The 115,343-nt window shown below is 42.7% G+C and carries 123 protein-coding genes, 4 tRNA genes and 1 pseudogene (1 of these 128 running past the window's edge); 47 read left to right on the forward strand and 81 right to left on the reverse strand.

Annotation, left to right across the window (positions count from 1 at the left end):
- Positions 1-196: 196 nt before the first annotated feature.
- Genes B9T29_RS02435 through B9T29_RS02445 form a run of 3 tightly spaced genes read right to left on the reverse strand, consistent with a single transcriptional unit; the run spans position 197 to position 3,040 of the window.
- On the reverse strand, positions 197-1,270 hold the full coding sequence (locus B9T29_RS02435; RefSeq protein ID WP_086174407.1) for a DUF6670 family protein: 1,074 nt from the start codon (positions 1,268-1,270) through the stop codon (positions 197-199).
- Positions 1,271-1,309: 39 nt separating this feature from the next.
- Positions 1,310-2,137 carry a CDP-diacylglycerol--serine O-phosphatidyltransferase gene (gene pssA, locus B9T29_RS02440; RefSeq protein ID WP_086174408.1) on the reverse strand — a complete coding sequence of 276 codons (828 nt, stop codon included), beginning with the start codon at positions 2,135-2,137 and terminating at the stop codon, positions 1,310-1,312.
- Positions 2,138-2,182: 45 nt separating this feature from the next.
- Entirely contained in the window at positions 2,183-3,040 is an 858-nt protein-coding gene (locus B9T29_RS02445; RefSeq protein WP_086174409.1) for a 23S rRNA (adenine(2030)-N(6))-methyltransferase RlmJ, read from the reverse strand.
- A 117-nt stretch (positions 3,041-3,157) separates the two neighbouring features.
- Here B9T29_RS02445 and B9T29_RS02450 point away from each other — a divergent pair, with 117 nt between their 5' ends.
- On the forward strand, positions 3,158-3,760 hold the full coding sequence (locus B9T29_RS02450) for a 2OG-Fe(II) oxygenase (RefSeq protein ID WP_086174410.1): 603 nt from the start codon (positions 3,158-3,160) through the stop codon (positions 3,758-3,760).
- 74 nt (positions 3,761-3,834) lie between these two features.
- Positions 3,835-4,362, forward strand: coding sequence for a hypothetical protein (locus B9T29_RS02455; protein WP_086174411.1), 528 nt, complete (start codon positions 3,835-3,837; stop codon positions 4,360-4,362).
- A gap of 111 nt (positions 4,363-4,473) precedes the next feature.
- Here B9T29_RS02455 and B9T29_RS02460 read toward each other — a convergent pair whose 3' ends face one another.
- The 5 genes from B9T29_RS02460 to B9T29_RS02485 form a co-directional block, all read right to left on the reverse strand.
- Complete coding sequence (locus B9T29_RS02460) at positions 4,474-4,734, reverse strand: DUF2789 family protein (protein WP_086174412.1); 261 nt, start codon at positions 4,732-4,734, stop codon at positions 4,474-4,476.
- Between the two features lie 379 nt (positions 4,735-5,113).
- Entirely contained in the window at positions 5,114-5,392 is a 279-nt protein-coding gene (locus tag B9T29_RS02470; protein ID WP_086174413.1) for a DUF2789 family protein, read from the reverse strand.
- A gap of 169 nt (positions 5,393-5,561) precedes the next feature.
- Complete coding sequence (locus tag B9T29_RS02475; RefSeq protein WP_086174414.1) at positions 5,562-6,548, reverse strand: malate dehydrogenase; 987 nt, start codon at positions 6,546-6,548, stop codon at positions 5,562-5,564.
- 167 nt (positions 6,549-6,715) lie between these two features.
- Positions 6,716-7,372 (reverse strand): ribonuclease T2 family protein, encoded by a 657-nt coding sequence (locus tag B9T29_RS02480; protein ID WP_086174415.1) that lies wholly within the window; start codon positions 7,370-7,372, stop codon positions 6,716-6,718.
- 32 nt (positions 7,373-7,404) lie between these two features.
- Positions 7,405-9,378: a lytic transglycosylase domain-containing protein gene (locus B9T29_RS02485; RefSeq protein ID WP_086174416.1), complete on the reverse strand. Its 1,974-nt coding sequence runs from the start codon at positions 9,376-9,378 to the stop codon at positions 7,405-7,407.
- 355 nt (positions 9,379-9,733) lie between these two features.
- Here B9T29_RS02485 and miaB point away from each other — a divergent pair, with 355 nt between their 5' ends.
- The 4 genes from miaB (at position 9,734) to B9T29_RS02505 (ending at position 13,336) form a co-directional block, all read left to right on the forward strand.
- The gene (gene miaB, locus B9T29_RS02490) at positions 9,734-11,188 is read left to right on the forward strand and encodes a tRNA (N6-isopentenyl adenosine(37)-C2)-methylthiotransferase MiaB (RefSeq protein WP_086174417.1); all 1,455 of its coding nucleotides are present in this window, start codon (positions 9,734-9,736) and stop codon (positions 11,186-11,188) included.
- Between the two features lie 38 nt (positions 11,189-11,226).
- A complete protein-coding gene (locus tag B9T29_RS02495; RefSeq protein ID WP_086174418.1) occupies positions 11,227-12,300 on the forward strand; it encodes a PhoH family protein in 1,074 nt (357 codons plus the stop codon).
- A gap of 19 nt (positions 12,301-12,319) precedes the next feature.
- Positions 12,320-12,799 carry an rRNA maturation RNase YbeY gene (gene ybeY / locus B9T29_RS02500; RefSeq protein WP_086174419.1) on the forward strand — a complete coding sequence of 160 codons (480 nt, stop codon included), beginning with the start codon at positions 12,320-12,322 and terminating at the stop codon, positions 12,797-12,799.
- Between the two features lie 108 nt (positions 12,800-12,907).
- A complete protein-coding gene (locus tag B9T29_RS02505; protein WP_143223857.1) occupies positions 12,908-13,336 on the forward strand; it encodes a hypothetical protein in 429 nt (142 codons plus the stop codon).
- Positions 13,337-13,394: 58 nt separating this feature from the next.
- On the opposite strand, the gene B9T29_RS02510 is transcribed toward B9T29_RS02505, so the two are convergent.
- Entirely contained in the window at positions 13,395-14,273 is an 879-nt protein-coding gene (locus B9T29_RS02510) for an energy transducer TonB (protein ID WP_086174420.1), read from the reverse strand.
- A gap of 240 nt (positions 14,274-14,513) precedes the next feature.
- Between B9T29_RS02510 and B9T29_RS02515 the strand changes: the two genes are divergently transcribed.
- From B9T29_RS02515 to B9T29_RS02525, 3 genes are all read left to right on the forward strand, one after another.
- Positions 14,514-15,194 carry a hypothetical protein gene (locus B9T29_RS02515; protein WP_086174421.1) on the forward strand — a complete coding sequence of 227 codons (681 nt, stop codon included), beginning with the start codon at positions 14,514-14,516 and terminating at the stop codon, positions 15,192-15,194.
- A 165-nt stretch (positions 15,195-15,359) separates the two neighbouring features.
- The gene (locus B9T29_RS02520) at positions 15,360-16,073 is read left to right on the forward strand and encodes a DUF3108 domain-containing protein (protein ID WP_086174422.1); all 714 of its coding nucleotides are present in this window, start codon (positions 15,360-15,362) and stop codon (positions 16,071-16,073) included.
- Between the two features lie 91 nt (positions 16,074-16,164).
- On the forward strand, positions 16,165-16,740 hold the full coding sequence (locus B9T29_RS02525; protein WP_086174423.1) for a xanthine phosphoribosyltransferase: 576 nt from the start codon (positions 16,165-16,167) through the stop codon (positions 16,738-16,740).
- A 392-nt stretch (positions 16,741-17,132) separates the two neighbouring features.
- On the opposite strand, the gene B9T29_RS02530 is transcribed toward B9T29_RS02525, so the two are convergent.
- From B9T29_RS02530 to B9T29_RS02540, 3 genes are all read right to left on the reverse strand, one after another.
- The gene (locus B9T29_RS02530) at positions 17,133-17,744 is read right to left on the reverse strand and encodes a hypothetical protein (RefSeq protein WP_086174424.1); all 612 of its coding nucleotides are present in this window, start codon (positions 17,742-17,744) and stop codon (positions 17,133-17,135) included.
- Positions 17,745-17,830: 86 nt separating this feature from the next.
- Complete coding sequence (locus B9T29_RS02535) at positions 17,831-19,021, reverse strand: CsgG/HfaB family protein (RefSeq protein ID WP_086174425.1); 1,191 nt, start codon at positions 19,019-19,021, stop codon at positions 17,831-17,833.
- On the reverse strand, positions 19,015-19,392 hold the full coding sequence (locus tag B9T29_RS02540) for a hypothetical protein (protein ID WP_086174426.1): 378 nt from the start codon (positions 19,390-19,392) through the stop codon (positions 19,015-19,017). Before B9T29_RS02540 ends, B9T29_RS02535 begins: the two co-directional genes overlap by 7 nt.
- A gap of 863 nt (positions 19,393-20,255) precedes the next feature.
- Between B9T29_RS02540 and B9T29_RS02550 the strand changes: the two genes are divergently transcribed.
- Positions 20,256-20,615 carry a hypothetical protein gene (locus tag B9T29_RS02550; RefSeq protein ID WP_086174428.1) on the forward strand — a complete coding sequence of 120 codons (360 nt, stop codon included), beginning with the start codon at positions 20,256-20,258 and terminating at the stop codon, positions 20,613-20,615.
- A 140-nt stretch (positions 20,616-20,755) separates the two neighbouring features.
- Here B9T29_RS02550 and wrbA read toward each other — a convergent pair whose 3' ends face one another.
- The gene (wrbA, locus tag B9T29_RS02555; RefSeq protein WP_086174429.1) at positions 20,756-21,352 is read right to left on the reverse strand and encodes an NAD(P)H:quinone oxidoreductase; all 597 of its coding nucleotides are present in this window, start codon (positions 21,350-21,352) and stop codon (positions 20,756-20,758) included.
- A 114-nt stretch (positions 21,353-21,466) separates the two neighbouring features.
- Between wrbA and B9T29_RS02560 the strand changes: the two genes are divergently transcribed.
- Complete coding sequence (locus tag B9T29_RS02560) at positions 21,467-22,714, forward strand: YihY family inner membrane protein (protein ID WP_086174430.1); 1,248 nt, start codon at positions 21,467-21,469, stop codon at positions 22,712-22,714.
- Between the two features lie 464 nt (positions 22,715-23,178).
- On the opposite strand, the gene B9T29_RS02565 is transcribed toward B9T29_RS02560, so the two are convergent.
- The 7 genes from B9T29_RS02565 to B9T29_RS02595 all read right to left on the reverse strand — a co-directional run bounded on the left by B9T29_RS02565 (position 23,179) and on the right by B9T29_RS02595 (position 27,152).
- The gene (locus tag B9T29_RS02565) at positions 23,179-23,817 is read right to left on the reverse strand and encodes a fumarylacetoacetate hydrolase family protein (RefSeq protein WP_086174431.1); all 639 of its coding nucleotides are present in this window, start codon (positions 23,815-23,817) and stop codon (positions 23,179-23,181) included.
- Positions 23,818-23,855: 38 nt separating this feature from the next.
- Positions 23,856-24,353: a YcxB family protein gene (locus B9T29_RS02570; protein WP_086174432.1), complete on the reverse strand. Its 498-nt coding sequence runs from the start codon at positions 24,351-24,353 to the stop codon at positions 23,856-23,858.
- Between the two features lie 374 nt (positions 24,354-24,727).
- Positions 24,728-24,804 (reverse strand) — tRNA-Arg (locus B9T29_RS02575).
- A 334-nt stretch (positions 24,805-25,138) separates the two neighbouring features.
- Entirely contained in the window at positions 25,139-26,608 is a 1,470-nt protein-coding gene (locus B9T29_RS02580) for a patatin-like phospholipase family protein (RefSeq protein WP_086174433.1), read from the reverse strand.
- 235 nt (positions 26,609-26,843) lie between these two features.
- Positions 26,844-26,920, reverse strand: a tRNA-Arg gene (locus tag B9T29_RS02585).
- Positions 26,921-26,968: 48 nt separating this feature from the next.
- Positions 26,969-27,045: transfer RNA gene (locus tag B9T29_RS02590), tRNA-Arg, on the reverse strand.
- 15 nt (positions 27,046-27,060) lie between these two features.
- Positions 27,061-27,152: transfer RNA gene (locus B9T29_RS02595), tRNA-Ser, on the reverse strand.
- 264 nt (positions 27,153-27,416) lie between these two features.
- On the opposite strand from B9T29_RS02595, the gene rnr reads away from it, so the two are divergent.
- From rnr to B9T29_RS02620, 5 genes are all read left to right on the forward strand, one after another.
- Positions 27,417-29,837: a ribonuclease R gene (gene rnr, locus B9T29_RS02600; protein ID WP_213033293.1), complete on the forward strand. Its 2,421-nt coding sequence runs from the start codon at positions 27,417-27,419 to the stop codon at positions 29,835-29,837.
- Positions 29,838-29,969: 132 nt separating this feature from the next.
- Entirely contained in the window at positions 29,970-32,024 is a 2,055-nt protein-coding gene (locus B9T29_RS02605) for a M3 family metallopeptidase (RefSeq protein WP_171263965.1), read from the forward strand.
- A 41-nt stretch (positions 32,025-32,065) separates the two neighbouring features.
- Positions 32,066-32,275, forward strand: a complete 210-nt coding sequence (locus B9T29_RS02610) for a YheV family putative zinc ribbon protein (RefSeq protein WP_171263966.1) — start codon at positions 32,066-32,068, stop codon at positions 32,273-32,275.
- Positions 32,276-32,288: 13 nt separating this feature from the next.
- On the forward strand, positions 32,289-32,723 hold the full coding sequence (locus B9T29_RS02615) for a hypothetical protein (protein ID WP_086174437.1): 435 nt from the start codon (positions 32,289-32,291) through the stop codon (positions 32,721-32,723).
- A gap of 52 nt (positions 32,724-32,775) precedes the next feature.
- Positions 32,776-33,648, forward strand: coding sequence for a DMT family transporter (locus B9T29_RS02620; protein WP_086174438.1), 873 nt, complete (start codon positions 32,776-32,778; stop codon positions 33,646-33,648).
- Positions 33,649-33,723: 75 nt separating this feature from the next.
- Here the strand turns inward: B9T29_RS02620 and B9T29_RS02625 are convergent, their stop codons facing one another.
- From B9T29_RS02625 to B9T29_RS02645, 5 genes are all read right to left on the reverse strand, one after another.
- Positions 33,724-35,922 carry a TRAP transporter large permease subunit gene (locus tag B9T29_RS02625; RefSeq protein WP_086174439.1) on the reverse strand — a complete coding sequence of 733 codons (2,199 nt, stop codon included), beginning with the start codon at positions 35,920-35,922 and terminating at the stop codon, positions 33,724-33,726.
- Between the two features lie 184 nt (positions 35,923-36,106).
- The gene (gene rrtA / locus B9T29_RS02630; RefSeq protein WP_086174593.1) at positions 36,107-36,676 is read right to left on the reverse strand and encodes a rhombosortase; all 570 of its coding nucleotides are present in this window, start codon (positions 36,674-36,676) and stop codon (positions 36,107-36,109) included.
- A gap of 89 nt (positions 36,677-36,765) precedes the next feature.
- Complete coding sequence (locus tag B9T29_RS02635) at positions 36,766-37,821, reverse strand: hypothetical protein (RefSeq protein ID WP_086174440.1); 1,056 nt, start codon at positions 37,819-37,821, stop codon at positions 36,766-36,768.
- A gap of 516 nt (positions 37,822-38,337) precedes the next feature.
- The gene (locus B9T29_RS02640) at positions 38,338-38,724 is read right to left on the reverse strand and encodes a hypothetical protein (RefSeq protein ID WP_086174441.1); all 387 of its coding nucleotides are present in this window, start codon (positions 38,722-38,724) and stop codon (positions 38,338-38,340) included.
- On the reverse strand, positions 38,717-38,974 hold the full coding sequence (locus tag B9T29_RS02645; RefSeq protein ID WP_086174442.1) for a succinate dehydrogenase assembly factor 2: 258 nt from the start codon (positions 38,972-38,974) through the stop codon (positions 38,717-38,719). Before B9T29_RS02645 ends, B9T29_RS02640 begins: the two co-directional genes overlap by 8 nt.
- A 187-nt stretch (positions 38,975-39,161) precedes the next feature.
- On the opposite strand from B9T29_RS02645, the gene B9T29_RS02650 reads away from it, so the two are divergent.
- Positions 39,162-40,334, forward strand: coding sequence for an acyl-CoA dehydrogenase family protein (locus B9T29_RS02650; RefSeq protein ID WP_086174443.1), 1,173 nt, complete (start codon positions 39,162-39,164; stop codon positions 40,332-40,334).
- A 32-nt stretch (positions 40,335-40,366) separates the two neighbouring features.
- On the opposite strand, the gene B9T29_RS02655 is transcribed toward B9T29_RS02650, so the two are convergent.
- The 32 genes and pseudogenes from B9T29_RS02655 to B9T29_RS02805 all read right to left on the reverse strand — a co-directional run bounded on the left by B9T29_RS02655 (position 40,367) and on the right by B9T29_RS02805 (position 57,581).
- Entirely contained in the window at positions 40,367-40,921 is a 555-nt protein-coding gene (locus B9T29_RS02655; protein ID WP_265733358.1) for an alpha/beta fold hydrolase, read from the reverse strand.
- Positions 40,852-41,133, reverse strand: coding sequence for a hypothetical protein (locus tag B9T29_RS16435; protein ID WP_228146547.1), 282 nt, complete (start codon positions 41,131-41,133; stop codon positions 40,852-40,854). Before B9T29_RS16435 ends, B9T29_RS02655 begins: the two co-directional genes overlap by 70 nt.
- A gap of 187 nt (positions 41,134-41,320) precedes the next feature.
- The gene (locus tag B9T29_RS02660) at positions 41,321-42,817 is read right to left on the reverse strand and encodes a flavin-containing monooxygenase (RefSeq protein ID WP_086174444.1); all 1,497 of its coding nucleotides are present in this window, start codon (positions 42,815-42,817) and stop codon (positions 41,321-41,323) included.
- 203 nt (positions 42,818-43,020) lie between these two features.
- Entirely contained in the window at positions 43,021-43,386 is a 366-nt protein-coding gene (gene rplQ, locus B9T29_RS02665) for a 50S ribosomal protein L17 (RefSeq protein WP_004281488.1), read from the reverse strand.
- A gap of 18 nt (positions 43,387-43,404) precedes the next feature.
- Positions 43,405-44,412, reverse strand: coding sequence for a DNA-directed RNA polymerase subunit alpha (locus B9T29_RS02670; RefSeq protein WP_086174445.1), 1,008 nt, complete (start codon positions 44,410-44,412; stop codon positions 43,405-43,407).
- 17 nt (positions 44,413-44,429) lie between these two features.
- Positions 44,430-45,056 (reverse strand): 30S ribosomal protein S4, encoded by a 627-nt coding sequence (rpsD, locus tag B9T29_RS02675; protein WP_086174446.1) that lies wholly within the window; start codon positions 45,054-45,056, stop codon positions 44,430-44,432.
- Between the two features lie 12 nt (positions 45,057-45,068).
- The gene (rpsK, locus tag B9T29_RS02680) at positions 45,069-45,455 is read right to left on the reverse strand and encodes a 30S ribosomal protein S11 (protein WP_001040166.1); all 387 of its coding nucleotides are present in this window, start codon (positions 45,453-45,455) and stop codon (positions 45,069-45,071) included.
- A 19-nt stretch (positions 45,456-45,474) separates the two neighbouring features.
- On the reverse strand, positions 45,475-45,831 hold the full coding sequence (rpsM, locus tag B9T29_RS02685; RefSeq protein WP_086174447.1) for a 30S ribosomal protein S13: 357 nt from the start codon (positions 45,829-45,831) through the stop codon (positions 45,475-45,477).
- Positions 45,832-45,937: 106 nt separating this feature from the next.
- On the reverse strand, positions 45,938-46,054 hold the full coding sequence (gene rpmJ, locus B9T29_RS02690) for a 50S ribosomal protein L36 (protein ID WP_000867907.1): 117 nt from the start codon (positions 46,052-46,054) through the stop codon (positions 45,938-45,940).
- A 19-nt stretch (positions 46,055-46,073) separates the two neighbouring features.
- Positions 46,074-47,393 (reverse strand): preprotein translocase subunit SecY, encoded by a 1,320-nt coding sequence (gene secY / locus B9T29_RS02695; protein ID WP_171263967.1) that lies wholly within the window; start codon positions 47,391-47,393, stop codon positions 46,074-46,076.
- A 45-nt stretch (positions 47,394-47,438) separates the two neighbouring features.
- Positions 47,439-47,879, reverse strand: a complete 441-nt coding sequence (gene rplO / locus B9T29_RS02700) for a 50S ribosomal protein L15 (protein WP_086174449.1) — start codon at positions 47,877-47,879, stop codon at positions 47,439-47,441.
- A gap of 3 nt (positions 47,880-47,882) precedes the next feature.
- Entirely contained in the window at positions 47,883-48,059 is a 177-nt protein-coding gene (gene rpmD / locus B9T29_RS02705) for a 50S ribosomal protein L30 (RefSeq protein WP_004691302.1), read from the reverse strand.
- A 6-nt stretch (positions 48,060-48,065) separates the two neighbouring features.
- Positions 48,066-48,563, reverse strand: coding sequence for a 30S ribosomal protein S5 (gene rpsE / locus B9T29_RS02710; RefSeq protein WP_004657688.1), 498 nt, complete (start codon positions 48,561-48,563; stop codon positions 48,066-48,068).
- A gap of 2 nt (positions 48,564-48,565) precedes the next feature.
- Positions 48,566-48,916 carry a 50S ribosomal protein L18 gene (gene rplR / locus B9T29_RS02715; RefSeq protein ID WP_053579516.1) on the reverse strand — a complete coding sequence of 117 codons (351 nt, stop codon included), beginning with the start codon at positions 48,914-48,916 and terminating at the stop codon, positions 48,566-48,568.
- A gap of 14 nt (positions 48,917-48,930) precedes the next feature.
- Positions 48,931-49,464 carry a 50S ribosomal protein L6 gene (gene rplF / locus B9T29_RS02720; protein WP_086174450.1) on the reverse strand — a complete coding sequence of 178 codons (534 nt, stop codon included), beginning with the start codon at positions 49,462-49,464 and terminating at the stop codon, positions 48,931-48,933.
- A gap of 13 nt (positions 49,465-49,477) precedes the next feature.
- Positions 49,478-49,873 (reverse strand): 30S ribosomal protein S8, encoded by a 396-nt coding sequence (gene rpsH / locus B9T29_RS02725; RefSeq protein ID WP_086174451.1) that lies wholly within the window; start codon positions 49,871-49,873, stop codon positions 49,478-49,480.
- 12 nt (positions 49,874-49,885) lie between these two features.
- Positions 49,886-50,191, reverse strand: a complete 306-nt coding sequence (gene rpsN / locus B9T29_RS02730; protein WP_086174452.1) for a 30S ribosomal protein S14 — start codon at positions 50,189-50,191, stop codon at positions 49,886-49,888.
- Between the two features lie 9 nt (positions 50,192-50,200).
- A complete protein-coding gene (rplE, locus tag B9T29_RS02735) occupies positions 50,201-50,737 on the reverse strand; it encodes a 50S ribosomal protein L5 (RefSeq protein WP_086174453.1) in 537 nt (178 codons plus the stop codon).
- A gap of 16 nt (positions 50,738-50,753) precedes the next feature.
- A complete protein-coding gene (gene rplX, locus B9T29_RS02740; protein WP_086174454.1) occupies positions 50,754-51,071 on the reverse strand; it encodes a 50S ribosomal protein L24 in 318 nt (105 codons plus the stop codon).
- Positions 51,072-51,080: 9 nt separating this feature from the next.
- A complete protein-coding gene (gene rplN, locus B9T29_RS02745) occupies positions 51,081-51,449 on the reverse strand; it encodes a 50S ribosomal protein L14 (protein WP_086174455.1) in 369 nt (122 codons plus the stop codon).
- A gap of 92 nt (positions 51,450-51,541) precedes the next feature.
- Complete coding sequence (gene rpsQ / locus B9T29_RS02750) at positions 51,542-51,799, reverse strand: 30S ribosomal protein S17 (protein ID WP_004650481.1); 258 nt, start codon at positions 51,797-51,799, stop codon at positions 51,542-51,544.
- A complete protein-coding gene (gene rpmC, locus B9T29_RS02755) occupies positions 51,796-51,993 on the reverse strand; it encodes a 50S ribosomal protein L29 (protein WP_004650482.1) in 198 nt (65 codons plus the stop codon). Before rpmC ends, rpsQ begins: the two co-directional genes overlap by 4 nt.
- The gene (gene rplP, locus B9T29_RS02760) at positions 51,993-52,406 is read right to left on the reverse strand and encodes a 50S ribosomal protein L16 (protein WP_086174456.1); all 414 of its coding nucleotides are present in this window, start codon (positions 52,404-52,406) and stop codon (positions 51,993-51,995) included. Before rplP ends, rpmC begins: the two co-directional genes overlap by 1 nt.
- Positions 52,346-53,162, reverse strand: a pseudogene (gene rpsC, locus B9T29_RS02765) (30S ribosomal protein S3). The gene rplP and the pseudogene rpsC overlap by 61 nt, the downstream one beginning before the upstream one ends.
- A 1-nt stretch (position 53,163) precedes the next feature.
- A complete protein-coding gene (gene rplV / locus B9T29_RS02770) occupies positions 53,164-53,493 on the reverse strand; it encodes a 50S ribosomal protein L22 (protein ID WP_004754247.1) in 330 nt (109 codons plus the stop codon).
- Between the two features lie 9 nt (positions 53,494-53,502).
- Positions 53,503-53,778, reverse strand: coding sequence for a 30S ribosomal protein S19 (gene rpsS, locus B9T29_RS02775; protein WP_004869548.1), 276 nt, complete (start codon positions 53,776-53,778; stop codon positions 53,503-53,505).
- Between the two features lie 19 nt (positions 53,779-53,797).
- Entirely contained in the window at positions 53,798-54,622 is an 825-nt protein-coding gene (gene rplB, locus B9T29_RS02780; RefSeq protein ID WP_086174458.1) for a 50S ribosomal protein L2, read from the reverse strand.
- A gap of 11 nt (positions 54,623-54,633) precedes the next feature.
- Positions 54,634-54,954, reverse strand: a complete 321-nt coding sequence (gene rplW / locus B9T29_RS02785; protein WP_086174459.1) for a 50S ribosomal protein L23 — start codon at positions 54,952-54,954, stop codon at positions 54,634-54,636.
- Positions 54,951-55,553, reverse strand: a complete 603-nt coding sequence (gene rplD, locus B9T29_RS02790; protein WP_086174460.1) for a 50S ribosomal protein L4 — start codon at positions 55,551-55,553, stop codon at positions 54,951-54,953. Before rplD ends, rplW begins: the two co-directional genes overlap by 4 nt.
- An 11-nt stretch (positions 55,554-55,564) precedes the next feature.
- Positions 55,565-56,203, reverse strand: a complete 639-nt coding sequence (gene rplC, locus B9T29_RS02795; RefSeq protein ID WP_086174461.1) for a 50S ribosomal protein L3 — start codon at positions 56,201-56,203, stop codon at positions 55,565-55,567.
- Positions 56,204-56,262: 59 nt separating this feature from the next.
- On the reverse strand, positions 56,263-56,574 hold the full coding sequence (gene rpsJ / locus B9T29_RS02800; protein WP_000070912.1) for a 30S ribosomal protein S10: 312 nt from the start codon (positions 56,572-56,574) through the stop codon (positions 56,263-56,265).
- 269 nt (positions 56,575-56,843) lie between these two features.
- A complete protein-coding gene (locus B9T29_RS02805) occupies positions 56,844-57,581 on the reverse strand; it encodes a type 1 glutamine amidotransferase (protein ID WP_086174462.1) in 738 nt (245 codons plus the stop codon).
- 158 nt (positions 57,582-57,739) lie between these two features.
- On the opposite strand from B9T29_RS02805, the gene B9T29_RS02810 reads away from it, so the two are divergent.
- The 7 genes from B9T29_RS02810 (at position 57,740) to B9T29_RS02840 (ending at position 65,033) form a co-directional block, all read left to right on the forward strand.
- The gene (locus B9T29_RS02810; protein WP_086174463.1) at positions 57,740-58,942 is read left to right on the forward strand and encodes a PLP-dependent transferase; all 1,203 of its coding nucleotides are present in this window, start codon (positions 57,740-57,742) and stop codon (positions 58,940-58,942) included.
- Positions 58,943-58,960: 18 nt separating this feature from the next.
- Entirely contained in the window at positions 58,961-60,544 is a 1,584-nt protein-coding gene (locus tag B9T29_RS02815; protein ID WP_086174464.1) for a helicase HerA-like domain-containing protein, read from the forward strand.
- A 148-nt stretch (positions 60,545-60,692) separates the two neighbouring features.
- Entirely contained in the window at positions 60,693-61,901 is a 1,209-nt protein-coding gene (gene hmpA / locus B9T29_RS02820) for an NO-inducible flavohemoprotein (RefSeq protein ID WP_086174465.1), read from the forward strand.
- Between the two features lie 86 nt (positions 61,902-61,987).
- Entirely contained in the window at positions 61,988-62,431 is a 444-nt protein-coding gene (locus B9T29_RS02825) for an RrF2 family transcriptional regulator (protein WP_086174466.1), read from the forward strand.
- Positions 62,432-62,517: 86 nt separating this feature from the next.
- Positions 62,518-63,390 carry a ribosome biogenesis GTP-binding protein YihA/YsxC gene (yihA, locus tag B9T29_RS02830; protein WP_086174467.1) on the forward strand — a complete coding sequence of 291 codons (873 nt, stop codon included), beginning with the start codon at positions 62,518-62,520 and terminating at the stop codon, positions 63,388-63,390.
- Positions 63,391-63,541: 151 nt separating this feature from the next.
- Positions 63,542-64,489 (forward strand): metal-dependent hydrolase, encoded by a 948-nt coding sequence (locus B9T29_RS02835; protein WP_086174468.1) that lies wholly within the window; start codon positions 63,542-63,544, stop codon positions 64,487-64,489.
- A 124-nt stretch (positions 64,490-64,613) separates the two neighbouring features.
- Entirely contained in the window at positions 64,614-65,033 is a 420-nt protein-coding gene (locus B9T29_RS02840) for a VOC family protein (RefSeq protein WP_086174469.1), read from the forward strand.
- Here B9T29_RS02840 and B9T29_RS02845 read toward each other — a convergent pair.
- Positions 65,030-66,265, reverse strand: a complete 1,236-nt coding sequence (locus B9T29_RS02845) for a dicarboxylate/amino acid:cation symporter (protein WP_086174470.1) — start codon at positions 66,263-66,265, stop codon at positions 65,030-65,032. The two genes, B9T29_RS02840 and B9T29_RS02845, sit on opposite strands and share 4 nt — an antisense overlap.
- A gap of 391 nt (positions 66,266-66,656) precedes the next feature.
- A complete protein-coding gene (locus B9T29_RS02850) occupies positions 66,657-67,529 on the reverse strand; it encodes an acyl-CoA thioesterase (protein WP_086174471.1) in 873 nt (290 codons plus the stop codon).
- A gap of 295 nt (positions 67,530-67,824) precedes the next feature.
- On the opposite strand from B9T29_RS02850, the gene plsB reads away from it, so the two are divergent.
- Positions 67,825-70,401 carry a glycerol-3-phosphate 1-O-acyltransferase PlsB gene (plsB, locus tag B9T29_RS02855; RefSeq protein WP_086174472.1) on the forward strand — a complete coding sequence of 859 codons (2,577 nt, stop codon included), beginning with the start codon at positions 67,825-67,827 and terminating at the stop codon, positions 70,399-70,401.
- A 148-nt stretch (positions 70,402-70,549) separates the two neighbouring features.
- Here plsB and B9T29_RS02860 read toward each other — a convergent pair whose 3' ends face one another.
- Positions 70,550-71,356: an NAD-dependent epimerase/dehydratase family protein gene (locus B9T29_RS02860; protein WP_086174473.1), complete on the reverse strand. Its 807-nt coding sequence runs from the start codon at positions 71,354-71,356 to the stop codon at positions 70,550-70,552.
- 35 nt (positions 71,357-71,391) lie between these two features.
- Here B9T29_RS02860 and recG point away from each other — a divergent pair, with 35 nt between their 5' ends.
- The gene (gene recG / locus B9T29_RS02865; RefSeq protein WP_086174474.1) at positions 71,392-73,437 is read left to right on the forward strand and encodes an ATP-dependent DNA helicase RecG; all 2,046 of its coding nucleotides are present in this window, start codon (positions 71,392-71,394) and stop codon (positions 73,435-73,437) included.
- Between the two features lie 125 nt (positions 73,438-73,562).
- On the forward strand, positions 73,563-74,195 hold the full coding sequence (locus tag B9T29_RS02870; protein WP_086174475.1) for a ComF family protein: 633 nt from the start codon (positions 73,563-73,565) through the stop codon (positions 74,193-74,195).
- 94 nt (positions 74,196-74,289) lie between these two features.
- On the opposite strand, the gene B9T29_RS02875 is transcribed toward B9T29_RS02870, so the two are convergent.
- Entirely contained in the window at positions 74,290-74,700 is a 411-nt protein-coding gene (locus tag B9T29_RS02875; RefSeq protein ID WP_086174476.1) for an NUDIX hydrolase, read from the reverse strand.
- Positions 74,697-75,299, reverse strand: coding sequence for a TIGR00730 family Rossman fold protein (locus tag B9T29_RS02880; RefSeq protein ID WP_086174594.1), 603 nt, complete (start codon positions 75,297-75,299; stop codon positions 74,697-74,699). Before B9T29_RS02880 ends, B9T29_RS02875 begins: the two co-directional genes overlap by 4 nt.
- A gap of 149 nt (positions 75,300-75,448) precedes the next feature.
- Between B9T29_RS02880 and B9T29_RS02885 the strand changes: the two genes are divergently transcribed.
- Positions 75,449-76,462, forward strand: coding sequence for a CorA family divalent cation transporter (locus B9T29_RS02885; protein WP_086174477.1), 1,014 nt, complete (start codon positions 75,449-75,451; stop codon positions 76,460-76,462).
- 228 nt (positions 76,463-76,690) lie between these two features.
- Here the strand turns inward: B9T29_RS02885 and B9T29_RS02890 are convergent, their stop codons facing one another.
- From B9T29_RS02890 to dxs, 8 genes are all read right to left on the reverse strand, one after another.
- On the reverse strand, positions 76,691-76,981 hold the full coding sequence (locus B9T29_RS02890; RefSeq protein ID WP_086174478.1) for an STAS domain-containing protein: 291 nt from the start codon (positions 76,979-76,981) through the stop codon (positions 76,691-76,693).
- Between the two features lie 16 nt (positions 76,982-76,997).
- Positions 76,998-77,624 (reverse strand): MlaC/ttg2D family ABC transporter substrate-binding protein, encoded by a 627-nt coding sequence (locus B9T29_RS02895; RefSeq protein WP_086174479.1) that lies wholly within the window; start codon positions 77,622-77,624, stop codon positions 76,998-77,000.
- An 18-nt stretch (positions 77,625-77,642) separates the two neighbouring features.
- Positions 77,643-78,314: an outer membrane lipid asymmetry maintenance protein MlaD gene (locus B9T29_RS02900; protein ID WP_086174480.1), complete on the reverse strand. Its 672-nt coding sequence runs from the start codon at positions 78,312-78,314 to the stop codon at positions 77,643-77,645.
- A complete protein-coding gene (gene mlaE, locus B9T29_RS02905; RefSeq protein WP_086174481.1) occupies positions 78,314-79,093 on the reverse strand; it encodes a lipid asymmetry maintenance ABC transporter permease subunit MlaE in 780 nt (259 codons plus the stop codon). The genes B9T29_RS02900 and mlaE overlap by 1 nt, the downstream gene beginning before the upstream one ends.
- Positions 79,090-79,908 carry an ABC transporter ATP-binding protein gene (locus B9T29_RS02910; RefSeq protein ID WP_086174595.1) on the reverse strand — a complete coding sequence of 273 codons (819 nt, stop codon included), beginning with the start codon at positions 79,906-79,908 and terminating at the stop codon, positions 79,090-79,092. Before B9T29_RS02910 ends, mlaE begins: the two co-directional genes overlap by 4 nt.
- A gap of 387 nt (positions 79,909-80,295) precedes the next feature.
- Complete coding sequence (locus B9T29_RS02915) at positions 80,296-82,158, reverse strand: DEAD/DEAH box helicase (RefSeq protein WP_086174482.1); 1,863 nt, start codon at positions 82,156-82,158, stop codon at positions 80,296-80,298.
- A 545-nt stretch (positions 82,159-82,703) separates the two neighbouring features.
- Positions 82,704-83,534 (reverse strand): inositol monophosphatase family protein, encoded by an 831-nt coding sequence (locus B9T29_RS02920; RefSeq protein ID WP_086174483.1) that lies wholly within the window; start codon positions 83,532-83,534, stop codon positions 82,704-82,706.
- A gap of 115 nt (positions 83,535-83,649) precedes the next feature.
- On the reverse strand, positions 83,650-85,557 hold the full coding sequence (gene dxs / locus B9T29_RS02925; protein WP_086174484.1) for a 1-deoxy-D-xylulose-5-phosphate synthase: 1,908 nt from the start codon (positions 85,555-85,557) through the stop codon (positions 83,650-83,652).
- A 308-nt stretch (positions 85,558-85,865) separates the two neighbouring features.
- Here dxs and ribA point away from each other — a divergent pair, with 308 nt between their 5' ends.
- Complete coding sequence (gene ribA, locus B9T29_RS02930; RefSeq protein ID WP_086174485.1) at positions 85,866-86,468, forward strand: GTP cyclohydrolase II; 603 nt, start codon at positions 85,866-85,868, stop codon at positions 86,466-86,468.
- 154 nt (positions 86,469-86,622) lie between these two features.
- On the opposite strand, the gene hemN is transcribed toward ribA, so the two are convergent.
- Complete coding sequence (hemN, locus tag B9T29_RS02935; RefSeq protein ID WP_086174486.1) at positions 86,623-87,987, reverse strand: oxygen-independent coproporphyrinogen III oxidase; 1,365 nt, start codon at positions 87,985-87,987, stop codon at positions 86,623-86,625.
- A gap of 275 nt (positions 87,988-88,262) precedes the next feature.
- On the opposite strand from hemN, the gene hemF reads away from it, so the two are divergent.
- The 6 genes from hemF to B9T29_RS02965 all read left to right on the forward strand — a co-directional run bounded on the left by hemF (position 88,263) and on the right by B9T29_RS02965 (position 94,924).
- A complete protein-coding gene (hemF, locus tag B9T29_RS02940; RefSeq protein WP_086174487.1) occupies positions 88,263-89,207 on the forward strand; it encodes an oxygen-dependent coproporphyrinogen oxidase in 945 nt (314 codons plus the stop codon).
- 289 nt (positions 89,208-89,496) lie between these two features.
- Positions 89,497-89,703: a hypothetical protein gene (locus B9T29_RS02945; RefSeq protein ID WP_086174488.1), complete on the forward strand. Its 207-nt coding sequence runs from the start codon at positions 89,497-89,499 to the stop codon at positions 89,701-89,703.
- A 130-nt stretch (positions 89,704-89,833) separates the two neighbouring features.
- Positions 89,834-90,622 carry a shikimate dehydrogenase gene (aroE, locus tag B9T29_RS02950; RefSeq protein ID WP_086174596.1) on the forward strand — a complete coding sequence of 263 codons (789 nt, stop codon included), beginning with the start codon at positions 89,834-89,836 and terminating at the stop codon, positions 90,620-90,622.
- A gap of 395 nt (positions 90,623-91,017) precedes the next feature.
- A complete protein-coding gene (locus tag B9T29_RS02955) occupies positions 91,018-92,841 on the forward strand; it encodes an acyl-CoA dehydrogenase C-terminal domain-containing protein (protein WP_086174489.1) in 1,824 nt (607 codons plus the stop codon).
- Positions 92,842-92,978: 137 nt separating this feature from the next.
- Entirely contained in the window at positions 92,979-93,938 is a 960-nt protein-coding gene (locus tag B9T29_RS02960; RefSeq protein ID WP_086174490.1) for a hypothetical protein, read from the forward strand.
- Between the two features lie 395 nt (positions 93,939-94,333).
- On the forward strand, positions 94,334-94,924 hold the full coding sequence (locus B9T29_RS02965) for a DUF4142 domain-containing protein (protein WP_086174491.1): 591 nt from the start codon (positions 94,334-94,336) through the stop codon (positions 94,922-94,924).
- 130 nt (positions 94,925-95,054) lie between these two features.
- Here B9T29_RS02965 and hemW read toward each other — a convergent pair whose 3' ends face one another.
- Positions 95,055-96,209 carry a radical SAM family heme chaperone HemW gene (gene hemW, locus B9T29_RS02970; RefSeq protein ID WP_086174492.1) on the reverse strand — a complete coding sequence of 385 codons (1,155 nt, stop codon included), beginning with the start codon at positions 96,207-96,209 and terminating at the stop codon, positions 95,055-95,057.
- Positions 96,210-96,333: 124 nt separating this feature from the next.
- Here hemW and B9T29_RS02975 point away from each other — a divergent pair, with 124 nt between their 5' ends.
- Together B9T29_RS02975 and B9T29_RS02980 are read left to right on the forward strand one after the other, a co-directional pair.
- Positions 96,334-96,795, forward strand: coding sequence for a DMT family transporter (locus tag B9T29_RS02975; protein WP_086174493.1), 462 nt, complete (start codon positions 96,334-96,336; stop codon positions 96,793-96,795).
- A gap of 36 nt (positions 96,796-96,831) precedes the next feature.
- The gene (locus tag B9T29_RS02980) at positions 96,832-98,190 is read left to right on the forward strand and encodes an MATE family efflux transporter (RefSeq protein ID WP_086174494.1); all 1,359 of its coding nucleotides are present in this window, start codon (positions 96,832-96,834) and stop codon (positions 98,188-98,190) included.
- 106 nt (positions 98,191-98,296) lie between these two features.
- Here the strand turns inward: B9T29_RS02980 and B9T29_RS16795 are convergent, their stop codons facing one another.
- A complete protein-coding gene (locus tag B9T29_RS16795; protein ID WP_086174597.1) occupies positions 98,297-98,365 on the reverse strand; it encodes a DUF1737 domain-containing protein in 69 nt (22 codons plus the stop codon).
- 212 nt (positions 98,366-98,577) lie between these two features.
- Here B9T29_RS16795 and B9T29_RS02990 point away from each other — a divergent pair, with 212 nt between their 5' ends.
- Positions 98,578-99,876: an ABC1 kinase family protein gene (locus B9T29_RS02990; protein WP_086174495.1), complete on the forward strand. Its 1,299-nt coding sequence runs from the start codon at positions 98,578-98,580 to the stop codon at positions 99,874-99,876.
- Between the two features lie 107 nt (positions 99,877-99,983).
- Positions 99,984-100,238 carry a type B 50S ribosomal protein L31 gene (locus B9T29_RS02995; RefSeq protein WP_086174496.1) on the forward strand — a complete coding sequence of 85 codons (255 nt, stop codon included), beginning with the start codon at positions 99,984-99,986 and terminating at the stop codon, positions 100,236-100,238.
- A 105-nt stretch (positions 100,239-100,343) separates the two neighbouring features.
- On the opposite strand, the gene crcB is transcribed toward B9T29_RS02995, so the two are convergent.
- On the reverse strand, positions 100,344-100,724 hold the full coding sequence (gene crcB / locus B9T29_RS03000) for a fluoride efflux transporter CrcB (protein WP_086174497.1): 381 nt from the start codon (positions 100,722-100,724) through the stop codon (positions 100,344-100,346).
- Between the two features lie 153 nt (positions 100,725-100,877).
- Between crcB and B9T29_RS03005 the strand changes: the two genes are divergently transcribed.
- Complete coding sequence (locus B9T29_RS03005; RefSeq protein WP_086174498.1) at positions 100,878-101,210, forward strand: HopJ type III effector protein; 333 nt, start codon at positions 100,878-100,880, stop codon at positions 101,208-101,210.
- A gap of 133 nt (positions 101,211-101,343) precedes the next feature.
- Here B9T29_RS03005 and B9T29_RS03010 read toward each other — a convergent pair whose 3' ends face one another.
- Both B9T29_RS03010 and B9T29_RS03015 read right to left on the reverse strand, forming a co-directional pair.
- Positions 101,344-101,688, reverse strand: coding sequence for a protease inhibitor I42 family protein (locus B9T29_RS03010; protein ID WP_228146548.1), 345 nt, complete (start codon positions 101,686-101,688; stop codon positions 101,344-101,346).
- A gap of 98 nt (positions 101,689-101,786) precedes the next feature.
- Positions 101,787-102,347, reverse strand: coding sequence for a hypothetical protein (locus B9T29_RS03015; protein ID WP_086174500.1), 561 nt, complete (start codon positions 102,345-102,347; stop codon positions 101,787-101,789).
- A gap of 174 nt (positions 102,348-102,521) precedes the next feature.
- On the opposite strand from B9T29_RS03015, the gene B9T29_RS03020 reads away from it, so the two are divergent.
- Positions 102,522-103,142, forward strand: a complete 621-nt coding sequence (locus B9T29_RS03020) for a class I SAM-dependent methyltransferase (RefSeq protein ID WP_086174501.1) — start codon at positions 102,522-102,524, stop codon at positions 103,140-103,142.
- A 389-nt stretch (positions 103,143-103,531) separates the two neighbouring features.
- Here the strand turns inward: B9T29_RS03020 and B9T29_RS03025 are convergent, their stop codons facing one another.
- Positions 103,532-103,999: a Holliday junction resolvase-like protein gene (locus B9T29_RS03025; RefSeq protein WP_086174502.1), complete on the reverse strand. Its 468-nt coding sequence runs from the start codon at positions 103,997-103,999 to the stop codon at positions 103,532-103,534.
- 119 nt (positions 104,000-104,118) lie between these two features.
- Between B9T29_RS03025 and B9T29_RS03030 the strand changes: the two genes are divergently transcribed.
- The 5 genes from B9T29_RS03030 (at position 104,119) to B9T29_RS03050 (ending at position 109,422) form a co-directional block, all read left to right on the forward strand.
- On the forward strand, positions 104,119-104,763 hold the full coding sequence (locus tag B9T29_RS03030) for a ParA family protein (protein ID WP_086174503.1): 645 nt from the start codon (positions 104,119-104,121) through the stop codon (positions 104,761-104,763).
- Positions 104,764-104,894: 131 nt separating this feature from the next.
- Positions 104,895-106,022, forward strand: a complete 1,128-nt coding sequence (locus tag B9T29_RS03035; protein WP_086174504.1) for an AI-2E family transporter — start codon at positions 104,895-104,897, stop codon at positions 106,020-106,022.
- Positions 106,023-106,138: 116 nt separating this feature from the next.
- Positions 106,139-106,687, forward strand: a complete 549-nt coding sequence (gene sodC / locus B9T29_RS03040) for a superoxide dismutase family protein (RefSeq protein ID WP_086174505.1) — start codon at positions 106,139-106,141, stop codon at positions 106,685-106,687.
- Between the two features lie 166 nt (positions 106,688-106,853).
- Complete coding sequence (yccS, locus tag B9T29_RS03045; protein WP_086174506.1) at positions 106,854-109,004, forward strand: YccS family putative transporter; 2,151 nt, start codon at positions 106,854-106,856, stop codon at positions 109,002-109,004.
- A 121-nt stretch (positions 109,005-109,125) separates the two neighbouring features.
- Positions 109,126-109,422, forward strand: coding sequence for a DUF3817 domain-containing protein (locus tag B9T29_RS03050; protein ID WP_086174598.1), 297 nt, complete (start codon positions 109,126-109,128; stop codon positions 109,420-109,422).
- A gap of 75 nt (positions 109,423-109,497) precedes the next feature.
- On the opposite strand, the gene B9T29_RS03055 is transcribed toward B9T29_RS03050, so the two are convergent.
- The 4 genes from B9T29_RS03055 to B9T29_RS03070 all read right to left on the reverse strand — a co-directional run bounded on the left by B9T29_RS03055 (position 109,498) and on the right by B9T29_RS03070 (position 114,383).
- Positions 109,498-110,727, reverse strand: coding sequence for an MFS transporter (locus B9T29_RS03055; protein WP_086174507.1), 1,230 nt, complete (start codon positions 110,725-110,727; stop codon positions 109,498-109,500).
- A 249-nt stretch (positions 110,728-110,976) separates the two neighbouring features.
- Complete coding sequence (locus tag B9T29_RS03060; RefSeq protein ID WP_086174508.1) at positions 110,977-112,386, reverse strand: AbiH family protein; 1,410 nt, start codon at positions 112,384-112,386, stop codon at positions 110,977-110,979.
- A gap of 96 nt (positions 112,387-112,482) precedes the next feature.
- Positions 112,483-112,863: a hypothetical protein gene (locus B9T29_RS03065; protein ID WP_086174509.1), complete on the reverse strand. Its 381-nt coding sequence runs from the start codon at positions 112,861-112,863 to the stop codon at positions 112,483-112,485.
- A gap of 110 nt (positions 112,864-112,973) precedes the next feature.
- Complete coding sequence (locus B9T29_RS03070; RefSeq protein ID WP_086174510.1) at positions 112,974-114,383, reverse strand: FAD-binding oxidoreductase; 1,410 nt, start codon at positions 114,381-114,383, stop codon at positions 112,974-112,976.
- Between the two features lie 357 nt (positions 114,384-114,740).
- On the opposite strand from B9T29_RS03070, the gene serA reads away from it, so the two are divergent.
- On the forward strand, positions 114,741-115,343 hold the 5' end (the start) of the coding sequence (gene serA / locus B9T29_RS03075; RefSeq protein WP_086174511.1) for a phosphoglycerate dehydrogenase. The gene runs 630 nt beyond the window's last position; the window shows 603 of its 1,233 coding nt (coding positions 1-603); the start codon lies at positions 114,741-114,743; the stop codon falls past the right edge of the window.

Here is a 115,343-nt window from a genome sequence, read left to right on the forward strand (position 1 = left end):
TTATTTTAAACTTTCTTTCTAAAACCCAATCTTAACCCTTCGTGCTAAGTTGCTTTTTTATCAGAAGTTTTAATCTTCATCACCGCCGATGGATGTGCATTCTACAGCATTTCACAACCAGCACAACCCCTGTTGCGCTTTATTTTTTAAATTATCTTCCAACTGTTTATTTATTCTTCAAAATAGAGGGGTTTTTTTATTTTTTGCATGCAAAAGGTACAGGATTGGCTAATTCATCGCGCATTTTTTCTTGTTTATTTTTTTCTTGCCAGGTGAGTGAGCGGCAATCGATATATTCACAATAACCACTTTCACCCGTTTCTTCATGCTGATTAATGCGAATTTGATATTTAAAGCTGCCCACATAGCCTGCTGCCAGGCCAAATTTAAAATCTCCACGGCTTTGTGCTTGTAACGAAATGCAGGTGCCATCTTTACCTTCATAACCCCATTCAAACTCACGTGGCAAATACATGCTTTGTCCATTCGGTGTTTTTACTTTGGGATAAACCCGATGCACCTTAAAACGAACGTTTTGGTCAAACATTTGTGTCTTTCCTGTTTTTGCATCTCTTAAATAGAGTCGTGATTGCAAAATGCCATTAAAAGAATCACGAATTTGTGCCAAAAGCAGCTGACGCTGATTTTCCAGGTTTATTACCTGATAAGTAAAAAATGCCAGAGGCAAATAAGAAAAATTAATGCAGCGTGCGTATTCAAAACAGCCCATCTGCTGAATTTCAAATTTTTGTTCTTTATAAGTCAGCTGTCCTTCACATTGACACAGTAAAGACCAATGATCTGCTAGCCCCATACGTAACTGGGTAAAATAGGAAATAATATTGCTGGTGGTAATCGATAAATCAAAACTCAGCTCTTTATCTTTACGCTGTATTTGAAAATGCGGAAAACTGCCGCGAATTGTTTCCCGATCTGAAAACTGAAAATGCCCTTTTGTAAAAAGACAGTCCTGTCCTACCGAGTAGGAATTAAATTGTCCCACCATATGCGGGCTAATACTGGCAATCGTGGTTGCAGTATCTAAGGCGGTGGTATGGATGGCACTTTCATTGCGCAGCATTGCCGCATTCGGCTGACCGATCAGACTAATAAAATTAAGATAATGTAAGGGTGCCGGCAAATTAGGAATCATCAACCCTTGATGAATGATTTTATAACGGCCTTTTTGCGCATGATATGCCAAGCGCGACTGAAGGGGAGCCTGATTGAGTTGTTTGGAACGATCAAATAAATCTTGAAACAACTGCATATCTTGCTCCTTTTTATTTTCAGTATAGTGTTCTCATTTTTATATGGCGGTATTTTTTCTCGCAAGGAAAGTGGTCACAAAACCAGACAGTGCATAAATAATGGAAATCACCATAATCCCTACAGGAATATTATAAGTAATCGCGGCAAAGATAAATACAGCGATCGGCAATACAAAAAATGGCACACGTTTTCGATCAAATGTTTTAAATGAATAGTATTTGATATTAGAAATCATCAGTAATCCCACAGCAATGATCGCTATAGCATTAAAGAGCTGAATGCCAAATTCACGTACATCAAAAATTTGCGGGAAATCTTGTGCGACCCAGACCAGGGTAATAATGATCACCGCAGCCAACGGACTTGCAACACCAATAAAATAGCGCTTATCCACCACACCAATTTGTACATTGAAGCGTGCCAAACGGAATGCTGCACAAGCGGTATACACAAAACATGCTGCTAACCCAATCCGTCCCAAATCATGTAGACACCAGCTATACATTAAAATAGCCGGTGCCACACCGAAAGCAAGCAAGTCCGACAAGGAATCGAACTGTTCGCCAAACGGGCTTTGAGCACCAATTGCACGCGCTACCCGACCATCCAACCCATCAAACAAAGCTGCCAGAAAAATGGCATAAATGGCGTGAATGAAATCCCCATTCATACTGGCAATAATGGAGTAAAAGCCAGACAGCAAAGCTGCCGTGGTAATCAGATTCGGCCACAGATAGATTCCACGACGTTTCACCTTTTGTCCCTCATGGGTATGCTCTTCTTCCTCCACTTCAAAGGTGATGCCATCAAAACCATGTTCATCACGTGTAGAAGATTCACTTTCAGGTTTGTTTATACTTGTCATTCTTGTCGATCCTAAATGTAACCGTATCTCTTTCAAACGTATAACTTATTCGCCAACCAACCAACGGACAGCGGCATGTCCACCATTTTCACTCATGCGTAAATGCGGGAACAGCCATTGTAATGCCTCATCCGCATCTTCAGAAAATTTCCAAGGCGGGTTAATCACAAGTAAACCACAACCATTCAAGCCAACTGGAGTGTCATCTGGCCACACACAAACTTCACACACCAATTGACGGCGAATACCGGTTTTGATCATTTTCTTTTCGAAACGCTCAATCATGGCGCGGTCTTTAATCGGATACCAGACTGCAAAAACACCGGTAGGCCATTTTTTGTATGCAGCAACCAACAATTCTACCAATTGTGGAAAATCTTTACGTTCCAATTCGTAAGGCGGATCAATCATCACCAAACCGCGCTTTTCTTTCGGTGGAATCACCCCAAGCAAACCTTCATAGGCATCACGCTCATGCAAACCGGCACGGCGGTCACGAACATTAAAGCGCAACTGTTGAAATACCTCGGGCTGCATTTCAAAAATAGTCGCTTTATCTATTTCGCGCATGCCTTCCAAGGCAAACCATGGTGAACCTGGATAAGCCCCTTTACCTGAAACTTCACGCATATCCTGAACAATTTTAAGATATTGCTTTACGCCTTCAGGTGCATTACGAATAATTGAATCATCAAGCTTGATTAAACGATGAATACCATTTAAAAACTCGCCTGATTTCTGTGCTGCAGAAGTCGATAAATCATATTTACCTGCCCCACCATGCGTATCGATATAGCGATAAGGTTTATCTTTGGCATTTAAACGTGTTAAAAGTTGCAGCAATAACACATGCTTCATAACATCGGCAAAGTTGCCTGCATGGAAATGGTGACGGTAATTCATGTTTCTTTAATTCCTGATATCAACCGATATTTTAGCATGAAAAAATGTTTCGTTCCGCAGGATATCTTGCTCTAGAATACGTCAGCATTTTTCTATCCTGTTTTTGAGTCTATCTTTATGGATGCAATTCACCTCCCAAAGTCATGCAATGTTGATCAAATGATTGAAGATTTAGATCAGCAAGGCTTTACCATTATTGATGATCTTTATCCTCAGGATTATGTACAGGCTTTGGCTGAAGAATGTATTTCTCATTTAAATCAGTTTAGAGATGCTGCCATTCAGAACGGTGTAATCAGCAAAATTCGTAGTGATCATATTTTATGGATTAATGAAGATTTAGAAAAAGCCCAACAGCACATACAAACACTGCAAGGCTTGGCCGAACAACTGAACCGCGCATTTTTCCTGGGTATTCGTGAAGTTGAAGCCCATTTTGCCTGTTATAACGCCGGTGAGTTTTATGCTCTGCACCGTGACAATCCACAACAAAAAAATGACCGTGTTATTTCGGCAGTCTATTACCTGCATGAAGACTGGCAGGAGGATTGGGGCGGTGAATTACGTTTGCAGGACAAGCAGGATCAATGGCACATCATCCCGCCAAAACCGAACCGCATTGCCCTATTCCAAAGTGATTTATTGCATGAGGTACTCAAAGCCAAGCATCAGCGCCTGTCCATTACCGCATGGTTACGCAGCGGCAATTCCATTTGGTAATTTACCCCAGAGGATGCTTTAAATCTGGAAAAACATCCTCATATAGCAATCATAGACAGATGAGGATGTAACCGATGCGGGAAAACACCCAACAGATTATTCAACGTATTGGCGAAACCGATCAGTTGTATTTACAAGGGAATACACCAAAACTTGCCTTGGAACGTGCTGAGTTACGTATGCAACTGGTTACCCTCAGTATCGTACGTCAGGAACAGCTTCATTTCCTGCAAGAAGCGGTAGTATTGCTTGAACAGGGTCGTATTGAATTTGAAGAAATGCCGTTAAGTTTATATATGAACTTATCCATGCATTTGGCCAAAGCCTATATGCTGTATTTCGAAATCACCAAGGAACAAAGATTTGCCTTAATTACCCAGCAAATCTTAAAACCCATTACTCATGATCAGTATGGAGATATTTACTTCTTCCTGGCCTATGCTTCTGCGGTTAAAAATGAAACGGCATTAACCCGACATTGGCTCACCAAATACAGTAAAACTGCTGATTTTGACTTGGTTCTGGTACAAGAGCATCCAGCCTTTCATCCATTCCGTGAACATGACTGGTTTGTGCATTTAGTCAAAAGTAAAGTTCATTAATTGCAAATCTAACGATAAAAAAACGCCTGCAATGAGGCGTTTTTTATGATCTATTCTGCTTAAAAGTTCCTTCTTCTCAGCAGGTTTTAAAGCTCACCTGTCTACAAAAAATCAGGCAGGTTGCAGTTTGGTGGCATTTATATGTAATTGCTGGTTCAGTTCATCAATCAACATAACCCACTCATCTGCGTCTTCCACTAAATAGCGAATTAAAAACTCACGCTGGGACTTACTCCAGAATGGGGCATCATGCAAGTTTTGATGGGCTGGTAATTGATGGGTCCGTATAAAAAGCTCAACAGCCGCAGGGCTAGAAGCCAGCCCGAGTTGTTCAAATAACATTTTAAAGGATGGGTTATTATTCATAAGCATGGCACACTCCTTATCAACCAAACTATCATTTATTATTTGATTAACTTATAAGATGTTCATAAAAAAACCTAGTCATAAAACTAGGTTTGTTGTTTCAATTTGTGTTCACTGATACGTTGAGGTTGAAAACCGGTCTTCGGTATGCAATTGTTCATTTAAGATATCGACCACCATAGCCGATTCATCATCCTTTTTTTCAATGACTAGTAATGAAATCATGCTGTGCCTGTGTCCAGAACGGCGCTTTATATCAAGAAACATCCATGGTCAATTCACCCTAGATGTTTCTGGACTCGAATTCAGAGCCAATTGTTCAAAAAAGAGCTCCAAAAAGTAGGCTATTGTTCAAATAACCTTTAAACCAGAAATAATAAAAATATTATTTCTGGTCATACACAGGTACGTCGCATGCTCCGGAACCTTCAGCATCCATATGTAATTGTTCATTGAGCACATCAACAAAAATTGCCCAATCATCATCTTCTTTCCAATGACCAATCAGAAAATCGTGCTGTGACCTAGACCAGAACGGGGCTTTATGTAACGGAACATCCATACCAATTTGATGGGTCCGGATAAACTCATCAATGGCTTCAGGGCTTGAATCCAGCCCTAATTGTTCAAAAAAAACTTCCATGGTAGGGAGCTGCTCTAACATCTTGTGTACCTCAGCTTTTATTGATGATCTTGCTTATAAGTTAGACAAAAAACTTGAATAATTCAGTTATCCCTCCATCACAGCATGTTATTTTTTGTTCCATAAAAATGATGCAACAAAAAAAAGCACGCCATTGGCGTGCTTTTTTAATTTAATCTTTTAGATTAAATTATTTAAGCATGTCAGCAATCGCTGCACGTTCTTCTTCTAACTCGTTAAGAGTGAAGTTGATACGTTCTTGACTGAATGCATCGATTTCAAGACCTTGAACGATTTTGTATTCACCGTTTTCAGTAGTCACAGGGAAACCGAACATTACGCCTTCAGGGATACCGTAAGAACCGTCAGAAGGAATACCCATCGTTACCCATTCGCCATTTGTGCCAAGAGCCCAATCGCGCATATGGTCGATTGCAGCGTTAGCAGCAGAAGCAGCAGAAGAAAGACCACGAGCTTCGATGATTGCAGCGCCACGCTTACCAACTGTAGGAAGGAATGTGTTTGCATTCCAATCTTGGTCGTTGATCATGTCTTTAACGCTTTCGCCGTTGATAGTCGCGAAACGATAGTCAGCATACATTGTTGGAGAGTGGTTACCCCAAACTGTAAGTTGTTTGATGTCTTTAACCGCTTTACCAGTTTTAGCAGCAATTTGAGATGCAGCACGGTTGTGGTCAAGACGTAACATTGCTGTGAAGTTTTTAGCTGGAAGATCTGGAGCAGATTTCATAGCGATGTAAGCGTTAGTGTTAGCAGGGTTACCTACAACAAGAACTTTAACATCACGGCTAGCAACTTCGTTAAGTGCTTGGCCTTGACCAATGAAGATTTCGCCGTTCACTTTAAGAAGGTCAGCACGTTCCATACCTGGACCACGTGGACGTGAACCAACCAATAACGCGTAGTCAGCATCTTTAAATGCAACTTTAGGATCATCAGTACCGATCATGTCCGCTAAAAGTGGGAATGCGCAGTCTTGAAGTTCCATCATTACGCCTTTAAGCGCTTGTTGAGCTTTCTCAAAAGGAACTTCTAACAATTGCAAAATAACGGGTTGGTCTTTACCAAGCATTTCGCCGCTAGCAATACGGAATAATAGGCTGTAACCAATTTGACCAGCAGCGCCAGTAACGGCAACGCGAACAGGTTGCTTCATGTAATTATCTCCAATTGAGGATAGTCAATGCGATTAAATAATCAATGTTTAATCTAATAATCATAAACGCGAAAGATTGTACTCCAATCCTTTTCGATATGCATTGAAAAGAAAATGAATTTCAACAAAAGTCTGATAGGAAATATAAATAAAATATATAAAAAAGCTTAGTAAGAGCCTTTTATTATGAATAAATTGGGACAATTATTTTCTACCGCTACTGAGCATTGCTTGTACTGTCCGTTATTTTTATAGCAAAGTCTCACTTCGGTCAGAATGGCATTCCCCTGAGAGGTCGCACAGTTAAATTTAATTGCACTGGCAGGTAAACTCGAATTTAAACGCAAAAACCGTAACCGGAGATTGGTCTGATGCATGGTTCGCGTTTCAGGACTGGTCAACTCAACCGGGACTTTAAGACGTTCGGCATAATTAATGATGGTACGAAAATATTGACTTGAATTCATCTTTACACATCCACCGATTCCCCGCCAAAGCTGCACGCGTGCACTTTCATCTGGCATGATACGTGCCACGACTTTTGCCTGCAGCGGCGATAACGTGGCGGAAGATGATGTTTTACATTCAGATTCTGAAGTTTCTGGATACAAACCGGAAATATTCAGTGAATAACCTTCCAGACATTTTCGCTGCTTGGATTTTTGAGCATCAAACATACATACCGCGGGGGTCATTTGCACGACCATGACATAGCCCTGCAAAGGCTCGGCAAAAATTTGAGGTGCAAACAGCCCTAGTCCAGCACCGCTCACCCCGAACAGTGCCCATCTTGCTAAAACTGAAGTTTGCCCAAAAAATATCATCAACAAGTCAGACCTATCAATAAAATTAAAGTTTAAGGATTTATTCTCAATGGAATGATATTCATTCTTTTTTCAATCGATTGCGCCCCTTCTCCAAGCAATACCCCATAATGTGTTGCGTTGGTCATCACATGTTTTACATAATCACGTGTTTCAGTCAGTGGAATGGTTTCGGTATATTGATCCGCGGCAATGGACTGAGCGTCGGGTTGCCAGCGACGTGCCCGGTTTGGCCCCGCATTATAGCCAGCCGTTGCCAGCACAGGGCTATTGCTGAGCTGGTTCTGAATCATTGATAAATAAAAAGTGCCATAACGAATATTGGTATTCATATCGGTTAAAGCTGCAGGGTTATAAGTTTCGCCCATTTGGCGGGCTACAAGTTTTGCCGTGTCCGGCATAATTTGCATTAAACCGCCTGCGCCCACATGCGAGCGTGCCTGCGAAACAAAACGGCTTTCCTGACGCATCAAACCATAGGCCCATGCAGGATCTATACCCGCATTACGGCTATGGCTGACCACATAGCTTTGATGTGGCATGGCATAACGATAAGAATAATTGTGTTTGGATTCGGTACGGTCAGCAGCATAAATGGCCCGATCATACCAACCCATATCTATTGCACGTTTTGCAGCTGCCAGCAGCAAGCCATCATCATGTTTTAAATAGGCCTGTCGCACCGCCCAGTTCCATTCACGATTCACATAACTATCTGGTGCATTTACCCGGCGTAAAGCAAAAGCACGGTTGAAATGAATATTTTGGCTTAAACGCTGCACATCACTATTTGAAGGTTGAACATTATTGGGAATATTATTGTAACTCTGACCTAATTTATCTCTGGCCAGCAGATTGTGGTAATCATCCCCTTGAGCCAACTTTTTAAAAATTTCTTGCGCTACACGTTTAGATTTAGCATCGCCACGTTGTTCCGAAGCCCGTGCCAACCAGTACTGCCAGCGATCTTCCTGTTTCTGGGTCACACTCATGGCATCAATGGCCCGAATCAAACTGTCCCAGCTACTGAAACGAATGGCCTGACGGGCATAAACTTCCGCTTCTTCCGCACTAAAGGGCAAGCCATAACTGGCATCCAGATAATTCAGCACTTCACGATTAAAGTTGTTTTTCATCACTGTGGTACCACCAATATAGCCCACAGCACGGTATAGTGCTTTTTGCACTTGCAGCGGTGTCCCTTCTGCTGCATTTTTTACCGAAGCCATTGCGGTATTTAAATCACTATCGGCCAAACGTCCTAGGGCATAAATTAAATAGGCCTGATCTGCACTGGTAGCTTTAGGTGCAGACCACAAATAATTTAAAGGATTGGCTTGAATTTGATTGAGCTGTGCAAGTGACAGGCTCACACCCAGACTTTGTGCTGTTGCCAAAGCCAAACCAGACTGGCCTGCGCGCAGTTGCCCCCATAAGCGCTGCTGTCTGTCCTGCTCGGTCATCAGTGGGCTAGACAGCATCATCCGTCCTAAACCGGTACACGATTCAGGTTGTGAACTGGTGGCGAGCCAAACATCCTTATATTCAGCAAAAACCAAAGGATCACCCGATTTTGCACGCACTTGAGCAACCGCACAGCTTTCTGCCTGATCCGGATTCGTCACATACTGCAAAATGGGTTGTGCCGTCACAAAATCGGCTTGCTTTACTTTTTCTTCGACATAATCGGCAGCCAGTTTTTCAGCCATCGCAGATTGCGGATAACGCTGGGAAAAATTAACAATATTACTGGCCGGCTGATTGGCTAAATTACTATTCAATGACCAATATTCGGGATAATAGCCCAGTACGTCATTTTGCATCGACGCCTGATATTGTTGTAATAAAGCAACATTGCCTGAGTTGGCAGCACGCAAAGCATCATTAAACTGTTCATCGGCTGCATGGGAAATCGAGATAAAACCGCTGGATGCCACACTTAAAGCAAGCACTTTATAATAATTTTTATTGATTACCCGATTAAACATATGCTTGCCTTCTGTCATTTAGTATTGCCTTGGTCGCATCTAATCATTTTTGAATAGTTTAATTATTATTACACTACTCTACTGTTCTGTTGTGTAACCTCATGATTAGACAATATTAATTTTCAATCATTTTTACTTCACAAATCAATATTCTTGTAGCTTTATTTATATCTATAAGTTTAGCTTCAATTCCTGCTAAAATATGCGCCTTTCTTGTATTCAAATCGCAATTTTTCAAGATTGCAGCTAGCCTCATCTTTCTCAATCAATGCCATTAAGTATTGAAATAAAAAAGGAAATATTGCTCGCTCATCCAACCTGATCCGGTCAATCTTGAATGGCGATTTCCTTGATTTATCCTTTAGGAGCCTACATGACGGTTCAAACCTTCATTCCAAATAGTGCCCAAGCTGCTTCAGAAAACACTGTTACCCAGCCACAGCACACCCCAGCCGACGGTTCAGTCAAAAAACTGTATATCGAAACGCAAGGGTGTCAGATGAATGAGTATGACAGTCATCGTATGGCAGACCTGTTGGGCGATTCACACGGTTATGTGTTAACAACCGATCCAAGCGATGCAGATATCCTGCTGATGAATACCTGTTCAATTCGTGAAAAGGCCCAGGAAAAAGTGTTTTCCGAATTGGGTCGCTGGCGCAAACTGAAAGAAAAAAAACCTGATCTGGTGATTGGGGTCGGTGGTTGTGTCGCTTCTCAGGAAGGTGACAACATTCAAAAACGTGCGCCGTATGTCGACATGGTTTTTGGCCCGCAAACCTTGCACCGTTTACCGCAAATGCTGGATCAGCATTCTGAACAAGTGGAAAAACCAAAGAAAGATAAAATCAAGCTGGTGGATATTTCTTTCCCGGACATCGAAAAATTCGACTTTTTACCTGAGCCGCGTGTTGAAGGTTATAAAGCGTTCGTGTCAATTATGGAAGGCTGTTCAAAATACTGTTCGTTCTGCGTGGTGCCTTATACCCGTGGTGAAGAAGTCTCGCGTCCTTTAGATGATGTGCTTGCTGAAATTGCAGGGCTGGCGGAAAAAGGCGTACGTGAAATCTCTTTACTCGGTCAAAACGTCAATGGTTACCGCGGTGAAACTTTCGAAGGTGAAATCTGTACTTTTGCAGATTTACTACGTCTGGTGGCTGAAATTCCGGGCATTGGCCGTTTGCGTTATACCACCTCGCACCCGCTTGAATTTAACGATGACCTGATTCAGTGTTACCGTGACTTGCCACAAATGGTATCTCACCTGCACTTGCCGGTACAAAGCGGTTCCAACGATGTACTGAAAGCGATGAAACGTAACCATACCATCGACGTGTATATCGAGAAGATTAAAAAGTTACGTCAAGTCCGTCCAGATGTACATTTATCTTCAGACTTTATTATTGGTTTCCCAGGTGAAACTGATCAGAACTTTGAAGAAACCTATCAATTCATCAAAGATTTGGATTTCGACCATTCTTACAGCTTCATTTATTCAAAACGTCCGGGTACACCAGCGTCAGAACTTGAAGACAATACTCCGGAAGATGTGAAAAAAGAACGTCTGGCCAAAGTCCAAAAATGGATCAAGCGCTCAAGTATCGATAAAACAGATGCCATGTTAGGAACAATTCAACGCGTCTTGATTGAAAACGTTTCTGACAAAGATCCAAACCTATTAGTGGGTACTGCCGATAACACCCGTTATGTGTCCTTCATTGGCGATCCCGCTTGGGTTGGGCGTTTTGCAGAAATCGAAATTACCGAAATTAAAACTTTGAATTTTGTTTACGGTGAACTCTTGAATCTTGAGCCTGACGTGGCGTAATGTAAGGTGATCGGCTAGACCATTTATAAGGAATTCTCTTGACTGCAGCGATTCGGCGTACAGTAACTTTTCCTGGTGTTTCGATGGAGCGTTTGAAAGGCATGCTCGGTGCTTATAACGGTCATTTGAAACAAATTGAACAACGTTTAAACGTCAACATTTCCCATCGAGGCGAAGCCTTTTACATTGATGGTGAAATCGATGCAGTAGAGAGAGCAGAAAGCCTCTTGATGCGTCTACATGAAGAAACCGAAATTAGCCCGCAAGTAAGTGCAGATACCTTGCATCTAATGATTCAGGGCAGTCAGACTGACCGTGAATTACAAATCGATCCTCATCAGGAACATACCGGTCTGGATGAGGTCTGGCTACAAACCCGTAAAGGTCGAATCAACCCGCGCGGCGCCAACCAGAAACGCTATGTACAACGCATTTTGCAAAGCGATATTTCATTTGGTATTGGCCCTGCAGGTACAGGTAAAACCTATCTGGCTGTAGCAGCTGCGGTGGATATGCTGGAACGCAATGAAATTCAGCGTATCTTGCTGGTGCGTCCTGCGGTTGAAGCCGGTGAAAAACTCGGCTTTTTACCGGGGGATTTAAGCCAGAAAATCGATCCTTATTTGCGTCCCCTTTACGATGCCCTGTATGAAATGCTGGGCTTTGAAAAAGTGGCCAAACTGATTGAACGTCAGATTATTGAAGTTGCGCCCCTCGCCTATATGCGTGGCCGTACTTTAAACCATTCTTTCGTGATTTTAGATGAAGCGCAAAATACCACACCGGAACAGATGAAAATGTTCCTGACCCGTTTAGGTTTTGGTTCACGTGCGGTCATTACCGGTGACATCACCCAGGTCGATTTACCGCGTGGTCAACAGTCCGGTTTATCGCACGCTTTACGTGTGATTGATAAAATTCCGGAAATTCATATCACTCGTTTCCATTCTCGTGACGTGGTTCGTCATCAGCTGGTACAAAAAATTGTCGAAGCCTATGAAGGATGGGACAGTGAACAACACCGTCTTAATACTGAAGCACGGGCAGAACGTAAAGCGCGTCAAGAAGCATTGATTGCTGAAAATGATGCTGCTGCCGATGCTCAGGATTAAGATGTTTTAAGGATTCATTTTGAAACTTAACCTATCACTGCAACAAGACTTCCAGTCCCCTGAACTGGTACTGAAACGTGCTTATATTAAAAAGGTCATTGAAACTGCACTGCGTTTTATCGATGTCGATCAAGACTGTGAAATCGGGATTGCCTGTGTAGACAATGACGAAAGCCATAAGCTGAATCTGGAGTATCGCCAGAAAGACAAACCGACCAATGTGTTGTCTTTTCCAAGTGATATTCCAGAGGAAGTTTTATCAATGCTGGATGCTCTTCCAATCGGTGACTTGGTCATTTGTATTCCTGTGGTTTTACAGGAAGCCATTGAGCAAAACAAAACCCCGATTGAGCATTTCACCCATATGCTGGTGCATGGCACATTGCATTTAATGGGTTATGACCATGAAACTTCAGATGAAGATGCCGAAGAAATGGAAGCATTGGAAATTGAAATTCTGGCCAAGTTAGGTTTTGCAAATCCCTATACTGAACAGTAGTTCTTGTATTCCAGTTTTTTAAACCCGATTAATTTCGATTAGTCGGGTTTTATTTATGCCAAATAAGCATAAAATCTTAAAATCCCCTCTAAAATGGCGGAAGAAATAATGAACAGAATTATTTCCCGGATTTTCCTGATTTCAGTGTTATTTCCTGCATGCCAGCTGTATGCCAATGACAAACCGCTCAGTAATGAACCGCCTAATAATGAATCACTATGTAAAGAAGTAAAATTCCAGCCGGCCGCAAATGCCTGGATAGGCCATTATTATCTGCAAGGCGTGATGGAAGTCGGCTCTGAGCTTTTACTGGAACCGGACGGCAAGTTTAAATGGTATCTGGCAGTCGGCGCTTTAGACCAATATGCCGAAGGAACATGGTGGAAAAATGGGACATGTATTGGCTTGAAAGCGGCGCCCCAATACCGCCAATATTTAGAAATCTTCCCGACCCGCCTCGACCTTTCAGAAACCGGCTTAAATGCGACATGGCCAGATGGGCATCAAAAAGGACAATATGTATTAGCGTCGCATTAAAATCTCAATCAAAAACCGTGATTAGCAACCTTTGCAAAACAGATGAACCACCATACAATCAATGTACTTCAAACTCAGCTTCAGCCGGATCAAAACGCCAGGTACGTACAATACGCAGCTCTGAAATATCCTTCATTCCCCGATCAAAGCTGCCAAAGGGCGCTGCCTTGCGTACTGAAGTCTTTGCCGCTTCATCCAGCAAACTATGCCCCGAACTTTCAATCAGGCGAAGGGCACGAATTCCGCCGCTTTTATTCAAAATCACCATTAACCGGACCTCTCCTGCGAGGCGTTGCACTTTCGCTGCATCGGGATAATAACGGTTACCGTAAAATTCAACCTTTTCGCGGAATTTTTCCAAATAAGCCGCTGAAATGTCCTGCTTGGCTTGAATACCATCCACCGTTTTAATTTTTTGCTGGCGACTGAAATTTTGCTGACGTTGCAAATATTGCGCTTCCAGACTTGCGACCATCGCCGCTTTGGCCTGAAACTGACTATTCAGTTCCTGCATAGCTTTTTTGCGCTGATTCTGTTCTGCTTCCTTTTTCCAGCTTAAGGTAGTCATCAACACTTTTTCTTCAAAACTTAATTCGCGCTTTTGCTGTAAACGTTCTAAAGTTTCCTGTTGCTGTTGGCCGGCACTTTGTTCAGCCATTGCAGCAGGCATATCGCTCGACATACGATGCGCTTCACGGAAGGTACCGGAACCTTGCTGATCTGCCTGTGCCAGAAAATCAGCCTGTTCTACCTTGTCCTGACTTGGGCGTAAGGTGACGGCAATTTCTTTGACTGCGGCATCACTTTCTTGAGGCATGGCAAATTGCAAGGTCAAAATAATCAAATGCAAAAGAGCAGCCACAATCACTGCGCTTGTGAAAACTGGATCTTTCCACCATGCCTGCATTAAAGGTGCAAAACTGATTTTCTTAAGCATCACATTAAACCGACAAAAAGTCAGGTTCCCCAAACTGCATAAAAGCAGTATAAAATAAACACAGCGTCTACTTTTGAATGAAAAAACGAGAACTCAATCAACAAGCGACCTGTAGACAATTAAAATCATGAAAATGGTGCAATTAATTTTGCTAAACTGCAAGATCGAATATCTGTATTTTTAATACTTTCGACAAAATCTATCGAAGTTTAAAAAGATTAACTCGCTGGGATGCCTTATATGCAAACGCTACTGTCCAATATCTCTCAACGTATACGCCAGGTGTACCAAAAGGCAGAAGGATTTATTGAGGATGAGCGTGAATTTCCCCTATCTCAAGTTTTTTTAAATGCAACTTTTCAGCGCTTTGTCACCGACAATGTCTCCATGCTCAAAGATCTGCATGCCGATTTGCATGAAGACTGGTTACGTTTATATGCAACGCTGGATGTGAAAGGTTTATACATTACCCTGTCAGTCGATTTGAAACTGGTTCAAATGGAATTGAATAAAGATACCCAGCTGATTGTGTTTGAACAGATCAGTGACACCCAGGTCATTGACGCCAAATTCAAAAATGTATTCCAAAAACTTGCCGTAAAATTTGCTTTATTTTTCTATCAAAAAATACTTAATCAAGACCCTTTGGGCATGATTCTTGAGAAGCTGAAAGTGATTAAAGTTAAAGATGACTTGTTACATCTAGATTTAAACCGCTGGTTAGGCAAAAAGCGCTCTATCATTGATACCTTAGCGAAAGTTCATGTAAATCATGCCGTTTTACGTGAAGCTGAACTGGTGGTCATCGGCAATGTCAATCTGACTGCTTTATTCAGAAAAATGTCCGAAGAACCAATGGATGCTTGGGCGAATGAGGAAGAACAGGAAGAAAGCAAAGTCAGTCCAATTAAGCAAAAATAAATTGCATTGTGGTTACTGATTAAAGTCTGTATTTTTACCTAGAAAAAAACTACATAAAGATACAGATTGAACAAAATTTCAAATTTTATCTTCACAATCAAAGCGCATAATAGTAAGCAACAAAAACTTTATACTTTATTCAACCATTCTAGGAACCCACTACTTATGGCTCACAATGTATTGAAAACGATTGCGTTGGCATCTGGTGTAAGCACTACACTGTTGTTTGCTGGTTTCTCAAGCCAAGCATTTGCCATGAGTCCATTCCAGGCAAGTTATCAATTTAGCTATAACGGCAAAAATATGGGTTCGGCAACTCGTACTTTAAGCAAGTCTGGGAATAACTGGACTTATGTTTTTGCTGCCAAAGCAGGTGTTATTGCTTCTGCAACGGAAACAAGTCATTTTAGCTTAAATGGTAACAACATCATTTCTAATAACTTTAACCGCAGCAGTAAAATTTTGGTGCACAACAACACCATGAGCATTAAGTTTAATCCGAATGCTAAAATCATTAACACCAAGAAAGATGACAAAGCACGTTCTTTTGCTTGGAAATCTGGTGTTTTGGACGAGCTAAATGCTGAACTGCAACTTCGTGAAGACTTAAAAACTTCAGGTTTAAAATCAAGTTATGCGATTGCCGACGCCAAAGAAGTTGAGTCACGTCGCTTTGTCAAACAAGGGGCGGAAAAAGTTAAAACCTCTTACGGTACCTTTGACACCATTAAAGTGGTAATGAAACATGATAAACCAAACCGTGATACGATTTTCTGGTTAGCGCCTAAACTTGACTATGCTCCTGTGAAGGTTTCTCACCAAGACGGCAATACCTCCTATGGTTTGCTATTAACGGGGTATAAAGGCGTAACCAATTAATCAATTTGATCAATTTTGCTTGCATTTTTCGAGAGCCTTTTTAAAATACGCTTTTGCTTGAAAAAGCATCTGCCCTTAGAGGAATTCTCCCGTGCACGCACTAGAACAGAAAATCTTAAGTGAAGGTATCGTTCTATCTGATCAAGTTTTAAAAGTTGATGCTTTCCTGAATCATCAAATTGACCCTATATTAATGCAGCAAATTGGTAAAGAATTTGCTGCGCGTTTTAAAGATGCAGGGATCACCAAGATTATTACAATTGAAGCTTCCGGTATTGCTCCAGCAGTAATGGCTGGTTTAGAACTTGGTGTGCCTGTAATCTTTGCACGTAAATATCAGTCTTTAACCTTAAAAGATGATTTATACCGTTCTAAAGTGTTCTCTTTCACTAAACAGATTGAAAGCACCATCGCCATTTCCAACAAGCACATTAACTCTAGCGATAAAGCTTTAGTCATTGATGACTTCTTGGCAAATGGTCAAGCAGCTTTAGGTCTTGCTGATTTGATTCATCAAGCGAATGCCGAAGTTGTCGGTATTGGTATTGTGATTGAAAAATCTTTCCAGCCGGGCCGCCAATTGTTACTTGATAAAGGTTACCGTGTTGAATCTTTGGCACGTGTTAAATCTTTAGAAAATGGTACGGTTGAATTTGTTCGTGACTAAGTTTCGAACTGAATTTAAAAAGAGCGCTTAGGCGCTCTTTTTTTACAGATGTTTTTTGTACCGTATATTTTATCTGAAGCAGGTATCCTGGGCCATGACTATAAAACTACAGGGGCTCATATAATTCCAACTGAAATCAGTTTTCCAGCGTCTGCTTCAAATTCAGATACCAGAAAAATATTAAGTGCACTCTTTTTTCTCTAATCATCTGAGTAGAACCCAATCCATAGCCTAGTTTTGAAATGTGTAACTATCGAAATTTCAGACTAAATCTTATTGTGTAGTAGATTGATTCAGTTACAAAGCCATACCCAATGAACAATTTTTAATCTAAAATAAGAGGTCTAACTATCCGCAAATAGTTAGACCTTGGATCATATTGAACGGTGGATTTACTTTACGGTCACAGTAATGCTGCCAGTGTTCACAGCACCAATAGCAGAAGTTTTGATGCCATCAATATGATTCACTCTTCCATCTACATTTACAGATGCATCAATAGCTGCTGAATTAAAGGCTAAATTCGCAGCCGTGTAATTACTCAAGGTTTCAGAGAATTGATCATAAGTATCAGTATTCAAAGATGTACTGATAGAGCTTTCGAACTCTGATGAGCGCTCAGAACGCCATTCCTCCAGACTACGTGCCGCACTTCTTTCAGCATCCAGAGTTGACTCCAATGTCCCCGTATTCACAGCACTCAGATTGCCCTGCTGCAAATTGATACTACCGGTATTGACTGCACCAATTGCTGAAGTTTCTACTGCAATTTTATCTCCCACATTATTTACCGAATTATAACCTCCGTCTACGTTGACCGTTGCATCAATAGTAGCGGTATTGATGGCAAGGTTAAGCGCAGTACCATTCTGTTGGTTATATTGAGATAAAAGACTTAAGGCACCATTTAATCCGGTATCTACAGTGACCTCTTGAGCATTAACCATACTCGCACCGGATAGAAAGGCAACAGATAAGGCGATTGTTTTGATAGTCTTATTCATGGTTATTTCCTTTTTTCTAGTTTTGAAGCACTTCTCGCTAAGTACTTCTTTTTATAATAGGAGCGAGCCCATTTTTACATATTTTTTTAATCACGCTGAGTTGTTGACCAATAGTTTTCTATGACTGCTGGATTTGCATCCCACAGCATCGCGGTCTTCTGCTCTTCTTTTTGTTTATTGCCATTTTCTTCATTCATTTTGCTTGTTGAGGAACGCTGTTTCTTGCTGATGTATTTAATCAGGTCCTGTTTGCTCATTTCTGGTTCCGCTTCAGGATTTTTAATCACCTCAGATTCTTTATACTTAGGCGGCTTAGTATCTTTGCTGGGTGAGTTGGTCGACTTATTTTTCTCATCGGATGAATCTGTTTGATGTGAGGATGATTCCAGAAGAGATCTGTTTAAATCTGTAGGGTTTTGCTGCTGGCTTTGCTTGTATTTATGCAGGGCGACAGAACTCCGCGTTAAATTTAATTGACCAAATTCAGGTGGTATTGCTGCGCGGCAACTTTCAAATGTTGCGGGAGGAATGACCTGACTGAGCAACTCAAAAGTGGCCAGATTCAACATTTGGCGTAAGGCAAAATTAGTCGCCTCTCTCTCACTTTTTCCGACCTGAATATTCAATAACGTATGCCCAGCAAACCTGCCGGCATTTATACCGTAATCCTGTGCCACAATTTGCTTCTGCAGTGAGACATTGGCAACGACTTTACTGCTACGCGTATCTGTCAGAGATAAATCTAAACCCACCATAATTCGAGTTTGACTATAATTGGGGCCGACACCGCCAATCTGCATGTCCAAACCACCGCCAGGAATAAAGTCCAGACTGTTAATGCTGCCGGTCACATAATAATCCGATGCCTGGATTTGCCTTGGGTCACGAATTCCCCACTTGGCTTCGCTTTCGATAATACGAGGATCACGCCGGTTCAATAAGCTGACCCCAGCCTGAAACAATGCAGATTGCACCATATCTCCGGCACCTTGGGTCACCATTTTGCCACTACCGCCATTGGTCACCACATCTTTGCCGGTTTGATCCAGAATCGCGCCAACAGAGAAACTGACATCATTGCGCAGTTGCCCTTTCAGGCAGGATAAGGCCATATCAAAAGGGGTAAAAATATCAGTAATCGGTGGGCCTTGTACCAGGCTGACAGGCTCCTTATTGGAAAGCGCCATACCCGTGCACCCGGTCATAAGTTGGCTAAAAATGATTGCGATGCTCACAGAAGATATTTTTCTTCTACTCAACCCAGGAAAATTCAGCATAGCGATTCTCCCGGTTGGGTGCTTAAGTTAGGACATTGCTGGTTATTTTGAGTAGTCGTCGAATTTACAGAACCGTCATTGGCAGTATCATTCGAAATGTCTACACCGTTGTTTGAACCGTTTATATTTACATTGCTGGTAGATGAATTAACTGTACCTATAGAACTTGTCGATGTACTGTTTATTGTGGTCTTTCCTAGTCCAGAATAATAATCTGAATCCATGAGTTCGATCAGATTGGCTTGGGTTAAATTCTCACTGGAACGGGTACTTGATGCTTTCCAGCGCTGACTCCACTCATCAGATGTTGCATAAGCGTTGCTCAGAAAACATAAACAAAATAAACCAACATTGATCACTGATATTCTCATAATGTTTACCATCCTTTGATCGAAGATGTTTATTTATTTTTCATTTAGTAATGTTTAATTTATCTAACAAAGATTAAATCACATAAAAAAAACAAAGTGCTAAATTTATCCTGTTTTAGCTGTTTTTTGTTTTTATAATGAAAATATCCTTTTGTTTTAATTTAAGAAATGTTATTTATTATTATTTTTTGAATTGTAAGAAATCATTATGTAAAAAATTTTAAATTTTAAAATTCACATCAAAACCCGATCTAATTAATATATTTTTTATATTAATACAACAAGAAAATTTATTCAAAAAACTTAATTTATCAAACCGCTTCAATTTTATGGAGTTGTAAACTTTAATTTTATTAGCATACCCGCCAAAACCACAACCATGTCACATTTTTCTGGAAATATAAAAAACCAATCACAATTAAGTTTATTTATATAGAAATTTTGAGATAAATAGGGAGTGTGGAAGCAATCTGCCAGATAGGCGTTATACAGCACTTCCGCTTCAAAACGCCTCACGCTACAATCGGAAATACTTGTGTCATTCAGCATCATGGGATAACCAGTGCAGCAAATTCATGTTTTGAATTGCCGGACATTCAATTAAGGGATTTTTCATCATCTTAGGGATCAGCACTACCCAAAAATAACTCAGGGACTACCAGCATTAGATGAAGAAGTAATATATTTACAACTCAGATAAACTTCTTTGTATTTACTTCTTCTAGAATCAACTTGGTATGAAATGTTCCTGACATCAGGATTCAGAACAGACATACTGTTTAGCAACATGTGATGAATACCAGCTTATCTGGATGCAATTCCATATCACACATGAGCTTAAGATAAGAAAATATCAATCGTTAATGGAAAAACCTATGCTATGTCCTAAATGCGGATCGTCTGAAGTAGAAAAACGGGATCACGAAAAAAGACTCAAGACCATTAGTGGTATTCTGCTCACCTCTGCTGGTGCAACCGCTGGAACAGTCGGTGGCGCGGCTACCGGAGCTTCAACTGGTGCAGCAATTGGCGCCGTTGCTGGGCCATTAGGGGTTATTTTTGGCGGCACAGTGGGAACTTTTGTCGGTGCCATTGCAGCAGGTGTGACTGGTGGTGTTTTAGGCAATATCTTCGGCAAAAAAGCTGGGGTGATTATCGATAAAAATGTGTTTTTAGATTACAAATGCCTGAAATGTAACCATCGCTTTAAAGAAAAAGAATAAGTCTTTAAGTACTCAAATTTTATCTCGTAATAAAAAAAGACCCTTCATTTGACGAATGGTCTTTTTTATATCTATAGAAATTTATGCAATCTTATCCAGAAAGTGTGCCCCTTAAACTTACTCTCTAAATTTAAAACAGATCAGTTTGCCTGTAGTTTTTTTACCACACTGCCCAAGCGTTTGCCCTGTTCTTCACACAAAACTTTTTCATCCTGACTCAGGCCCAAATCATGGCGCGGACCACTGACATGGCTGGCACCATACGGCGTCCCCCCCGATTTGGTATTGGATAATGCCGGATTGGCATTCGGCAAGCCCATAATCATCATGCCGTGATGGAACAATGGGGGGAGCATGCTTAGCAAGGTACTTTCCTGCCCGCCATGCATCGAACCTGATGAGGTAAAGACACAGGCAGGCTTTTGATGTAATGCCCCATTGAGCCACAGGCTGGTGGTCTGATCCCAGAAATATTTCATCTCACTGGCCATGTTGCCAAAACGAGTCGGCGAACCTAAAGCCAGACCTGAACAATTGGCCAAATCATCTAAACTACAGTAAATGTCTCCTTCAGCAGGAATACTCGGCTCAGCTTCCTTTACTACAGTCGATAAATTGGGCACTGTACGAATTTTTACAGCCATACCTGTAGATTCAATACCATTGGCAATCAAATACGCCATTTCTTTGGTCGAACCATATTTGCTGTAATATAAAACAAGGACATAAGGCTGCATAATTTTAATAAACAAAGTTAAAGATAAAAACTATACGGTATTTTTCCCATTTTTTGGTTAAGCTTGTTCATGAAAGTTCATAAAGATGATTAAAAAAATTGAGACTTTATAGTTATGTTAGAAAAGTATTTAAAAAAACTTCCTTTTTATGACGAGACCTGGTTTCAGTTTGTTTTATTTGTAATCAGACGTTTTGAAGCAGATCGTTGCCGTGATCAGGCCGCATCACTTACCTATACCACTCTGTTTGCAGTGGTACCCATGCTGACGGTTTTTCTGGTCATCATTTCTTCCATTAAAGCTCTGGAACCAGCACGACAACAATTACAACAACTGATTTATAGCAATTTTTTGCCCAAAACCACCATTGCTTTTGACAAGGCATTTAATGCCTTTACCGATAAATCCAGCAACCTGACTGTAATTGGTATCTTGTTCCTGTTTATCACCACCGTGATGATGCTTTCCAGTATCGAGACTGTATTTAACCGGATTTGGCGAGTGCAGGAAACACGCGGTGGCATCATCGGATTTATGCGCTACTGGACCATTATTTCACTCGGTCCGATCCTGCTAGGCAGTGCCTTTGTGATTTCCTCTACCGTTGCCTCATTAAATGTGCTGAGTGACAACTTTACTGGTTATGAAGTCAACGGCGAATTCGTCTTATGGCTCATTTCCTTTGCCCTGACCATTTTGGGTTTCTTTATTTTAAACTGGACCATCCCCAACCGTAGTGTGCCGATTAAAGCAGCCCTGATTGCAGGTGCATTCAGTGCAGTGGTGTTCGAATTATTAAAAGATTTATTCGGGCTGATCATGACCAATTTCACCAGTTATGAAATTGTTTATGGTGCATTCGCGGCGGTACCGATTTTCCTGTTATGGATTTTCCTGTCTTGGAATATTGTGCTGCTGGGAGTCGAAATCAGTTATGCCCTCACCGCATTTAATTCAGGTAAAGAGCAAAAGTATCATCCCGTGATCATGCTATTAGATTTGCTGGAGTTGTTTTATAAAAAGCAACAAAGTGGCGAAAGTGTTTCAGATGAAGAAGCCCTGGAGGTTTTGGGCCGTGATGAAATTGGACGCTGGCCAAGTTATGTGCTGATGCTGGAAAAACAAAATCTGGTGAAACGTACCGATGATGATGAATACATTCTCGCGCGCAATCTGGCTCAGGTCGATTTCTGGAGTTTTTATAAACAGTTGCCCTACCCACTTCCGCGCAGTAAAGATGTCGCCAATATCCGCCCTGATGATGAATGGATGCAAAAACTGGGGCCAGCTCTGGTTGAATCGGATGACTATCTGGCTGCAAAACTCTCCATTCCACTGTCGGCTATTTTTGAAAAGAAATAGCGTTAACTGACTTTGACGATGCTATAAAAAAGCCTTCACATATGAAGGCTTTTTTAATGACTACGCGGAGGTATTAGCAAACAAAAAAATCTGATCCAACCATGCAAACTGACTGTCATGTAAAAATTCAGAACTTTAAAAAAGGCTGTATCAAACACACTGCTGTCCCATAATTTGAATTTTATTTCAGTATGGAATCAATATGATGATATTTTAAATTTAAATATTTGATATTTAATTATATTTAATTTTTCACAGCCTTATCTTTACTTTAAAAGTTGAAGTGACTTTGTATAGACTAAACCCTACTTTTGACAGACCAAAAGTAGGCAAAAGTCTTTATTCCCCATACACGACTTCCTGTCGTGATGGGGAATGTGTGGCATCCTTGCCACACTCACAAATCTAACACCTGAAATTCAACTATGGGACAGTCAAACAGCCTTTTTACTCAGCTTTTTCGCTTATTGAACAAAGGTTTTCCAGACAAAATCCTGACTTTGACCTTGTAAAGTCATTTTCAATTGATCACCTGCTTTTAATGCCGCAACACCTGCTGGGGTACCGGTCATCACTACATCACCTTCTTCCAGGGTAAAGACCTGACTGATGTCGGCAAGTAAAGTTGCGATATCAAAAATCAGTAAAGATGTATCACCTTTTTGACGTAGCTCATCATTCACATACAAAGTGTAATGCACATCTTTCCAGTCTTTCACTTCTGAAAGCTCGACCCAGTCACCCAACAGACATGAACCGTCATAAGCTTTGGCACGCTCCCAAGGCTGACCTTTCTTTTTCAAGTCATCTTGCAAATCACGTAGCGTTAAATCCAGGCCTAAAGTTACCGCACCCACAGCTTCTAGCGCCTTAGCCGGATCGGTTTCCGCTTTTAAAGTACGGTCAATCCGCAGGCTGAGTTCACATTCATAGTGACAATTGCCCCAAACCGGATTCCAGGAAATTCCTTCTTGCAATGCCGCTAAAGCACTCGGTGGCTTGATAAATAAAACCGGACGATCAGGAATGGCATTGCCTAATTCTTTGGCATGGTCTGCATAGCTACGACCGACACAGACAATCTTTGATGGACGAGTATTCATGATCTTCCCTTTTATTTCATTGTTACGATATTTAAAGCTTATTTTTTGAAGGTATTTTCAAATACGGTTTGATCGGCCGATTGCTCAAAAGCACGTTTTGGCACAATCACCACGGTACGATTTTTCAATTCAATCATATAAGTCAGCTTGCCTACCGCAAAGTTTTGTACTTCGCTGTAGTTGAAAATTTGCTTACGGCCGTTGGCATAGATTTCTGCATAATCCTGAAATAATTCGATGCCCTGTTCACTTTTACCAAACTGATATTTCACAAATTGACGCTTAAACATCATCGGTAAAAACCAGTAACGCATCAGCAATTGTAAAATCAAAAAGAACGCGCCAAGTGCAACATAATAGCGGCCTACATCATTAAAGCCGAGGTAAAATCCCCAGACCATGATTCCGATACTCACCAGTGGCGTAATAAAACGGGTAATTTGCTTTTTACCAAAAGTCGCAAGGGCAAAACCATCTTGTGATTCTTCCAGGCTTAAGGAATAACGTAGCGATACTGCCGGCTTGGTTTCTGACATGATTGATCATCAAATTATTACAACAATTGTGCTAGATATTACACCAGATTCAACATTTTCCTTATCGTTTTTGCCCGCTTAAATCACATCAGGCAGTAATGCAGAATATAAAGTTTTAGCCGGATTGGGAGTGATCAATCTTCTATTTGATTTTAGGCTACGTTCCGATCATCTCAACAGTCTAGGAGATCTGTTTGATGCGGTCAGTGGAGAGCGACGCGAAATGTTAAAATAATAGATGGCAATACCGTAGTGGTATTAAAAAATTAAACAGAAAATGAAATAATTGTTTAACACATTTAATTTATTCTAGGCACAAAAAAACCGCAATTAAGCGGTTTTTTCCAGTTTTACATCTGTCGATGTGATCAAGTTGGTGCGCTCAGAGAGATTCGAACTCCCGACCCCTTAGTTCGTAGCCAAGTGCTCTATCCAGCTGAGCTATGAGCGCGACGTCTTGATGTGGTGCATTATACGCGTTTTTAACCCGCTGTTAAGTGCTTTTTAACAAATACACAATCAAGTGGACAGTTATTGGGCAAAACTGGACTTTTCATCTATTTTTTAAGCAAAAAGAGCTGATTTAGTGATTTATCACCGCATCTTTCCAATGTTGATTTTGAAGATCAACAACAAACACTGAATCTACAACATAGTTTAAATACAATGATCAGGAAACTTAGTTGATTGGTAAAAACAGTGGTGAAGCCGTTTAGAATATCGGCTGTGGGTCTAGAGTATTCTAATAACCACAGCAAAATATGTATGTAACTTTATAAAAATATTTATGGCAATAAAGAGAATTTTTTAATTTTCTCCTTTTTTTCTTGATAGGCTTGGGTATCAGCCACAATTAATTGTTCTCTTAAATTTTTATATTCTTCCCAATTGAATGGTGGAATTGTATTCGACGGATAAGGTTTTTGTTTATTACTTGAAGCATATACTTCATTTCCACAAATAAATTCATATGCTGCTTTTGCACCTAGTGCAAATAGTGCGGCTTTTTTCTCATCTGACATATTGAAATCCAGAATATTAAATGTATCTGATTCAGTAGGCTTAAATTTTTCTAATATTTTTTTCACCATATTATTCGATTTATTTTTATGATTTGACACATACTTCTGTGAAGTATCTATATAGCTAATCAATTGTTTGTAATCATCATTATTCAGCAAAAAAGTATAATCATGGGTATGAATCGTGGTTTTGACGAGCGCTGTTAAATAGTCGGATATACTGTCTATTGTTGAAGCTTTTTTTCTACTCATATCCAGTTTGATGCCAAATGTGGGGCATAAGGGAATGCAGTCGCGGGAATGAAAAACATCAATGGGAAAGTTAGAGATCACACCACCATCAACAAGATAAGCAACTTCAGGGAGACTCCCTTCAAAACCAGTTAGTACCTGCCAAAATTCTTCACGATTTTCAGGTATCTTATTGATACGGACAGGTTCAAAAAACAACGGAATGGACATAGAGGCCCTGACATAGTATTTGGGATGAATATCTAAGGGATTCTTCCAATATAAATACCCCATTTGAGGAAAAATAATTTTACTTTCAGTGGTAATATCTGATGCAATAATAGCCAACTTATTCTTTTTGAAACTATTTTCAAAGCGAATTTGATCAATGACCGGATATTTTCTTGTCGTGATTTCTCGGATTTTTAAATTTTTGTTCTCTAATTTTTTAAAAAGTTTAGCCGTCGTTGAAGCATTATTCCGATTTAAAATACCTTCTAACCAGTTTTCAAAGTACTGCCCTGGGTTAATACCCAGTTTATTTTTACTAAATTTTCCGAGAGTTAAAAGACCCAACAGTTTTGGAAACATGGCAAAAAATGGGTGATCTTTTTGCTCAATATCAGTCGCTAATTCTTGAGCCAGCACACCACCATCCACAAATTTTTTTAAATCCATTTTATTAAAAATAGCAAGCAGCTCTTCACTTTTTTTGTCAGATGATTGCCCTAAAGCTGCAAGAACTATCGCATTTATTGCCCCTGCTGAAGTTCCAGCTAAATTTAGAAAACGAACTCCAGCTTGTTCAAGCGTGTATGTATAACCGATTAAAGCAAGTCCCCACACCACACCTCCTTCCAATACTAAATCAATATATTGGTTACCTTGGTGATCGGTAATATCAGAGATTGGCTGCTCGGTAATTTTATTTCGAATTGAATTAATATAGCCATTTTGACCATGAATGTCTTGATCATCTTTGATTAACGCAAGTAGAGCCATATTCAAACCCTCACTATTATAATTTCTCGGACGTAAAACCTTTTTATTGAATGAATAAACTAAACCTAAATATAAAAAAACTCTATGTTTGAAACTCTTTCTGACAAATACAGTGAGGCATATTTTTAAAAATATTTAAGCAGCTTTAATGGGAAGCTATAACTAAATTTCAGACACAAAAAAACCGCAACATGTGCGGTTTTTTCCAGTTTTACATCTGTCGATGTGTTCAAGTTGGTGCGCTCAGAGAGATTCGAACTCCCGACCCCTTAGTTCGTAGCCAAGTGCTCTATCCAGCTGAGCTATGAGCGCGTACTTGAGTTGCTTTTCAGCATTCGTTACATTTACGTTTAACTTGATTGGTGCGCTCAGAGAGATTCGAACTCCCGACCCCTTAGTTCGTAGCCAAGTGCTCTATCCAGCTGAGCTATGAGCGCATTTCAAGTTATTCGTGGCGGTGAGAGAGGGATTCGAACCCTCGGTGGGCTTTAAGACCCACGCTCCCTTAGCAGGGGAGTACCTTCAGCCACTCGGCCACCTCACCGTAACGAGCCGCCATAATACAAATTAAAGTTAATTTCTTCAAGTCACATTTCAAAAATTTCTGATATTTTTGATCAATCAACTATTTTTTAAACAATTTTCGAGTTGAGCGCGTACTTTTCCCGGTTATTCGGCAGTTGTTACTGTGAAATATGCTGCTTCGCGTTAGAATTAGGACTGAAAAACACAATATTGCAATCATTTACGTGCAGTATCCTGCAGCATGACTTATGCTAATCCTATCTTCTGACATGAAGCCAAAGACATTATGAAAAATTGGGTCGACCCTGAAGCTAAGGCTGAAGCCGAACGTTATGACAATCCTATTCCAAGCCGTATTCTCATTTCAGAAACGATTGAAAAATTACAAGCACCACAATCTCATGCAGATTTAGTGGAATACTTTAATATTGCAGATGAAAGAAGTATAGAAGCACTCAGCCATCGTTTAAGTGCCATGGTACGCGATGGTCAGTTGATGAAAGATGGATTTAAGTTCCTACTCGCAACCAGCCAGCCAACTCATGAAGCCACCGTCTATATCAATTCCAAAGGTTTGGGCAGTGCCTCGATTGCAGATCATGATGACATTTTATTGCCGGAACGCGAGTTGCGTCTGGTGTTTAATGGTGACCGCATAAAAGTGCGCCAAACCTCGGTAGACCGTAAAGGTAAAGCTTGGGGTTTTATTACTGAGGTCGTACAACATCGGGTCAAACAGATTATTGGTAAAGTTGCGGTGTATGATGGCGAATACTTTATTCAGCCAGGCAATCCAAATGCCCATCAGCCAATTACTTTAGAAAAAGAACTGATTGAACACGCCCAAGTCAAAGTGGGTGATTCGGTTCGGGTGGCGATTGATGACTACCCGACCCGGGAAGAATTGCCGACAGGACACATCGTGCAATCCATGGCGGATAAAGCCGATACCGAAATCATTATTCCGCAAACCATTTTAGAATTTGGTTTGCCGTATGAGTTTCCCGAAGAAGTGCTTCGCGATGCCGAACACTTTAAAGAACCAAACCAACAGGATCGCGAAGGCCGTATCGATTTACGTGACTTAGCCCTAGTCACCATTGATGGTGAAGATGCCCGCGACTTTGATGATGCAGTCTATGCAGAAAAACGCCCAGGTGGTGGTTACCGCGTGGTGGTAGCAATTGCTGACGTGAGCCATTATGTACGTAATGACAAACCGCTGGATGATGAAGCAAAAGAACGTGGGACTTCGGTGTATTTCCCGCACTTTGTGCTACCGATGTTGCCGGAAGCCTTATCCAATGGCTTGTGCTCGCTGAATCCACATGTCGACCGCCTATGTATGGTTTGTGATTTGACCTTGTCCCGCGCAGGTAAAGTGACTGGCTTCCAGTTCTATCCATCGGTGATGCATTCAAAAGCACGCTTAACCTATACTCAGGTGGCACAATATTTTGATGGCGAAAGCGATGCGATTCCTGAAGACCGTAGTGTGCACAAGTCGTTGAATACCCTATTCCAGCTCTATCAGACCCTCAAAGGTTTGCGTGCTGAACGTCATGCCATGGAATTCGAAACCGTCGAAACCTACATGACCTTTGACGAACTCGGTGGAATCAAGGAAATTTTGCCGCGTTCACGTAATGAAGCGCACAAACTGATTGAAGAATGTATGTTGCTGGCCAACGTTGCAGCAGCAGAATATGCCTTGGAAAATGACATTCCTATGTTGTACCGTGTGCATGAGCCACCTGAATTTTCACGTATCCAGAAAGTACGCGAGTATGTGAAATTACTGGGCTTGCCCTTCCCTGAACAGCCAACGCAAAAAGATTATCAAGCGGTGATTGAAGCCACCAAAGACCGTATTGATGCACCAAGCATTCATGCGGTATTGTTACGTTCGATGATGCAGGCCTATTACGGCGCAAACAATGCCGGACATTTTGGTTTGGCTTATGATGCCTATACACATTTCACTTCACCAATTCGTCGCTACCCTGACCTGTTGTTACACCGTGCCATCAAAGCACATTTAAAACAAAAGCCTTTCGCGCTTTCGGGCGCAGCTTTAGATGATGCTGGCGAGCATTTCTCGCAAACGGAACGCCGTGCCGATGAAGCATCACGTTCGGTTACCACCTGGTTGAAATGTCACTATATGCAGCAGCATTTAGGTGAAGAATTCGTCGGCATCATCAGTGCCGTGGCTGAGTTTGGCCTGTTCGTGACCTTAAAAGACTTGTATGTCGATGGCATGGTTCACGTCAGCCAACTGGGCGATGACTTCTTTGTTTATGACCAAGCCAGCCAAAGCCTGGTCGGTCAAAACCGAGGTCAAACCTTTAGCTTGGGCGATGAAGTCAAAATTAAAGTGGCAGCAGTGAATCTGGAAGATCGCAAGATTGATTTTCAATTGTTGCAACAGCTGACCCATGCCGGCCGTGCGATTCGAAGCCGTGCGCCACGTGTGGCCAAGACAACGACAGAAGAAGTCTTTAACCCACGTGCTAAGGCCGTGGTGAGTGAAGATGGTGAACAGCCAATTCGCAAGAAAAAGCCAAAAACCAAATCAGCTGATTTGGCTAAAAAGTCAGATAAAAAATCTTCAGCCAAGGCAGATGCCAAAGCCAAAGATAAGCTGAAGAAAAAATCGAAGCCGAAAAAGAAAAAGTCGAATGCGAAAGCTAAGATAGAATAATTTTTCGATAAAGGCCCTACTTCGGTAGGGCTTTTTATTGAGTCTGATCTGTAAAGTATTTACCGACTGAAAAATAATAGCCCTTGATTTACCCTTCTCTAAGCCTTACATCTACTATTAACTTTATAAATGATATGGCGTATAGAAATGACTTTAGAAAAGGCGACCTTGCCCGTTCCACAATTTGACCAGATTCAACTGGCCGATTTAAAACAACAGATTGAACAAGCCATTCAACAAGGACAAAATTTTCTCAAGGATTTAACCGCAGTACCGGATGATGCTCAGGCACAGCTGAATATTCTGGAACAGGTCGATACGCTGGAAAACAACATGAGTGAAGCTTGGGGTGTATTGTCACACCTCAACGCCGTAATGAATAACACAGAAACACGTGAACTTTATCAATCCCTGCTTCCAGCATTAAGTGAATACTATACCCAGCTGGGTCAACATACAGTGCTGTATCAAACCTATCAGCATGTGCATGACTCATCCATATTTAGTACCCTGATTGCAGCACAACGAAGTGCAATTAAACTGGCGCTACGTGATTTCAAACTTTCCGGTGTGGCTTTAGAAGGTGAAGCGAAAAAACGCTATGCAGAAATTTCTGCACGTTTGTCGCAGCTTTCTTCCGACTTCTCTAACCATGTCCTCGATGCTACCCAAATCTACTTCAAACCTCTGACAGAAGAACAACTCAAAGGCTTACCGCAAAGCAGCATTGATCTGCTCAAACAATATGGTCAGCAACGTGAACTGGATCAGCCAGTTGCGACTTTAGACATTCCGGCTTATCTGGCCATCATGACCTATGCTGATGACCGTGGCTTGCGTGAAGAGCTGTATAAAGCCTATACCACACGTGCTTCCGACCTGTCTGAACATCCTGAATTTGACAATACCCAGGTGATGGAGGAAATCTTAAGTCTGCGTCATGAAATGGCACAGTTATTAGGTTTTGCTAATTTTGCCGAGCTATCGCTGGCCAGCAAAATGGCACCCGATGTCGAAACTGTAGATAAGTTTCTGGTTGATCTGGCTGAACATGCACGAGTACCTGCCAGCAAAGAGATTGCTGAATTAAAAACCATTGCTATTCAGGACGGCATTCTCGAGTTACAACCTTGGGACACTGGCTACTATTCTGAAAAATTGAAACTGCAACAATTCAATTTATCACAGGAATCCCTCAAACCATATTTCCCTGCACCGAAAATCCTGCAAGGCCTGTTCAGCATTGTGAACCGTCTATATGGCATCAACATTATGGAACGTGAAGCACCGGTCTGGCATCCCGATGCACGCTATTTTGAACTGGAAGATCAAGGCAGCGTAGTCGGTGGCTTCTACCTCGATCTTTACGCACGCAGTGGCAAACGCAGTGGTGCCTGGATGAGCGGTTTCCGTTCACGCATGCAAACCAAAGATGGCTTACAAAAACCGATTTGCTACATGGTCTGCAACTTCACCCCTGCGGTTGGTCATCAGCCGGCGCTACTCACTCACGATGAAGTGAATACCCTGTTCCATGAATTTGGCCATGGTCTGCATCATCTGTTGACCGAAGTTGATCATATTGCGGTTGCAGGGACTCATGGGGTCGATTGGGATGCAGTCGAGCTTCCTAGCCAGTTTATGGAGTTCTGGACCTGGGATAGCGACAGTCTCGATCTGCTCAGTGAACACATCGAAACCAAACAGCATTTGCCAGAAGATTTGCTTAAATCCTTATTGGATGCCCGTTTCTTCCAGTCCGGCATGCAAACTTTGCGTCAAATCGAATTTGCCCTGTTTGACCTGTCTATTCACAAGCACAGTTCTGCTTTAAATGCCGAGCAGGTGCAAGCGACGCTGGATGAAATCCGTCAAAAATATGCTGTGGCACCAACAGCAAGTTATAACCGTTTTCAACATAGCTTTAGCCATATTTTTGCTGGAGGCTATGCCGCAGGTTATTACTCTTACAAATGGGCCGAAGTTTTGGCCAGTGATGCCTTCGACCGTTTCGAACAGGAAGGTATTTTTAATGTTCAGACCGGAAAAGAATTTCGTCAGTTTATTCTAGCAGTTGGCGGAAAAGATACAGCACTTGACGCGTTTATCAATTTCCGCGGACGCGAGCCAAAAATAGATGCGTTATTACGTCATCAAGGTTGGACGCAGCCCTCTAAAAACGCTTAAACTAGGGATCTAAGATTGTTCAGAAGGTTAGGATGATGACTATCAAACGTCGTTTCATTGCAGGTGCTAAATGTCCAAAATGTGAAGCGCTAGATCGGGTTGTCATGCTAACTTCTGGCGACGATGAATGGATTGAATGTATCGACTGTGGCTATAACGAAAATCGGCCAACGCATGTCGATGAACCACAAATGCCGGAACTGCCGGATGAGATTGGTGTCATTCAGTTCAAACCACGTCAGCCTAAATAAAAACAGGTTCACTATGACATTAGATCAAAGAAATAGCCCAAAACTTTTATTGGGCATTACTGGGGGACTGGTTGCAATCATTGTGCTTTTTTTGGCATATCAATGGTTTTTTGCAACTTCAAACGAAACACTGCCTGAACATGAAGGAGCCAGCTTGACCGCTCCTGTAAAACCGGCACCACCTACTACCGCAGAACCGCAAGCTGCTGCTAATAGCGATCCAGAAACCATTCAACTGGTGGATGAAAAAATTCTGAAAGCACCAGTTTCAGAAAATGCTTCTTTGGCCAAAGAAGAAGTGGCCAAACTGGACGATATCCAGAACCAGCTCCATGAGCAAGAAAGCATGCTGAAAGCACAACATACCGATGCCGACGAGCTGATTGCCCTCAAACAAGAACAGATTAAATTACTTGAAGCGCAACTGGCTCAAAAACAATCATTATAATGCGTGAAATTTCAGCTAAAATATTGACACATATTTTAGCTGAATTTGTTTGATGCCCATCCCAAGAAGCAACCTTAATTTAATCAAGGCACTCAGCTTTCTCACCTGCTCTGCTTTTCTGTTTTCCCTGATGGGCGTATGTATCCGTTATGCGTCGCACAGCGTAGACAATCCCACCATTGTTTTTTTCCGCAATTTTGTCGGTCTGTTTATTTTTCTGCCCCTGATTTTTAGCAAAGGCATTGGATTTTTTAAGACCGAAAAAATCTGGATGCATAGCTGGCGTGCCGTGGTTGGGCTCATTGCCATGTATGGTTTCTTTTACGCCATTGCCCATTTAAAACTCTCCAATGCCATGGTGTTTACCTATTCTTCTCCAATTTTTATTCCGCTGATTGCCTGGTTATTCCTGAAAGAAAAAATCACCAAATCCATGCTGCTCGCGGCAGCCATTGGTCTGACCGGGGTGATATTTGTAGCCAAGCCAGATGCAGGCATGTTTAACCAGATGTCAGTGATTGGTCTGGGGGCAAGCTTCTTGGCGGCCATGGCCTTTGTGACAGTACGTGCACTCACCAGTACCGAATCGCCAGAGAAAATCGTGTTTTATTTCTGCTTTATAGGCACTCTCATTTCCATGATTCCGATGTTCTGGCTATGGCGTCCCTATACTTGGACTGAACTGGGTTTCTTGATTGGCGCGGGTCTGCTTGCCAATATCAGCCAGATTTTTATGTCCAATGCCTATAAACTCGCCCCTGCCGGACAAATTGGCCCAGTGAATTATATTGCGATTATTTTTGCCGGGATCTGGGGTTTTATATTCTGGCAAGAAACCCCTGATCATTATAGTTTGATGGGCTTCGGGCTGATTTTGAGTGCTATTATTCTCTGTAGTCCCTTAATTCAAAAGCGCTCAGCTTAATCATTCAGGTAGATCTTCCAAATATAAGTAAGGCATAAAAAAACACCCGAAGGTGCTTTTTTTATTCAGTTAAAATTAATGATACCAGCCGAACAGTTTAAAAATATACGGCGCATAAGTCACAATCAGCAAGGATGGGAACAGCACCATAATCGGCAATAACCAGCGCTCATAGCGGTAATAGAACTTGGTATATTTGGCCTTTGCTTCTGCATCAGCAGCACGAACCTCATCATCACCCACCGACATTCGGGTCAGGAGATGATTCAGCGCCACTGGCGGAGTCACATAACCCAACTCAAATGCGACCAGTACAATCATCCAGAAATGAATTGGATGAATACCATTTTCATAGGCTACGGGTGCAATGGTTGCAGCCACCAGAATGACCGCGCCAAACGGGTCGGTAGTCATACCGACAATCGCCAGCAACAGTGCAATAAAGGCCAGTGAAATATAGATATTACCCAAATGCGTTGGTAACAATTCAACCACTTCACTACGTTCAATCAGACCGCCTACACTTGCAGACAAGGCCATCAAGATAATCAGCGCACCAATATGTCCAACGGTTTCTGCCGAAGCAAACCACATTGAATGGGCAAAGCCACGTGACTTTTCTCCCCCGTGCGGTGTATGTTCACGCATAAAGGCCGATTGTTTTTCATGTTCCAGTGTTAAAGCAGCATGACGGTCTGGTGGTGTCACAAATCGGTCACCCCACCATTTATCAAACATAATATAAACAATCAGAATGATCGGCAGAATCACTGGTGCAGTGAATTCATCCATCTGGGTATCCAGACCCACCGTATACATTGCAATCACGGCAATGGTGATCACGATATAAGGAATAACCGGCACAATGGCTTTTAACATGCCCGGCACTGCCACTTTAGGTGAATTCACACGGAAACGTGTTTCCGCAAGATACAGCGATACACCCAGGAAGATTAAAGCAGTCAGCCAGAATACATAGATACCATGATTAAACAGTTCATCTGAAGTCACATGACGGCTGTCAAGCATCGAAATTAGGATCACCAGCAAGCATGGACGAATCACCACACCTAATGAGCCGGACATGGCTGAAACGGCCAAGGCATATTGACGGCGAGAACCGGAATTCCACACTTCCTTGTAAATAATTGCACCTGCCGCCACAACGAAGATCCCTGATGCGCCGGTATAAGCGGTTGGAATAGCAGCAGCAATCAAAATCAGCCAGGTCAGTGTTTCAGGTGCCAAATTCCACGGACGTAAAATACCGAGGAATAAATCCATCACCCGGGTTTGGGTCAGTAACATACCCGCCCAGATAAACAGTGCCAGATTTAAGAAAATACCGGAGAATTCCACCAGAATTCCAAGGTAAATCCCTTGCCCCATTGGATAATCCATGACGAAGGTAAAAACAATACCGGTTAGCAATGCCATGTAGGCATACAGAGGCACACTCAATAAAGCCAGACCCAGATTGCCTTTGCCTTCCTGCTTGGCTACAGGTGGTTTAAATAGTTGTAGCAGACTGATCAGGGTCAAAGTAATAAATAGGAAAATCCACAGCCAGTAAACAGTCAGTGTTTCGTAAGTCGACGTCACACCTGAATTGATAATCGAGTGATATTGACTGAATACCGATGCAGTCAGCAGACCATTACCCAATGCCATAAACAGGGCATAAACGCGATAATCCAGCTTGGTGGTTGGCGCACGCAAACCAATATGGTGAAACTTCACTGAAGCAGTAATTGCAGCAACCACAACCATCAGCAATAAAATAATCACACGGTTTTCAGTACCAAATTTAAAGACACCAAAGAATGAGGTTTCAAGGGTACGGTAACTTCTTATCGTTGGATGATCATCCATATATTTAATGGCTTTGTCATAGAACTGATACTTTTCCTGACATTGTTGTTGTCCTGCCATAACCGAAGCCCGTACATCTGCTTCTGAGGTAGTACCGAAAATATCGGCAAACTCATCATTGGCATTGGCTTTCATTTGCTTTTGTACTTGCGCATCAATATCCGGATGTAAATCACAGCTTGGTTTGGCGGGTTCTGCACGTAAAAAAGAATATTGCATGCCAATGTCTTCATTGCCATACAAACGTTCACCCACACGTAATAGCTGTCCATGAATCATCTCACCGGTACCGATGATGAGGGTAAGCAAAAGCAGTAAGAGAATGACAAAAGTCGAAATCCACTCTGTCCATATATAACGTAACAGACCTAATCCTGATCTGTTGTTTTCATCATTTTGCATGTGCATTCCTATTTTTTTATTTTGGCCATTACACGGGGTTTAGCAATGCCAATCTTCTTTATGAATAGAAAAGATCCTTTCTCTATCCAATCTCTTTATTGTTATCTACAAATTTGCATTAACTCGATGCCAATGAAAATGACAATATGTATTTTCTTTTCTGTTTTAAATGTCAATATCACCACTATTCAACGAAATATTCCCATAAAACATAGGCCAAGGCGATTACTACTCCTCCAATCACCCCTAATAAATGTGCTTCGACCAATACCGGACTGCCAATCAGTTCAGCTGTGCCGACACTGCCGACCGTATTTTCCCAAATCAATTTCCCCAGAATCAGGCACAACACCAATGCCGCAAAATTACGTTCTTTCCTATACAACAAATGCACACAGGCAACGGTGACATACGCCCCATGCAATACCCCGGACAGGCCCGCATAAGCTTCTATATTGGGAAAGAAATAATAAAAACACAGGCTGATAAACGGCGGCAGCAATACCAGTAAAGCAACAAAATGCCAGATCTTGACGCGAGGAAAAATGAAAGGTAAGCAGGCGAAAGCCAACATATTCAGCAGATAATGAATCCATCCCACATGTACCCAATGGGCAGTCCATAAACGCCAGAATTCTTTTAGCAAACTGGCTTGCCAATAGATAAATGAATCTGCAAAAACTTGGAGGCATGCCGAGAAAGACATTACAAATGCAATAAAAATAATTTTTCGCATCAGAAACGGGTCTTTCATGGGCATGCCCTCCAGCTTAGAAGTGATGTATTCAAATGAATCCATCCTTCAAGCCAATCTTTTTTTATTCTCTGTTCAGCACGCTCGACTTAAGATGATGCCGCACTATCATTTTCAGTGAATAAATCATCCAATTCTGCAGAATTGTCCTTCTCATCCCAGAAACGTTGCATGCCGTCATCACTAGAGCGGATTCCGGTATGCTCAGTCCAATAACGGTCTGAAATACCCTGCACCATATTTTGTGCCATGCTGTCCACAAGTCGGAATTGGGGATTGACCGGTTTTTCTTCAGTACGGGCAGCGGCAAATGCTTTTAGTGCATCACGCATCTTGGCATCATCGCCACTGGCTTGAGCTGCAACCGCATACAAGGCATGAGATAAACGTACCCCTTTTTGTTCACCCAGCTGTACCGACTGTTTTAAAGTCTGGTAAGGATCTGGCTTGCCATCACCTGCACCCGGCAATAAGGTCCAAATGACTGCACGTGCCGCTTCTGGTGCTCCCCAGAATTTGGCATTATCCAGGCACACCATACCGCGTTCAACAACGGCAGCGATATCTTTCGGTACATTCACTGCACCGCCAGAATTAATGTCATTGGTCATTGCCTGTAAGCCACTGATCATCCCCATCAAATACACGGTTTGATCCAAGTCACTTTTCATTTTTGGGCATCCATCACCCAATGCCTTATTATATTTTGCTTCCCAACGTTTTTCTAACAGCTGATAGCCTGCATATTGACGTTGTGCAGCAATGGCAGCCCAGCGTTTTTGTTGAATGCGGGCATCTTGCGCTTCTGAAACCTGCCCCGCTTTAGAGGCACGTAAATAATGTAATTCTGCTTCTAATGCCTGATTTTCAGCACAAATTCCCGATGAAGCATATAACAGTACCGCAATACGGGTTGGATCTGCCCCCATATCTTTGGTTGACATAATGGCGGGCGTTAAGGCATTGCCTGAATTACACGCCATATCCGCATCATCCATGGCCAAGATTGGCGGTACGATATGTTTCTCACTAAAACCCAGTGCAATATTTGCCCCTGATTTAACCACTTGAGAACAACCTGATAAAAAAGAACTTGTAACGATGATAATTGCCATACCCTGGCATATTTTTTGGACTTGCGACATTTTCCTGTCCTCTATAATTGTGTTTATGTCCATAGCAACTAAACATATCAGATGCGAAATCTGAATAAAAGAGTATTCACTCTAATTTGGTTTGCTACTGTGCCATGAAATGAGTTTGGGAAAATTGACTGTATTCCATCAAGTTAAAAATTTTGGGCAAAAAAAAGTAGCATTGCGACGGTTCGGCACATGCTACTTATCAAGGGGTCAAAGCCTATTGGCTTTCATGTTGTGCAAATCGATCCTTCAGCACGGTTCCTAGTCGTCCAATAACAATTGCCAAAACAATTGCTACCACCAGAAACATCCAAGTTGGAATCACCATGATGATTTCCTCATTTGCTGTTGGTGTTTTTAATTTACATTTAGCTAAAATAATTCACAGGGAAAATTGTCTGACAATTGCAATATTTGTTATTTTTCTCATCCAACTGTCTTACAAAAACAAACACCTATATTTATGTTATTGATTATTAATATTTTAATTAAAATTAATTTTATACAACTGTCTAACAATTAGGTCAATTTAGCCAGTTTTTTCAATGCTTTCCATTGCTGAAAGGATAATTGATCGATCCAGATCAATAACGGTTTTTCCTGAAAATGCTGGAAATACACCACTATATAAAGCTGATGATCAACCAAATGACTAATCGAAACGCGTTTTACCTGTTGCGATTTTAAATGTGATAGTGACCATTCACGTGCATGTAAATGCTCAAAACAAATCGGTTGAGGGACTTTTAAGCCATAGGCATAGGTCAGCACCCCCAACAAAATGCACAGCAACCATAACCATGCCGGCAAGAGTTGCTGTAAAAGTACAATTAATAAGGTAAAAATGATCAGCTGAAATACAAAGGCCAGACGACTGCGTTTCAGCTGAAAACAACGATTAGCCATGAACGTAATGTTTCAACTTGACAATCAAGGCTCTCATTTCCGGACGAGGGGGTTCAGAAACTTCCATAAACCAATCTAACAGGTCTGGGTCTTCTTGCGCGACCAACTCGGCAAAAACCTCTTTCTCAGCTGCATCGGCCTGTAAATAATGATTTTTTACATAGGGATCAAAGTACACATCAATTTCTTTTAAACCGCGACGAGCACGATAAATGACTTTGCGTTCTTCCAAGCTGATTTCTTCGCTCATAGCTTTCCCCAATAGTGTGAAAATTTTTGCTAGTTTACCCTATCCCTCTCCCCTATTTCGAGCCATTTCCCCGAATTGACCAAATTCATCATTTTATATGCAGATTTGAGCATTCATCTCATTGTCGCTTGCGGCTCAATCTTCTAATTTTTAACTAACAATAACTTTGTAGATGGACACAACAATAATGCAATCAGCTGCGATCCGACCTTTAGCCAATATGCTGCCACGTCATTTATTTAACGCAGAGCATGAAGCCTTCCGTGAAACAGTACGAAAATTTTATGAAAAGGAAGTGGTTCCCAATATTGCCAAATATGAACAGCAACAGCATGTTGACCGGGATTTATGGAACAAGGCCGGTGCAATGGGCCTACTTTGTGCCACCATGCCAGAGCAATACGGGGGATCGGGTGTAGACCGTCTTTACAGTATGATCCTGATTGAAGAACAGGCCTATGCCATGGATTCATCCACTGGCTTTTCACTCCATTCGGATATTGTAGCTAATTACATCTTCAATTTTGGCAATGAGCAACAGAAATCAAATTGGTTACCGAAAATGGCTTCAGGTGAAGTGGTCACTGCTATTGCCATGACTGAACCGGGAACCGGATCAGACCTGCAAGCGGTACGTACCACTGCTGTACTGGATGGTGATGACTATGTGATTAATGGTTCGAAAATCTTTATTACTAATGGCTACCTGTGTGACATAGCCATTGTGGTCTGCAAAACAGGAGACAGCGATAAAGGTTCAGCCAATTTATCTTTACTCATCGTTGAAGCTGACCGTGCTGGCTTTAGCAAAGGTAAACCTTTGAATAAAATTGGCATGAAAGGACAAGATACCTGCGAGTTGTTCTTTGACAATGTGCGTGTACCGAAAGAAAATTTGCTGGGTATGGAAGGCATGGGTTTTATGATGCTGATGAAAGAACTGGCCTGGGAACGCATGCTGGTTGCCATCATTTGTCAGGCGGGAGCCGAAGCTGCATTTGCGCATACTGTGCAATACACCAAACAACGCCAAGTCTTTGGTAAACCGATCAGTGCTTTTCAAAACACCCGCTTTAAGCTGGCTGAATTACGAACCGAAATCGATTTCTGCCGTGCTTATTTAGACCGCTGTATGGAATTACAACTTACTGAACAGCTTGGGATTGATGCTGCGGCAGCTGCGAAATACAAAATTTCCGAAATGTTTTCTAAAGTTGTGGATGAGTGCCTGCAACTACACGGAGGTTATGGCTACATGATGGAATACCCCATCGCACGTGCCTATATCGATAACCGTGCCAACCGGATTTATGCCGGTACCAATGAAATTATGAAAGAACTGATCTCACGTTCACTGTAATCAAAAGCCCATCTCTTGATGGGCTTTTTCTTTTAGGCAATGCCTGCTAAAAATTCAGTAATCAACGCCAGCACCTGTTCCGGTTGTTCTTTATGCGGCATATGATGCAGACCTTGCAAGATCTGCAATTCAGCGGTTCCCTTCACTCCTGCAAAGATTTGCTGCGGCTGTGCTGTTGTCGCATATTCATCCAACTCACCATGAATGACCAAGCTTGGGCATTGTACTTGTGGCAGCACCTCACGCAAATTCCAATTCTTAAATGCAGGTGCCAGCCAGGTTTCAGTCCAGGCATCCAGCACCCACTGCGCTTTATCAGGGTGATACTTGGCTAAGCGCTCTATTTGTCCTGCTTGCTGAAATGCCTGTTTGGCTGCACGGATACCCTCCAAGGTTCGTTCTTCTACTTCATATTGCGCAGCAATGGTCACTAAAGCCTTACAGGACTGTGGATATTCAGCAGCGATAGCTGCGGACATTCCACCACCCACACTATGACCCAGCACAATAAAATGTTTCAGATCAAAATAATCAAGCACAGCCTTAAATCCATGGGTCGCTTCAGACATGACAAAATCCAGTGCCAAAGATTGGTCATTGACGGATGATTGTCCAAAGCCAATCCGGTCATAGGCATATATACAATACGTTTAGTCTGAGCTGCAAGTTGCGCAGGAAAATCACGCCATAAAGCCACACTGCCCAGTGAATCATGCATCAATAGAATCGGTGCCAATTCTGGATTAGCTTCAGCAGACTGCCATGATTTGGCATAAATGGAATAAGAATGAAATGACAACTAATATTCACGCGCTAAAATACTCAAAACTTATTCCTATGCTGGCTTAATTCGTTTTGTTCCATCATGTAGGAGTTTGCCGCAAAACCAAAGATTACAACTTGAACTCGTGATTCAATATGCATAAAAAAAGGAGCATTTTTGCTCCTTTTTTAAAATGATGATCAGGCTCAATAAGAAAACTCAATCATGAGACCAAACGCGGTGTCACATTTTTATTATCCTTTTGCTCACGCTTATGAAATTTAAGTACGCCATCATCAAAGCGCGCATGTTTTAATTGTTTACGGTCAGCCAGATAATTATTGGATACACTCCAAGGTGCATGCTTGCCCTGTTTTGGCATCACATCTGCGGCACGGGCAATATAGCCTGAAGATAAACTGCCCATGACGGTATCTTCCATTAACTCGGTCGCATCGCCTTGAGGACGCACTTCATCATAGCCGTTTTTGTCCATATAATTGATCAGACGGCAAATATAATCTGCCGCAATATCTACTTTGAGTGTCCAAGATGCATTGATATAGCCAATAATCATCGCCATGTTTGGCACATCACTGACCATGATGCCCTGATACAGCATATGTTTAGAGGTATTCATCGGCTTGCCATCAATCGTGGCCTGCATGCCGCCTAAAATTTGAATATTGAGTCCAGTTGCAGAGACAATAATATCCGCATCCAAGTGCTTGCCTGATTTTAATTGAACACCAGTTTCAGTAAATTTTTCAATTTGATCGGTTTCAACTGATGCACGGCCTTCACGTAAAATCTTGAATAAATCGCCATCTGGTACCACACATAAACGTTGATCCCATGGCTCATAGTTCGGAGTAAAATGTTTCATATCCACCTTACCTTTGAGCTGAAATTCAATTGATTTCAATAGCAAACTACGCAGTAATTTAGGCTGTTTCTGTGCCAGTGCATAAATACCACGCTGCATGCCAATATTACGTGCGCGAGTCAGCTTATAGGCAATATCTTCTGGTAAGTACTTACGCATTTTATCGTAGATGACGTCAATCGAGGGAACCGAGGCGATATAGGTCGGTGAACGTTGCAACATCGTGACATGAGCTGCGCCACCTTTCGCCATGGCTGGCACCAAGGTAATTGCAGTTGCACCACTGCCAATAATTACGACCTTTTTACCAGAATAATCGAGCTGCTCAGGCCAATGCTGCGGATGAATAAAATCACCCTTGAATGCAGACTGATTGGGGAATTCTGGCTGAAAGCCTTGATCGTAATTATAGTAGCCAGTGCAACCTATAACGAAATTTGCCACCCATATCTGTTTTTTGCCTTGCGCATCTTCAATCTCGACAGACCATTTATGGGTAACTGAATCATAATTTGCAGACAACACACGATGCTGAAAATGAATTTTATTTTTTAGCTGATATTCATCAATCACTTCAGATAAATAATTTTTGATGGATGGTCCATCTGCCAGAACACTGGCTTTTTGCCACGGTTTAAAATTAAAACCAAAGGTCGACATATCTGAATCGGAACGAATTCCTGGATACTTGAATAAATCCCAAGTTCCGCCAAAACTTTCGCGACGCTCAATAATATCAAATTGGCGTTGTGGGCAGTTTTTAGAAAGATGAACAGCAAGACCTATACCAGAAATACCGGCACCTACAATCAAGACATCAATATGTTTTTCCATGTTCTTTTTATAACCTGTTTAAGCTTTATTTTATTAAACCATAAAATTGACAATACTCAATGTCAAGTTTATACAAAACTGATAAAAAATATGTCAGTTCAGGACAAAAGCTTAAATTGTCAGACAATGAAAAAACAACAGGCATAAAAAAGACCGGTGAAACACCGGTCTTTTTTAGAACAACTGAAGCTATTCTTGCGAAATTAGTTAACTTCGCGATCTACTAGCTCAACGTAAGCCATCGGTGCAGCATCACCTGCACGGAAGCCCGCTTTAAGAACACGTAGATAACCGCCGTTACGTTCTTTGTAACGAGGGCCAAGAACGGTAAATAATTTACCAACAGTTGCTGCTGAACGAGTACGAGCAAACGCTAAACGACGGTTTGCAACAGTATCGTTTTTAGCTAAAGTGATTAAAGGCTCAGCTACACGACGTAACTCTTTAGCTTTAGGCACAGTTGTTTTAATCAACTCGTGCTCGAACAAAGAGTTAGCCATGTTTTGGAACATCGCTTTACGATGACTGCTTGTACGGCCTAATTTCACACCACTATTACGATGACGCATGGTGATAGTCCTACTTAATTAACGGCTACGATAGGCGAAACGATCGTCCATACGGAGACTAGCTGGTGGCCAGTTCTCTAAACGCATGCCGAGCTGTAAGCCCTTAGAAGCCAGAACATCTTTGATTTCAGTTAACGATTTTTTACCGAGGTTAGGAGTTTTTAACAACTCAACTTCAGTACGTTGAACCAAATCACCGATGTAGTAAATATTTTCTGCTTTCAAACAGTTAGCAGAACGAACAGTAAGCTCTAGATCATCTACTGGACGAAGCAAGATTGGATCCACTTCTTCGCGAGGTTCTTGAGCAACAGGAGCTTGATCTTTCTGAAGATCAACAAAAATTGCAATTTGTTGTTGCAAGATTGTTGCCGCTTTGCGGATTGCTTCTTCAGGATCAACTGTACCATTGGTTTCAAGATCAATGACCAATTTATCAAGGTCAGTACGTTGTTCTACACGAGCATTTTCTACTGTGTAAGACACGCGCTTGATTGGGCTATAAGAAGCATCTAACTGTAAGCGACCCACAGGGCGAGTCTCGCCTTCTGGAAAACGTGAGTCAGAAGTTTCATAACCACGACCTTGAGAAACTTTCAGGCGCATTTTTAAATTGCCTGATGCACTCAAAGTGCCGATCAAATGCTCAGGGTTTACCACTTCAACATTATGAGGTAAACGAAGATCAGCGGCTGTTACATCGCCTGGACCTTGTTTTTCTAATGTCAAATATGCTTCGTTTTGATCGAACAGCTTAATCGACAATCCTTTTAGGTTCAGCAAGAGCTCGACGATGTCCTGCTGCAAGCCTTCCAAGGTACTGTACTCGTGCTCAACCCCTTCTATTTCAACTTCAACCACAGCAGCGCCAGGTAAAGAAGAAAGAAGGATACGACGTAAAGCATTACCAAGAGTATGACCAAAGCCACGCTCTAATGGTTCTAGAATCACTTTTGCCGAGGTCCCGCTAGCCGCTTCGACCTTGATCGCTTGCGGAGTTAGAAACTCATTTGCAGTACGCGTCATTATTGCTACCTCAAGGATTATTTAGAATACAATTCTACAATCAAGCTTTCGTTGATTTCAGCAGGTAAATCAGAACGATCCGGTGCAGCTTTAAACGTACCTTCTAATTTTGAATGGTCAACGTCCATCCAAGAAGGGATACCACGTTGAGCAGCCAATTCAATCGCGCCTTTAATACGCAATTGTTGTTTAGCACCTTCGTGAACCGCGATTACATCACCAGCTTTAACTTGGATAGACGCGATGTTTACACGACGACCATTCAAAGTAATGCTACGGTGAGATACAAGCTGACGAGCTTCTGCACGTGTAGAACCAAAACCCATGCGATAAACGACGTTATCAAGACGGCTTTCAAGCAGTTTCAACAAGTTTTCACCTGTTGCGCCTTTAACACGAGCAGCTTCTTTATAGTAGTTACTAAATTGACGTTCTAACACACCGTACATACGACGTACTTTTTGTTTTTCACGTAATTGTAGTGAGTACTCAGATTGTTTACTGCCACGAGCCCCGCCATGTTGGCCAGGCGCTTTAGCATGTTTTTTAGTTTTGACGTCAAATGGTTTAACGCCAGATTTTAATTGCAGGTCTGTCCCTTCGCGGCGAGAGAGTTTGCATTTTGGACCAATATAACGAGCCATGAATGATTCTCCTTACACACGACGTTTTTTAGGTGGACGGCAACCGTTGTGCGGGATTGGCGTCACATCGGTAATGCTGTTAATTTTATAACCCACTGCACCTAAAGCACGAACCGCAGATTCACGACCAGGACCAGGACCTTTTACAAGGACGTCCAAGTTTTTCAAACCATAATCCAAAGCAGCTTTACCAGCAACTTCAGCAGCTACCTGAGCAGCAAACGGAGTTGATTTACGTGATCCACGGAAGCCTTGTCCACCAGAGGTAGCCCAAGCCAGTGCATTACCTTGACGATCGGTAATAGTCACAATGGTGTTATTAAAAGAAGCGTGAATGTGTGCAACACCTTCAGAGACGGTACGAGTGACCTTCTTGCGTGTGCGTGTATCTTTAGCCATCTTTTAGCTTCCAGAAATCTTATTTCTTAATAGGTTTGCGCGGACCTTTACGGGTACGTGCGTTAGTTTTGGTGCGTTGTCCACGGACAGGCAAGCTGCGACGATGACGAAGACCGCGGTAGCAGCCTAAATCCATTAAACGTTTAATGTTCATGGAAATTTCGCGACGTAAATCACCTTCGGTCGGAACCTTGGTAATTTCTGCACGAATCGCATCAAGTTGAGCATCATCCAATTCACGGATCTTGGTAGTTGGTGCAATACCCGCAGCAGCTAAGATGTTCTTAGCAGTGTGGCGACCGATACCAAAGATATACGTGAGGGAGATAACAGCATGCTTGTTATCCGGAATGTTTACACCGGCAATACGAGCCATTCACTTTCTCCAAAAAGGCAGTAGAGATAATCAACCGCCCCACAAAAACCTTGAGGGGCGGATATTAACCTAATTCACCTACTGAAATCAACAGGTCTTGATCAGATTAACCTTGACGCTGCTTATGACGAGGTTCAGCGCTACAAATCACGCGGATAACCCCATTACGACGGATAACTTTACAGCTACCACAAATTTTTTTAACAGAAGCTTGTACTTTCATGATGAAACCTCAAGTGCGCTTATCCCTTAGGATGAGCAGTCGTTTTTCTCATTAACGTTTGATTGTCATACTGGTGCGAAGTGAGATGAGCTTGCAGCTGAGCCATAAAGTCCATCACAACTACCACTACGATCAACAAAGATGTACCACCCAAATGGAATGGAATACCAAAAGAACTTTGCAGAATCATCGGCATTAAACAGATGATCGTAATGTAAATTGCACCAATAAACGTCAAACGATTAAGAATATGATCTAAGTAACGAGCAGTTTGCTCACCTGGGCGAATACCAGGTACATAAGCTCCGCTGCGTTTCAAGTTCTCTGATACTTCTTTAGGACTGAACACAAGTGCAGTATAGAAATAACAGAAAAAGATAATTAACGCACCGAAGAGCACCAAATACAAAGGTTGTCCAGGCGATAATACCAATGCCAAATCTTGTAGGCTACGCTTTACGATTCCTGCATTTGGATCAGAACTACCTAACCATTGACCTAAACTTGCAGGGAACAACAATAACGAACTAGCGAAAATTGCTGGAATAACCCCTGCCATATTTAATTTCAATGGCAAATGTGTCTGCTGTGCAGTGAATACGCGACGCCCTTGTTGCTTTTGAGCATAGTTAACCGGTATACGACGTTGAGCCTTTTCAATAAATACAATCGCAGCAAGAACCGCAACTGAAAGTAATGCAAACACAGCCAGACCAATTAAACTTGATTGACCGTTATCCACCGAAGTGAATGCTTGAATTACAATATTAGGCAAACCAGCAACAATACCTGCGAAAATGATCATCGAGATCCCATTACCAACACCACGTTCGGTAATTTGCTCTCCCAACCACATTAAGAACATGGTGCCTGCAACCAATGAAGTTACAGCAGGAATGTAAAAAGCCAGTCCTGAAGTCAAGGTAATCCCTTGGCTAATCAGACCAGCACACATACCTACACCTTGTACCAATGCAAGTAATAACGTGCCGTAACGCGTATATTGATTAATCTTACGCTTACCCTGCTCGCCTTCTTTCTTTAATGCTTCCAGCGAAGGAACGACTGTTGACATCAACTGCACGATAATCGATGCAGAGATATATGGCATGATCCCCAACGCAAGAATTGACATTCGCTCTAATGCTCCGCCGGAGAACATATTAAACAAACCTAAGAAGGTACCCTCATTAGCTTTGAAAAAACGTTCTAAAGCGACATTATCAATACCCGGCAGTGGAATATGTGCTCCTAGTCGAAAGACCAATAATGCGCCAACCAAAAACATTAATCGACGAATAATTTCACGATATTTCACATGAAATGGTTGGCCTTTCATCATGTTGACATGACCTGAAGAACTAGGAGACATAGACACTAGCGATTACTCCTCGACTTTACCGCCAGCAGCTTCAACAGCAGCTTTAGCGCCTTTAGTCAAAGCAACACCTTGTACAGTGAATGCACGAGTAATATCACCAGAAAGTACGATACGAGCACGAGTCATATCTTTACGTACAACATTGGCAGCTTTTAAAGTTTCCAGTGAAATGATGTCACCTTCAACTTTAGCAAGCTCTGATAAACGTACTTCAGCAGTTTTTAAAGCAAGTTGGCTAGTGAAGCCGAATTTAGGCAAACGACGATATAACGCAGTTTGACCACCTTCGAAACCTGGACGTACGCCACCGCTCTTACGTGATTTTTGACCTTTGACACCACGGCCACCAGTCTTACCAACGCCAGAACCGATACCACGGCCTAGACGAAGGTTGTCACGTTTAGCACCTTCTGCAGGTGCAATAGTATTTAAACGCAGAGTCATGGCTTATTCCTCTACACTAACCATATAGTAGACTTGGTTGATCATACCACGGTTAGAAGGCGTATCTTGCACTTCTACAGTATGACCAATACGACGCAGACCTAAACCTTGAAGGCTAAGCTTGTGATTTTTCAAGCGGTGCGCAGAAGATTTAGTCTGGGTAACTTTAATCGTTTTCATGATTGATTACCCTTGAATTTGTTCTACTGAAAGACCACGTTTCGCAGCGACTTTCTCAGGAGAAGTCATATCACGCAAACCTTTAAAAGTTGCGTTCACTACGTTAGCAGCGTTTGTAGAACCGTAACATTTAGCAAGTACGTTATGTACACCAGCAGCTTCCAAAACAGCACGCATCGCGCCACCAGCAATTACGCCAGTACCTTCAGAAGCAGGCTGCATGTAAACACGGCTTGCACCATGACGAGCATTCACAGGGTGTTGCAGAGTAGTACCTGCAAGATCAACAGTGATCATGTTGCGACGAGCAGCTTCAAGTGCTTTAGAAATAGCAGCTGGAACTTCACGTGCTTTACCACGACCAAAACCTACACGACCATTACCATCACCCACAACAGTTAATGCTGTGAAAGAGAAGATACGACCACCCTTAACAACTTTGGCTACACGATCAACGGCAACCAGCTTTTCAACAAGACCTTCGTTTTGTTCAACTTTAGCCATGATTAGAACTCCAAGCCGTTTTCACGAGCAGCATCAGCCAAGGCTTTGATACGACCATGATATTTGAAACCAGAACGGTCAAATGCAACTTTAGTAACGCCAGCTGCTTTAGCACGTTCTGCGATTAAAGCACCTACTTTAGTCGCTGCATCAACGTTACCAGTTGTACCAGCACGTAAAGTAGCATCTAAAGTTGAAGCTTGCGCTAAAACTTTGCCACCATCTGCTGAGATAACTTGAGCATAGATGTGACGCGGAGTGCGGTTTACACACAAGCGAGTCGCACCCAATGCACGAATGTGCAAGCGTGTGCTTTTCGCACGACGCAAACGGGATTGTTTCTTTTCGTTCATAAGAACCTCGCGCCTTATTTCTTCTTAGCTTCTTTACGAAGTACAACTTCGTCAGAATAACGAACACCTTTACCTTTATAAGGCTCTGGCGGACGGTAACCACGGATATCTGCAGCAACTTGACCTAAAGCTGCTTTATCAGCAGACTTAAGAACAATTTCAGTTGCAGTAGGAGTTTCAGCAGTTACACCTTCTGGAAGGTTGTAATCAATCGGGTGAGAGAAACCTAGGTTAAGGTTAACAACGTTACCTTTAACCGCAGCTTTATAACCAACACCGATAAGTTGTAACTTGCGTTCGAAACCTTCGCTAACACCTTTTACAAGGTTGTTTAACACAGCGCGAGCAGTACCAGCTTGCATCCAAGCGTCTTTCGACTCAGCTTTAGGAGCAATTTGAAGTTGACCTTCTTCCTGTTTTAGCTCGACCAGCGCATGCAGGTTGAAAGACAATGTACCTTTGCTGCCTTTCACTTCGACCTGCCGGCCGTTCTGAGTAACTGTTACACCGTTAGGTACAGTTACTGGGGCTTTAGCCACACGAGACATGAGGAATCACCTATTAAGAAACAAAAGCAATAACTTCACCACCGATGCCCGCAGCACGTGCAGCGCGATCAGTCATGATGCCTTTGCTTGTAGAAACAATTGCAATACCTAAACCTTGCTTAACGCTAGGAAGTGCATCTTTACCGCGATATTGGCGAAGACCTGGACGGCTTACGCGTTTCACAGTTTCGATAACTGGTTTGCCTTCAAAATATTTTAACGTAATTGTTAAAGTTGGTTTGCCTTCAGCATCCGCAACTTCTACGTTTGAAATATAACCTTCTTGTTGAAGAACGTTTGCAATAGCAACCTTCAACTTAGAATTAGGCATAGAAACAGTTTGTTTCTTTGCCATTTGTGCGTTACGAACACGTGTTAGCATGTCGGCAACGGTATCTTGCATACTCATTTATAGTGCTCCTTACCAGCTTGCCTTAACAACGCCCGGTACATCACCTTGCATTACTGTATCACGTAGTTTGTTACGGCTTAGACCGAACTTACGGAAGTAACCATGAGGACGACCAGTTAAACCACAACGGTTACGAAGACGTACTGGAGATGCATTACGTGGTAATGCCTGTAACTTCATCATCGCATCGAAACGTTCTTCGTCGCTAGCATTTACATTTGCAATCGTAGCTTTTAATTCAGCACGTTTTGCAGCAAATTTAGCCACTGTTTTTTCGCGTTTCAATTCGCGATTAATCATACCTTTCTTAGCCATATCGACCTCTTATTTGAACGGGAAGCCGAATGCACGCATAAGCGCACGGCCTTCGTCATCGGTGCGAGCAGTCGTAGTAACGGTAATATCCATACCACGAATACGATCAATCTTATCGAAATCGATTTCAGGGAACATGATTTGTTCCTTCAAACCCATCGAATAGTTACCACGACCATCAAATGATTTCGCAGAAAAACCGCGGAAGTCACGAATACGAGGGATCGCGATAGAGATCAAACGGTCTAAGAATTCGTACATTTGTTCGCCGCGTAAAGTAACTTTACAACCAATCGGCCAACCATCACGGATTTTGAAACCAGCGATTGATTTGCGAGCTAGAGTAAGAACTGGCTTTTGACCAGCAATCGCTTGCATATCAGAAAGAGCGCCATCTAACAATTTCTTGTCAGCTGATGCCGCACCAACACCCATGTTAATGGTGATTTTAGTGATGCGAGGAATCTCCATCACATTTTTAACGCCTAATTGCTCTTGTAACTGAGCTTTAAGTACGTCGTTGTAACGTGTTTTAAGTCTGGCCATTGCCTATTTCAACCTATTACTTCGCTACCGCCACTGATTCACCGTTAGATTTGTAAACGCGAGTTTTCACGCCTTCAATCGTTTGGTAACCAACACGGTCAGCCTTTTGGGTTGTAGCATTAAAAACTGCCACGTTTGAGATATGAAGCGAAGCTTCTTGTGTAACTACAGCGCCTTCAGCACCTGTTGCACGGTTCGGCTTTTGATGCTTCTTAACCAAGTTAAGGCCTTCAACCATAACACGGTCATTTGAAACAGACAGAACAGTACCCTGTTTGCCTTTTTCTTTACCTGCGATCACGATAACTTGATCGCCTTTTTTAATCTTAGCCATGAGTGCCTCTTATAGAACTTCAGGAGCCAATGAAATAATTTTCATGAACTGTTCAGTACGAAGTTCACGAGTCACTGGTCCGAAAATACGAGTTGCAATCGGCGCTTTGTTGTTGTTCAAAATAACAGCAGCATTGTCATCAAAACGGATGATAGAACCATCCGGACGACGTACACCGAATTTTGTACGTACAACTACAGCATTCATCACGTCACCTTTTTTAACACGTGCGCGTGGAATAGCTTCTTTTACAGTAACTTTAATAATGTCGCCAACAGAAGCATAACGACGATGTGAACCACCAAGTACTTTAATACATTGTACGCGGCGAGCACCACTGTTGTCTGCTACGTCGAGCATACTTTCGGTTTGAATCATTGCCCTACTCCAAAACCGAGCATCACCGGTCAGTATTTCGAAAGGCTCAAAGAGTACTCGAAATTAACCGATGATGCAACAAGAACGTCTAATTACTCAGCAGCAGCTTCAATAACTTCCACTAAAGCCCAAGCTTTAGTTTTAGAAATCGGGCGGCTTTCTTTAATGGTCACTACGTCGCCAGTTTTAGCAACATTGTTCTCATCATGAGCGTGTAATTTTGTTGAACGGCGGATTGATTTGCCATACAACGGGTGTTGAACGCGGCGTTCAATAAGCACAACAATAGACTTGTCCATTTTGTCGCTTACGACTTTGCCGGTTAACGTGCGAACTGTTTGTTCACTCATTGTCCGTTCCCCTGTTTTTCGGTAAGGAGTGTCTTGATACGAGCAATAGTCTTGCGAGTAAGCGCAACTTCATGCGATTTACCCAATTGACCAGTTGCTTTCGCCATACGAAGACGGAATTGGTTAAGCTGTTGCTCATCAAGCAAAGCTGTCAACTCTTCTACCGATTTTTCACGTAGATCTTTAGTTTTCATTACATTACCGTCCGAGTCACGATAGCGGTTTTAAACGGAAGCTTAGCAGCAGCAAGCGTAAACGCTTCACGTGCTAATTCTTCGCTTACACCTTCCATTTCGTACAAGATCTTACCTGGTTTGATTTGACAAACCCAGTATTCCACAGAACCTTTACCTTTACCCATACGAACTTCTAATGGTTTTTCAGTAATTGGTTTGTCTGGGAAAACACGGATAAAGATCTTACCACCACGTTTTACACGACGGCTGATTGTACGACGCGCTGCTTCAATCTGACGAGCTGTCATTTGACCACGCTCGATAGATTTAAGTGCAATAGAACCGAAAGATACGGTGCTACCACGGTGCGCTAGACCAGTGTTACGGCCCTTTTGAACCTTACGGAACTTAGTACGTTTAGGTTGCAACATGGATTATTCTCCTTTTTCAGCAGAACGATCATTGCGACGACCACGACGCTCTTGACCTTCACCACGGCCGCGACCACGTTTAGCTGGACGTTCTTCAGCAGGAGCAGGGTTCATGACTTGCTTCATGCCACCTAAGATCTCACCGCGGAAAATCCAAACTTTAACGCCAATCGTACCGTAAGTAGTTTCAGCACGCATAGTAGCGTAGTCGATGTCCGCACGAAGTGTATGCAAAGGTACACGACCTTCACGATACCATTCAGTACGTGCAATCTCAGCACCACCTAAACGACCAGAAACTTCAACTTTGATACCTTTAGCACCAGCACGCATAGTGTTTTGAACCGCACGCTTCATAGCACGACGGAACATTACACGTTTTTCTAATTGAGAAGCGATAGCTTCAGCAACTAAACGAGCGTCTAAGTCTGGGCGATCGATTTCGTTGATGCTTACTTGCGCAGGAACACCCATAATAGATGTTAATTCGCGTTGTAATTTTTCAATGTCTTCGCCTTTTTTACCGATAACGATACCAGGACGAGCAGTGCTAATAGTAATTTTAGCAGCGCCTGTAGGACGTTCGATAAGAATATTGCTAATCATTGCATTCTTAAGTTTTTTAATTAAAAACTCACGAACTTGCAAATCTTTAAGCAAGTATTCAGCGTATTGTTTCGGACTCGCATACCAGTTAGCGTTATGACGTTTCACAACACCTAGGCGGATACCGATTGGATGAACCTTCTGACCCATATCAAACCCCTACCTTAACGGTGATGTGACAAGTACGCTTAGTAATACGATCTGCACGGCCTTTAGCACGTGGCATAATACGTTTAAGGCTAATGCCTTCATCAACGTAAATCGTAGATACTTTAAGGTCGTCTACATCTAAACTGTTATTATGTTCAGCATTTGCAATCGCAGATTCCAACGCTTTTTTAACTAAAACTGCAGCTTTTTTGTTGCTGAAGTTCAAGATATTTAAAGCGTGAGCAACAGATTTGCCACGGATTAGATCTGCAACCAAACGAGCTTTTTGTGCCGAGATAGCGGCACCGCGTAATTTAGCAGTAACTTCCATCATCGCACCTTAACGTTTAGACTTCTTGTCAACACCGTGACCACGATAGGTACGAGTTGGCGCGAATTCACCGAGTTTATGACCAACCATGTGTTCAGATACAATCACCGGAACATGGTTACGACCATTATGAACAGAAATTGTTAAACCAACAAAATCTGGGAGTATCATCGAACGACGCGACCAAGTTTTGATCGGCTTGCGAGAGTTACTCGCTACAGCCGCTTCAACCTTAGCGAACAAGTGCGCATCGACGAATGGGCCTTTTTTCAGAGAACGAGGCATTGTCAGATTCCTTTACTTGTTACTTAACGCGACGGTCGCGAATAATCATCTTAGTCGTACGCTTATTGGTACGTGTCTTGTACCCTTTAGCTTTTTGACCCCATGGGCTTACAGGTTGAATACCTTTGTTACGCCCTTCACCACCACCGTGTGGATGGTCAACCGGGTTCATCGCCATACCACGAACGGTAGGACGAACACCACGCCAGCGTGATGCACCAGCTTTACCCAGTGAACGAAGGTTGCTTTCTGAGTTAGAAACTTCACCCAAAACAGCGCGACATTCAACGTGTACTTTACGCATTTCGCCTGAACGAAGACGAATGATTGCGTAAGAACCGTCACGACCCAACAATTGAGCAGAAGTACCAGCAGAACGCATCAATTGTGCGCCTTTACCGATTTTAAGCTCGACGTTGTGAAGAGTAGAACCGATAGGCATGTTACGAAGTGGCAAGCAGTTACCTGGACGGATTGGAGCATCGTTACCAGATTGTACTTTATCACCAGCACGCAAACCTTTAGGCGCAATGATGTAACGACGTTCACCGTCAGCATATTTTAATAGAGCAATATGAGCTGTACGGTTAGGATCGTATTCAATACGTTCAACCACAGCTGGAATGCCGTCTTTGTTACGTTTGAAGTCGACAAGACGGTAGTGTTGTTTATGACCACCACCAACGTGACGAGTTGTAATGTGACCGTTATTGTTACGACCACCAGTACGTTTTTTAGCTTCAACCAACGGAGCATAAGGCGCGCCTTTGTGAAGATGGTCGTGAACGACTTTCTCTACAAAGCGACGTCCTGGTGACGTTGGCTTACATTTTTGAATAGGCATAATTCTCGTCCTTATTCCGCTGCGCTTTCAGCGGTATCGCCCAAGTCAGCCATTTCAACATCTTGGCCAGCTTTCAGGGTGACGTATGCTTTTTTAACATCAGAACGACGTCCCAATGTTTTACCAAAGCGTTTAGTCTTACCTTTAGTGATCGTAGTGTTAACTTTAACCACTTGAACACCAAAGAGTTGTTCCACTGCTTTTTTGATTTCAAGTTTGTTTGCATCAAGTGCAACTTTAAAAACTTGAACACCAGCAGCTTCACCTAAAACTTGTGCTTTTTCTGAGAATACAGGTCCTTGTAGGACTTGATAGATACGTTCGTTGTTCATCCGAGTTCTACCTCAATTTTCTTAGCAGCAGCTACAGACATAACAACTTTGTCAAACGCGATCAAGCTAACAGGATCGATTGCAGCAGCATCAACCACATCAACGTGTGGAATGTTACGTGCAGCAAGATACAAGTTCTCATCAACAGCATCAGTAACGATTAATGCACGAGTAGCATTCAAGTCGTTAAGTTTTGCAAGCAACTCTTTAGTTTTTGGAGCTGCAACAGCAAACTCATCAACTAAGATTAGGCGATCTTGACGAACAAGTTCAGCCATGATGCATTGCATAGCACCGCGGTACATTTTACGGTTAACTTTTTGAGACCAATCTTGTGGACGAGCGGCAAAAGTTTTACCACCACCAACCCAGATCGGGCTACGAATAGAACCAGCACGCGCACGGCCAGTACCTTTTTGACGGAATGGTTTTTTACCACCGCCAGATACATCGCCACGTGATTTCTGAGCTTTCGAACCTTGACGACCACCAGCTAAATAAGCTGTAACAACTTGGTGTACAAGAGCTTCGTTAAATTCACGACCGAAAGCAACTTCAGATAATTCAACAGCAGAGCCGGAAACAGTATTTAAATTCACGTTATTTCCCCTCAGGCCTTGATCGTAGGACGAACAGTAACGTCGCCACCAGTAGCACCAGGAATCGCACCTTTAACAACGAGAACTGAACGTTCAGCGTCGATAGATACAATTTCAAGACCTTGAACAGTTACGCGTTCAGCACCTAAATGGCCAGCCATTTTTTTGCCTTTGAACACGCGACCAGGAGTCTGGTTTTGACCTGTAGAACCTAGAACACGGTGAGACAATGAGTTACCGTGAGTAGCATCTTGGGTACGGAAGTTCCAACGCTTAACACCACCTTGGAAACCTTTACCTTTAGATTGACCAGTTACGTCAACAACTTGACCAACTGCGAACAAATCTACACCGATAGTTCCGCCAACTTCACGACCTTCAAGCTCAGCTTCTGTAGTACGAAATTCTTGAACCAGACGACCAGCAGCAACACCAGCTTTCGCAAAGTGACCTTTCTGAGCGTTAGTTACGCGAGATTCGCGACGTTCACCAGTAGTGATTTGAATCGCTTGATAACCATCAGTTTCAAGCGTTTTGATTTGAGTGATGCGGTTAGGATCAACCTCAATCACTGTTACAGGTACAGAAACACCAGCATCTGTAAAGATACGAGTCATACCGCACTTGCGACCGACTAAACCAATAGCCATGTGCATAAACCTCTAAAAAAGCGGCCTAATTAACTTAGAGCGTTAATTAACCGAAAGCCTTAACCCAATGCGATCTGAACATCAACACCAGCTGCAAGATCTAACTTCATCAATGCATCAACAGTTTTATCTGTAGGTTGAACAATGTCGATCAAACGTTTATAAGTGCGGATCTCGTATTGGTCACGCGCATCTTTGTTAACGTGTGGTGATGTTAAAACGTTAAAACGTTCAATGCGTGTAGGCATTGGAATTGGACCACAAACTTGTGCGCCAGTACGTTTTGCTGTTTCTACGATTTCTTGAGCTGATTGATCAATTAGACGGTGATCAAAAGACTTAAGACGGATACGAATTCTCTGGTTAGACATACCAGTTAACTCCAAGCCAAATATATAAAGAATCACCCTTGACGCATCTCACTCCACTTTTATATGGGTAAGTGTCAAGAGCAGTGAATTATCACTAAGGTCATGATCGATGCCACGACTGTCACGATGTTAACTACGTTATTGGTAGTCAACCCCCTTTCATTAAAGGGTCGCTTATTATAGCTATTGTTTAACGCTTAAGCAAATCTCTTTTCAACTTTTTGCTCTTTTTTTCCGCTTGTCTATTTATGCTTTTGTTTAAAAATAAATCAGCATGAAGTTTTTTGTAAAACGTACTCTATTGCTTGGTTTAGTATTTGATTTCCTTCAATAAAATTTGTTTTATCTGCTTTTCTTAATTGCTGTTCAGTTTGCACATATTCTCCTGAAAAACCTTCTAGCTCTTCATCATTTTCTAAAAACAGCTTTAGCGTCTCGGAAGTAATTTCAGGATGAAACTGAAATCCCAGCACATTTTTACCAATCTGGTACATCTGGTTGCGGCAAACACCATTTTCAGCCAAATGAATAGCACCTTTAGGAATTTCAAAGGTTTCACTATGCCATTGCATAATCTTAAATTGTGCTGGCAATTCAAAGCATTCTTCAGGCACATGCTGTACCTTACGCACGGTAGTCCAACCCAACTCCTGTTGCTCATTGCGCCTGACCGCTGCCCCCAAAGCATTGGCGATCAGCTGCCCGCCCAGACATAAACCAATGGCCGGTTTACCCATAGATAAATAACGTCGAATCCAGCGCTTTTCTATCTTTAACCAGGGATAATTTGCCTCATCATTCACACTCATGGTCCCACCCATGATAATGAGCAAATCGACATCTTCAACTTGCGGTAAAGCCTCAATATCGAGTGGCCGATCCAGCGGTAAGGCAAAAAACTCCGTTGCACTAATTTTAGCGTGATGCTGTTTTAAATATTGATAACAACTGCCGAACCCTTCACCAGCAATATGCTGAAAATAATGTACTTTTAAATGCGACTTCATCCGCCCCACCTATTGTTTTAGCTCTGTCGTAGATTTAGCAAGAATAAAGCCAACTTTATGTGCGGTTTAACGTTTCTATACATTTTGGCATTTATATAGCCTAATTTGCGTGTTTCTCTTAAGCTAAGACTAATTTTGATACGACTTAGAGCAGTTCCTTGAAAAAAAATCCACAAACCGCACTCATTCATGCACCACGGAAAGCCCCACAATATATTTCTAGCGTTCAACCTCCCCTGTTTCGTGCATCGACCATTATTTTTAACAACACCGATGCACTATTTAATCGCCATTGGACCGATGACTATGACTATAGTTATGGCACCCACGGCACGCCAACGACCTTTACTTTAGCGGACAACATTGCCCAGATTGAAGGAGGGCAATATTGCTTGCTGGCCCCTAGTGGTTTATCCGCGATTAATCTGGTCAATTCCTGTTTTTTGAGTCAGGGCGATGAAGTCTGGGTGGCAGACAATATTTATGGTCCTAATATGGAACATCTGCACAACCTGCAAACTCGCTATGGCATTACAGTTAGAGTCTATAACCCGATTGATGCAGATACTTTCCAGCCAACGGAGAAAGCCAAACTGATTTGGTTAGAGGCTGCAGGTTCCGTGACTTTAGAATTTCCAGATCTAGCTGGCTTAGTAAAAAAAGCAAAGCAGCATAATATGTTGACAGCTTTAGACAATACCTGGGGTGCAGGTCTAGCCTTTAATGCCTTTGATTTTGGTGAAGAACATTTGGCGGTTGATATAACCGTGCACGCGCTGACTAAATATCCAAGTGGCGGCGGTGACATCTTAATGGGTTCTGTAGTCACTCGTGATCGAAAGTTGCATCAGCAATTATTTCGTATGCATGCTATTCAGGGTATTAGTGTATCTGGTGATGATGTTGCACAAGTACAACGCAGTCTGGCTTCAATGCAACTGCGTTATCAACATCAATCACAAAGCGCATTAACCTTACTGGACTGGCTTAAACAACAACCAGAGTTTGCACAGGTCTTGCATCCTGCTGATGAAGCTTCGGCAGGACATTCATACTGGAAAGAAATTTGTACAGATGGACAAAGTGCAGGTCTGGTCAGTGTGATTTTTAAACCTGAATATACCCTGGAAGATATTCGTACATTCTGCGATGCACTGGAACTGTTTAAGCTGGGTTTTAGCTGGGGTGGACCGCTCAGCCTGATCATGCTGTATAACCTAAAAGATATGCGGGTGTTGCCACATACACATTTACAACAAGGTTTATTGGTTCGTTTTTGCATAGGACTAGAACATCCGGCAGATTTCATACAAGATATAGAAAACGCATTAAAACAGCTGCCTACGCAACAACACGAATAAAATAGAATAGGAAAAAATATGGGTACACCAATCGTCATTGCCAAGAAAACCACCGATACACAACAAGAAATTGTTTTACATTCACAATTTGCCAACCGCCACGGTTTGATTGCCGGAGCCACCGGAACCGGTAAAACCGTAACCTTAAAAGTATTGGCAGAAAGTTTTTCCCGCATTGGTGTGCCGGTATTTTTGGCCGATGCCAAAGGCGATGTGTCCAGTCTTGCCAAGGCCGGTGAAAGCAATGCTAAATTTGATGCGCGGATTAAAAGCCTGAATCTTGAATCGATTCCCTTTGCAGCATCACCTGTGGTGTTTTGGGATTTGTTCGGTGAGCAGGGCCATCCCATTCGCACCACAGTTTCTGAAATTGGTCCGTTGTTACTGGCACAAATACTGAATTTGAATGATACCCAGGAAGGTGTACTTTCAGCAGTGTTCCGCATAGCCGATGATCAGGGTTTATTGCTGATTGATTTTAAAGACTTGAAGTCGATGATTAGCTATGTGAGTGAACATGCCACCGAATTTAAAGCAGAATATGGCAACCTGTCTCCTGCCAGTTTAGGGGCAATCCAGCGCAATTTACTGGCGCTAGCCGATCAGGGCGGAGATCAGTTCTTTGGTGAACCTGCATTAAACATCATGGATTTTATCCAGACCGATAGCCAAGGCCGTGGCACCATCAATTTACTGGCTGCAGATAAACTGATGAACACGCCTAAACTGTATGCCACCTTTCTACTGTGGATGTTGTCCGAACTGTTTGAACAGCTGCCGGAAGTGGGTGATCTGGACAAACCCAAACTGGTGTTCTTCTTTGATGAAGCACATCTGCTTTTTGATAATGCCAGTCCTGCCCTGCAGGAAAAGATTGAACAAGTGGTACGTTTAATTCGCTCCAAAGGTGTCGGCATTTACTTTGTTACCCAGAATCCGCTGGATCTACCTGAAAGTGTTTTAGGTCAGCTTGGTAACCGGGTGCAACATGCCTTGCGCGCCTTCACGCCTAAAGACCAGAAAGCGGTCAAAATAGCTGCCGATACTTTCCGTGCCAATCCTGAATTTAAGGTCGATCAGGCCATTACCGAACTGGCTGTGGGTGAAGCCTTGATTAGCTGTCTGGATGAACAAGGTACTCCACAAATGGTGCAGCGCGGCTGGGTGATGCCACCCTATTCTTCCTTCAGCCCCATTTCTTTGGATGAGCGTAAAACACTCATAGCACAAAGTGTTGTGGCAGGTGTTTATGAACAACCGCTTGACCGGGAAAGTGCGTTTGAAATGTTGCAAAACAAAGTCGCAGAACGCCAACAACAAGCAGTTCAAGCCGAACAAGAAAAAGCGGCAGCAAAAGAAAAAGGGGCTTTAGAAAAACAGCAAGCCAAAGACGCTGAAACTTTTGCCCAGCAACAGGCACGCGAACAACAGCGCCTAGCGCAAGAGCAGCAAAAAGAAGCGGAACGTGCAGCCAAACAGCGTGAAAAGCTGATTCAAGATACTGTGGGTACTTTTGCCAAAAGTGCCGCCCGCAGTCTGGGGGGCAGTACTGGACAAAAAATTGTTCGTGGCTTATTAGGTTCACTGTTTGGTAAAAGATAATTAAAGAAACTGATTAATAATTTGTGAATTATGGAATATTTTTATATTCCATAATTTTTTATGGTTTAATGAAAATATGTGTTGTAAAAAGATTTTATAAGATATATTTTAAATACATCTTATAAATAACAGCCATGAGAGATCACCTATGACTCCGCAGCAAATTGACCTTGTAAAAGCCACTGTTCCTGTACTTCGTGAAAATGGCGTAGCCCTGACTGGTTATTTTTATAACCGTATGTTGGGCAATAATCCTGACCTAAAAGAAACTTTTAATATGGGGCACCAGCGCAGCGGCGCACAGGCTCAGGCATTGGCAGGTGCAGTGTTGGCTTATGCTGAAAACATTGAAGATCCGTCTGTGCTTTTACCTGTGGTTGAGTTAATTGCGCACAAACACGTTAGCCTGAACATTCAAGCTCCTGACTATAATATTGTCGGCGAAAACCTATTACATTCCATCAGTGAAGTACTCAGCATTTCAATGGACGATCCACTGATTGGCGCTTGGGCAGCAGCTTATGGCCAATTGGCAGACCTGTTCATCAGCACCGAAAAAGCCATTTATGATCAGCACGAACAGACTAAAGGCAGCTGGTTAGGCTGGCGTAACTTCAAGATTGCCAAGAAAGTCGTTGAAAGCGATGAAATCACGTCGTTCTATCTTCAACCTGCAGATGGTGGTGCTTTACCGAAATACGAAGCTGGCCAATATATTTCAGTGCGTGTTTTCGTCGAAGAACTTGGCTTAAAACAACCTCGTCAATATACGCTTTCAACTAGCCCGCAAGCGGACTATTTACGTATCTCTGTGAAACGCGAAGACCAAAAAGGTGACATGGTTCCAGGTTGGGTATCGAATACTTTACATGGCTTGCCAGAAGGTTCAGAAATTGAAGTGTCTGCACCAACAGGTAATTTCTACCTGATTGATCCAAATAAACGTAATGTATTTATCAGTGGTGGTGTAGGCCTTACTCCAATGATTGCCATGCTTAATCAGCTGGTGACTTTAGACATGCCGCAACCTGTGACATTCATCCATGCTTGCCGTAGCAAACAAGTGCATGCGATGCATCAGCACATTCAAGACTTGAAAGCAAAATATCCGCGCCTCAACACATTTACCGCTTATGAATTCCCGCATGAAAGCGATAAATTAGGTGAAGATTATGATGTTGCCGGTCGTCTAGACCTAAGCACGATTGATAGCGCATTGTTACCAGCCAATGCCGACTACTACCTCTGCGGCCCAATGCCATTTATGGCTGCACAACAAAAGGCCTTGGTTGCTCGCGGTATTCCTGCTGAAAATATTCACAGTGAAGCTTTTGGCACAGGTGGCGTTAAGCACTAACCTGCTGCGTCAGCACAAAATCAAGAGAGGGTTAGTCCGGTTATGCTAGACTAACCCTAATTTTTACTCAAAACATCAGTATTATCATGCAACTGAATAAATTTACTGACTATGCCCTGCGCATTTTAATGTATATCGCCCAACCGCGAGATATACCTTATACCATTGCAGAAATCGCTCAGGACTTGCATGTGTCAAGAAACCATTTAGTGAAAATTGTCCACTTTATGGGAAAACAGAACTGGTTGATTACCACGCGCGGCAAAGGCGGCGGTATTGGTCTGAACCCTGAAGCACTAGAACTCAAACTGGGACAAATTGTGCGAATTCTGCAGGGTGAAAACCAGATTGTAGAATGCAACACGCCTCCTTGCGTGCTGCGCAGCCATTGCGGCTTGAAAGGCACTCTCGATCAGGCCTTAGAACAGTTTTATCGCAGTCTGGATCAATACACCTTGGCTCAGGTGTTAAATACCTCCCCAATCGCCAAGTTCACCACCCAGTCTCCTATTCAAATGATCAATCTTTAATTCCCGGTCTTTGGCTTGCAAAGTTCGCTTGCCCGAACGACTTCCTTTATAATGTTCGCTTGTAGATCATTTATTGAAGTTGAGTTATGCATCACAGCAGAGGAAAATCCAAAAACAGTAAGACAGCCAGTGCGCCTAAGCAAAAGATCAGCTACGAGAAAAAAGTTGATTCTGCCATTACTGAGTACTCTGTTCGCGCATTGAACTGGTTGCGTAAAGCTGAATTTTTAATGAGTGCGCCCAAGCTGAATCTTTGTGTGGAAGATAGCGGTTATGAAATTGCTTTTGCCGGTCGTTCCAATGCCGGTAAATCCAGCGCCATTAATGCCTTAACCAATCAAAAGCAGTTGGCACGTGCCTCGAAAAAGCCGGGTCGTACCCAGATGATCAACTTTTTTAGTTTGGGCAACCCAGACCAGCGTCTGGTCGATTTGCCGGGTTATGGCTATGCAGCCGTACCGGAAGCCATGAAAATTGTGTGGCAAAAAGAACTGGAGAACTATCTGATTCACCGTCAGAGCTTGCAAGGTCTGGTATTGCTGATGGATATTCGTCATCCACTGCAACATTTCGATGTCATGATGCTGGAATGGGCTCACTCACGTAAATTGTTCGTGCATGTGCTATTAACCAAATCAGACAAACTGAATCGCGGTCCTGCATCGAAAGCCTTGCAGGAAGTCAAAGCTGCACTGAAGAAAATGAAGCTGCAATTCTCGATTCAATTGTTCTCGTCACTCAACAAGCAAGGCCTAGAAGAACTGGCCAGTGTGATGGGTGGCCGTTTGAACTTTACCCTTGAGCAATCCACCCAGTTCGATTTGGACAGCATCCCAGAAGCCACTGCCGATGAACTCAATGATCTGGATGAACCACTCGAATCTTTAGATGCAATAGAGGAAGAGTGTGAGACCGAAATTGCCGAAGACGCCACCGATGCAAGCCGACAAGCTGATTGACAGGATCTGATCGAGCCAGATTGTCCGACCAAAATCATCATCAAATGATATTCCAGTGTCCTGTATTGCTAATCACAATACGGGACATTTTTTTCATACTGACCTTAAGCGCAAGTGCAGCACTGCACGCTAAAACAATAAGGACTGTATGATGAAACTTCTCTCCCGTTTAAGAAATTCCAAACTCGGCTCATCGATTGCCTATCATATTCACCCGCGTAAAGTAAAATTCGAGTGGCAGGACACCCCGATTGACTGGATTCCCCAGCAGCCTTATGTCAGCTATTTCATTAATGAAATCAATATGATTTTACCTGCCGGTGAATTCTGGTTCTGTCGTTTATATAACAAGGTTTTACCGCAGATTCAGGATGAAAAACTGAAACAGGATGTACAGGCCTTTGTCCGTCAGGAAGCCATGCATGCTCAGGCACACAACGCAGCCAACACAGAATATCTAACTGCACGCAACATTGATATCCAGCGCAATCTGGATGTGATGAATTTCCTGTTTACGAAATTACTTGCGGATCAGCCTTTGGGTTTAAAAGTGCCTAAATTGCTTGAACATCCATGGGACTTATTTCGTCTCGGCATTATTGCCACCGTGGAACACATGACCTGCGTACTGGGAAAATATGCCCTGTATAATCAGGAATGGGAAAAACTGGGTGCTGATCCGGCCATGCTGGATCTGATCAAATGGCACGGTGCAGAAGAAATTGAGCACCGTACCGTAGCCTTTGATTTGTACCGTCATTTAGGTGGCGGCTATATTGCCCGTTATTATTTAAGCGTAATTGTGATTGTGGCGGTCATTGGCTTGTGGGTTGATGGTACAGCGCATCTGCTCAAGCAGGATCCGCGTTTTCAGTCTATCCGTCCTGCCGTTTACAAACCGTGGATCTGGCGCGAATGGTATGCCATTGCCCAGCGTGACAACAATTTAATGCCCAGTCCATTCTGGCTGATTTCACAGCAACTGGGCTATTTAATGCCATGGTACGATCCACTGCATGAAGCCAAGACTGAAGATGCCATTGCTTATCTCAATCGCTCCCCTGCTGCCAAACGCGCAGCCAAACTGAAAGTGGCCTAGTCCTTTTCATCATTCATTTGATCGTTTAATTCATGTATACAATTTAACCACAGTAGGGCTTTATGCCCTGCTTTTTATTTGTTCTAAGATAAAAGTCCAAGAAAACAACAATAAGGATAACCGTATGCAAGCACGGATTTCAGTCATTACACTGGGGGTGCGCGATCTGGAAGCATCTTTGCATTTTTATCGTGAAGGCTTGGGCCTACACTGTGAAGGAATTATTGGACAGGAATTTAATTATGGCGCTGTGGCATTTATTGAATTGCAATCAGGTCTGAAACTGGCGTTATGGCCACAAAGCAGCATCCAACAGGATACCGAACTAGAGCTCACGCCGATGTGTGCCACTCAAATGACTTTAGGACACAATGTCTATAGCCCACTGGAAGTGGATCAGGTCATGGCTCAGGCAGCACGTGCTGGTGCCAAAATCATTAAACCCGCACAAGCCACCTTTTACGGCGGCTATGCCGGTTATTTCCAAGATCCGGATGGCCATATCTGGGAAATTGTGTTTAATCCCAGCTGGGAAATGGATTAATCGACTTGCGGTTCACGGGTATAACGATCCACCACCACACTGATCATCATATCGCCCTGAACATTGACCACGGTACGCACAGTATCCAGCAAACGGTCGATCGGCAGTAAAATCGCAATTGCTTCTGCCGGTAAACCAACCGATTGCAATACCATAATCATGGTGACCATGCCTGCGCTTGGAATCCCTGGCGCACCCAGAGAGGCAATCATGGCTGTTGCACAGACAATCAGTTGCTGACCGATACTCAAGTCCAGCCCCATCAGGTTGGCAATAAACAAGGCAGCAGCAGCTTCATACAACGCCGTACCATCCATATTCAGCTGGGTGCCCAAGGGAATCACAAAGCCTGCGGTTTGGGGACGTACCTTTAAATTTTCCTGCGCACATTTCATCGACAGTGGCATGGTTGCCGAACTGGAACTGGTGGCAAATGCAGTAATCAGCGCGGCTCGGGTACCCTTGAAAAAGGTCACTGGACTCATTTTTCCAAACACCCAGAGTAATAATGGCAACACCACCGCGCCATGAAAAATGGTGGTTCCAGTCACCACGGCGGCAAACTCGGCCAGACGGCTTAACACCGAAATATCTTCAGTTGAAATCAGTTTTGCCAGCAAGGCAAAAATACCGAGCGGTGCCAGCTTCATGACCCAGCTAATCATCAGCATCATGATGTCAAAAAATTGCAGGCTTAATTTACGCACACTGCGGAAATTATCTCCGCCTTTGACCAGCGCTACGCCAATCAACAGGGCAAATACCACTACCGCCAGCACATTGCCTTCAGCAAAGGCCTTAAACGGGTTAATCAAGGTGTTCTGAATAAAATTGGTAAAGAAGGACGATGGCGTTAAGGTATCTGGCGTTTGATGGCTGCTCATGGCATCCTGAAACATTATAATATCCACGCCCTTGCCCACATTAAACAGATGGGCACAGCTTAAGCCCAAAATGAGCGCCAAAGTGGTGGTGGTGACACAGCACAGCAGGGTAATTTTCCAGACCCGCCCCAGTTGTCCACCGGCCTGCAAATTCGACACACCAACCACAATTGAACTGAAAATCAGCGGAATCAGCAGCATTTTCAACAAACCAATAAAGATGCTGCTGGCCAACCCCAAACCATAAAGACTGAGATTAAAAAACTGGGTATTTGGAAACAGATTTAACAGAAACCCAAATGCTACCCCTAAGATTGCAGCAATCAATATTTGTGTATTTAAGCTCATCACGACATGCTTTTTATCATTAAGTCCTGACTGGCACTATGCCATGGCCTATTTTTAGAATCGAGGAATTTTTTGTCACAAGCTCAGCATAAATAGATTAAAGCCAGTGGCTCACTTTATCTGAATCAGCAATACTTTGATCAACTGATGGCATAAAATCTGCTTATTGATAAACACTCATCTAGCCAATAATTAAAAGAGAATCGATATGAAAAAAATCATGCTCATGACTGCACTGCTTCTGAATATCAGCGTGGCATTTGCCCATCCAGACCATGGCTGCCATAAAGACATCTCCGAGGACATCCCTCGCTGCCATTAAATCAAAATCATCAAGACAAGTATAAAAAAACCGGACAGCAGCTCCGGTTTTTTTATGACATTGCAGTCCTTATTGGGTTTCAATTTCACGCAGGCGAATCAAACCTTCCTGCGTCGTGCTACACACCAGCTCACCATTTTGCCACATGCGGCCGAAATTCAGTCCACGCGAACTGGCACTAATGGTGGCTTCCATATCATAGAGCATCCACTCATCAACACGGAATGGCTTATGGAAGTACATGGCATGGTCAATGCTGGCGCATTGCAAACTCGGGGAAATATAACTTAACCCATGCGGACGCAAGGCCGTGGTCATTAAGGTAAAGTCCGAATAGAAAGCAGCAATAGCCTGATGCAATGAAATTTCATCGACCTTCTGGGCAATCTGGCCATGGGTACGGATGTAATGCGCATAAGACGGCGCTTCAGGTTGAGGCTGGAAAGGATTTTGCGGATTGACCGGGCGAATTTCCACATGACGGTCACGCATAAAACTGGCACGCACATTTTCCGGCACGAATTCGACCAGCTGTGTCTTTAATTCAGCTTCATTTTTTAAATCTTCAACGGCAGGATATTCCGGCTCCGAGATTTGATAATTCAAGCCTTCTTCCGGGCTGGCAAATGAAACCATGGCGGTAAAAATAGTGCGTCCATGCTGAATGGCACGTACTTGGCGGCTGACAAAGCTCTTACCATCCCGTAGATGGTCTACTTTATAAATAATCGGTGCGTTGACATCTCCGCCATATAAAAAGTAGGCATGCAATGAATGTGCAGGACGATCCGCCGTATAGGATGCTGCGCGTAATGCCTGCCCCAGCACCTGTCCACCAAAGACGCGCTTGCCCACCAGGTTACGGCTTTGCCCTCGGTAAATATTTTCTTCAATTTTTTCCAGGCTCAGTAATTCAACCAGTTCTTGGGTTAAGGCATTCATAAGCGACCTATTTTTTAATGGGGGGATACCTAAAATGTAGGCGAAAAATTTCAAGCAATCAGCTAAGCTATTCACCCTATTCTGCCACAAATCCAGACTAAATCCCTAGAGTTAGACTGACTGACCTGTCACGCTATTTGTGCGGAATATTCGCTAAAAATACGATTTTTAACGATAAAATTTAACACTCAATATGCATTTTGTCAGAAAATGACATATTGTTTTAAATTACAATGATGCAAAACTATTTCCCCTCAGAAAATCTGTGGTTTCGGTCATTTAAGTAGGAGTATGTATGTCCAAGAGTGGCTTTGGTCAAATCTATCGTCAGCTTTCCAGTAAGCTGCTTGACCTGGTGGTAACCCCACATGTTCTTGGTGAGGTTCCTACTGAACCGACAACTACAGAAGCAAATTCCCAGACAGAGCACCCTGTTCAGCAAAAAGTGGTGTGCTATGTGCTACAAAATTACTCGCGCAGTAATGCGCTGATTGTCGATGGTGAAACCCGTCGTCTTAAACTGTCACCGGCATTAAATCCATTGGTGGTGGGTGACCACAAGGAAAAAGCATCGGTGCTGTTCTTGCAGCATCATGATGAAAACAACCTGCTCAACCCTCCGCCACATGCCTTTCCACCACGGTTATTGCGCCTGATCGACATTCTGGAACATCATCCTCAGGTTGATATTGAACTGATTCCGGTGACCGTACTCTGGGGGCGTTCGCCAGACAAAGAAGATTCCTGGCTGAAACTGCTCTTTACCGACACCTGGGCAACACCAGGTACGGTCAAACAGCTGGTAAATATTGGCTTGCATGGTCGTCAGTCTTATCTGGAATTTCATCAGGGCCAGTCTTTGCGTCAACTGATCGAATTTTCCCAACAGACCCATCCAAACCTGTCTCCTGCGACTTATATTCTCAATACCTTAAACAACTATTTAGATGGTCAACGTGAAGTGGTACTGGGCCCAGATCTTTCAGACCGACGTAACGTGGTACATTCACTGATCAAGGCCAGTGATGTTCAGGATGCCATCCGCCGTGAAAGTATCCGTGGCAAAATTAGCATGATTGAAGCTGAACGTCGTGCCATTGGCTATTTAAACGAGATCGTATCTGACTATTCGCATTCAGCCGTGCGTTTTGCCGACATGGCGCTGACCCGTTTATGGACTCAGCTCTATGACGGCGTAGAGGTGCATAATTTCAGTACCGTGCGTGAACTGGCCAAAGACTACGAAATTATCTACACTCCCTGTCACCGCAGTCACATCGACTATTTATTACTGTCTTATGTGATTTATAAACGTGGCATGATGGTGCCGTACATTGCTGCGGGTGATAATTTAAATATGCCTTTTGTGGGTCAATTATTGCGTGGTGGCGGTGCATTTTTTATTCGCCGTACTTTCCGTGGTAATGGTCTATATACTACTGTATTTAAAGAATATCTTTTCAACATTCTTTCCCGTAACACGCCACTGGAATATTTTATTGAAGGTGGCCGTTCACGTACAGGACGCTTGCTGCCAGCCAAAACCGGTATGCTAGCCATGACCGTGCACGGGCATTTACGTGGCCGTTCTAAACCGATCGTGTTTGTACCGACTTATATTGGCTATGAACGCCTGATGGAAGGTGCCACCTATGTCGGTGAAATGAACGGTAAAGATAAAGAATCTGAATCCATCATGGGCATTATGAAAACCCTGCGCAAAATCGAACGTATCTTCGGTCAAGTGCATGTGAACTTTGGTGAACCGGTTTTCCTGGATGACATGCTGAAACAGCATGGTGCAGACAATATTAAAATTGCCAAAAATGATGACCCGATCCCTCAAGAAGTTTCGGATGCAGTTACTAGCTCGGCACATGCAATTTTGGAAAATATTAACCGTGCCGTGGTGATCAATCCGGTATCGTTACTTTCTCTGATCCTGCTCGCAACCCCGAAACATACCCTGGATGAAGAGATCTGCATCAAGCAGCTGGATGCCTACCGTAAACTATTGACTGCATTGCCTTATGATGCACGTACTCAGGTAACACCGCTTTCAGGTAAGGAAATCATTGCCTACGGTTTAAAACTGAAACTGATTAAACGGGTGAAACATGTTCTAGGCGATATTATTGCCATTGAAGACAATCAGGCGGTACTGCTGACTTATTTCCGTAACAACATCCTGCATGCCTTCGTGTTGCCTTCATTAATTGCCGCACTGGTAGAACATAACGGTTCGATCCGCCGTGGCGATTTGATTAATGTCATCCGCACGCTTTATCCATTCCTGAAAGCGGAATTGTTCTTAAAATGGAATGATGAAGAGCTGAAAGATCAAATCTGTGCCTATGCAGAAGCGCTGATTCAGGCCAAATTGATTTCTGAAGATAATGAGGGCAACCTGCTTTCCCCTGCACCAAATTCGGAAGATCATAACCAGCTGGTGGTGCTTGCTGCTCCTGTGATGCAAAGTTTGGAACGTTATTACATGACGCTGGCTTTAATTACCCAGCGCGGTTCAGGCAATATTTCTACCCGTCAGGTGGAAGAGCTCAGTCATCTGGTGGGTCAGCGTCTGTCGGTACTGTATGAGTTCAACTCACCAGAGTTCTTTGATAAATCGCTGTTCCAGAGTTTTATTAAAGTGCTGACTCAACAAGGTTATATTCGCAACAATGAAGATAACGCCATTGTGTTTGATGAGAACTTCCAGAATGTCGCGCAGTACGCCAACCTGGTGCTGGATGATGTAACCTTGCAAATGCTTCAGCACATTACTACTTTTAGTGATGAAGAGTTGAAAGAAGCTTTGGATGCAGTTGCGGCACAGCAGGCGAAACGTCGTTTGAAACGCAAGAAGAAATAATCTTCCTTCTGCGTCCCCCTCCTGAGCTAGAGATAAAGCACTGCTTTAAATCTAGCGCAAGTGTGAGGACTAGGGAAAGGTTAATTAAAGAACCCTCCTCCTAACCTCCTCCCCTAGGGAGGAGGAACTTCAAATATCAAAGTGGCATTTACTTCACCTTTAACAATTCTGCATAATCACTAAAACAATCCTCATGTTCTAACTGAAAGCCCATTTCCTTCATTCGTGTTGCATAAATCCGTTTACCGGTTTCCTTTTTACTTTGCAAAACCAGTTCAGGTAAATTCAACTGCCGTTGAAACCATAGAATGATTTCATGCAGAGCAATCGGCTGATTATTCGTAACAATATAAGATTTTTCAGGATGTTCCACGTGAATCAACTGCACCAGGAATTTCACCAGATCATCAATATGAATCCGGTTAGACCAGTGAATTTGAGGGTAACTTTGGGTCGTTGCAGCCAGCTTGATCATTCTGGCGACAGAAGTGCCATAAATCCCTGTAGGACGAATCACCACACAGCGCTCTGGAAATGCCTGCTGATAAAGCTGCTCCATTTTCCAGAGTAATCGGCCCTGCTCATCCACAGGCCGAATAGCAGATTCATCATCAATACCCTCACCGGCATTTTCACCATAAATACGGGTCGAGGACACCACGACAATTCTTTGCACTGGATGCTGTTTTAAAGCATTGGCAATTGGAGCCACTGTATCAACATAAGTCTGTTGATAGCCTTGCATAGTACTTTGTGACGGCGACAATAAAACATAGACCCAATCTATGGGCGTGATCTGAGTTAAATTAAGCTGATGTACATCCTGAATCAGATGATTTGCATAGACATCAGTTTTCGGACTTTGGCTGATTGTGGTAATTTGGTGCCCTTGCTGAAATAATTGTTTAGCAACCCGGGTAGATGTTTTACCATAACCTATAAATAATATATGCATTAAGCACCTGATGAATTAACTCAAGTTGAGGGGACATGGCTGCAGTCCATCAATTGCAAGGGGTAGGAACTGCCTCTGCTGCATTACTGGAAAAACTGAATATCTTTAGCACAGATGATTTGCTGTTTCATCTGCCGCGTGATTATGAAGATCGTAGCACGATCATCCCCATGAACCAATTGTCCGTGGGGCGTAGCTATTTGCTGGAAGGAATCGTTAAAGGGGTCGATTTTCCACCCGGCAAGCGTAAATCTATGGCCATACAGCTACAGGATGATTTTGGCAAAGTCACCTTACGTTTTTATCATGTCTATAAAGCCCTGACTGACCGTGCAAAAGTCGGTAATCACTTGCGCATTTTTGGTGAAGTTCGCGTGGGTGCACGTGGTCTGGAACTGTATCATCCTGAAATTCAGCTGATTACCGAACACACACCGTTGCCGAAAACCCAGCTCACCGCGATTTATCCTGCAACCGATGGCCTAACCCAGCCCAAACTGCGTGAATATGTCAAACAGGCACTAAAACAGCATAGTGATGACCTACCTGAATTATTACCGGAAAAATTCACCAATGGTTATGCGCTAAAACAGGCACTGGAATATATTCATGAACCGCCATTAAATGCCAATATGTTACAACTGGCACAAGGTTCTCATCCGGCACAGCAGCGCCTGATTTTTGAAGAACTGGTTGCCCATCAAATTAGTCTGCTTGCACGGCGTGCCTATATCCAGCAGATCGAAGCGCCCTCCTTCACGGCCAGTAAAAATTTTGCCAAACAACTTTTGGCCGGCTTGCCTTTTAGCCTGACTGGTGCGCAAAAGCGTGTCTCCAAAGAAATTGTGCAGGATTTAAAACAGAACAAACCGATGCTGCGTCTGGTTCAGGGCGATGTCGGTGCCGGTAAAACGCTGGTCGCCGGGGTTGCAGCCTGTCATGCCTTGGAAGAAGGTTGGCAAGTGGCGCTGATGGCACCGACAGAAATTTTGGCTGAACAGCATTATTTAAATTTTAAAAAATGGTTTGAACCGCTGGGATTGAATGTTTCTTGGCTTTCAGGCAAACAAAAAGGTAAAGCGCGCACAGCAGCAGAACAAACAATTAAAGAAGGCACTGCAAATTTAGTGATCGGTACTCATGCCCTGTTTCAGGAAAATGTTGAATTTGCCAAACTCGGCCTGGTGATTATTGATGAGCAGCATCGTTTTGGGGTCGATCAGCGTTTGGCTTTACGCAACAAAGGCTTAAATGGCATGACGCCGCATCAACTGGTGATGACTGCAACACCGATTCCACGCACGCTCGCCATGTCCGCTTATGGTGATCTGGATACCTCGGTGATTGATGAACTGCCGCCAGGACGTACCCCGATTCAAACCGTCACCATTCCTTTGGATCGCCGTGAAGAAGTGCTTCAGCGTATTACCACCAACTGTGCTGAAGGCAAACAGGCTTACTGGGTCTGCACGTTGGTGGAACAATCGGAAACGCTGGATGCACAGGCTGCTGAAGCAACTTATCAGGAAATTAAGGAACGTTTTCCACAGCTCAACATTGGTCTGGTACATGGCAAGATGAAAGCCGATGAAAAACAGTCGGTGATGCAGCAATTTAAAGACAATCAATTACAGTTGTTGATTGCCACCACGGTGATTGAAGTGGGCGTTGATGTGCCCAATGCATCCATCATGGTGATTGAAAATGCCGAACGCTTAGGACTTTCGCAGTTACATCAGCTGCGTGGTCGTGTTGGTCGTGGAGCAACCGCCAGTTTCTGCGCCCTACTGTATAAAAATCCATTGTCGCAAAATGGACAGGAACGGCTGCGCATCATGCGTGAAACCAACGATGGTTTTATCATTGCCGAAAAGGATCTGGAAATTCGTGGTCCGGGTGAGTTGCTGGGTACCAAGCAAACCGGGGATATGGGCTTTCGTGTGGCCAAACTGGAACGTGATGATCATTTACTCAATCAGGCGCATTATGTCGCCCAGCAAATTTTGAAAGACTATCCGGAAAATGCCGACGCCTTGTTAAAACGCTGGCTGCCGGAAGCGCCGCGCTATGCCTATGTGTAAAAAATAATTTTAAATAACGGCCTAAGTCAGTTATTGATTATGCCGTGAGCAGCATGGATGCTGCCACTGTTGCACTTAAATACCTGCTGTGCAAAATTAATATTCAATAAAAAGAAGAAGAAAATATGCTGCAATTTATTCAGCCATTCATGCACAAAGCCATCCAAGGGATTTCCCCTTGCGTACTCTGTGGCGTAGACCATCAACGCCATCATTCAGTCTGTACAGATTGCTGGCAGAAATTACCATGGTTTAAAAATGTGGTTCAACGTCAAGAAATGAGTATTCAGGTCGCCTGTCATTATGACTACCCGATGGATCGCATCATTCAGAAATTCAAATATGAACAACAGCTACATTTTCAGACACTGCTGGCAGGTACTTTAACCCAACTTCGCATTCCAAAAATTCAGGCCATCGTGCCGATGCCCATTTCCAATCAGCGGCTGGCAGAACGTGGCTATAACCAGTCTTTAGTGCTGGCAAAGATCTTGGCAAAACACCTGAATATCCCGATCTGGCAACCGGTGTCCCGGCTGGCGCAACATTCGCAAAAAGGCATGAGTCGGATAGAACGCCTCGACCAGATCGGGCAACAATTTGTGATTGCAGCACAGCCTAAAATTCGTTACCGCAAAGTGCTGATGCTGGATGATGTAGTTACAACTGGCAGTTCACTACATGCCTTAAAAACCAAGTTAGACGAATTAGGCTGTCAGCAAATCTATGCCGCCTGTATAGCCAGTGCAGAGCCATAAAACCAAGAAGACATTATCCCAGATCCCGATTTTAGCTTGAGCTATGCAGGCATAATACAGGAGGCAGATATAAGTCAGAAAGTCGTTGTCCTGATCAGGAAATAATGGCCTTGGCTGTTAAAAACTGCTTTACCCAAGGCATCACAATTTGCGTGCTCAGTGGTGCAAGTGGCGTACTCTGATCATCCAGACTTACCCACTTCATTTCGGCAATTTCAGCTGCAATTTTCGGTGCGTGATCTAAAGTCACATAATATAGATAACTCACCAGCTGATGATCCGGCTCATTGGCAGTTGCAGTTTCAAAACGACCGACAAATTGCTGAATTAAAGCCTGACAACCAATTTCCTCCTGAATTTCACGCAGCATGGTTTCTTCAGGCGGTTCTTTCGGCTCTAACTTTCCGCCCACCTGCATAAAGCAGGAAGTATTACGTTTACGCACCACTAAAAGTTGCTGTTGATCATTTAAAATAATGGCCGCTGCGACAGTAATGATTTTCATGCATGTTTCACCAAGACTTCCTGATCCACCACCATTCCCCATTTCTGTTGTGGCGCTCGAAAAGCGTCAAATTGTTGCAAAATCTCTTCAATGGAATCCGAAGCAATCATACTGTCTGCAAAACGTGGCTGGGTAAAACCTTTTACTGTGGTCAACTGAATAAATTTCAGCAAATCATCGTAAAATCCGGCCACATTTAAAAATGCACACGGTTTCAAATGAATACCGAGCTGTGACCAGGTCCATTGCTCAAAAATCTCTTCCAGCGTACCTGCACCGCCCGGTAAGGCAATAAAGGCATCAGAAAGTTCCGACATTCTGGTTTTGCGTTCATGCATATTCGCAACCACATGCAATTCGGTTAAATGCGGATGAGCCAGCTCATGATCCACCAACACCCTTGGGATTACCCCAATGACTTTGCCACCTGCCTGTAAAGCACTATCGGCCACCACCCCCATCAGGCCTGAACGTCCACCACCATAAACCAGGGTTTTCCCTTGCTGGGCGATGGTTTGTCCCATTTTTTGCGCGGTATCTAAAAAAATCGAGTCGGTGCCTAAAGCTGAGCCACAAAAAATTGCGATCGATTTCGTCATTGTTTCAGCCTGTTTTGCAGATGTCATATTAATAAAGTAAATTTTCAGGAGATTTTTTAATAAAAAAGCGATTGAATCAGTGTTTTTATTCAATTCCTTGTCTAAAATACACCCATCAATTCACCTATACTGCGCAGGGAAAAGACAGCATGCTTGAAGCCTTTTACGCCACAGAGCGCGGTAGTTTGGAAGATGCCACCATCAATGGTGGTTTTGATCTCCACCCGGATTTAGTGTGGATCGATCTCATTGCCCCATCACAAGAAGAACAACAATGGGTGCTAGATGCTTATGAGCAAAATTTACCGACGCTAAAATCCTTGGAGGATATTTCTTCATCGGCACGATTCTACCGTGATGATGACGGTATTTTACATATCAGTACCTATTTTTTGACGAAAAATAAAAATTTTCAGGTCGATGGCGAAACCGATGACAACTCGAGCATTTTAGCAACCGTGCAAACGGTAGCTTTTATTCTGCATAAACAACACCTGTTTACCCTGCGCGGTGAAAAACTGGTGGCCTTCCGTGCTTTCCGTGCCCGTGCCCGTCGTAACGACTATGAAATTGACTACAAAGACCCGACTTGGGTTTTGCTCGGTTTACTGGAAGCCAAACTGGATGAACTTGCGGATATCCTGGAAGATATCCACAAAGACCTTGAAAAATATTCCACAGAAGTATTGAACAACCGCCATCGTGAACAAATTCTCGATCTGGATGACATGATTACCCGTCTGGCACAATTGGAAGATATGCTCGGAAAGGCACAGTTGTGTTTGATCGATTTACGTCGGGTACTGACTTTCTTGTCGCGTCCGCGTGCTTTAGGCAGTCATATTTATGATGCCGATATTCGAGAACTCAGTGAAGATGTGCGATCTCTGGTAGAACATGATGCCTTCCTGTTCCAAAAGGTTCGATTTTTACTCGACACTACTTCCGGATTCATTAATACCGAACAGAACGATACTATCCGTCGATTCTCGATCTTGCCAAGCATGCTCGCACCACCGATGCTGGTTGCCAGTATCTATGGCATGAATACCGATGTGCTGCCATTTGCCCGAGGAGCGACCAGTTTTATTATGGTCGGCATTATTTTAGTGGCCTTCTTTATTGGACCGCTGATCTATTTCCGCTGGAAAAAATGGATTTGATGAAGTTCATATTTTTTTAGAACTAAGATTAAGTCCTCAAATATTTAACCTTTTTTAAAGTGAATAATGGAATCCTCTCTCCCTCTGGGAGAGAGCTAGAGAGAGGGTTTTTACATAATTACCTCACCCTAACCCTCTCCTAAAAGGAGAGGGAACTTCACTAATTTATTTGGTTATTTCTATAAACATTAAAAAAGCACCTTGCGGTGCTTTTTTATCTTTCAGTATTCAGGCAATCAATTGCAGATCATCTTGCAAATGACAGGCCTGAATGATTTTCATCATTTTCTCAGGCACTGCTTTAAATTGCAGACCCTGAGCTTTCGGGGTCTGACGCAACCAGCGCACCAGTACTGCCAGTGCCAGCGTACTGCCCTGTTCCAGCTGTGCCAGATTGACCACCACAGGAAACTGATGCTGCGATTGAATCAGTTTTAAACCTTGCTGGTAATAGTCCTCTGCATTGGCATAATCTATTTTGCCGGAAACCTGCAATTCCTGATGAATGAATTGAATCACTGAACACCCTTCCCGGTTATTTTTTATCTACAGATGCATCGGGTTCAAAGTTCGCAATAGCTTTATCGATATTGCCACCATTACGTTTTACCGTTGCAGCAAACTGATTACGGAACTGTAAACCTAAATCAATACCCGCTACATTGATATTACGTACTTTCCATTGATTGCCTTTATCCACCAACTGGAAAGATACAGGGGTTTTTTCACCTTTGTTGTTGAAATCAATCGTGACCACAGGATTTTTGCTATTTGTTTCTTTATATGGGCGCAGGCTATAAGTCTGGTTGGTATATTTAACAAAAGCTGTACCGTAATTTTCGATTAAAGTTTCACGAAAATTGTGTTCAAACTTGGCACGCTGAGCAGCCGTACTGTACTGATTGGTGGCATAGGTTCCCATGACCAGACGTGTAAAGGCTTGTGAATCAATATAAGGATCAAGATTTTGACGCACAATCGCTTTCACCGCAGCAGGATTGTTTTGCAATTTTCCTTGATCCGCTTTTAAACGAGCAACCAGACCATCTGCTACTTTTTTAACAAAAGCCGGTGGCGTTTCAGTCGGTGCTGCAAATGCAGTACTTGCGATCATTGTTGATAAAACACTTATGCCAAGTGTATGTTTAAGTAAGGTATTCACGAAATTCTCCTCTCAAAATTATTCAACAAATGAAGTTTGCGCATCTTCTGTTGATTCAGTTGATGTTTTTTCTTCTGCCGCCTTAGCTGATGACTTGCCTGCACCACCAGTAATAAATTTACTGATTAAATCTTCAAGATCCATCGTACCTTGGGTATTGGCAATGCTTTCACCACGTTTGACATAGTTCAGACCACCACCTGGAACAACTTTCAAATATTTTTCGCCCAATAAACCATTGGTTGCAACCATAATATAAGCATCTTCATCGATACTAGTGATGGAGTTCATGTTATCAGCCAGTTGCTTTTCCATTTCTTTTTGTTTCGCAGGAGCTGCTTCACTGTATTCTGTGCTATAGCGCAATTCTTCCAAAGCATTGGCTTTAACCTTTTTCAGCTGTTCTTTATTGAAAGATGTTAACTTGCCATCCAGCTCAAAATACACCGTTGCCAAACGTGATACCGGATCAAGGGTAATATCCGTGACACGACCAATGGTCACGCCACTCATGGTGACTTTGGCACGCGGTTTTAGGCCATTCACATTGTCAAAACTTGCGGTCATGTTGTAGCTGTCACGCAGGTTTGTTCCCACCAAGCCACTCACTTTCATAGCCAAGAAAAATAAGGCAATACCTGTAAGAATGACAAAAATACCTACGGCCAGCTCACTTGCACGTGATTTCATTAAACACCTCCAAACATGACCGCAGTCAACACAAAATCAGAACCCAAAACACACAATGAGGAATACACTACTGTTCGCGTAGTCGATGTTGCAATTCCTTCCGACGTTGGCACACAGGCATAACCCTGATAGACCGCAATCCATGTGCAAATTAATGCAAAAACCAAGCTTTTAATAATGGTGCCGTTGAAAATATCTTTATAGAACTGCACGCTATTTTGCATCCCGCTCCAGAAAGAACCTTCATCTACCCCTAAAAAATCGACCCCGACCATTTTACCGCCCATAATGCCAATCGCACCAAAAATGATTGATAACATCGGCAGACTGACAATACCGGCCCATAAACGAGGGGAAACGATACGTTTCAGCGGATCGACCCCAATCATTTCCATACTGGCCAGCTGCTCTGTGGCTTTCATCAGGCCTATTTCAGCCGTTAAAGCCGAACCGGCACGCCCTGCAAACAGTAATGCCGCCACGACAGGAGCCAACTCTCTTAACAGGGTTAAAGACACCATTGTGCCAAGCATGGCTTCTGAGCCGATATTTACCAAAATGGAATAGCCTTGTAAACCAAGCACTAAACCGATGAATAAACCCGATACGGCAATAATCAATAAAGACATCACACCAATACGGTACATTTGGTAAAGAAACAGTTTGACCCCGAGCCAGGTCGGCATGGAAAACAGGATTTGCAGCAACATCTGGGTTGCTACACCTATCCCCTGAACACGTTCAATGACGCGTCTACCTAATGAGGCAATAGCATTCATGAACGCACCTCATCACTTAAATAAGCCTTATGACTAAACTGATAATCGACAGGACCTTCAGCAGCCCCGGTTAAGAACTGACGGACAAATGCCGATTCATGCTGCATTAATTCAGCCGGCGTACCCTCACCCTGAATAACCCCTTCCGCGATAATGTAAATGTAATCGGCAATGGATAAGGTTTCACCCACATCGTGCGACACAATAATCGTGGTTAAATCCAGTGCTTCACGCAAGGTACGAATTAAACGGGCAAGTACCCCTTTTACAATCGGGTCTTGGCCGGCAAAAGGTTCATCGTACATGATCAGTTCCGGATCTAGCGCAATCGCACGGGCCAAAGCAACACGACGGTTCATCCCGCCAGACAATTCTGCAGGCATCAACTTTTCAGTACCACGTAAGCCCACCGCTTCCAGTTTAAGTGCCACCAGCTCGGCAATCAGATGTTCAGAAAGTTGAGTATGGGCACGTAAAGGAAAAGCCACATTTTCATAGACACTCATATCGGTAAACAGGGCACCGCTTTGGAACAGCATGCCCATACGGGCACGTGCAGCAAATAATTCCTGACGTGACATATCTGCAATATTTTGGCCATCTAACAGAATTTTACCGTGCTCAGGCGTCAACTGACCACCAATCAGACGCAGCAAAGTAGTTTTACCGGTACCTGAAGGCCCCATAATGGCGGTAATCTGGCCACGTCGAATTGTTAAACTGACATTATCGAAAATGACACGTTTCCCTCGTTTAAAGCTCAAGTCATGGACTTCAATCCAAGATTGAGCTTGCTGAGGTATTTGATTATTCATAGCCGAGGGTTTTCCTGCATTTTTTTCAGCATGCATACTATAAAGGATTCGGGTTTAAAATGTTACCTTTAGATAAAAAGCAACCAATTTACCATAATTTTTATTTTTTAATTGTAGTGTAGCTATTTTACCCAACAGGATACTGAGTTATTAAAAAGAATTATAGATATAGTATGCAATATTGCATAGTAATAAAATCAAACCAATATAAGGCATAATCACCTCTTGATTAAAATTCCATACATAATGATGAGATTCATTATTCATATTTAACAGAATGAAAATAAAATATGACTTAGTATACATTTTTATTCGATAAGGTTAAAGATTAGTCTCATAAAAAAACCGGTGTTTCCACCGGTTTTTTACTATCAAAATCTAACGTTTTTAGTCGTTAAATTTACGACGTGGGCGATCTTCGCCAAAGTTACGTTGCGGACGATCTTCGCCAAAGTTACGTTGCGGACGGTCGCCAAAATCACGCTTAGGACGGTCGCCGAAGCTGCGTTGTGGACGGTCACCAGTAAATTCGCGACGTGGACGATCTGCGCCTTCACGAGCTGGTTTATAGTCTACGCGGTTACCACGGTTGTCATCGTTAGAACGCGGTTTGTCACCAAAGCTGCGTTGCGGACGATCACCATAACCACCTTCACGACGTGGAGCTGGACGATCACCGAAATCACGTTTTGGACGATCATCGAAAGAACGTTGTGGACGGTCGCCAAAACCACCTTCACGACGTGGAGCTGGACGATCACCGAAATCACGTTTAGGACGGTCATCAAAAGAGCGTTGTGGACGATCGCCATAACCACCTTCACGACGTGGAGCTGGACGATCACCGAAGTCACGACGTGGACGATCTTCTCCACCGAATGCTGGACGTTCGCCACGTGGTTTGTCATCGTAGCTACGACGTGGACGATCATCACCGCCTTCACGACGTTTGAAGTTGCTTTCGCCTTCAAAACGACTACGGCCACCGCCATCACGACCACGACCGCCGCCAAAACCGCCACGACCACGACCACCGCCGTCACGACCACGACCACCGCCATCACGACTACCGCGTGCAGGAGGTGGAGATGGCTCAAGACCTTCAATTTCAGATACATTTAAACGTGCATCTAGGAAGTCTTCTAAAGCACGGATCTTGCCGCGTTCACGGTAAGTAGCAAGAGTAATTGCTTTACCTGTACGACCCGCACGGCCAGTACGACCAATACGGTGTACATAGTCTTCGTTCTTCATAGGAAGACCGAAGTTAATTACGTGTGAAATTGTTGGTACGTCAAGACCACGAGCAGCCACGTCAGTTGCAACTAGGATTTTTGCACGACCTTCACGGATGCTACGTAAACGACGGTTACGAACAGTTTGTGGCATAGCACCATGAAGCGCTACAACTGATAAACCTGCTTCAGCAAGTTCTTCAGCCAACATATCTGTATCTTCTTGAGTTGACGCAAATACTACTGCTTGATCAACGTCTTCTTCGTTTAACCAGTGAGTAAGTAATTTTTTCTTGTGTTCAAAGCCATCAGTCCAGTGCAAAGTCTGAGTGATGTCAGTGTTTGTAGAGTGACCAGTTTCGATCGAGATACGCATTGGATCATTCATCATGCGTTCAGCAAGCGTAATGATACGTGGTGCAAAAGTCGCAGAGAACATAAGTGTTTGCTTGCGGTTTGCAGCCAAGTCACCAATTGCTTCTAGGTCTTCAGAGAAACCCAGGTCAAGCATGCGGTCAGCTTCATCGACAATTAATGAGTCAACTTTATCAAGTTTGATTTGACGACGGTTAACCAAGTCAAGTAAACGACCTGGAGTCGCTACAACCACTTGTGCGCCTTTTAACTGCTGGATTTGTTTACCAAAAGGCATACCACCCATGATCGCAGCAACACGAACACCTTTCATGTGACGTACAAGTGCAATCGCATCTTGACATACTTGTTGTGCTAACTCACGAGTAGGAGAAATCACTAAAATGGATGGTTGAGTAACCGCTTTCATACGCTCTTTAAACGGTACGAAAGTTTCTTGATTTGCAAGCGCATTCAAAGTTGGAAGCAAGAATGCAGCAGTTTTACCAGAACCTGTTTGGCTTGATACTAAAAGGTCTTTACCTTCAAGTGCAGCAGGAATCGCTTGTTCTTGTACAGGAGTTGGCGTAGTAAAGCCTAAACCTTCAAGAGCCTGTGTTAATGACTCATCGAGGGAAAAATCAGCAAAAGTTTTGCTCATAGAGAGTATTCACCCTGAAGTGGGTGCTCCATTTAATAAATTACAATATGGACATCGGCAAAAAGCGGCACAGCAATTAGAGCTGAAAAATATAAGATTCAGCAGCGATCCGAATAACGACGATGTGGATATAACGCACGCATGATTACGGCCGCAAACCTGAAGGAATCGCTTAAGCGATTGGGGCGCGAAGGATATGTCCTCTCTATGGACAGGACGCGCATACAATGATTAGAAGATAATGTTCAGGTAAAGAACGGAAATTTAAGTGCGTGGCGGCATAATAACAGAATCATTTTAAAAAGTAATCATTTTTTTCGATTAAATTGTGCATAAATACTGTTTTTTTCAGTAACAGCCTATTTTATAACTCAATTTTGTTTAATTTTTAAACAATCCTTATTGTAACCTTTTTGTACTGAATAACAATGCGCTCAAACCTTGATCCACGGGTATTTTCAGTAAATCACGAATTTAATTCAAGAATAAAAAAAAGCCCTCACAAGGAGAGCTTTTTTTTGTCATATCACTCGATTCAATCGATCTTACTTGGCTGCTTCACCCCAAGCTGGAACAACAGCTTGCATTAAAGGTTTGAGCATTTTCATAGAGCAAGCAAGTACTTGACCATTTTCCATAGAATCGGCACCACCACGCGCATCCACTACAGTACCACCCGCTTCTTTCACGATTAACTCGCCTGCAGCGATATCCCAAGGTTTCAGCCCCAGTTCAAAATAACCATCTAAACGACCTGCAGCCACATAAGCCAAATCTAATGCAGCCGAACCTGCACGACGGTATTGTGCACCCGCTTCAGTCACGTTTAATAATGAGTTGAAATGGTTTTTCGCATAAGAAATCACTTCACCGTTACGTTTCGCACGGTAAGCATGACCTACGGCAAGGAAAGTATTTTGCAGGCTGTCTTTGACATTTACGCGAATACGGCGTTGGTTCAACATTGCACCGCGACCACGACTTGCAGAGAATAACTCGTCTTTCACAGGGTCATAAATAACACCGTGTTGAGTCACACCTTTGTGTTGAACAGCAATAGAAATACAGAAATGCGGGAAGCCGTTAATGAAGTTTAAAGTCCCATCAAGCGGATCGATCACCCAACACCAGTCGGCGTCGTGACCTTTACCTTCTTGCAGACCAAACTCTTCACCAAGGAAGCTGTGGTTTTTATAGCTTTTACGTAGAGTATCGATAGTCAATTGTTCCAAATAACGGTCTACACGCGTTACCGGACCATCAATCCCTTTTTCTTCGACTTGTAGATCGAGTTTATGACGATTCTGATGCGCTTTTAAAAGCTCTTGACCAACTAATTGAGCCGCACGCGCAGCCATCACCACCATAGGTTCCATTGAACACCCACTACAAATTTGAAGATATTGATAAAGAATAATGCATAAAAGCCCTCACATTTTAGCAAATATGAGGGCTTTTAGGGAAAAAATGTTTCTAAAATTTTAAAATGCTTCAGGATACCGACTGCACAAGTTTCAACCAAGCCAATTCAATTGATCTTTCAATGCCTTTGGCATCCAGCCCGGCCTGTTGCAGCATCTGTGCATGTGAAGCCTGATGCATGAAGATGTCTGCTAATCCCAAATTCAATATAGGTTTAACAATTTGCGCCTGAGCTAAATACTCATTCACTGCACTGCCTGCCCCGGCCATCACGGCATGTTCTTCCACAGTCACAAACAGGCTGGTGGTTGCAGCCAGTTGATCAATGATCTGTTCATCCAGAGGTTTAACGAAGCGCATGTTTACGACACGCACACCAACATCATGACTGTCTGCCAAGACTTGTGCCGCTTCTAGCGCCGCACTGACACGGCTACCGAATGCCAGAATACTGATCTGTTCATCTTGCTGTTCATTCAAACTGACCACAATTTCTGCTTTGCCAATCTCCAAAGCAGTCAATTGTTGCTGAATTTCAACACCGACCCCATTACCACGCGGATAACGCACTGCTGTAGGTCCCTTATATAAATAAGCGGTATGTAACATTTGACGACATTCATTTTCATCTTTAGGCGCCATAATCACCATATTGGGTACGGTACGCATAAAGGCATAGTCATAGGCACCAGCATGGGTTGGGCCATCTTCACCGACCAGCCCTGCACGGTCAATGCCGAAAGTGACATCCAGATTTTGTAAGGCTACATCATGAATCAGCTGGTCATAACCACGCTGCAAGAAGGTCGAATAAATCGCAACAACAGGCTTCAGTCCTTCACATGCCATACCGGCAGCTAATGTCACAGCATGCTGCTCGGCAATCGCCACATCAAAAAAGCGTTCAGGAAACTGTTTGGCAAACTGCACCATGCCTGAACCTTCACACATGGCCGGCGTAATGGCCAGCAAGCGCTGATCTTGTGCAGCTTCATCGCATAGCCATTGTCCAAACACATCGGAATATTTTGGTGCGGTATTGCTTGAAGATGTAGCATTTAATTTACTGATGGCATGGTACTTAATCTGGTCGGCTTCAGCTGGCGCAAAGCCTTTGCCTTTTTTGGTATAGACATGAATTAAACGTGGGCCTTTACGTTTTTTTAAGGCATCAAAGACCTGTACCAGCTGATTGACATCATGCCCGTCGAACGGACCAAAATAATCAAAACCAATGGCTTTAAACAGGTTGTCCGCAGCTTCAGTAGCAGCACAGTGCAAACGTGAATTGTAAGTCCATTCCGGATGCGGCTGGATATACGCTTCGCCCTCATCAGTAATATTCACTGATTCACCGCGTTCCCAAATGGCAGCCAAATGTTTGGCAAAACCGCCGGTACTGCATGAAATAGACATGTCATTGTCATTCAGCACTACCATAAGGTCGGCCTGATGGGCAACGGCATCATTCATGGCTTCAAAGGCCATGCCGGCCGTCATTGCGCCATCGCCAATAATGGAAACCACTTCACAAGGATCTTTCTGGTAACGGCGTGCCAGTGACATGCCTAAGCCCGCAGAAATTGCAGTAGAAGAATGACCAACGCCAAAGGTATCGAATACCGATTCTTCACGCGCCGGAAAAGCAGCCAGACCGTCTTTGGCACGAATGGTGGTCAGTTGTTCACGGCGACCGGTTAAGGCTTTATGCGGATAGGCCTGATGACCGACATCCCAAATCAGGCGATCATGCGGGGTATTAAAACTATAGTGCAAAGCAACGGTCAGCTCGATTACACCCAAATTGGCACCAAAATGGCCACCGCTCTGTCCTGCCGCATACAAAATGTACTGACGTAACTCATCCGCCACTTTTTCTAATTGGCTGCGCTCGAGCAATCGTAATTGTTGAGGATGATCAATTGCATCCAGCAACGGAGTTACAGGGCGGTGAGTCGGTATTTCTGTATACAACATAAATGGCAAAGCCTTCTAAAGCCTGGCAAATCCTAAGCTAGGTAAACGGGTTATCGAGCACAATGGTCGAATTGTATCACCTTTAAATCAGCCACATTCCTAGCGATGCAGTTTAGAGGCAAATCTCTATACTGGGTGTTTGTTCATGAGCGAGATTATCCTGAATAATCTTACTATTTATCAACCATTATCGTTCGCTTTATACAAAAAAGGAAATCTTCTGCATAAATTCATCTTTACAATTCAACTAATGTCCAAGCATTCAGCTATACTTTAGCTAATTAATGAACTATTTAACGAGTTAAGCAGTGCCTATAGAGTTTGTCGCGACTTCAAGATTACCAACCGCTTTTGGTGAATTTAAAATCACGGTATTTCAAGACCCTAAAACAGGTGAAGAACATGTAGCTCTTTCTAAAGGCTTAGACACTCCCCCTACTGAACCGGTATTGGTGCGGATTCATTCTGAATGTTTAACCGGTGATGCCTTTTCTTCACTCAAATGCGATTGCGGTCCACAGCTTCAAGCCACACAAAAATTAATCAATGAAGTCGGTCAAGGCGTTATTCTGTATTTACGTCAGGAAGGCCGTGGCATTGGGCTGACCAACAAGATTCGTGCCTATGCCTTGCAGGATCAGGGACATGATACGGTCGATGCCAATTTAATGCTGAACTTGCCGGCGGATGCACGAAGCTATGACATGTGCACCATCATGCTCGACCATTTGCAGGTCAAACAGGTGAAACTGATTACCAATAATCCTTCCAAGATTCAGGCGCTACAAGAAATGGGTATTGATGTGGTCGATCGTGTGCCGCTAACTGTCGGTTTAAATCCTTTCAATGCAGAATATCTAAAAACCAAACATGAACGCATGGCGCATATGTATAAGAAAGGCGATTTTTAATATCCTTTTTATTTTATAAATCTCCCCGACTTTGATACAAATCCACCCCAACCCTCCTTTACTAAAGGAGGGAGTTTTCCCTTTCCACTTATTGGAATTTAGGGAAGCCTCCCTTTTTTAAAGGGTGAGGAGCACTGCTCCGCAAGGAGGGATTCTAAATCGTCATCGAGAAAATCCGGTTTTCCGGAACCCGACGTTTTAAGCGCAAATCAAAGGCCATACAGATATTACGCACAAAAGGCTTGCCTTGTTCAGTCACGGTGATGCCCTGCTCATCAAGCTGTAGTAATTGATCCTGCTGCATTTCTGCAAGTTGCAGCAAAATTTCGGGCAATTCAGGAAACTGCATAGCTTCGGATTGCCAGGACGTGCTGAATGTACACATCAAATTTAAGATATGTTCGCGGATGATTAAATCCTCTGTATTCAGCACATGACCTTTGACCACTGGAATTTCATCCAGCTCTAAACGTGCATAATAATCTTCCAGTTTCTTTTCATTTTGTGCAAAGCTGTACCAGCTGTCACTAATGGAAGAAATCCCCAAGCCAATCATCACTTGCGTTTTGGATGAGGTATAGCCCATAAAATTACGATGCAAAGTTCCGGCCTGAAAAGACTGATACATACTGTCCCGACTTAAGGCAAAATGATCCATACCAATTTCATGGTAACCATGCTTTAAAAGCTGCTTCTTGCCTTCTTCATAAAGCTGGCGCTTCAGCTGATCTTTAGGCACATCGTGATCTTTAAAACCGCGTTGACCATTGCCCTTAATCCACGGCACATGGGCATAGCTATAAAACGCTAAACGGTCTGGCATTAAACTGCTGGTTTGGTCAATGGTATTTAGTACATCTTCCAGATTTTGAAAAGGTAAGCCAAAGACCAGGTCATGGGAAATGGACGTATAACCAATTTCACGTGCCCACTCCGTTACACGCTGTACATGTTCAAAAGGCTGCATCCGATGGATGGCTTTTTGCACGGTTTCATTGTAGTCCTGAACCCCGTAACTGACCCGACGAAAACCCAGATCATATAAGGCTTGCAGATGTTCACGGGTGGTATTATTCGGGTGACCTTCAAAGCTAAACTCATGCTCGGCAGCCACCTCTGCCTTTGCCAAAATGCCTTGAATTAGCTGTTGTAAATGCTCAACCGAAAAGAAGGTCGGCGTGCCGCCGCCTAAGTGAATTTCTTTAATTTTCGGCGTTGTTGCCAGTAGTTGGCAATACAAGTCCCATTCTTTGAGCACGGCCTGAATATAAGGCTGTTCCATCTCATGCTTTTTGGTTACCCGTTTATGGCAGCCGCAGAAAGTGCACAAGCTTTCACAGAAAGGCAGATGGATATACAGACTAATGCCTTCGCTTGGGTTAGATTCATCAAAGGAACGCTTTAAGGTCTGTTTCCACAGCTCAAGCGAAAATGGCTCGACTTCCCAATACGGCACCGTTGGATAACTGGTATAACGGGGTCCCGGTACATTATATTTTTGAATTAAAGAACTCGTCATATTAAATATCCACTCTTCACTGCAACAGCCAGTTATACCCATAACCAAGCCAATATTTTGCATCACATATTTAACCCATTTTGCTGAGCTTGATCATAGAATTCAACCTAGTGAAAAAGTCGGAATATTTTTCAGTGCTCACGTCGAAGCAAAGCCTGAACAAAAATGATTGCATCCGTTTCAAGAAAACATCCTGCTGCATAAAATCCTTAATCTTTTATGCAATTTATGTTTTGATGTGATGAGTTTTTTAATAATCCCCCATGAGCGTTCTGATGCAACATCCGACTTCTAATGATATTCAACGTGTGCATGATTTTTTAGTCGATTTACAAGCGCGTATTTGTGCTGCCCTAGAGCAACAAGAATTAGCCGGTGGTGGCACAGCTCGGTTTGAAATTGATGATTGGCAGCGCCCTGAAGGCGGTGGCGGTCGTTCACGTGTGTTGCAAAACGGTACGGTGATTGAAAAAGGCGGTGTGATGTTCTCTCACATCAACATTTCCAAACTTCCGGCTTCTGCCACAGAGCGTCATCCACAAATTACCGGAGCCAAAGCCCAGGCCATGGGCGTGTCTTTAGTCATTCACCCGAACAATCCCAATGTACCCACTTCGCATGCCAACGTACGTTTATTTGTGGCTGAAAAAGAAGGTCAGGATCCAATCTGGTGGTTTGGTGGTGGCTTCGACTTAACCCCCTTCTACCCGAATGATGAAGATGTTCTGGCGTGGCATCAAAAGGCCCATGATCTGTGTGCGCCATTTGGCAATACGGTTTATGCGGAACACAAAAAATGGTGTGATGATTATTTCTATTTAAAGCACCGCGATGAACAACGTGGGATTGGCGGTTTATTCTTTGATGACTTGAACCAGTGGGACTTTGAAACCTGTTTTCAATATATTCAGGCCGTCGGCAATGGTTATCTGGAAGCGATTCTTCCTATCTTTAAACGCAATCAGGATAAATCTTATACTGAAGCACAACGCGATTTTCAGCTTTACCGTCGTGGTCGTTATGTAGAATATAATCTGGTTTATGACCGTGGCACTTTATTTGGCCTGCAAACCGGTGGTCGCATTGAATCCATTTTAGTCAGTATGCCACCGCTTGCTGCCTGGTCGTATCGTCCCGAGTGGGAAGAAAATTCGCCTGAAAAACGCTTAACTGATTATTATCTCAAACCGCATGACTGGTTGAGCGAACTTAAAAAATAAATTAAAAGTTTCTATCCCTTTTTCTGAGCAGAAAGAGGGATTTTTCTATTGAAATAAATCTTAAAATTAAATCGACACATCAAAAAATTAAATAATTAAAATCAATATCTTAAAGTAACTTAAATACTTAGCCACACCATAAAAAGAAGAAAAACTGACATATTTCCTTACAGCACCAGACGCTAATATGTCACAAAATTCGTTTAGACTGAATCATTCAATTCACCATCATCGCGAATATGCACAGCATGCACAAATACAATAATTCATGCTGAAGGAAGATAAAACTATGCTTAATATGATTCTAAATCACAAGGCCATTCTATTTTGGTCGATTATAACCCTGATGGTCTGCTCGATCAGCATTACCTTGCTTTCAGACAGCACCCTTGCCGATAGCTTATCGATTAGCTTTACCATATTTGCCGGTTTTGCCTTGTTTTTTACTGCAGCCATGTGGCTTGAAGACCGAGTGCATGAAATTTGTAATCCTTAACAGGATTTAACTTTACCACTTTAACAATCCCCCTTCTTCCTTGTTTGCCGTTTTTCCTTTCCTTAGTGGCTTTAGCCTGGGGGAAAAATCACGTATATTGAATGCCATTTCCGCACACGGACCTTGTGAAATGAGCAAACAATTCGCAGTGGTTGGCAATCCAATCGAACAATCACGCTCTCCAGAACTGCATCATGCTTTTGCAGAAAAAACCGGTATTGATCTTGTCTATAGCAAACGTCTTGCTCCACTGGATGGCTTTGAAGCCAATATTCAGGAATTCTTTGCTCAGGGCGGTATGGGTATGAACGTGACTGTACCCTTCAAAGAGCAGGCTTTTGCAGCATGTGTGGTATTAACAGAGCGTGCCAAAATTGCCAAGGCAGTCAATACCCTATGGATGCAGGATGGCAAGCTGTATGGCGACAATACCGATGGTCAAGGTCTGGTCGATGCCATCAAGGCCTTAGACTGGAAACTTGAAGATACCGAATTGCTGATTATTGGTGCGGGCGGTGCAACCCGCGGGGTGATCTACCCTCTGGTACAGGCAGGTGCAAAAAAAATCGTGATTGCCAACCGGACTTTAGCCCGTGCAGAACAACTGGTGGCCGATTTACAACAAGCAGTTCCTCAAGCCACTCTTGCAGCCATTTCATTGCAAGATCTGGCCGGTGATTTTGACATTGTCATTAATGCCACTTCGGCAAGTTTGAGCGGTGATGCTCTGGTTTTACCTGAAAGTCTTCAATTTAAACATGCCTATGAAATGGCCTATGGCAAGCCGTCCAGCTTTTTAGATCAAGCCAAAGCACGCGGTGTTCCCACTTCAGAAGGTTATGGCATGCTGGTTGGACAAGCGATCGAATCTTTCTCGATTTGGAACGGGGTCAAGCCTGAACTCAAAGATTTTCTTTAATAAATGGTATTAATAAACTAATTGAAAAGAAGTAAACCTCTGCTTCTTTTCAGTTTTTATCAGCATAACTGGTTTTCAATTGGATTTTATGACATTCATATTCTTTTATAAATATTCCTTATTATAAGAATAAAAATTCGTTATCTTTATTTATAAAACCCCAATAACATGATCATTTAATTATATTTTTATGTAAAAAATCAAAAATAACATGCGCAAAAAATCCTACCAGACCCTATAATTTATTTAAACATCAAGTTGGATCATAAGCTCTTCAATTCGCCTTTCTGACATTTCTCTGAGGCTGCATCATCAATGTATTTTTATCAACAATGTGAATAATCAAATTATCGATTCGAATAATCCAATACTATTTCTAAATTAGGATTAACACTATGCCAGCTTATAAAGCCCCTTTGCATGATATTCGTTTTTTAATGAACGAAGTGCTTGATTACCCGGCACACTACAAAACACTTTCAAATGGTGAAGCGGCAGATGCTGACACTGTAGACATGATTCTTGAAGGTGCTGCAGATTTCTGTGAAAACATCCTGTCTCCTTTAAACCAATCGGGTGATGAAGAAGGCTGTCACTTTGAAAATGGTGAAGTAAAAACACCAAAAGGCTTTAAAGAAGCTTATGACCAGTTCGTTCAAGGCGGCTGGCAAGGTCTTTCTTTCCCTGAAGAATTTGGCGGTCAAAACCTGCCTCAATCATTAAACCTGATCAAATCAGAAATGATGGGTACTGCAAACTGGGCCTTCCAGATGTACCCGGGTCTAAGTGTCGGCTGTATGAATACCATTCTTCAGTTTGGTAGTGAAGAACAAAAAAATACCTATATGCCTAACCTGGTCACTGGTGAATGGTCAGGTACGATGTGCCTCACCGAACCACAATGTGGTACGGACTTAGGCCAGGTTAAAACCAAGGCTGAACCAAAGGCAGATGGTACCTATGCCATTTCAGGGACTAAAATCTTCATCTCTGCCGGCGAACACGATTTAACAGAAAATATCATTCACATCGTTCTCGCACGCCTTCCAGATGCTCCTGCAGGTACCAAAGGTATTTCGCTATTCATCGTGCCAAAATTCATGGTAAATGCTGATGGTACAGTGGGTGAGCGCAACCCTGTAAGCTGTGGTTCAATCGAACACAAAATGGGGATCCGCGCTTCAGCGACTGCTGTATTAAACTTTGACAATGCAACGGGTTACCTGATTGGCGAGCCACACAAAGGCTTACATGCCATGTTCACCTTCATGAACACTGCACGTATCGGTACTGCGATTCAAGGTATTGCACATGCAGAATTGTCTTTCCAGGGCGCACTGCCTTATGCCAAAGAACGTATGTCTATGCGTGCCCTTTCAGGTAAGAAAGACCCTGAAAAAGTAGCTGATGCGATCATTCACCATGCTGACGTGCGCCGTATGCTCCTCACTCAAAAAGTGATTGCTGAAGGTGGTCGTGCAATGATTTATTATGCTGCGCAACTTGCCGACAAAATGGCGGATGCTTTAATGCAGGGTGATACCGCAGCATATGAAGCGCATGATGACCACTTAGGTTTCTACACGCCTATCCTGAAAGGTTTCTTGACGGAATTGGGTTATGAAGCTGCCAACCACGGTATGCAGGTGTATGGCGGTCATGGTTATATCAAAGAATGGGGTATGGAACAGATTGTTCGTGACTCACGGATTTCTACCCTGTATGAAGGTACCACCGGTGTGCAGGCACTTGACCTGATTGGTCGTAAAGTTCTGTTAACCTCTAAAGGCAAAGTGATTCGTGAGTACACTGCTGAAATCTTGAAATTCTGTGGCCAGCATGCACGTAACAAATACATGCGTCGTTTTGCCTGGGATTTAACCAAGCTTTGCGCACAATGGAACGCACTCACCGTTCGCATCATGCTTGCTGCACGTAAAGATCGTGACATCGTATCTTCAGCTTCGGTTGATTTCTTGATGTTCTCTGGTTATGTGATGATGGCTTATTTCTGGGCGCAGCAAGCAGCCGTTGCTTCTGCAAAACTTGCTTCTGGTGAAGGTCAGGAAGTGCCAGAGTTCTACAAAGCGAAAATCAAAACTGCTGATTTCTACTTCGAACGTATCCTGCCACGTACTCAAGGTCATGCTGAAGCAATGGTCAACCCATCCAAGACCATGACTTCACTAGCACCTGAACACTTTAGCTTTGATTACTAAGTTCCAAAGTGAAGTTCAAATTCTAAAATAAATAAAAAGAGCGCTACGGCGCTCTTTTTATTCACTACAATAATCTCAATGTCATAGCGGTTTTGAACAGCATAAAATAATAAAAAATTAATCCGGTGACCTGTTAGATGAAAAAATTATTTTCCATTCTCAGTCGCTTTTATCAGCCATATAGTGCAACTATCCCTTTGGATGCCCGTCATCTCGAGCAAGAGTTTGATTCTCCTGATCCTGCCAACTTAGGAGATGCTGCCCAACCGATTACCCTGATCAGAACAGGACTGGGTAATTATCATATTGTTCAAGGCTTGGCGCTCGATCACCGAAATCAATTTTTATACACCACTCATGTCGAGGGCCATCCAGAACAGGGCGTGATTAATCGATTTAAGCTAAACAGTTCCAACTTATGGTCGGCACAGGATGCGCAAAAACCCTCTCCGCTTGTAGGTCATCAAGGCATTTGCATCGATCCACAGAGTGACTTTATGTTTGCCTCTGCTGGCTCCGGCATTCCCAATAAAGGCTGGTATATTTTAAAATTTCAATATATGCCCAATGCAGAACTTATGAATACTCAGATTATTCAAGTATTTGATAAAAGATACAATAAAATTACCAATACCATGCCCTCAATCACACCAGATGGAAAATATCTGCTGGTACGCGGCAATAACCATAAATCTAATTTGATCCGCATTTTTAAATTAGATTTAATCACCCAAAAAAACTTAACTGATCTTCGTTTTCTATATGAAGATGAATGGCTGATTGATGCAGGTTTCACTCAGGATCGGTGTGCATTTCAGGGTCTGAGCACAGATGGAACTTATATCTACCTGTTAAGCGGAAATAAAAATAAAGGCCCAAAGAGAATCTATGTGTATGACTTCGCAGGCAAACTGCTTCAAAAAATGGATGCCGTGACACTGGGGCATTTTGAAACTTCATCCAGTCATGCCATTCAATATTGGGAGCCAGAAGGCTTGACGGTCGATAGTCAAAACCAGCAACTCTACGTTTTATATAGTATAGGCAATAGCGGCCAATTCTTAGGCCGTATTTATAGAATGAAAATTAAAATTTAGAAGATAAATTCTATGAAGCTTAAATATTTACAGGTTATTTTTACAGTCGATCAAATAAAAATCAGGATGAAATTTTTATTTTAAAATACTGACTTCAACACGCTCTCGAATAATGAAAATTTAACTTAATAACTTTCATATAATCACCATTAAGGTAAAAGGTACTATCTTATGATTAATTCTTATCATATTCAGATAGTACACTATAGCGCCTGTTTTCTGTATGTGGCGTGCTACTCTCAAATACATAAACAAATAGCCTATTGTCTTTGCTTAAAGCCATCACCATTTTATATATTTATCCCACAAAGTTACTGAAATTTTACACTGCCTTTAATGTAAGGAGCCTATCTTATTAAGGCGAATTTAAATAATAAACTTTGAAGGTTGCCAATATGAAAGCAATTACAATGAAGAAGATGATTCACTGTGTGGCAGTAAGTGGTGTATTAAGTTTCGCTGCCTCTCAAAGTATGGCCATGGAGCATGAAACAACGAATGATGGCAAAACTCATTCTAAAATGTCGCACGATGCTCATGAGCGTTTAACCGATAGTCAAGTGATCAAGGTGGTAAGCACCGCGAATAGCGGTGAGATCATGCAGTCAAAAACTGCCTTGCCCAAGCTAAAAATGGATCAAACCCGTAAGTATGCCCAGTTGATGATTAATGCACATTCATCGAATGAGAAAAAAGGTCAGGCTTTGGCAAGTCGTCTAAAGTTAACGCCACAAGCGAGCAATATCAGTACATCATTGCAAAATGACAGCAGTAAAATTGTGAATAAGCTGAATCATTCATCAGCAGTTGATAAAGACTATATGATGAGTCAAGTTGAAGTACATCGTAAAGTTCTAATGACTATTGATAAGCAATTAATGCCAAATGCTAAAAATTCTGAATTAAAAAATATGCTTACACAAACCCGGACCGCGGTGGCTAAGCATTTGCAAATGGCTGAACAAATCGTTGCAAAGATGAAATAGCATAAAATTCAGTATATTATTTAATCATACCTTCCTAACCAGCCTGGCATCAGTAAGCTAGGCTGGTGAATACTTTTTTTATGTCTCACACTATTTTTTTAAATAACTTCATCTACGTCAAGTTTGAAGATTAAAGAAACTCTTCCAATACTGAATTTAAAAACACATGTCCTTGCTCGGTACATGAAAGTCGCTGTGGATCATCAACCATTAACTTGCGTTGTCGCAATGAAGTTAAAAGCTCATTTAAATCTTCCAGATTTAAACCGGTACGCCCAGCATAAAGCTTGGCATCTACCCCTTCATTTAAACGCAGTGCATTCATCATAAATTCAAACGGCATGTCTTCATCTTCTATGCGTTTAAACTGCAAATGCTCAGCCGGAACTTTGGCCAAATAGTCTTTCGGCAAACGGGTTTTCTGGAAACGGTACACGCCGTCAGGTTGGGTCACTTTGCCATGCGCCCCTGCTCCAATCGCCAAGTAATCGCCAAACTGCCAGTAATTTAAATTATGTGCCGATGGTTTTTCCTTACGCCAGGCCGATACTTCATAATTCACAAAACCGTTGGCTTTTAAATAAGCCTCGCCCTGCTCCTGAATATCTTCCAGCACATCGTCTACAGGTAAAACTGGTTGGGTCCGGAAAAACACCGTATTCGGCTCAATGGTCAGTTGATACCACGACACATGGGTCGCGCCATTTTCCACTGCTAGTTTTAAATCATTTAGGGCCTGTTCTAGAGTCTGTTCTGGCAAGCCATGCATCAAGTCGACATTGATTCGTTCAAAACCGGCATCGCGGGCTAAATGAATAGCATTGACTGCATCATCATTGCTATGGATACGCCCCAATTTTTTCAGGTGATCGTTATTAAAACTCTGTACCCCAATCGAAAGGCGGTTGATCCCGGCCGCTAAATATCCCGCAAAGGGATCATGTTCTACCGTTCCCGGATTGGCTTCCAAAGTAATTTCACAGCCATTTTCAAAAGGAATCAGTGCTTTTAACTGGCTAAATAACCATTGATAACCTTTGGCAGAAATCAGTGACGGCGTGCCTCCACCAATAAACACGCTATGAATTTCGCGCCCTTGGGCAAAATCGACCTGGGTTTTAAAGTCTTCGACCAAAGCCTGTAAATATTGCTGTTCCAAATCCAAAGACAGCTTGCCATCCGGTACCGCATGCGAGTTAAAGTCACAATATGGACACTTGCGCACGCACCATGGCATATGAATGTATAAAGATAAAGGAACCAATGCAGGATTTAATTCAGCCAAGGAACAAGCTCGAAATGGGTAAAGGAAGATGCATATTTTAACATGACTGCATCAGGACACCGATAAAATCTCACAATGAATATCAGTACACTAGAAAAAACTACAGAAGAATTAAATTGTTAGAATGATGAAAATATCTGCTCAGTTATTGTTGCTCATGCCCCTAACTCTGGGGATTGGTATCGCCATGACCTTTCAGACTGCAATCAACAGCCAGTTAAGAGAATATTTAAATTCACCCTTACAAGCTGCCCTTTTATCTTTTCTGATGGGTACAATACTGCTTGCCATATTGGTGTTTTTTCAGCCGGTAGAAAAACCGGGATTTGCAACTTTTGTGCAACTGCCATGGTATTTATGGTTGGGCGGATTTCTGGGCGTGTATGCCATTAGCCTCAGTATTTATGCCGCTCCCAAACTCGGTTTTCTAACCCTGTCCGGTTTAATTATTTTTGGTCAACTGCTCACTTCAATGGTTTTGGATCATTTTGGTTTACTCGGAACAGAAAAAGCACCCATCCATTGGCAACGCCTGTTAGGTGGCGTAGTGATTTTTATTGGTGTGCTTCTCACTTTACAACGCTAACACCTCATTATTCTAAGCACATGATGAGTATTTTTTGTGTCTAATGCCTCGTCGGTTACTACGACTCGTTATGAATTAAAACAACTTTTTCATTTGATGATTCCAATTTTGGTGACTCAATTTTCCCAAGCCGGTCTGGGACTGATTGATACCATTATGGCCGGACATCTATCTCCGGTTGATCTTGCTGCGATTGCTGTCGGGGTAGGCTTGTGGATTCCGGTCATGCTGCTGTTCAGCGGCATCATGATTGCCACCACACCTTTGGTTGCTGAAGCCAACGGCGCACGTACACCTGAAAAAATTGCCACCATTGCTCGTCAATCCCTGTGGATTGCATTGATTCTGGGCATCATCGCTGCGCTGATTTTACAAATCATGCCGTTCTTGCTACCTGTATTGGGTGTACCTGAAGTCTTGCTGCCCAAAGCCAGTTTATTCCTGCATGCTATTGGCCTAGGTATGCCTGCCGTAACCATGTTTGCAGCGCTACGTGGCTATTCGGAAGCGCTGGGTCATCCACGCCCTGTGACTGCCATTAGTCTGGTGGCATTAGTTGTTCTGGTACCGCTTAACTTTATTTTCATGTATGGCTTGGGGCCGATTCCTGAATTAGGTTCAGCAGGTTGTGGCTTTGCCACCTCTATTTTGCAATGGCTGATGTTTATCGCTTTGGCCATCTATGTGTTTAAAGGCAAGGCTTATGCTAAAACCCAGCCCTTTGCAGCCTTTGAAAAAATCAATCCTTACTGGATCAAGCGCATTTTAAAACTCGGTTTTCCGATTGGTTTGGCCATCTTTTTTGAAGTGAGTATTTTCAGTACCGCCGCCATTGTACTCAGCCCTTTGGGTGAAACTCTGGTGGCAGCGCACCAGATTGCCATTTCCGTCACCTCACAACTGTTTATGATTCCGATGTCACTGGCCATTGCGCTGACCATTCGTGTCGGCATCTATTATGGGGAAAAAAACTGGCAGGCGATGCATAAGGTTCAATATCTGGGATTGGCCACCGGCACTGTGTTTGCCATCGCCACCATGGCGCTGATCTGGTTTTTCCGGCCAGAAATTGTTTCTATTTACACTTCAAATTATGACGTGACTCAAGTCGCGCTGTATCTGTTGCTATTTGCCATGGCTTATCAGCTGATGGATGCCTGGCAGGTCAGTGCGGCAGGTTGCCTGCGCGGCATGCAGGACACCAAAGGCCCGATGTGGATTACCATGATTGCCTATTGGGTGATTGCCTTCCCAGTCGGAATTTATCTGGCACGCTTCACCGAGATGCAGGCTGCTGGGGTCTGGGTTGGCTTGATTGTCGGTTTAACTGTGGCCTGTGTACTGTTATTGACCCGTTTATATATGAACAATAAACATTTAGTGCAGCAGCTTTAATTCACAAACCAGCGATTCATTCATAAAAAAGCGAAGTTTTGACTTCGCTTTTTTAAGGTTTTCACTTTTTAGTTAACTACTTACTGCTGTGCAACCATCGCATCTTTTAAGCCTTGGTCACTCGAGTACAAAAATGCACATTATCTTTGCCTGTTAAATAACGATAAATTTTCATCACATATCATATGTATTAAACCCAGGCATTATTCTAATTTGCTTCAAGTGTACCGTGGGATAAGAAAATCTACCGCAACTCTCTCAAAATAGCTAAAAATTCAAATGAAAATTAAATACAAACAAAACCTTAACAATTTAAATTAGGCAGTTTGCCATTTGTCGCCTATGATCAGAGACATATCATTGATGATGATCTTCGAGGAATCTCGCATGGCAAAAACGGCTAGCACACCCGGTCGTCGCTTTATGAAACTTGCCAGTATGACGGCAAGTATTGCAACCAAAACAGTCTCAAATTCCATTAAAAATTTTAATGCCGATGAAGAACAAAAAAATGCCTCGCGCAGTAAACTTTTTCAGGATATCGGTTTGCAGATTGCCGATACGCTTGGCGAAATGAAAGGTGCTGTCATGAAAGTGGGGCAAATTGCTTCACAATATAAAGATATCTTCCCGCCTGAAGTGGCCCGTGCCATCAGTAAATTACAGCGTCAGGCCCCTGCCATGCCTTTTGCCGAAATTAAAGCACAAGTGGAAAAAGAACTGGGTAAACCCATTCTTCAAATCTTTAAAAGTTTTGATGAACAGCCTTTTGCTGCGGCCTCTATTGGCCAAGTACATAAAGCCACTTTGCCCAATGGTCAACAGGTGGTGGTCAAAGTGCAATATCCGGGCGTAGATGAGGCCTGCGAAAGTGATCTGAAACAGGTTCGTCTGGCCTTACGTTTAATGGGTGTACTGAAAATTGACCGTAAATTGCAGGATCAACTGTTCAATGAAATTCAGGAAAGTCTGGATAACGAACTCAACTATCAGATTGAAGCGCAAAATCTGCAAGTTGCACGTACCTTCCATGAAACTTTAGACAGCAAGATTATTATTCCCCAAGTCTATTCCGACTATTCCTCACGGCATATTTTAACCTTAAGCATGGAATATGGCGAAAGCATGGAAACCGCCAGTACTTGGTCTCAAGATACCCGTAATGAACTGGGACGCCGTTTGTTCCGTGCCATTGGTCAGGAGATTTTCTATCTGAAACGTTTCCACTGTGACCCGCATCCAGGCAACTTTGCCTTCCGTGAAGATGGAACGGTGATTATTTACGACTACGGCGGTGTTAAAACCCTTTCTACCGAAATTGTCTCGAATTTCAAGACCCTGATTAATGCAGCCCGTGAAGGCAACATTGCTGAAATGGAACAAAAGCTGGATGACCTGCATTCCCTCACCACACAAGGCAAGTTCCCTGAAGACCTCTATCGCCAGTGGCTGGAAGTGCTAATGCGTCCACTCACCACACGTTATGATTTTGCCAAAAACTCAGCCCATCATGATGGTGTCGAGCTGCTCAAACCATCGTTAAAATATTGGGATGTGTTTAAGCCTTCACCAGATACCCTGATGGTCAACCGCACAGTTTCTGGACATTACTGGAACTTAATTCATTTAAAAGTGAATGATAACCTGAGTGATTTATTTGAGGAGCTGGTGCCGCCTCGCGTCTAATGACCAACCATAAACCCGGTTAACAAATTGTCACCGGGTTTTATTTGAATATTTAATTGTTATGTTATAACATTTCTTTAAATTTAAAATATGCAATGGAGAAATGTATGCGTCCAGATATCCACCCAGACTATCAACCCGTGCTGTTCCACGACACCAATGCAGATGTCTATTTTGTAATTGGCAGCACATTAAAACCACCCCAGACCCGTGAACATGAAGGCCAGACCTATCCTTATGTTACCCTGGATATTTCCAGCGCCTCTCATCCATTTTATACCGGTGAACAACGTCAAACCAGCAATGAAGGCCGTGTAGCAAGCTTTAATAAACGTTTTGCACGTTTCAAACGCTCACATTAACTTCATATTATTTTAAGATTTCAACGCTAATCTTAAGACTTGAAAAGCCCAAGCACTCTCCTCCAGCTTGGGCTTCTTTTTATCTTTATAATTGATCTTCAGGTTTTATCTGCTATGTAGCAGCCACTGAAACAGATAAAAACCCATAGCCAAAACAATCACCCCAGTGATCACACTGGAAATGACATAACCCAAAGCCAAGGCGATTTGGCCATGCTTTAATAACTGGAAAGTCTCCAGACCAAAACTGGAAAAGGTGGTAAAGCCGCCTAAAATACCGACCATCAAAAACAGGCGTGCTTCATTTTGCAAAACAGGAAATTTCTGACTATAGGCAAAGAAAATACCGGCAAACAGACAGCCAAAGATATTGATCCACCATGTTGTCCACGGAAATCCGCTGCTCGGTTTAAATAGAAATACCCCTGCCCCATAACGCAAACTTGCGCCAACCGCTCCCCCTAAAGCTACCAGTAGCCAATTCATATTTGTTCCAGTTTTATCGAGTCAAAGATCAATATTGTATAAATGCTTTATTCACTATACCGCACAAATGAGCTGAAATAGTAATGAAATGCCGCAGTAAAAATTGTTATAGTCACGTGGTTTTTAAACTTTTTTCTATGAATTGAGGAAATTATGGCTCAGGATTTATTGGCACAGCTTCAAGCAGGTGAAATCAAATTTGCAGACGTGATTGCGTACATTGATGCACGTTATAACCACACCGCAACAGCATTCCAAAATGGCCAACAGGCCAATGCTGCAACGGAAAATCAAGGCAGTGCTAAAGTATTTTCTTTTGCCCAACTCAATGGTTTAGATCAGGCCCAAACCCTAAGCCTGTTTGCTGAACATTATGCTGCCGTACTGGCAACCCCTGAAGCCACAGACCACCAGAACATTCGCCAGTTCATGCAAAATGGCTGGGATGGCATTCAGTTTACAGGTCAGGCTTTAACAGCAAAATAAGTTACTCTTAGAATATAAAAAGCCCGCTTTAATAAAGCGGGCTTTTTACTCCTCCCTTTCAAAAAGGGAGGTCGGGAGGAATTTAGAAAATCAATAAATCCCCCTTTTCCCAAAGGAATCTAAAAAAATTAAATCAGGAAATTCTGACCCGACAACGCCACTCATCAATTGCGTTCTGTTCCCAAGGCCGGCCATGTTTCACGTGAATCCATTCTTCACCCGGTTGCAGCGCAGTAAAAAGGAACAGTTTTTTACCGCCTACACCCAGCATCGGTTGTTGGCTTTTGATCGGGTCTTGCTGATAAATTTCTTCAACTTTTAATATATTTTGCGGCTGGGCCACTTGCCAGATATAGCCTGTGGTTGGATTCTCCGGCAAGGTGAGTTCCAAGGTTTGTCCCACGGTCATTTCCAGCAAAGTCGGACATTGCTGCTCCAGAGAATAAACATGGGTTTTGCCATCAATCGTTGGACTCATGCTACTACACCCCACCAAGCTAACCCCTATTACTGCCGCAAAACATAGCGCTAAAACTTTCATCAATTTACTCTTAACCCTCTTCTTAGGGAAACTAATTAACCTTTAACCCGTTCAATCCATTCAATCGAACTGACTCGAAACAGTTCACACGCGCCATCACCCGTATCGGTTGGGGTTAAAGATGAAGTCCATACCAGATTCTTGTCTTTAATTTCCACCAGCTCACCTTTTAGCCGCACCAAATCTCCACGTTTTACATGTTTAATTTGTTTGGCAATCTGAGGGTTGGCAGGAATAATGTGCATATTCGACACCATCTGCATGGCTTGCTCGGCAGGTACAGGCAGGCGATCTATCTTCCAGTTTAAAAAGCGGTCATATTGATTGACCGATATATGTCGTGCAATTTCAGGCTCGGCAAACAGCCCCCAGCTCACAGCATAATCAATCGGCGAAAATTTGGCTTGTTCATCGCTGGTATAGATTTTCGAACCCAAAATACGAAAATCCCCTTTAAAGGACTGCAATTTTTTAATCGACTGGTCTTTAGATAGCGGAGCCAAACCTTTGGAAATATTATGATCGACAGAGGCACTCGCACTCACCTGCAACATACTGGCTGCAAGTAAAGTACTGAATAATATTGCTCTGATCATCTGTATGCCCCTAACAAATTTCTTGATTTCTAACTTAATCTTAAATCAGTAAACTTAAATAACTATATGGACTTGGTAACAATATAGATATATTCAGTCACTTTTTTGTCTTATTCCTCGACCCGAATTTTGGTTAAAATAAAACGATATAAAGCAAGAAAAATTAAGTGATCAATGATTTATAAATTTTACCAACAACATATTTTTCCGCATTTACTTAATCAAGTCATGCAAACACCCAGCCTGATGGATCAGCGCCGTGAACTGCTATTACCTATTGCTGGCGAAGTACTGGAAATTGGCTTTGGTACCGGGGTTAATCTGCCTTTTTATCAAAATGTCGATACGCTCTACGCTTTGGAACCGAATGCCGATATTTATCAGCTCGCAATCAAACGCGTCCATGAAAGTACCATTCACGTGCAGCACGTTCAGGCCAGTGCAGAAAAACTGCCTTTTGCCGACAATAGCATTGAGCATATCGTCAGTACCTGGACACTCTGCAGTATTGAACATCTGGATCAGGCCCTGGCTGAATTGCATCGCGTGCTCAAGCCGACCGGAACTTTGCACCTGGTCGAACATGTGCTGTCTGACCGACCGATGCTGCAACATCTGCAAAACCTGCTGACACCCGTTCAAAAACGCCTGGCAGATGGCTGTCATCTCAACCGTAATATTGAACAAGCCTTAATAGATGCACATTTCAGCTTTAAGGAAAAACATTACCTGGATGCAGCCGGCGTTCCTGGCATTGCACAGCGCATGCTGTTTGCCCGTGTGCAAAAACAATAAACCTCTTTCATCAATCATTTTCAATGATTATAAGTTGTTCAGACTACCAAAATTAAAAATAGATTTTAGTGGTAGTGGATTCATGAATGTGGCATGGATGCCACACATTTCCCATCCCTTGCGCTGCATTTTAAAGCAGTGCTTAAAACTAGCTCAGGAAGTCGTGTATGGGAAATAAAAGGTTTTTCTTTCGGACTCAAAATATATTTTGAGATCCTCATTTTGACCTTTCAAAAGTAGGGATATTGCCTACACAAAGGTATCAAAATAAAATCAATTAAATATGAGGCAGTGCTGATTTAAAAAATCTAATATTGTTGAGCATTTTTTGACTTATGACAAATATCTAATAATGTTGAATTCAACCTCGTACAGTCATCATCACGGTGTTAATCCTCAAAATCGATGCGTACCGTTTCAAAACGTACCCGCCCTTCTCGAATGGCCTGAGCAATTGCCTGTTGCCCCTTGGTTAGACGTGCGCCGCCACTTTTAATGTCAATCAGCACCACCTCGATATCTTCGGGGCTGCCTTCACCATCGCGCAGGTCGGTATAGCCATCGAAAACCACATAATCGACCGGATCACCCAAAAATTTAGCATCACTGGGTAAATATTGAAACTGGGGCATAATCGGCGCCAGCTGCTCTGCCATCTTGCCTTTTAGCACCGCACGGCTGGTATTGACACTACGCTTTTGCGCATGCGCCAAGGCCTGCTGATGCTCCAGCTCCAGTTCCGCAATGTACTGTTCATACTCTGCTTTAATACGTCCATTCCGGGTATTGCTTAAAATCATGGTGGTAAGCACCACACCAATACACGCCCCAATCAGCATTGCCATCCAAATGGACATTATTTTTCCTTAATTTCAAAAATTACCGCTACTTATGCCTTAAGACTTTTGTCCCGAGTCATATTCACTGCATCAAACAATGATATGCTAGGACTGAGCAGAATAAAATCATCAGGGTCATGAAAACTATCTTAATTGCCAATCAAAAAGGTGGATGCGGTAAAACCGTTACTGCAATTAATCTGGCTGCCGCTTTGGCACAAAAGGGGTATAAAGTCGCACTTGCCGATGCCGATAATCAAAAATCGGCCTTGCAATGGTTGAAACAACGACCGCAAGAGGCGGCTCCTATTCAAAGTCTGGACTGGCGTCAGGAAAAATCAATTGGCGATGTACCTAAAAATATCGAATATTTAATTATTGATGCACCTGGGGCCCTCTCTGGCGAGCATGCTGAACAGTTGATCAGTGAAGCACACGCCATTATTACCCCATTGCAGCCGTCTTTCTTTGATATTGAAAGTACCCGTCGTTTCCTGAAACATTTACAGGATATTAAACGCATCCGTAAAGGGAAGGTACAGCTTTTACTGCTGGCTAACCGGATGAAAGCAAACACTGCCAGTTCCAAAGATATACAGGATTTTTTCCAGAAAATTGAACAGCAACCCGTAGCCTGGATTTCCGAGCGAACGGCCTATGCCCAGCTGGCCATGCAGGGACTGAGTATTTTTGATAAAACACAAAAAAACTATCTGGCTATGCAAGATCAATGGCAACCGCTGTTAAATGCGATTGTTGATGATCCCAGCGCCTGGTTTTAATGCCATCAAGAGGATGCAACGAGGAAGCCTGAATTTAAGCGCGCAATAAATATTCATCACAACTTGCCCAGCTCTCGTTCTCGGGAGCTTTTTTTTCGGTTAAGATGAACTCCGAGCTAAGGAAGTAGTCAGTGAATTCAGTGCAACGTTACGCGCCCACATTACAAAAAGTTTTATTATTTGGACTCTTTTTCATCCTGATGTATTTGAGCTTTAATGTACTCAAATATTTTATTGTCCCTGTAGTTTGGGCGGCAATTATTGCCTATGTCACCTGGCCGCTGTATCAGTCAGTATTACGCATGTGCGGACAGCGTCCGACCCTGAGCGCCACAGTGATGATTCTTTCTGTGGTTCTGGTACTGGGTTTACCGATTATCTTTGCTATTTTTATGTTGCAGCATGAAGGACGAAACCTTTATTACGAATTACAAAAACAGGTTTTTTCTGGTCATCTGAATGTTCCTGACTTTGTTCGCCAGCTGCCGATTGTGGGCAAAGAAATTTCCCGTTCCTTAAGAGAAATCAATCAGGATCCCAACAGCACCATTCAGTCAGTTTCTTTGTGGATTCAAGGTCACTTAAATTACGGGAAAGCAGTACTAAATGAAGTCAGTAAAAATATAATCAAGCTCTGCTTTGCCGTAATGTCGTTATTTTTCTTCTACCGTGATGGTCACACCATTTTAAATCAGGTCAGCAAAGCCCTGGAAATGGTCATTGGTCCGCGTATTCATCATTATTTAGAGACCATTTCCGAAACCACACGTGCCGTGGTTTATGGCGTAGGACTGACTGCCATTGCCCAATCGTTTCTGGCAGGCATCAGCTATTTTGTTGCCGGTGTGCCTAATCCGATGGTACTGACCATTATCACCTTCCTGTTGGCACTGATTCCTTTTGGACCTCCAGTTGCCTATACTTCTGTTTCGCTATGGTTATTTTCTCAGGGACAAACCGTTGAGGCGATTGGGGTGATGGCATGGGGCGTGTGTATTGTCAGTACCGCCGATAACGTGATCCGTCCATTGGTGATTTCCGGAGCTACCCAGATTCCGTTCTTGCTGATTATGTTTGGGGTACTGGGTGGTCTGGCCAGCTTTGGCATGGTGGGATTATTTGTCGGCCCGGTGATTCTGGCAGTATTACTGGCAATCTGGCGTGAATGGCTGCATGAAACCAATGAAACTGAAGGTTTAATGATGCCTAAAGCCACTCTTGCCCATGATATTGATGATGAAACGCGCCCCCCCAATTAAGCCGGCAAGCCTAAGTTAAGAAACTTATACATTCCACTACTTAAAGCAGGTGGTCTTGCATCTTTTACTTTGCTTCAATGATGCTAATTATAAAAAAGATCAGGATGCTTTGAGTCATGAAAATACGATTTAAGCACGCTACACTTGCCATACTGGGTGCAATATTTTTGGCCGGATGTGCTGGCCACATGCCAACAGATGAACATAAAGGTCAACGCGTAACGGTCAACGCAGTCACTGCCCAAGGTATAGGTGAAATCATCGGAACGGTAGAATTGCTCGATAGTCCGGATGGCTTGGTTCTCAATACCCATTTACGCAATCTGCCACCCGGTCCTCACGGCTTTCATATTCATGAAAAAGGTTTCTGCGGCCCAGCGGAAAAAGATGGAAAAATGAGCGCAGCCATTGCCGCCGGCGGTCATTTCAACCCCAATTATGCACCACATCACGGTACGCCACTCACTGGTCATCTGGGCGATTTACCTCTGATCACCGCAGATGCTACAGGCAAATCCACCGAGCATCTGGTTGCACCACGTTTAAAACTGGCCGATATTCAAGGTTTGGCGATTATGATCCATGCCGGTGGTGACAACTATGCAGATCAACCTAAACCTTTAGGCGGTGGCGGAGACCGAATTGCCTGTGGTGTGATTCAATAAATTGCCCACAAAACCATACAATGAAAAAGCAGGCTGAATGTCTGCTTTTTTCGTCATAGCCTTAAAAATAAAAGATTAAATAAAACCACGCTAACGATCATAAATTGACAGCACCGCTAAAAAAGCTCAGGCTATATCTATACAAAAAATTGATCTTTAGAACATCGTGAATAGCCTGAAAGATTTACTGCAACGCTTTAAATCCAATTCCATATTAATCTATTGTCTGCAAATTTTTATTGTTCTTAGCGGAACCACTCTAGGCCTGCTTTTTTTAGGCTATGAAGCATTGATCGTGCCCGTTACTTTAGGGGCTATTGCCACTGCCCTGACCGACTTTGATGACCGTTTAAGTATCCGTCTGCGCAATCTGGTCTATGTCTGCATGCTGTTTTTCGGCGTCAGCAGCATTCTTGAATTTCTTTATCCTTATAAACTGCTTTTTATTCTGTATTTATCCTTATCTAGTGCTGGCTTTATTTTAATGGGCGCACTGGGACAGCGTTATGCCACCATTTCTTTCGGCACCATTTTACTGTCCATTTACACCATGTTTGGACTCGGTGAATACAGCCAATGGTATCAGCAGTCGAGCTATTTTGTGCTGGGTGCGCTGTGGTATGGCCTGACGTCAATTATCTTTTATTTACTTAAGCCCACACAGGCGGTACAGGACAATCTAGCCGCCAATTTCAATGCCATTGCGGCATTACTGCTGGCCAAAGCCCGCCTGTTTGACCCGGACAATATCGATAATATTGAACCCTTATTATATGAACTTTCCTTAAAAAACAGTGAAGTGGTGCAAAGCCTGAATACCACCAAGGCATCCTTACTCACCCGTTTAAAAGCGTCACGTGCCAATAAAAACACCATTTACTGGCTGAATCTGTATTTTCTGGCGCAAGATATTCATGAGCAGGCGACATCCAATTACCTGCATTATGAAAATATCCATAAAAACTTTAGCCGCACCGACCTGATTTTCCGGATTCAAAAGAATGTCAAACTGCATGCACTATCCTGCCAAAAACTGGCGCACGATATTCTAAGCCATCAGCACTATCAAGCCAATCCGGACACCGATATTGCGATAGCCAATCTGGACAATTCGATTCAGTTATGGATTGAGGAAAACCCGCATAATCTGGAAGTAAAAAACCTGCTGCTGATTTTGCGTAACCTGAAAAAAATCCAGGAACAATTTATTAACTTAAGTCATGAGCAAAATAATTATCGTCAAAACTATCTACAGCATCAGGAAAATTTAAACCTGCTGGATGATGATATTCACGATGTGCGGGATTTATGGCTCAAGCTGAAACAGCATCTGACACCGAATTCTGCCCTGTTCCGGCATGCTGTACGGATTGCCTTTGTATTTGCAGTCGGCTATGCCATCTCTTTATTGCCTTTTGCCAAAAATGGTTACTGGATTTTACTGACCAGTTTATTTGTCTGCCAGATCAGTTATTTCGCCACCAAGAGCCGTTTAAAACTGCGGACTTTAGGTACAGTTTTAGGAGTGCTGCTCGGCATTCCAGTTTTATATTTTGTTCCGAGTATCGAAGGACAACTGGTTCTGACCATTATTTCAGGGGTGTATTTTTTCTATTTACGTTCCAAAAAATATGCCATGGCGACGCTGATGGCAACCTTAATGGTGCTGCTGATTTTCAACTTAAAAGGTGCGGGCTATGCCATTATTTTGCCACGTATTGTCGATACCCTTTTAGGCTGTCTGATTGCCTGGTTTGCGGTCAGTTTTATCTGGCCAGACTGGAACTTCCGCAATATTTCCAACACCATCAAAAAGAGTAACCAAGCCACTTTGGACTATTTTGATGCGGTGGTGAAGCAGTACCAGTTCGGTAAAAATAACAGTCTGGATTACCGTCGAGCACGTCGCACCGCCCATAATGCGCAAATTGAACTGTCCAGCATGATTTCCAGTTTAAGTACCGAACCGAATCCGAATCAGGCGCTAATTCATTCCGCCTTTCGTTATCTGGTATATAGCCACAGCCAGCTCAGTTATGTTTCTGCTTTGGGCAGCCATCGTGAGCAGGTTCAGGATACTCAGGTACTGGATTTAATGTTGTGGTGTAAAGACACCTTATTCGCGGTGCTGTTACAGCAGCAGCCTTTAGATACAGATAAAATCCAAGATAAACTTCAAGAAATTAAACAGATGAGTACGCAAGAGAACCTGTCTGAAGATTTATTACTGGTACTGAAACAGATCAGTCTATTACTGGAAACACTGCCTGAACTGTTAAATTTGAGAACCGAATTATGGACGCAGGAGATCAAATAACCCGAGTTCAGCACTTGGTTATAAGTATTTGATATATTTTATAAATACATCAAGTTTCGATTCACTGCTGCAGTAATATTAAGTACACTCAAGGTTCATTCTCATTGATTTAAGCATGACCATGAATATCCAAACTTTACGTATTGTCGGTCTTTTAGAAGGTATTTCCTTTCTGTTGCTTCTTTTCATCGCGATGCCGATGAAATATATGCTGGATAATCCAATTTTGGTGAAATATGTCGGTATGGGGCACGGCGTACTGTTTATCCTGTTTTTAATCGTGTTATTTACGGTATGTGAAAAACAGAAATGGTCGATTTACATGTTTATTCTGGGTTTAATTGCATCCATTTTACCGTTTGGCACTTTTGTTTTCGATCGCAAGTTGAAGACTTTTGAGCAGCCGATTGCTGAATAAAAACTATTTCTTTAATTTAAAGCGTATTCCTCCTCTGCTGCACTTTTGAAGCAGAGGACGGTGTGGCCTCAATGTTTAAAACGCGCCACTCTGTTTACGTTCTTTTAAAATCTGCTTAAGCGTCACTCGCGGGAAACTAAACCACAGCGCGATTAGAATAAAACACGCCACGCTATATGCCAAATAATGATATTGCTCATACATCACCCGCACCAGTTCAATAATAATAAAGAAGCTGAACATCAACAGCATGGATACTGCTGCTGCGACTGTGCCTTTAGAAACTTCCGATGACATTAGCGCAAAGCGGTACAGTACCGAAAAACTGATGCCCTCACCAAAACTAATTAAGGTCATCCCTGCAATTAAGCACCAGATCAGATACTCCTGCCAGATCACCCCAGCCATTAAAACCACGGTTCCAAGCAGCATAATCGGCAAGCCAATCAGTACCGATTTACCCAACGCCAGTTTGTCGATAATTTTAATCAGCACGATATTCCCGACAATTAATCCACCCAAGACCGGAAACTGTGCCAGACCATATTGCATGCTGCTAAAACCCAGTTCTTCCACCAGCATGACCGGTGACAGTGCAATCCACAGCATCAATGGCATGCTGACCATCGGCAAGGCCAAAGTCATAACTAAAAAACGTTTGTTTTTATAGACCTGTTTAAAGTCATCCAGAATATAGCTAAGCGGCTGTTTTGGGATGCTGACTTTGTTCTCGGGCATTTTGGCTTTCAGTCCAAACCAGCTTAAAAAAGCTAAAAAAGCGATACCTATAAAACCCCAATGCCATGACACATGATCAATCAGGAAAGCACCGACCACAGGACCGAGTAAGGGTGCAAGCAGGGAAATATTGGCCATCAATGCCATAACTTTAATCGCGTCTCGCTCTTCGAAAGTTTCCTGAATGGCAGCATAACCGACTGCGGAAATAACGGTTAAACCAATACCCTGTAAAAAGCGCAGTGCTAAAAAGCTTTCAATATTCTTCGTTAATAGAATCAGCAAGCAGCACAGTACAAAGAACAGTACGCCGGCCAGCAAAACTTTTTTTCGTCCTAGTCGATCGGACAATGGGCCGAGTAACCAGGCTACACATGCCCCACCCAACAAGTAAAATGACATGGAAGATGGCGCCCATGAACTGCTTACGCCAAAGTCTTTGGTAATGGCGAGCATGGCCGGTTGAACCAGGTCGTTGCCGATATAGACGGAAAATTCAAACAGCACCAATGCCAATGGGAACATCAGCGTGGCACGGTTTAAGGTGGCGGTTTGAACTTTTTGCATTGTTTTTCTACATATATTTTAGGCTTGAAGGGCTATGCACTATTTTTAGGGAGAGATGCATCAGCCCAATGCAAGCATTGAGTGTTTAAATTAAAGTTTGGAAAATGCACTTGCTTATAAGTGACCTAAAACACCGTATTCACAAGGTGTCTAAAAAGATAAAAGTGTTTCGTGAAATATATCTGGCTCAAACAAAAATACCTACTTGGTTGAGTAGGTATATTTTAGCAGAGACCATTTTTCTTGTCTTTAAGCTGTTTTTTCCGAAATAATTTCACCAAATTTAATTTCTGGATTTTTCTTAAATTGTAGCCACTTATTTTTCATCCATTGTTCTACTTTATCTTTCTTAAGAATTGCTAATAAATTATTGAGTAAAGAAAATTTAGCATTTGGATCATAGTAGTAGACTGTTACTCTTACATTTCTATCCATATCATCATTTAAACTAAATAAATCGATGATGTAATCCTTATCTGAAATATCTAATGAATGTCCCCAAATATAAAAATTAAGGTTTAAAAATTGATCTCTTTCTTTTTCACTTAAAACCTCATGTAAACTTCTTACATATCTTTCACCCAACGGCATCATAACCTGCCTTTTTAAAGCTTCAATTTCAATTTTATCCTTTCGAATTTCAGCTTTATATTTATCTAAGAAAAGAAAGTCAGTATCTTTGAAAAGCTTTTGCTGATATTTGGTAAAACCGTAAGCTTTTATTTTCTTTAAAGATTCACTCTCTAAATCAGAAACACCTAGAACGATATTTTGATCATTACCACAACTACCATGCAAATATTCCACATCAACAGCATCATGAAGTCTTTGGTAGGTATTTGTATAGTTAAATGAGAAAATTTTATCAGGATAAGACCATTCAGCATCAATATCTATCATTTTACTTTGAGATAATTGACCAACAATAATTTCCAAATATACGTTAAAAATTTCAATAAATTTCTCTAACTCTGTATAAAGAAAAGTCATAAAATCAGCAGAACTAAAGCCATTTTTAACATTCTTTCCATGACAAAAATCCATATTTAGATTAAAAGGAATCATTACTCCTTCATTTTTAATTGTAAAGTTAAAGAAGTTTAGCGTGTCCAAATCCTTTGTTTTTATTTTTAAACTATTTTGTCCCCTATTATTTAAATAATTTATTATTTTATCTCGATGATCCATTGATTCCAGATCAACTATACAACGAGCTACTACAACCAAGACATCTTCAATTTTTTGTTCAAAATCAATCCAAGTTTTTATTTCTTGAACATGATGTTTAAAGTAACTGTACCATCCATTTTGTTGCAATTGTTTTTGTATTTCTTGAACTTGTATTTTTGTTAAATGGATATTTGATACATCATAATTTTTCTTTGTATTTCCAATGAATTCTATATCTTTAGGCTGCTTGAATTGAGAAAACAACTCATCAAAATCCATTTGGTATGTTTTTTTATCTAGAGCTTTAGAGATTTGAAAATATTTTGTCACTAAATGGATAGGATGCTCAAATGGAGAATACAAAACATCATTGATTGGTTTATCTAAGTCTTTTTTCTCAATTGCTTTCATAACTAACATGAAATGATCATATTTAGTCGGCAAATAATGCGACAAATCAAAGCCATTGCCAACAATTAAAATATTCATTGTTCCTGTATCCCCAAAACGCAAAAAAGCGCATCAAACGATACGCTTTTTTATGCAGCATTACAGCCTAATTTTCAACTATAAATCAAAGATTTATTAAGAACATTTTGCTTTCTGAAAAGCCTTGGTATTTTTGCTACGCATACATTGATACGACTTCTCAGTATCAATCTTCTTCCAATCACCATCCACCAGTTTAAAACTATAAATGGTACGCATCGAGCGAATCGAATCATCCTTTAAACCAGTTTCAGTCACTTTTACTTGTGCAGCAGTTGGCGACTCTACGCTATTAAAAAATTGACGAATCTCCACCGTTGCCGAGTTCTTACGCAAGTCAGGTCTTTCTTTCAAGACTTGTTGTAAAGGCGTATCGGACGAACCTAAATTGACTTTAGACGCTAATTTTTTAGTCGTTGCACAACCTGTGGTCATTAAGCCCAAACAAATTATAGAGGTAGAGAGTAAACGTAACATTGGGAAATCTCCCCCATAAAAAAAAGACATTGCACCTATGATGCCATGTCTTTTTTTCTGACTCGATAACAGTTATGTAGTCACCGAAAAACAACTTATTAGATCAAATATTAAAGATCAAATAATTTGCCCGGGTTCATAATACCGTTTGGATCGAATACCTGTTTTAAAGCTTTCATGTATTCAATTTCTTCTGCTGAACGTGAGTACTCAAGATATGGCTTTTTGGTCATACCGACACCGTGTTCCGCAGAAATCGAACCGTCATATTTTTTCACGGTTTCGAATACGTATTTATTCACCACCTGACATTTGGCAAAGAATTCATCTTTAGACAAATTCTCTGGTTTCAAGATGTTCAAGTGCAAGTTACCGTCACCAATATGACCGAACCAGCAAATTTCAAAGTCTGGGTAGTTTTCAGCAACAATGGCATCAATTTCTTTAATAAATGCAGGAACGTGGGTAATGAGTACTGAAATGTCATTTTTGTATGGCGTAAATGGCGCGATCGATTCAGAGATATCTTCACGTAAACGCCATAAGCTATGCACTTGATCCAGGTTTTGGCTCATTACGCCATCCAGTACCCAACCCTGTTCCATGCAATGCTCGAAGATTTCCATCGCAGCATCCATGATCGGTTCAAATGGCGCTTCAAACTCAAGCAACACATAGAAAGGACAAGCCGTTTCAAATGGACGTTGTACATGACCATTATCCAGTACTTTCTGCATGGCCAATTCACCAAAGAATTCGAATGCAGTTAAATCAATTTTGTTCTGGAATGCGTGAAGTACCGGCATAATCGCATCAAAGTCTGGTACGCCTAAAACCATCACTTGCAAGTCATGCGGTTGGCGTTCAAGCTTGATTTCAGCTTCAGTCACCAAGCCCAAAGTCCCTTCACCACCAATGAACAAATGCTGTAACGCATAACCGGTCGCATTCTTGATCATGCCCTTGTTTAAACGCAGGATGTCGCCTTTACCGGTGACTACAGTTAAACCAAGTACCCAGTTACGGGTCATGCCGTATTTAATCACTTTAATGCCGCCGGCATTGGTGCCGATGTTACCGCCAATTTGTGAAGAACCTGAAGAGGCAAAATCTACCGGGTAATACATGCCCTGTTCTTCAGCATAGTTTTGCAATTGCTCGGTCACTACACCCGCTTGTACACGGACCATACGGTCTGCCGGGAAGAACTCAAGAATCTGGTTCATCTTGTCCATACTAACGACAATTTCACCATTGGCTGCAACTGCACCCGCAGATAAACCGGTACGACCACCAGACGGCGTAATCGCCACATTAAACTGGTTGGCAAGTTTTACAATCTGTTGCACTTGTTCTGTGCTAGATGGAAAAACGATGACCGATGGGTTCGGGTCAAAATGTTTAGTGTGGTCCCGACCCCAATTTTGCAGGCTATCCGCATCTGTTTTAATGCGGTTTTCACCCACAATAGCTGTCAATTGGGTTAATAACTCAGGTGTTAAAGCGACTGGAGCATTCATCGTTTGCAAACCTAGCAAGAAATATACAAGTGGTGGATGGTCTATAGGGCATTCATTTGTAAAAAGATTCACAAGAAAATGTCATCTTGGACCGGGCGTGAATATAAAACCAGCAGCAGCACTGGGATCGATTTCACTGTCCGACATTATAAGGCATTTTCCACTGAAACCCTGAGGAAATAAGCATTTTGACAATCTAGCCTTAAAAATTACAGCCTTAGTTAGACCAAAATTTGTCGTTCACGGCATATGTATGGCAAAAATACCTATCGTCTGTGTCATAAAAGGAAATGTCTATAGACCCTTCTCATATGTTATCATATCGCGACTAAATTTGGCCTTTGTAGCGGAGCCGTAATGAGCCAACATCTTTCACTGCCTAAAGATAAAATTCGTTTCTTGTTGTTAGAAGGCGTTCATCAAAACGCAATCGACACATTAAATGCTGCTGGATACACCAACATCGATTACCGTAAAACTGCGCTTGAGGGTGAAGCGTTGAAAGAAGCGGTAAAAGATGCTCACTTCATCGGTATTCGTTCACGTACTCAGTTAACTGACGAAGTATTTGAAGCAGCCAACAAGCTTATCGCTGTTGGCTGTTTTTGTATCGGTACCAACCAGGTGAACCTGAATGCTGCGATGATTCGTGGTATTCCAGTATTTAACGCACCATATTCAAATACGCGTTCAGTAGCTGAACTTGTACTTGCTGAAGCAATTTTATTGCTTCGTGGCGTACCTGCTAAATCTGCTTCTACTCACCGTGGTGGCTGGAACAAATCTGCAGCAGGTTCGTTTGAAACTCGTGGTAAAACTTTAGGTATCGTTGGTTACGGCTCAATCGGTTCGCAACTTTCAGTACTTGCTGAAAGCATGGGTATGCACGTCATTTATTATGATGCTGTAACCAAACTTCCTATGGGTAATGCACGTCAAGTGGGTTCAATGGGTGAACTT

The organism is Acinetobacter sp. ANC 3903, assembly GCF_002135315.1.
Lineage (GTDB): Bacteria > Pseudomonadota > Gammaproteobacteria > Pseudomonadales > Moraxellaceae > Acinetobacter.

Bases quoted from the DNA above. Each gene is read 5' to 3' on its own strand.
- B9T29_RS02435 (WP_086174407.1), bottom strand. From the start codon at position 1,270: ATGCAGTTGTTTCAAGATTTATTTGATCGTTCCAAACAACTCAATCAG.
- pssA (WP_086174408.1), bottom strand. From the start codon at position 2,137: ATGACAAGTATAAACAAACCTGAAAGTGAATCTTCTACACGTGATGAA.
- B9T29_RS02445 (WP_086174409.1), bottom strand. From the start codon at position 3,040: ATGAATTACCGTCACCATTTCCATGCAGGCAACTTTGCCGATGTTATG.
- B9T29_RS02450 (WP_086174410.1), top strand. From the start codon at position 3,158: ATGGATGCAATTCACCTCCCAAAGTCATGCAATGTTGATCAAATGATT.
- B9T29_RS02455 (WP_086174411.1), top strand. From the start codon at position 3,835: ATGCGGGAAAACACCCAACAGATTATTCAACGTATTGGCGAAACCGAT.
- B9T29_RS02460 (WP_086174412.1), bottom strand. From the start codon at position 4,734: ATGCTTATGAATAATAACCCATCCTTTAAAATGTTATTTGAACAACTC.
- B9T29_RS02470 (WP_086174413.1), bottom strand. From the start codon at position 5,392: ATGTTAGAGCAGCTCCCTACCATGGAAGTTTTTTTTGAACAATTAGGG.
- B9T29_RS02475 (WP_086174414.1), bottom strand. From the start codon at position 6,548: ATGAAGCAACCTGTTCGCGTTGCCGTTACTGGCGCTGCTGGTCAAATT.
- B9T29_RS02480 (WP_086174415.1), bottom strand. From the start codon at position 7,372: ATGATATTTTTTGGGCAAACTTCAGTTTTAGCAAGATGGGCACTGTTC.
- B9T29_RS02485 (WP_086174416.1), bottom strand. From the start codon at position 9,378: ATGACAGAAGGCAAGCATATGTTTAATCGGGTAATCAATAAAAATTAT.
- miaB (WP_086174417.1), top strand. From the start codon at position 9,734: ATGACGGTTCAAACCTTCATTCCAAATAGTGCCCAAGCTGCTTCAGAA.
- B9T29_RS02505 (WP_143223857.1), top strand. From the start codon at position 12,908: ATGAACAGAATTATTTCCCGGATTTTCCTGATTTCAGTGTTATTTCCT.
- B9T29_RS02510 (WP_086174420.1), bottom strand. From the start codon at position 14,273: ATGCTTAAGAAAATCAGTTTTGCACCTTTAATGCAGGCATGGTGGAAA.
- B9T29_RS02515 (WP_086174421.1), top strand. From the start codon at position 14,514: ATGCAAACGCTACTGTCCAATATCTCTCAACGTATACGCCAGGTGTAC.
- B9T29_RS02520 (WP_086174422.1), top strand. From the start codon at position 15,360: ATGGCTCACAATGTATTGAAAACGATTGCGTTGGCATCTGGTGTAAGC.
- B9T29_RS02530 (WP_086174424.1), bottom strand. From the start codon at position 17,744: ATGAATAAGACTATCAAAACAATCGCCTTATCTGTTGCCTTTCTATCC.
- B9T29_RS02535 (WP_086174425.1), bottom strand. From the start codon at position 19,021: ATGCTGAATTTTCCTGGGTTGAGTAGAAGAAAAATATCTTCTGTGAGC.
- B9T29_RS02540 (WP_086174426.1), bottom strand. From the start codon at position 19,392: ATGAGAATATCAGTGATCAATGTTGGTTTATTTTGTTTATGTTTTCTG.
- B9T29_RS02550 (WP_086174428.1), top strand. From the start codon at position 20,256: ATGGAAAAACCTATGCTATGTCCTAAATGCGGATCGTCTGAAGTAGAA.
- wrbA (WP_086174429.1), bottom strand. From the start codon at position 21,352: ATGCAGCCTTATGTCCTTGTTTTATATTACAGCAAATATGGTTCGACC.
- B9T29_RS02560 (WP_086174430.1), top strand. From the start codon at position 21,467: ATGTTAGAAAAGTATTTAAAAAAACTTCCTTTTTATGACGAGACCTGG.
- B9T29_RS02565 (WP_086174431.1), bottom strand. From the start codon at position 23,817: ATGAATACTCGTCCATCAAAGATTGTCTGTGTCGGTCGTAGCTATGCA.
- B9T29_RS02570 (WP_086174432.1), bottom strand. From the start codon at position 24,353: ATGTCAGAAACCAAGCCGGCAGTATCGCTACGTTATTCCTTAAGCCTG.
- B9T29_RS02580 (WP_086174433.1), bottom strand. From the start codon at position 26,608: ATGGCTCTACTTGCGTTAATCAAAGATGATCAAGACATTCATGGTCAA.
- B9T29_RS02615 (WP_086174437.1), top strand. From the start codon at position 32,289: ATGACATTAGATCAAAGAAATAGCCCAAAACTTTTATTGGGCATTACT.
- B9T29_RS02620 (WP_086174438.1), top strand. From the start codon at position 32,776: ATGCCCATCCCAAGAAGCAACCTTAATTTAATCAAGGCACTCAGCTTT.
- B9T29_RS02625 (WP_086174439.1), bottom strand. From the start codon at position 35,922: ATGCAAAATGATGAAAACAACAGATCAGGATTAGGTCTGTTACGTTAT.
- rrtA (WP_086174593.1), bottom strand. From the start codon at position 36,676: ATGAAAGACCCGTTTCTGATGCGAAAAATTATTTTTATTGCATTTGTA.
- B9T29_RS02635 (WP_086174440.1), bottom strand. From the start codon at position 37,821: ATGTCGCAAGTCCAAAAAATATGCCAGGGTATGGCAATTATCATCGTT.
- B9T29_RS02640 (WP_086174441.1), bottom strand. From the start codon at position 38,724: ATGGCTAATCGTTGTTTTCAGCTGAAACGCAGTCGTCTGGCCTTTGTA.
- B9T29_RS02645 (WP_086174442.1), bottom strand. From the start codon at position 38,974: ATGAGCGAAGAAATCAGCTTGGAAGAACGCAAAGTCATTTATCGTGCT.
- B9T29_RS02650 (WP_086174443.1), top strand. From the start codon at position 39,162: ATGCAATCAGCTGCGATCCGACCTTTAGCCAATATGCTGCCACGTCAT.
- B9T29_RS02660 (WP_086174444.1), bottom strand. From the start codon at position 42,817: ATGGAAAAACATATTGATGTCTTGATTGTAGGTGCCGGTATTTCTGGT.
- rplQ (WP_004281488.1), bottom strand. From the start codon at position 43,386: ATGCGTCATCGTAATAGTGGTGTGAAATTAGGCCGTACAAGCAGTCAT.
- B9T29_RS02670 (WP_086174445.1), bottom strand. From the start codon at position 44,412: ATGACGCGTACTGCAAATGAGTTTCTAACTCCGCAAGCGATCAAGGTC.
- rpsD (WP_086174446.1), bottom strand. From the start codon at position 45,056: ATGGCTCGTTATATTGGTCCAAAATGCAAACTCTCTCGCCGCGAAGGG.
- rpsK (WP_001040166.1), bottom strand. From the start codon at position 45,455: ATGGCTAAAGATACACGCACACGCAAGAAGGTCACTCGTACCGTCTCT.
- rpsM (WP_086174447.1), bottom strand. From the start codon at position 45,831: ATGGCTCGTATTGCCGGTGTAAACATTCCGGATAACAAGCATGCTGTT.
- rpmJ (WP_000867907.1), bottom strand. From the start codon at position 46,054: ATGAAAGTACAAGCTTCTGTTAAAAAAATTTGTGGTAGCTGTAAAGTT.
- secY (WP_171263967.1), bottom strand. From the start codon at position 47,393: ATGAAAGGCCAACCATTTCATGTGAAATATCGTGAAATTATTCGTCGA.
- rplO (WP_086174449.1), bottom strand. From the start codon at position 47,879: ATGACTCTGCGTTTAAATACTATTGCACCTGCAGAAGGTGCTAAACGT.
- rpmD (WP_004691302.1), bottom strand. From the start codon at position 48,059: ATGAAAACGATTAAAGTTACCCAGACTAAATCTTCTGCGCACCGCTTG.
- rpsE (WP_004657688.1), bottom strand. From the start codon at position 48,563: ATGGCTAAAGTTGAACAAAACGAAGGTCTTGTTGAAAAGCTGGTTGCC.
- rplR (WP_053579516.1), bottom strand. From the start codon at position 48,916: ATGAACGAAAAGAAACAATCCCGTTTGCGTCGTGCGAAAAGCACACGC.
- rplF (WP_086174450.1), bottom strand. From the start codon at position 49,464: ATGTCTCGTGTGGCTAAAGCCCCAGTAACTGTACCTAACGGTGTAACA.
- rpsH (WP_086174451.1), bottom strand. From the start codon at position 49,873: ATGAGTATGCAAGATACCGTTGCCGACATGCTAACACGTGTTCGTAAC.
- rpsN (WP_086174452.1), bottom strand. From the start codon at position 50,191: ATGGCTAAGAAAGGTATGATTAATCGCGAATTGAAACGCGAAAAAACA.
- rplE (WP_086174453.1), bottom strand. From the start codon at position 50,737: ATGGCCAGACTTAAAACACGTTACAACGACGTACTTAAAGCTCAGTTA.
- rplX (WP_086174454.1), bottom strand. From the start codon at position 51,071: ATGGCTAAGATTAAAAAAGGCGATCAAGTTATCGTGATCGCAGGTAAA.
- rplN (WP_086174455.1), bottom strand. From the start codon at position 51,449: ATGATTCAAACCGAAAGTATGCTCGACGTAGCAGACAACAGTGGTGCT.
- rpsQ (WP_004650481.1), bottom strand. From the start codon at position 51,799: ATGAGTGAACAAACAGTTCGCACGTTAACCGGCAAAGTCGTAAGCGAC.
- rpmC (WP_004650482.1), bottom strand. From the start codon at position 51,993: ATGAAAACTAAAGATCTACGTGAAAAATCGGTAGAAGAGTTGACAGCT.
- rplP (WP_086174456.1), bottom strand. From the start codon at position 52,406: ATGTTGCAACCTAAACGTACTAAGTTCCGTAAGGTTCAAAAGGGCCGT.
- rplV (WP_004754247.1), bottom strand. From the start codon at position 53,493: ATGGAAGTTACTGCTAAATTACGCGGTGCCGCTATCTCGGCACAAAAA.
- rpsS (WP_004869548.1), bottom strand. From the start codon at position 53,778: ATGCCTCGTTCTCTGAAAAAAGGCCCATTCGTCGATGCGCACTTGTTC.
- rplB (WP_086174458.1), bottom strand. From the start codon at position 54,622: ATGCCTATTCAAAAATGTAAGCCAACGTCACCAGGACGTCGCTTTGTA.
- rplW (WP_086174459.1), bottom strand. From the start codon at position 54,954: ATGAACAACGAACGTATCTATCAAGTCCTACAAGGACCTGTATTCTCA.
- rplC (WP_086174461.1), bottom strand. From the start codon at position 56,203: ATGGCTATTGGTTTAGTCGGTCGCAAGTGCGGTATGACTCGTATCTTT.
- rpsJ (WP_000070912.1), bottom strand. From the start codon at position 56,574: ATGTCTAACCAGAGAATTCGTATCCGTCTTAAGTCTTTTGATCACCGT.
- B9T29_RS02805 (WP_086174462.1), bottom strand. From the start codon at position 57,581: ATGAAGTCGCATTTAAAAGTACATTATTTTCAGCATATTGCTGGTGAA.
- B9T29_RS02815 (WP_086174464.1), top strand. From the start codon at position 58,961: ATGGGTACACCAATCGTCATTGCCAAGAAAACCACCGATACACAACAA.
- hmpA (WP_086174465.1), top strand. From the start codon at position 60,693: ATGACTCCGCAGCAAATTGACCTTGTAAAAGCCACTGTTCCTGTACTT.
- B9T29_RS02825 (WP_086174466.1), top strand. From the start codon at position 61,988: ATGCAACTGAATAAATTTACTGACTATGCCCTGCGCATTTTAATGTAT.
- yihA (WP_086174467.1), top strand. From the start codon at position 62,518: ATGCATCACAGCAGAGGAAAATCCAAAAACAGTAAGACAGCCAGTGCG.
- B9T29_RS02835 (WP_086174468.1), top strand. From the start codon at position 63,542: ATGAAACTTCTCTCCCGTTTAAGAAATTCCAAACTCGGCTCATCGATT.
- B9T29_RS02840 (WP_086174469.1), top strand. From the start codon at position 64,614: ATGCAAGCACGGATTTCAGTCATTACACTGGGGGTGCGCGATCTGGAA.
- B9T29_RS02845 (WP_086174470.1), bottom strand. From the start codon at position 66,265: ATGAGCTTAAATACACAAATATTGATTGCTGCAATCTTAGGGGTAGCA.
- B9T29_RS02850 (WP_086174471.1), bottom strand. From the start codon at position 67,529: ATGAATGCCTTAACCCAAGAACTGGTTGAATTACTGAGCCTGGAAAAA.
- plsB (WP_086174472.1), top strand. From the start codon at position 67,825: ATGTCCAAGAGTGGCTTTGGTCAAATCTATCGTCAGCTTTCCAGTAAG.
- B9T29_RS02860 (WP_086174473.1), bottom strand. From the start codon at position 71,356: ATGCATATATTATTTATAGGTTATGGTAAAACATCTACCCGGGTTGCT.
- recG (WP_086174474.1), top strand. From the start codon at position 71,392: ATGGCTGCAGTCCATCAATTGCAAGGGGTAGGAACTGCCTCTGCTGCA.
- B9T29_RS02870 (WP_086174475.1), top strand. From the start codon at position 73,563: ATGCTGCAATTTATTCAGCCATTCATGCACAAAGCCATCCAAGGGATT.
- B9T29_RS02875 (WP_086174476.1), bottom strand. From the start codon at position 74,700: ATGAAAATCATTACTGTCGCAGCGGCCATTATTTTAAATGATCAACAG.
- B9T29_RS02880 (WP_086174594.1), bottom strand. From the start codon at position 75,299: ATGACGAAATCGATCGCAATTTTTTGTGGCTCAGCTTTAGGCACCGAC.
- B9T29_RS02885 (WP_086174477.1), top strand. From the start codon at position 75,449: ATGCTTGAAGCCTTTTACGCCACAGAGCGCGGTAGTTTGGAAGATGCC.
- B9T29_RS02900 (WP_086174480.1), bottom strand. From the start codon at position 78,314: ATGAAATCACGTGCAAGTGAGCTGGCCGTAGGTATTTTTGTCATTCTT.
- mlaE (WP_086174481.1), bottom strand. From the start codon at position 79,093: ATGAATGCTATTGCCTCATTAGGTAGACGCGTCATTGAACGTGTTCAG.
- B9T29_RS02910 (WP_086174595.1), bottom strand. From the start codon at position 79,908: ATGAATAATCAAATACCTCAGCAAGCTCAATCTTGGATTGAAGTCCAT.
- B9T29_RS02915 (WP_086174482.1), bottom strand. From the start codon at position 82,158: ATGAGCAAAACTTTTGCTGATTTTTCCCTCGATGAGTCATTAACACAG.
- B9T29_RS02920 (WP_086174483.1), bottom strand. From the start codon at position 83,534: ATGGAACCTATGGTGGTGATGGCTGCGCGTGCGGCTCAATTAGTTGGT.
- dxs (WP_086174484.1), bottom strand. From the start codon at position 85,557: ATGTTGTATACAGAAATACCGACTCACCGCCCTGTAACTCCGTTGCTG.
- hemN (WP_086174486.1), bottom strand. From the start codon at position 87,987: ATGACGAGTTCTTTAATTCAAAAATATAATGTACCGGGACCCCGTTAT.
- hemF (WP_086174487.1), top strand. From the start codon at position 88,263: ATGCAACATCCGACTTCTAATGATATTCAACGTGTGCATGATTTTTTA.
- B9T29_RS02945 (WP_086174488.1), top strand. From the start codon at position 89,497: ATGCTTAATATGATTCTAAATCACAAGGCCATTCTATTTTGGTCGATT.
- aroE (WP_086174596.1), top strand. From the start codon at position 89,834: ATGAGCAAACAATTCGCAGTGGTTGGCAATCCAATCGAACAATCACGC.
- B9T29_RS02955 (WP_086174489.1), top strand. From the start codon at position 91,018: ATGCCAGCTTATAAAGCCCCTTTGCATGATATTCGTTTTTTAATGAAC.
- B9T29_RS02960 (WP_086174490.1), top strand. From the start codon at position 92,979: ATGAAAAAATTATTTTCCATTCTCAGTCGCTTTTATCAGCCATATAGT.
- B9T29_RS02965 (WP_086174491.1), top strand. From the start codon at position 94,334: ATGAAAGCAATTACAATGAAGAAGATGATTCACTGTGTGGCAGTAAGT.
- B9T29_RS02975 (WP_086174493.1), top strand. From the start codon at position 96,334: ATGATGAAAATATCTGCTCAGTTATTGTTGCTCATGCCCCTAACTCTG.
- B9T29_RS02990 (WP_086174495.1), top strand. From the start codon at position 98,578: ATGGCAAAAACGGCTAGCACACCCGGTCGTCGCTTTATGAAACTTGCC.
- B9T29_RS02995 (WP_086174496.1), top strand. From the start codon at position 99,984: ATGCGTCCAGATATCCACCCAGACTATCAACCCGTGCTGTTCCACGAC.
- crcB (WP_086174497.1), bottom strand. From the start codon at position 100,724: ATGAATTGGCTACTGGTAGCTTTAGGGGGAGCGGTTGGCGCAAGTTTG.
- B9T29_RS03005 (WP_086174498.1), top strand. From the start codon at position 100,878: ATGGCTCAGGATTTATTGGCACAGCTTCAAGCAGGTGAAATCAAATTT.
- B9T29_RS03010 (WP_228146548.1), bottom strand. From the start codon at position 101,688: ATGAGTCCAACGATTGATGGCAAAACCCATGTTTATTCTCTGGAGCAG.
- B9T29_RS03015 (WP_086174500.1), bottom strand. From the start codon at position 102,347: ATGATCAGAGCAATATTATTCAGTACTTTACTTGCAGCCAGTATGTTG.
- B9T29_RS03020 (WP_086174501.1), top strand. From the start codon at position 102,522: ATGATTTATAAATTTTACCAACAACATATTTTTCCGCATTTACTTAAT.
- B9T29_RS03025 (WP_086174502.1), bottom strand. From the start codon at position 103,999: ATGTCCATTTGGATGGCAATGCTGATTGGGGCGTGTATTGGTGTGGTG.
- B9T29_RS03030 (WP_086174503.1), top strand. From the start codon at position 104,119: ATGAAAACTATCTTAATTGCCAATCAAAAAGGTGGATGCGGTAAAACC.
- sodC (WP_086174505.1), top strand. From the start codon at position 106,139: ATGAAAATACGATTTAAGCACGCTACACTTGCCATACTGGGTGCAATA.
- B9T29_RS03050 (WP_086174598.1), top strand. From the start codon at position 109,126: ATGAATATCCAAACTTTACGTATTGTCGGTCTTTTAGAAGGTATTTCC.
- B9T29_RS03055 (WP_086174507.1), bottom strand. From the start codon at position 110,727: ATGCAAAAAGTTCAAACCGCCACCTTAAACCGTGCCACGCTGATGTTC.
- B9T29_RS03060 (WP_086174508.1), bottom strand. From the start codon at position 112,386: ATGAATATTTTAATTGTTGGCAATGGCTTTGATTTGTCGCATTATTTG.
- B9T29_RS03065 (WP_086174509.1), bottom strand. From the start codon at position 112,863: ATGTTACGTTTACTCTCTACCTCTATAATTTGTTTGGGCTTAATGACC.
- B9T29_RS03070 (WP_086174510.1), bottom strand. From the start codon at position 114,383: ATGAATGCTCCAGTCGCTTTAACACCTGAGTTATTAACCCAATTGACA.